The sequence below is a fragment of the Thalassotalea litorea genome (assembly GCF_043642205.1).
Classification (GTDB): Bacteria; Pseudomonadota; Gammaproteobacteria; order Enterobacterales; family Alteromonadaceae; genus Thalassotalea_A; species Thalassotalea_A litorea.
In genome coordinates this window covers 1-115,343 of sequence record NZ_JBHZSG010000006.1, presented here as the reverse complement: position 1 = coordinate 115,343, position 115,343 = coordinate 1, and the positions used below count along the sequence as shown (strand labels likewise).

95 protein-coding genes, 1 rRNA gene and 1 pseudogene (1 of these 97 running past the window's edge) are annotated in these 115,343 nt (G+C 43.6%); 28 read left to right on the top strand and 69 right to left on the bottom strand.

The features are described from left to right. The 13 genes from dnaB to priA form a co-directional block, all read right to left on the bottom strand. A protein-coding gene (gene dnaB, locus ACHUFQ_RS05035; protein WP_394173572.1) for a replicative DNA helicase crosses the window boundary here: on the bottom strand, positions 1 to 60 show its beginning. The gene continues 1,353 nt to the left of window position 1, outside the view; 60 of the gene's 1,413 nt are visible here — the first part of the coding sequence; its start codon is at positions 58 to 60; its stop codon lies beyond the left edge, outside the window. 193 nt (positions 61 to 253) lie between these two features. Continuing rightward, complete coding sequence (locus tag ACHUFQ_RS05030) at positions 254 to 1,798, bottom strand: SpoVR family protein (RefSeq protein WP_394173570.1); 1,545 nt, start codon at positions 1,796 to 1,798, stop codon at positions 254 to 256. After that, positions 1,785 to 3,089 carry a YeaH/YhbH family protein gene (locus tag ACHUFQ_RS05025; RefSeq protein ID WP_394173568.1) on the bottom strand — a complete coding sequence of 435 codons (1,305 nt, stop codon included), beginning with the start codon at positions 3,087 to 3,089 and terminating at the stop codon, positions 1,785 to 1,787. The genes ACHUFQ_RS05030 and ACHUFQ_RS05025 overlap by 14 nt, the downstream gene beginning before the upstream one ends. Before the next feature lie 75 nt (positions 3,090 to 3,164). Then, positions 3,165 to 5,099, bottom strand: coding sequence for a PrkA family serine protein kinase (locus ACHUFQ_RS05020; RefSeq protein ID WP_394173566.1), 1,935 nt, complete (start codon positions 5,097 to 5,099; stop codon positions 3,165 to 3,167). 449 nt (positions 5,100 to 5,548) lie between these two features. Then, on the bottom strand, positions 5,549 to 6,502 hold the full coding sequence (locus tag ACHUFQ_RS05015) for a DUF4097 family beta strand repeat-containing protein (protein ID WP_394173564.1): 954 nt from the start codon (positions 6,500 to 6,502) through the stop codon (positions 5,549 to 5,551). 12 nt (positions 6,503 to 6,514) lie between these two features. Beyond that, positions 6,515 to 7,039, bottom strand: coding sequence for a hypothetical protein (locus ACHUFQ_RS05010; protein WP_394173563.1), 525 nt, complete (start codon positions 7,037 to 7,039; stop codon positions 6,515 to 6,517). Between the two features lie 2 nt (positions 7,040 to 7,041). After that, a complete protein-coding gene (locus ACHUFQ_RS05005; RefSeq protein WP_394173561.1) occupies positions 7,042 to 7,605 on the bottom strand; it encodes an RNA polymerase sigma factor in 564 nt (187 codons plus the stop codon). A 99-nt stretch (positions 7,606 to 7,704) separates the two neighbouring features. Next, a complete protein-coding gene (locus ACHUFQ_RS05000; RefSeq protein WP_394173559.1) occupies positions 7,705 to 8,094 on the bottom strand; it encodes a YbaN family protein in 390 nt (129 codons plus the stop codon). Positions 8,095 to 8,107: 13 nt separating this feature from the next. After that, the gene (locus tag ACHUFQ_RS04995) at positions 8,108 to 8,473 is read right to left on the bottom strand and encodes a gamma-butyrobetaine hydroxylase-like domain-containing protein (protein ID WP_394173557.1); all 366 of its coding nucleotides are present in this window, start codon (positions 8,471 to 8,473) and stop codon (positions 8,108 to 8,110) included. 58 nt (positions 8,474 to 8,531) lie between these two features. Then, positions 8,532 to 9,860 (bottom strand): HslU--HslV peptidase ATPase subunit, encoded by a 1,329-nt coding sequence (gene hslU / locus ACHUFQ_RS04990; RefSeq protein WP_394173555.1) that lies wholly within the window; start codon positions 9,858 to 9,860, stop codon positions 8,532 to 8,534. Positions 9,861 to 9,877: 17 nt separating this feature from the next. Next, positions 9,878 to 10,396: an ATP-dependent protease subunit HslV gene (hslV, locus tag ACHUFQ_RS04985; RefSeq protein WP_143579630.1), complete on the bottom strand. Its 519-nt coding sequence runs from the start codon at positions 10,394 to 10,396 to the stop codon at positions 9,878 to 9,880. Positions 10,397 to 10,572: 176 nt separating this feature from the next. Beyond that, a complete protein-coding gene (locus ACHUFQ_RS04980) occupies positions 10,573 to 11,163 on the bottom strand; it encodes an SPOR domain-containing protein (protein WP_394173553.1) in 591 nt (196 codons plus the stop codon). A gap of 351 nt (positions 11,164 to 11,514) precedes the next feature. Next, on the bottom strand, positions 11,515 to 13,740 hold the full coding sequence (gene priA / locus ACHUFQ_RS04975; protein ID WP_394173551.1) for a primosomal protein N': 2,226 nt from the start codon (positions 13,738 to 13,740) through the stop codon (positions 11,515 to 11,517). 447 nt (positions 13,741 to 14,187) lie between these two features. On the opposite strand from priA, the gene rpmE reads away from it, so the two are divergent. After that, positions 14,188 to 14,400 (top strand): 50S ribosomal protein L31, encoded by a 213-nt coding sequence (rpmE, locus tag ACHUFQ_RS04970; protein WP_138320271.1) that lies wholly within the window; start codon positions 14,188 to 14,190, stop codon positions 14,398 to 14,400. Between the two features lie 150 nt (positions 14,401 to 14,550). Continuing rightward, positions 14,551 to 15,036, top strand: a complete 486-nt coding sequence (gene rraA, locus ACHUFQ_RS04965; RefSeq protein WP_394173549.1) for a ribonuclease E activity regulator RraA — start codon at positions 14,551 to 14,553, stop codon at positions 15,034 to 15,036. Positions 15,037 to 15,151: 115 nt separating this feature from the next. On the opposite strand, the gene ACHUFQ_RS04960 is transcribed toward rraA, so the two are convergent. From ACHUFQ_RS04960 to ACHUFQ_RS04935, 6 genes are all read right to left on the bottom strand, one after another. Continuing rightward, positions 15,152 to 16,018, bottom strand: coding sequence for a TraB/GumN family protein (locus ACHUFQ_RS04960; protein ID WP_394173547.1), 867 nt, complete (start codon positions 16,016 to 16,018; stop codon positions 15,152 to 15,154). A 422-nt stretch (positions 16,019 to 16,440) separates the two neighbouring features. Next, the gene (locus ACHUFQ_RS04955; RefSeq protein WP_394173545.1) at positions 16,441 to 17,841 is read right to left on the bottom strand and encodes a M20/M25/M40 family metallo-hydrolase; all 1,401 of its coding nucleotides are present in this window, start codon (positions 17,839 to 17,841) and stop codon (positions 16,441 to 16,443) included. Between the two features lie 8 nt (positions 17,842 to 17,849). After that, positions 17,850 to 21,008 (bottom strand): efflux RND transporter permease subunit, encoded by a 3,159-nt coding sequence (locus ACHUFQ_RS04950; RefSeq protein WP_394173544.1) that lies wholly within the window; start codon positions 21,006 to 21,008, stop codon positions 17,850 to 17,852. A 4-nt stretch (positions 21,009 to 21,012) separates the two neighbouring features. Then, the gene (locus tag ACHUFQ_RS04945) at positions 21,013 to 22,164 is read right to left on the bottom strand and encodes an efflux RND transporter periplasmic adaptor subunit (RefSeq protein ID WP_394173542.1); all 1,152 of its coding nucleotides are present in this window, start codon (positions 22,162 to 22,164) and stop codon (positions 21,013 to 21,015) included. A gap of 56 nt (positions 22,165 to 22,220) precedes the next feature. Then, positions 22,221 to 22,562, bottom strand: a complete 342-nt coding sequence (gene erpA / locus ACHUFQ_RS04940) for an iron-sulfur cluster insertion protein ErpA (RefSeq protein WP_394173540.1) — start codon at positions 22,560 to 22,562, stop codon at positions 22,221 to 22,223. 152 nt (positions 22,563 to 22,714) lie between these two features. After that, on the bottom strand, positions 22,715 to 23,449 hold the full coding sequence (locus ACHUFQ_RS04935; protein ID WP_394173538.1) for a DUF6776 family protein: 735 nt from the start codon (positions 23,447 to 23,449) through the stop codon (positions 22,715 to 22,717). Positions 23,450 to 23,551: 102 nt separating this feature from the next. On the opposite strand from ACHUFQ_RS04935, the gene ACHUFQ_RS04930 reads away from it, so the two are divergent. From ACHUFQ_RS04930 to hemL, 4 genes are all read left to right on the top strand, one after another. Then, positions 23,552 to 25,246 (top strand): chloride channel protein, encoded by a 1,695-nt coding sequence (locus ACHUFQ_RS04930; RefSeq protein ID WP_394173536.1) that lies wholly within the window; start codon positions 23,552 to 23,554, stop codon positions 25,244 to 25,246. A gap of 1 nt (position 25,247) precedes the next feature. Then, entirely contained in the window at positions 25,248 to 25,685 is a 438-nt protein-coding gene (locus tag ACHUFQ_RS04925) for a CopD family protein (protein ID WP_394173534.1), read from the top strand. A 189-nt stretch (positions 25,686 to 25,874) separates the two neighbouring features. After that, positions 25,875 to 26,894 (top strand): aspartate carbamoyltransferase, encoded by a 1,020-nt coding sequence (locus ACHUFQ_RS04920; RefSeq protein ID WP_394173532.1) that lies wholly within the window; start codon positions 25,875 to 25,877, stop codon positions 26,892 to 26,894. 2 nt (positions 26,895 to 26,896) lie between these two features. Continuing rightward, the gene (gene hemL, locus ACHUFQ_RS04915) at positions 26,897 to 28,177 is read left to right on the top strand and encodes a glutamate-1-semialdehyde 2,1-aminomutase (protein WP_394173530.1); all 1,281 of its coding nucleotides are present in this window, start codon (positions 26,897 to 26,899) and stop codon (positions 28,175 to 28,177) included. A 45-nt stretch (positions 28,178 to 28,222) separates the two neighbouring features. On the opposite strand, the gene ACHUFQ_RS04910 is transcribed toward hemL, so the two are convergent. Beyond that, positions 28,223 to 29,098 (bottom strand): glycosyltransferase family 2 protein, encoded by an 876-nt coding sequence (locus ACHUFQ_RS04910; protein WP_394173528.1) that lies wholly within the window; start codon positions 29,096 to 29,098, stop codon positions 28,223 to 28,225. Between the two features lie 148 nt (positions 29,099 to 29,246). Beyond that, entirely contained in the window at positions 29,247 to 30,284 is a 1,038-nt protein-coding gene (locus tag ACHUFQ_RS04905) for a glycosyltransferase (RefSeq protein ID WP_394173526.1), read from the bottom strand. A 39-nt stretch (positions 30,285 to 30,323) separates the two neighbouring features. Here ACHUFQ_RS04905 and ACHUFQ_RS04900 point away from each other — a divergent pair, with 39 nt between their 5' ends. After that, positions 30,324 to 31,319 (top strand): 2-hydroxyacid dehydrogenase, encoded by a 996-nt coding sequence (locus ACHUFQ_RS04900; RefSeq protein WP_394173524.1) that lies wholly within the window; start codon positions 30,324 to 30,326, stop codon positions 31,317 to 31,319. Here the strand turns inward: ACHUFQ_RS04900 and mrcB are convergent. From mrcB to ACHUFQ_RS04815, 17 genes are all read right to left on the bottom strand, one after another. Next, positions 31,316 to 33,679, bottom strand: coding sequence for a penicillin-binding protein 1B (gene mrcB, locus ACHUFQ_RS04895; RefSeq protein ID WP_394173523.1), 2,364 nt, complete (start codon positions 33,677 to 33,679; stop codon positions 31,316 to 31,318). The genes ACHUFQ_RS04900 and mrcB overlap by 4 nt on opposite strands. Then, complete coding sequence (hrpB, locus tag ACHUFQ_RS04890; RefSeq protein WP_394173522.1) at positions 33,669 to 36,266, bottom strand: ATP-dependent helicase HrpB; 2,598 nt, start codon at positions 36,264 to 36,266, stop codon at positions 33,669 to 33,671. The genes mrcB and hrpB overlap by 11 nt, the downstream gene beginning before the upstream one ends. A gap of 228 nt (positions 36,267 to 36,494) precedes the next feature. Next, a complete protein-coding gene (locus ACHUFQ_RS04885; RefSeq protein ID WP_394173520.1) occupies positions 36,495 to 37,355 on the bottom strand; it encodes an alpha/beta hydrolase in 861 nt (286 codons plus the stop codon). Positions 37,356 to 37,487: 132 nt separating this feature from the next. Beyond that, positions 37,488 to 38,072, bottom strand: a complete 585-nt coding sequence (locus tag ACHUFQ_RS04880) for a M23 family metallopeptidase (protein ID WP_394173519.1) — start codon at positions 38,070 to 38,072, stop codon at positions 37,488 to 37,490. Positions 38,073 to 38,193: 121 nt separating this feature from the next. Continuing rightward, positions 38,194 to 38,610, bottom strand: coding sequence for a helix-turn-helix domain-containing protein (locus ACHUFQ_RS04875; protein WP_394173518.1), 417 nt, complete (start codon positions 38,608 to 38,610; stop codon positions 38,194 to 38,196). Between the two features lie 115 nt (positions 38,611 to 38,725). Then, entirely contained in the window at positions 38,726 to 39,118 is a 393-nt protein-coding gene (locus ACHUFQ_RS04870; RefSeq protein WP_394173516.1) for a hypothetical protein, read from the bottom strand. 116 nt (positions 39,119 to 39,234) lie between these two features. Beyond that, complete coding sequence (cobA, locus tag ACHUFQ_RS04865; protein ID WP_394173514.1) at positions 39,235 to 40,122, bottom strand: uroporphyrinogen-III C-methyltransferase; 888 nt, start codon at positions 40,120 to 40,122, stop codon at positions 39,235 to 39,237. Further along, entirely contained in the window at positions 40,119 to 42,875 is a 2,757-nt protein-coding gene (locus ACHUFQ_RS04860; RefSeq protein WP_394173512.1) for a nitrate reductase, read from the bottom strand. The genes cobA and ACHUFQ_RS04860 overlap by 4 nt, the downstream gene beginning before the upstream one ends. Positions 42,876 to 42,953: 78 nt before the next feature. Then, entirely contained in the window at positions 42,954 to 43,325 is a 372-nt protein-coding gene (nirD, locus tag ACHUFQ_RS04855; protein WP_394173666.1) for a nitrite reductase small subunit NirD, read from the bottom strand. Between the two features lie 62 nt (positions 43,326 to 43,387). Beyond that, the gene (gene nirB / locus ACHUFQ_RS04850) at positions 43,388 to 45,919 is read right to left on the bottom strand and encodes a nitrite reductase large subunit NirB (RefSeq protein WP_394173510.1); all 2,532 of its coding nucleotides are present in this window, start codon (positions 45,917 to 45,919) and stop codon (positions 43,388 to 43,390) included. A gap of 122 nt (positions 45,920 to 46,041) precedes the next feature. Then, the gene (locus ACHUFQ_RS04845; protein ID WP_394173509.1) at positions 46,042 to 47,244 is read right to left on the bottom strand and encodes an alginate export family protein; all 1,203 of its coding nucleotides are present in this window, start codon (positions 47,242 to 47,244) and stop codon (positions 46,042 to 46,044) included. 13 nt (positions 47,245 to 47,257) lie between these two features. Next, positions 47,258 to 48,106 (bottom strand): ABC transporter ATP-binding protein, encoded by an 849-nt coding sequence (locus tag ACHUFQ_RS04840; RefSeq protein WP_394173508.1) that lies wholly within the window; start codon positions 48,104 to 48,106, stop codon positions 47,258 to 47,260. Positions 48,107 to 48,371: 265 nt separating this feature from the next. Next, positions 48,372 to 49,370, bottom strand: a complete 999-nt coding sequence (locus ACHUFQ_RS04835) for an ABC transporter permease (RefSeq protein ID WP_394173506.1) — start codon at positions 49,368 to 49,370, stop codon at positions 48,372 to 48,374. Positions 49,371 to 49,421: 51 nt separating this feature from the next. Further along, entirely contained in the window at positions 49,422 to 50,759 is a 1,338-nt protein-coding gene (locus tag ACHUFQ_RS04830) for a CmpA/NrtA family ABC transporter substrate-binding protein (protein ID WP_394173664.1), read from the bottom strand. A gap of 357 nt (positions 50,760 to 51,116) precedes the next feature. Then, positions 51,117 to 52,205, bottom strand: a complete 1,089-nt coding sequence (locus ACHUFQ_RS04825) for a CmpA/NrtA family ABC transporter substrate-binding protein (protein WP_394173505.1) — start codon at positions 52,203 to 52,205, stop codon at positions 51,117 to 51,119. Then, on the bottom strand, positions 52,198 to 52,815 hold the full coding sequence (locus tag ACHUFQ_RS04820) for an ANTAR domain-containing response regulator (RefSeq protein ID WP_394173504.1): 618 nt from the start codon (positions 52,813 to 52,815) through the stop codon (positions 52,198 to 52,200). The genes ACHUFQ_RS04825 and ACHUFQ_RS04820 overlap by 8 nt, the downstream gene beginning before the upstream one ends. A gap of 208 nt (positions 52,816 to 53,023) precedes the next feature. Further along, positions 53,024 to 54,250: an alginate export family protein gene (locus ACHUFQ_RS04815; RefSeq protein ID WP_394173503.1), complete on the bottom strand. Its 1,227-nt coding sequence runs from the start codon at positions 54,248 to 54,250 to the stop codon at positions 53,024 to 53,026. 277 nt (positions 54,251 to 54,527) lie between these two features. On the opposite strand from ACHUFQ_RS04815, the gene thpR reads away from it, so the two are divergent. Both thpR and ACHUFQ_RS04805 read left to right on the top strand, forming a co-directional pair. Next, the gene (thpR, locus tag ACHUFQ_RS04810) at positions 54,528 to 55,088 is read left to right on the top strand and encodes an RNA 2',3'-cyclic phosphodiesterase (protein WP_394173501.1); all 561 of its coding nucleotides are present in this window, start codon (positions 54,528 to 54,530) and stop codon (positions 55,086 to 55,088) included. Between the two features lie 123 nt (positions 55,089 to 55,211). Beyond that, entirely contained in the window at positions 55,212 to 56,132 is a 921-nt protein-coding gene (locus tag ACHUFQ_RS04805; RefSeq protein WP_394173499.1) for a UbiA prenyltransferase family protein, read from the top strand. 218 nt (positions 56,133 to 56,350) lie between these two features. On the opposite strand, the gene pepB is transcribed toward ACHUFQ_RS04805, so the two are convergent. Further along, the gene (pepB, locus tag ACHUFQ_RS04800) at positions 56,351 to 57,640 is read right to left on the bottom strand and encodes an aminopeptidase PepB (protein WP_394173497.1); all 1,290 of its coding nucleotides are present in this window, start codon (positions 57,638 to 57,640) and stop codon (positions 56,351 to 56,353) included. A 131-nt stretch (positions 57,641 to 57,771) separates the two neighbouring features. Here pepB and ACHUFQ_RS04795 point away from each other — a divergent pair. From ACHUFQ_RS04795 to ACHUFQ_RS04780, 4 genes and pseudogenes are all read left to right on the top strand, one after another. Next, positions 57,772 to 57,888, top strand: a pseudogene (locus ACHUFQ_RS04795) (DNA/RNA nuclease SfsA); the annotation flags it as partial. A 111-nt stretch (positions 57,889 to 57,999) separates the two neighbouring features. Next, positions 58,000 to 58,377 carry a YkvA family protein gene (locus ACHUFQ_RS04790; RefSeq protein WP_394173496.1) on the top strand — a complete coding sequence of 126 codons (378 nt, stop codon included), beginning with the start codon at positions 58,000 to 58,002 and terminating at the stop codon, positions 58,375 to 58,377. Positions 58,378 to 58,568: 191 nt separating this feature from the next. Continuing rightward, positions 58,569 to 59,273, top strand: coding sequence for a DNA/RNA nuclease SfsA (gene sfsA, locus ACHUFQ_RS04785; protein WP_394173494.1), 705 nt, complete (start codon positions 58,569 to 58,571; stop codon positions 59,271 to 59,273). Between the two features lie 14 nt (positions 59,274 to 59,287). Then, the gene (locus tag ACHUFQ_RS04780; protein ID WP_394173493.1) at positions 59,288 to 60,181 is read left to right on the top strand and encodes a CBS domain-containing protein; all 894 of its coding nucleotides are present in this window, start codon (positions 59,288 to 59,290) and stop codon (positions 60,179 to 60,181) included. A 482-nt stretch (positions 60,182 to 60,663) separates the two neighbouring features. Here the strand turns inward: ACHUFQ_RS04780 and ACHUFQ_RS04775 are convergent, their stop codons facing one another. Then, positions 60,664 to 61,365 (bottom strand): hypothetical protein, encoded by a 702-nt coding sequence (locus ACHUFQ_RS04775; RefSeq protein ID WP_394173491.1) that lies wholly within the window; start codon positions 61,363 to 61,365, stop codon positions 60,664 to 60,666. A 75-nt stretch (positions 61,366 to 61,440) separates the two neighbouring features. On the opposite strand from ACHUFQ_RS04775, the gene ACHUFQ_RS04770 reads away from it, so the two are divergent. Further along, positions 61,441 to 62,781 carry a hypothetical protein gene (locus tag ACHUFQ_RS04770; protein ID WP_394173489.1) on the top strand — a complete coding sequence of 447 codons (1,341 nt, stop codon included), beginning with the start codon at positions 61,441 to 61,443 and terminating at the stop codon, positions 62,779 to 62,781. 82 nt (positions 62,782 to 62,863) lie between these two features. Beyond that, positions 62,864 to 63,205 (top strand): hypothetical protein, encoded by a 342-nt coding sequence (locus tag ACHUFQ_RS04765; protein WP_394173487.1) that lies wholly within the window; start codon positions 62,864 to 62,866, stop codon positions 63,203 to 63,205. A gap of 314 nt (positions 63,206 to 63,519) precedes the next feature. Here ACHUFQ_RS04765 and ACHUFQ_RS04760 read toward each other — a convergent pair whose 3' ends face one another. The 12 genes from ACHUFQ_RS04760 to ACHUFQ_RS04705 form a co-directional block, all read right to left on the bottom strand. After that, positions 63,520 to 64,266, bottom strand: coding sequence for a M48 family metallopeptidase (locus ACHUFQ_RS04760; protein ID WP_394173485.1), 747 nt, complete (start codon positions 64,264 to 64,266; stop codon positions 63,520 to 63,522). After that, positions 64,266 to 67,409, bottom strand: a complete 3,144-nt coding sequence (locus ACHUFQ_RS04755) for a type I restriction endonuclease subunit R (protein ID WP_394173483.1) — start codon at positions 67,407 to 67,409, stop codon at positions 64,266 to 64,268. Before ACHUFQ_RS04755 ends, ACHUFQ_RS04760 begins: the two co-directional genes overlap by 1 nt. Then, positions 67,402 to 69,441, bottom strand: coding sequence for a DUF262 domain-containing protein (locus ACHUFQ_RS04750; protein WP_394173481.1), 2,040 nt, complete (start codon positions 69,439 to 69,441; stop codon positions 67,402 to 67,404). The genes ACHUFQ_RS04755 and ACHUFQ_RS04750 overlap by 8 nt, the downstream gene beginning before the upstream one ends. Continuing rightward, positions 69,434 to 70,864, bottom strand: coding sequence for a DUF262 domain-containing protein (locus ACHUFQ_RS04745; protein WP_394173479.1), 1,431 nt, complete (start codon positions 70,862 to 70,864; stop codon positions 69,434 to 69,436). Before ACHUFQ_RS04745 ends, ACHUFQ_RS04750 begins: the two co-directional genes overlap by 8 nt. 12 nt (positions 70,865 to 70,876) lie before the next feature. Then, positions 70,877 to 72,226 carry a restriction endonuclease subunit S gene (locus ACHUFQ_RS04740; RefSeq protein ID WP_394173477.1) on the bottom strand — a complete coding sequence of 450 codons (1,350 nt, stop codon included), beginning with the start codon at positions 72,224 to 72,226 and terminating at the stop codon, positions 70,877 to 70,879. Further along, positions 72,223 to 74,712: a type I restriction-modification system subunit M gene (locus tag ACHUFQ_RS04735; protein WP_394173475.1), complete on the bottom strand. Its 2,490-nt coding sequence runs from the start codon at positions 74,710 to 74,712 to the stop codon at positions 72,223 to 72,225. The genes ACHUFQ_RS04740 and ACHUFQ_RS04735 overlap by 4 nt, the downstream gene beginning before the upstream one ends. Before the next feature lie 20 nt (positions 74,713 to 74,732). After that, positions 74,733 to 74,972 (bottom strand): HTH-like domain-containing protein, encoded by a 240-nt coding sequence (locus tag ACHUFQ_RS04730; RefSeq protein ID WP_394173473.1) that lies wholly within the window; start codon positions 74,970 to 74,972, stop codon positions 74,733 to 74,735. Between the two features lie 89 nt (positions 74,973 to 75,061). Next, positions 75,062 to 75,619 (bottom strand): recombinase family protein, encoded by a 558-nt coding sequence (locus ACHUFQ_RS04725; protein WP_394173471.1) that lies wholly within the window; start codon positions 75,617 to 75,619, stop codon positions 75,062 to 75,064. Positions 75,620 to 75,741: 122 nt separating this feature from the next. Next, positions 75,742 to 77,382 (bottom strand): hypothetical protein, encoded by a 1,641-nt coding sequence (locus ACHUFQ_RS04720; RefSeq protein ID WP_394173470.1) that lies wholly within the window; start codon positions 77,380 to 77,382, stop codon positions 75,742 to 75,744. A 171-nt stretch (positions 77,383 to 77,553) separates the two neighbouring features. Further along, complete coding sequence (locus ACHUFQ_RS04715) at positions 77,554 to 77,928, bottom strand: hypothetical protein (RefSeq protein WP_394173468.1); 375 nt, start codon at positions 77,926 to 77,928, stop codon at positions 77,554 to 77,556. A 169-nt stretch (positions 77,929 to 78,097) separates the two neighbouring features. Then, positions 78,098 to 79,669, bottom strand: a complete 1,572-nt coding sequence (locus ACHUFQ_RS04710) for a metallophosphoesterase (RefSeq protein ID WP_394173466.1) — start codon at positions 79,667 to 79,669, stop codon at positions 78,098 to 78,100. A gap of 68 nt (positions 79,670 to 79,737) precedes the next feature. Continuing rightward, positions 79,738 to 81,435, bottom strand: coding sequence for a recombinase family protein (locus ACHUFQ_RS04705; RefSeq protein ID WP_394173465.1), 1,698 nt, complete (start codon positions 81,433 to 81,435; stop codon positions 79,738 to 79,740). Positions 81,436 to 81,499: 64 nt separating this feature from the next. On the opposite strand from ACHUFQ_RS04705, the gene sfsA (ACHUFQ_RS04700) reads away from it, so the two are divergent. From sfsA (ACHUFQ_RS04700) to panC, 7 genes are all read left to right on the top strand, one after another. After that, entirely contained in the window at positions 81,500 to 82,105 is a 606-nt protein-coding gene (gene sfsA / locus ACHUFQ_RS04700; RefSeq protein WP_394173463.1) for a DNA/RNA nuclease SfsA, read from the top strand. Between the two features lie 161 nt (positions 82,106 to 82,266). Beyond that, positions 82,267 to 82,716, top strand: coding sequence for an RNA polymerase-binding protein DksA (dksA, locus tag ACHUFQ_RS04695; protein ID WP_394173461.1), 450 nt, complete (start codon positions 82,267 to 82,269; stop codon positions 82,714 to 82,716). An 8-nt stretch (positions 82,717 to 82,724) separates the two neighbouring features. Then, positions 82,725 to 83,672 (top strand): tRNA glutamyl-Q(34) synthetase GluQRS, encoded by a 948-nt coding sequence (gene gluQRS, locus ACHUFQ_RS04690; RefSeq protein WP_394173459.1) that lies wholly within the window; start codon positions 82,725 to 82,727, stop codon positions 83,670 to 83,672. 263 nt (positions 83,673 to 83,935) lie between these two features. Then, the gene (pcnB, locus tag ACHUFQ_RS04685) at positions 83,936 to 85,243 is read left to right on the top strand and encodes a polynucleotide adenylyltransferase PcnB (protein ID WP_394173662.1); all 1,308 of its coding nucleotides are present in this window, start codon (positions 83,936 to 83,938) and stop codon (positions 85,241 to 85,243) included. 3 nt (positions 85,244 to 85,246) lie between these two features. Next, entirely contained in the window at positions 85,247 to 85,738 is a 492-nt protein-coding gene (folK, locus tag ACHUFQ_RS04680; protein ID WP_394173457.1) for a 2-amino-4-hydroxy-6-hydroxymethyldihydropteridine diphosphokinase, read from the top strand. Positions 85,739 to 85,787: 49 nt separating this feature from the next. Continuing rightward, positions 85,788 to 86,582 carry a 3-methyl-2-oxobutanoate hydroxymethyltransferase gene (panB, locus tag ACHUFQ_RS04675; protein ID WP_394173455.1) on the top strand — a complete coding sequence of 265 codons (795 nt, stop codon included), beginning with the start codon at positions 85,788 to 85,790 and terminating at the stop codon, positions 86,580 to 86,582. Between the two features lie 2 nt (positions 86,583 to 86,584). Next, positions 86,585 to 87,433: a pantoate--beta-alanine ligase gene (panC, locus tag ACHUFQ_RS04670; protein ID WP_394173453.1), complete on the top strand. Its 849-nt coding sequence runs from the start codon at positions 86,585 to 86,587 to the stop codon at positions 87,431 to 87,433. On the opposite strand, the gene panP is transcribed toward panC, so the two are convergent. The 4 genes from panP to ACHUFQ_RS04650 all read right to left on the bottom strand — a co-directional run bounded on the left by panP (position 87,430) and on the right by ACHUFQ_RS04650 (position 91,538). Next, positions 87,430 to 89,064: a pyridoxal-dependent aspartate 1-decarboxylase PanP gene (gene panP, locus ACHUFQ_RS04665; protein WP_394173452.1), complete on the bottom strand. Its 1,635-nt coding sequence runs from the start codon at positions 89,062 to 89,064 to the stop codon at positions 87,430 to 87,432. The two genes, panC and panP, sit on opposite strands and share 4 nt — an antisense overlap. A gap of 98 nt (positions 89,065 to 89,162) precedes the next feature. Then, positions 89,163 to 89,837 carry a tRNA (guanine(46)-N(7))-methyltransferase TrmB gene (gene trmB, locus ACHUFQ_RS04660; protein WP_394173450.1) on the bottom strand — a complete coding sequence of 225 codons (675 nt, stop codon included), beginning with the start codon at positions 89,835 to 89,837 and terminating at the stop codon, positions 89,163 to 89,165. Further along, entirely contained in the window at positions 89,837 to 90,610 is a 774-nt protein-coding gene (locus tag ACHUFQ_RS04655) for an ABC transporter permease (protein ID WP_394173448.1), read from the bottom strand. The genes trmB and ACHUFQ_RS04655 overlap by 1 nt, the downstream gene beginning before the upstream one ends. Before the next feature lies 1 nt (position 90,611). After that, the gene (locus ACHUFQ_RS04650; protein WP_394173446.1) at positions 90,612 to 91,538 is read right to left on the bottom strand and encodes an ABC transporter ATP-binding protein; all 927 of its coding nucleotides are present in this window, start codon (positions 91,536 to 91,538) and stop codon (positions 90,612 to 90,614) included. 479 nt (positions 91,539 to 92,017) lie between these two features. On the opposite strand from ACHUFQ_RS04650, the gene ACHUFQ_RS04645 reads away from it, so the two are divergent. Next, positions 92,018 to 92,479: a hypothetical protein gene (locus tag ACHUFQ_RS04645; RefSeq protein WP_394173444.1), complete on the top strand. Its 462-nt coding sequence runs from the start codon at positions 92,018 to 92,020 to the stop codon at positions 92,477 to 92,479. Positions 92,480 to 92,499: 20 nt separating this feature from the next. Here the strand turns inward: ACHUFQ_RS04645 and ACHUFQ_RS04640 are convergent, their stop codons facing one another. Together ACHUFQ_RS04640 and ACHUFQ_RS04635 are read right to left on the bottom strand one after the other, a co-directional pair. Next, positions 92,500 to 93,861 carry an MFS transporter gene (locus ACHUFQ_RS04640; RefSeq protein ID WP_394173442.1) on the bottom strand — a complete coding sequence of 454 codons (1,362 nt, stop codon included), beginning with the start codon at positions 93,859 to 93,861 and terminating at the stop codon, positions 92,500 to 92,502. A 133-nt stretch (positions 93,862 to 93,994) separates the two neighbouring features. Further along, on the bottom strand, positions 93,995 to 94,402 hold the full coding sequence (locus ACHUFQ_RS04635) for an acyl-CoA thioesterase (protein WP_394173441.1): 408 nt from the start codon (positions 94,400 to 94,402) through the stop codon (positions 93,995 to 93,997). Between the two features lie 170 nt (positions 94,403 to 94,572). Between ACHUFQ_RS04635 and ACHUFQ_RS04630 the strand changes: the two genes are divergently transcribed. The 3 genes from ACHUFQ_RS04630 (at position 94,573) to ACHUFQ_RS04620 (ending at position 97,773) form a co-directional block, all read left to right on the top strand. After that, positions 94,573 to 95,268, top strand: coding sequence for a 2OG-Fe(II) oxygenase (locus tag ACHUFQ_RS04630; protein WP_394173439.1), 696 nt, complete (start codon positions 94,573 to 94,575; stop codon positions 95,266 to 95,268). Positions 95,269 to 95,279: 11 nt separating this feature from the next. Further along, positions 95,280 to 96,860, top strand: a complete 1,581-nt coding sequence (locus ACHUFQ_RS04625; RefSeq protein WP_394173437.1) for an amidohydrolase family protein — start codon at positions 95,280 to 95,282, stop codon at positions 96,858 to 96,860. A gap of 358 nt (positions 96,861 to 97,218) precedes the next feature. Then, positions 97,219 to 97,773 (top strand): hypothetical protein, encoded by a 555-nt coding sequence (locus tag ACHUFQ_RS04620; RefSeq protein WP_394173435.1) that lies wholly within the window; start codon positions 97,219 to 97,221, stop codon positions 97,771 to 97,773. Here ACHUFQ_RS04620 and ACHUFQ_RS04615 read toward each other — a convergent pair. The 7 genes from ACHUFQ_RS04615 to ACHUFQ_RS04585 form a co-directional block, all read right to left on the bottom strand. Further along, complete coding sequence (locus tag ACHUFQ_RS04615) at positions 97,770 to 97,916, bottom strand: hypothetical protein (RefSeq protein ID WP_394173434.1); 147 nt, start codon at positions 97,914 to 97,916, stop codon at positions 97,770 to 97,772. The genes ACHUFQ_RS04620 and ACHUFQ_RS04615 overlap by 4 nt on opposite strands. 350 nt (positions 97,917 to 98,266) lie before the next feature. After that, positions 98,267 to 99,505: a M20 family metallo-hydrolase gene (locus tag ACHUFQ_RS04610; RefSeq protein WP_394173433.1), complete on the bottom strand. Its 1,239-nt coding sequence runs from the start codon at positions 99,503 to 99,505 to the stop codon at positions 98,267 to 98,269. Between the two features lie 17 nt (positions 99,506 to 99,522). Then, positions 99,523 to 100,434 (bottom strand): dimethylarginine dimethylaminohydrolase family protein, encoded by a 912-nt coding sequence (locus ACHUFQ_RS04605; protein WP_394173431.1) that lies wholly within the window; start codon positions 100,432 to 100,434, stop codon positions 99,523 to 99,525. A gap of 70 nt (positions 100,435 to 100,504) precedes the next feature. Further along, positions 100,505 to 101,902: an NAD(P)/FAD-dependent oxidoreductase gene (locus tag ACHUFQ_RS04600; protein WP_394173430.1), complete on the bottom strand. Its 1,398-nt coding sequence runs from the start codon at positions 101,900 to 101,902 to the stop codon at positions 100,505 to 100,507. A gap of 38 nt (positions 101,903 to 101,940) precedes the next feature. After that, the gene (locus ACHUFQ_RS04595; RefSeq protein ID WP_394173428.1) at positions 101,941 to 103,359 is read right to left on the bottom strand and encodes an APC family permease; all 1,419 of its coding nucleotides are present in this window, start codon (positions 103,357 to 103,359) and stop codon (positions 101,941 to 101,943) included. A 9-nt stretch (positions 103,360 to 103,368) separates the two neighbouring features. Then, positions 103,369 to 104,790, bottom strand: coding sequence for an aldehyde dehydrogenase family protein (locus ACHUFQ_RS04590; RefSeq protein ID WP_394173426.1), 1,422 nt, complete (start codon positions 104,788 to 104,790; stop codon positions 103,369 to 103,371). Between the two features lie 138 nt (positions 104,791 to 104,928). Then, positions 104,929 to 105,762, bottom strand: a complete 834-nt coding sequence (locus ACHUFQ_RS04585; RefSeq protein WP_394173424.1) for a helix-turn-helix transcriptional regulator — start codon at positions 105,760 to 105,762, stop codon at positions 104,929 to 104,931. A gap of 103 nt (positions 105,763 to 105,865) precedes the next feature. Between ACHUFQ_RS04585 and ACHUFQ_RS04580 the strand changes: the two genes are divergently transcribed. After that, on the top strand, positions 105,866 to 108,160 hold the full coding sequence (locus tag ACHUFQ_RS04580) for a TonB-dependent receptor (protein ID WP_394173422.1): 2,295 nt from the start codon (positions 105,866 to 105,868) through the stop codon (positions 108,158 to 108,160). A gap of 124 nt (positions 108,161 to 108,284) precedes the next feature. Here ACHUFQ_RS04580 and pssA read toward each other — a convergent pair whose 3' ends face one another. From pssA to ACHUFQ_RS04565, 3 genes are all read right to left on the bottom strand, one after another. Then, the gene (gene pssA, locus ACHUFQ_RS04575) at positions 108,285 to 109,625 is read right to left on the bottom strand and encodes a CDP-diacylglycerol--serine O-phosphatidyltransferase (protein WP_394173420.1); all 1,341 of its coding nucleotides are present in this window, start codon (positions 109,623 to 109,625) and stop codon (positions 108,285 to 108,287) included. 193 nt (positions 109,626 to 109,818) lie between these two features. Further along, on the bottom strand, positions 109,819 to 111,099 hold the full coding sequence (gabT, locus tag ACHUFQ_RS04570; RefSeq protein WP_394173418.1) for a 4-aminobutyrate--2-oxoglutarate transaminase: 1,281 nt from the start codon (positions 111,097 to 111,099) through the stop codon (positions 109,819 to 109,821). 121 nt (positions 111,100 to 111,220) lie between these two features. Continuing rightward, the gene (locus ACHUFQ_RS04565; protein ID WP_394173416.1) at positions 111,221 to 112,672 is read right to left on the bottom strand and encodes an NAD-dependent succinate-semialdehyde dehydrogenase; all 1,452 of its coding nucleotides are present in this window, start codon (positions 112,670 to 112,672) and stop codon (positions 111,221 to 111,223) included. Between the two features lie 111 nt (positions 112,673 to 112,783). Here ACHUFQ_RS04565 and ACHUFQ_RS04560 point away from each other — a divergent pair, with 111 nt between their 5' ends. Next, positions 112,784 to 113,719, top strand: coding sequence for a LysR family transcriptional regulator (locus ACHUFQ_RS04560; RefSeq protein WP_394173414.1), 936 nt, complete (start codon positions 112,784 to 112,786; stop codon positions 113,717 to 113,719). A gap of 1,311 nt (positions 113,720 to 115,030) precedes the next feature. Here the strand turns inward: ACHUFQ_RS04560 and rrf are convergent. Further along, a 5S ribosomal RNA gene (rrf, locus tag ACHUFQ_RS04555) occupies positions 115,031 to 115,145 on the bottom strand. Positions 115,146 to 115,343 lie beyond the last annotated feature (198 nt).

The window sequence follows — 115,343 nt, the reverse complement described above, 5'->3', positions numbered from 1 at the left end:
AACTTGTTTGTCCCGAACTGCTTTATTGGTTTGCGATTGCGCTGCCTGCTTTTGCGCCATGAATTAACGACCCTGCTCGATTATTACCGGATTTAGCGATTATACCAACCATGCAAGATGCAATCGATGCACATTATAGCGGTCTCGCTAATTTGACTCTCCACGATAAGCTATTGCAGGGCATAAATGAAGAGAAAATTACACCTTAACAACAAAATCTCGAATCCGGGTACTTGCGCAAGCCAGCTTTGCTCTAGCCATTGTCTAACTTAGGGGGACAGGTGCCAATTATCCTGGCATTACCACTCTCTTCACGTTGTACTAATTTAACGTCAAATTTCCATAAATAATACAGGTGTTTGAGCACTTCCTGATGGGACGGGTGCAGCGGCACTTTTTGATGGGGAACATATTCTAGGGTTAAGGTTCTGTCACCATCGATATCGGCATCAACAATTTGAATATTCGGTTCAATTTCACTGAGATTATATTGGTTAGACAACGCTTGGCGGATGCGCTGGTAGCCCGTTTCATTGTGAATCGATTCGACCCGAATATAAGGGCTGGTAGCATCATCTTTGATGTGAAAAAGCTTTAGGTCACGCATCAGTTTCGGCGAAAGATACTGACTAATAAAACTTTCATCCTTAAAATTTTCCATAGCAAAATGCACAGCGTCCAGCCAGTCACTGCCGGCCAAATCAGGAAACCATTCCTTATCTTCAGCGGTTGGCTGCTCACAGATACGACGGATATCGCTGAACATGTGAAAACCCAGAGCGTAAGGGTTGATGCCAGAATACCCCTGATTATTATATCCCGGCTGGGCAATCACATTTGAATGGTGATGAACAAATTCCAGCATAAATTTATCGCTGAGTTTGCCTTCATCATACAGGTGGTTAAGTAACGTATAATGCCAGAAACAGGCCCAACCTTCGTTCATTACCTGGGTCTGCTTTTGCGGATAAAAATATTGTGCCATTTTACGAACAATGCGTACGATCTCCCGCTGCCAGGATTGCAATAAGGGCGAATTTTTTTCGATAAAATACAGCAGATTTTCCTGCGGCTGTTGTGGAAACCGAGGTTTTTGTTGAGTGGCCGACGGGTCCGGCTTCGCGACTTTTTGCCACAAACTATTAACCTGAGATTGCAAATATTCCTGACGTTGTTTCTGGCGTTTGCGTTCTTCTTTAAGAGAGATTTGTTGCGGCCTTTTGTAACGGTCAACGCCATGGGCCATTAACGCATGGCAGGCATCAAGGGTCGTTTCGACTTCATCGACACCATAAAGCTCTTCACAGCGGGCGATATAGTTTCTGGCAAACAGCAGATAGTCAATGATGGAACTGGCGTCAGTCCAGGAACGAAACAGGTAATTGCCTTTAAAAAAAGAATTGTGCCCATAACAGGCGTGAGCCATCACTAATGCCTGCATAGTCAGAGTGTTTTCTTCCATTAAGTAGGCGATGCATGGATTTGAGTTGATAACGATTTCGTATGCCAGTCCCATGTAACCGCGTTTGTAGGTTTGCTGGGTCTGAATAAATTTTTTACCAAATGACCAATGATTATAACCAATCGGCATACCGACACTGGCGTAGGCATCCATCATTTGCTCAGAGGTGATCATTTCAATCTGGTTTGGGTAGGTATCAAGGCGATAATGCTCGGCAACGCGCGCTAATTCCTGCTCATATTGCTGCAAGTCCGCGAAGGTCCAGTCAGCACGATCTGGCAAACTGCCAACATAGGCACCGGATGCTTCGGATACCTTTGGGTTAATCTTTGACATTCGCGACTCCTGCAATCCCTGAACCTTGAGGGGCTTTTTTAAACAAATCCCTAAACACCGGATAGATATCTTCAATTTCACGAATACGTCGCATCGCAAAATGACTTTCCCGATTCGCTAACGCCCGGTAGCGTTGCCATAACGACTTATGTAAATCCTGAGTGATTTCAATGTACGCGTAAAAGCGAACTGCCGGCAGGATATTGTTTTTCAAAAGTTCATAGCATTTTTCCGTATCATCCTGCCAGTTATCACCATCAGAAGCCTGTGCGGCGTAGATGTTCCAATCTCCGGAACTGTAGCGATCGGCAACGATTTCCTGCATCAGTTCCAGCGCACTGGAGACAATGGTGCCACCGGTCTCTCTGGAATAGAAAAAATCCTGTTCATCGACCTCTTTTGCCTGCGTATGATGAATGATATAGACCACATCGATGGTCTGATAAGTTCGGCTTAAAAACAGATACAGGAGAATATAGAAACGTTTGGCAATATCTTTGGTCGCTTGCACCATCGAGCCTGATACATCCATCAAACAAAACATTACCGCCTTCGACGTTGGGACCGCCTGTTTCTCATAGTTTCGATAATGTAAATCAAAACTGTCGATAAACGGCACAGCGCGGATGCGCTCATTGAGCATGTCAATCTGCGCCTGAAGTTGTGCGATTACGTCCGGATCTGGATTATCAGTCGCCATTACCTGCATCAGTTCTTGCTCACACGCTTTCAATTCGCGGCGTTTACTGCTGGTCATGGCAATACGGCGGGCAATTGAGCCCTGTAAGGATTTCACGATATCGATATTAGCTGGAACACCTTCTGCGCAATAGCCGGCGCGGACCGTTTTGTATTCCACCAGTTTATCCAACTGATTTTTCTGCAGATTGGGTAATTCCAGATCATCGAACAATAAATTCAGGTATTCATCGTGAGAGATAGAAAATACAAAGTCATCTTCCCCCTGCCCTCGATCGCTGGCATTACCGGAACCGCTTCCCGGGCCAGCCTGAGCTTTCGGTCGAGGAATTTTATCGCCTTCTGCAAATTGGTCATTACCGGCAAAAACTCGATTTTTGGTACCCCCATCGCCTTGACGAAACACCGGTTCCACCAGATCTTTTCTGGCGATGGAGACATCTTGTCCACTGGTAAGGTCCGTTACCTGACGATTGTTAATACTATCTGCCAAAGATCGCTTTATTTGATTTTTGTGGCGACGAAAAAATCTCTGGCGATTCACCATAGATTTATTTTTACTGTTCAATCGTCGATCAATAAAGTTAGCCATATGTTGTTAACCTTGGTTGCGCCATTCCCTGGCCAAAACGTCGGGTTTTCTGATAAGCGATGAAAACCATGGCGTTTAAGAAGATTTTCTCACTCGCAGATACCACTCACTTAACAGGCGTACCTGCTTACGGGTATAGCCTTTAGTGACCATACGCTCCACAAACTCATCGTGTTTCTTTTGATCATCGGAAGATGTCTTGGTATTAAAAGAGATCACGGGTAGCAAATCTTCGGTATTTGAGAACATTTTCTTCTCGATGACAGTGCGTAATTTCTCGTAGCTGGTCCACATGGGATTATTGCCATTGTTATTGGCTTTAGCCCGTAAAACGAAATTGACAATTTCATTACGAAAATCTTTTGGATTTGAGATGCCCGCCGGTTTTTCGATCTTTTCCAGTTCATTGTTCAATGCACTGCGATCGAGGATTTGACCGGTTTCTGCATCCCGATATTCCTGATCCTGGATCCAAAAATCCGCATAAACGACGTAGCGGTCAAAGATGTTTTGCCCGTACTCAGAATAGGATTCGAGATACGCGGTTTGGATTTCCTTGCCGATAAACTCGATATACTGAGGGACCATGTAACCCTTAATAAACTCCAGATAGCGATCGGCAGTTTCTTTTGGCAACTGCTCACGTTCTATTTGTTGTTCCAGCACGTAAAATAAATGAACCGGATTCGCGGCCACTTCATTGTGATCAAAGTTAAAAACACGGGAAAGAATTTTAAACGCAAACCGCGTGGATAAACCGGTCATGCCCTCATCTACGCCCGCATAATCACGATATTCCTGATAGGATTTGGCTTTCGGATCGGTGTCTTTTAAGGTTTCACCATTGTACACCCGCATTTTTGAATAAATGCTGGAGTTTTCAGGAACAACAAGACGGGATAACACGGTAAACTGGGCAAGAATGTCTAATGTTCCGGGCGCACATTGAGCATCCACCAATTCCGAGTTTTTCAATAATTTCTGATAAATTTTAATCTCTTCTGCCACCCGCATACAGTATGGGACTTTGACGATATATACCCGATCCAGAAACGCTTCGTTGTTTTTGTTGTTCTTGAATGACTGCCATTCAGACTCATTCGAATGCGCAAGGATAATGCCGTCAAAAGGTAATGCCGACAACCCTTCGGTCGAATTGTAGTTTCCTTCCTGCGTTGCGGTGAGAAGCGGGTGTAACACCTTAATCGGTGCTTTAAACATTTCCACAAACTCCATCAGGCCCTGGTTAGCCCGACATAAGGCACCAGAATAGCCATAGGCATCGGGATCATTTTGGGCAAAATGCTCAAGCTGACGGATGTCGACTTTGCCGACTAATGAAGAAATATCCTGATTGTTGTCATCGCCTGGCTCGGTTTTGGCGATTGCGATTTGGTCGAGAATTGATGGGTAGACTTTTACCACTTTAAATTGGGCAATATCGCCTTTGAATTCGTGCAAGCGTTTCGCGGCCCAGGGCGAGATAATGCCATTCAGGTAACGACTCGGGATATTGTATTCTTGTTCAAGGATTTTGCCGTCATTGTCGACATCGAATAACGACAGCGGGTGATCGTTTACCGGGCTACGCTGGCCATTGGCACTGAGCACATAGATGGGTTGTGACTGCATCAGAGTTTTTAGTTTCTCCGCCAGTGACGATTTACCGCCACCAACCGGACCGAGCAAATACAGAACCTGTTTCTTCTCTTCCAGCCCTTGCGAGGCGTGCATCAGGTAGGAAACGATTTGCTCAATGGCGTCTTCCATACCGTAAAATTCAGAAAAGGCCGGATATCTGGCGATTACCCGATTGGAAAAAATTCGGCTTAGCACGGGTTGCCGGGCGGTGTCGATCATCTCCGGTTCACCAATTGCCGCCAACAACCGTTCGGCCGCGTTGGCATAGGCCATTTTATCGTCACGACAAAGCTCAAGAAACTGCGCTAGAGTATACTCCTCTTCCTGGGCCTGATCGTAGCGGCTTTGAAACTGCTGAAAAATACTCATAGTTGCCCCCACAAAATCATTCCACTGTTAGCTCTGGTTCTCTTTCGGGGTTAATTTAGCGGCGAATAGCATTGCGTTTTTTATACCTACATCTCACTACATTATTCTCAGTGAGCTCATACACTCAAGTCTACTCAGATAGTCTCAGATACTTTCCCGCTTCTACTGACAGAACAAGAAAGTTCATTTATATCATCGCGTGTATTTGCTCACAGGCTTTAACTTGAAAGATCAACAGGCCTTGTTTATTAGACCGCAAAAGCGGCCATTAATTTAAATATAAGCGTAAATTTTGTCCTGCGCCTGTCCTTTGCACGATTAATTGCGAATTTGTATTTTTGAAAAAAGATGCTAAATCAGCGGGTTATGAAGTTGACGCACAGCAATAAATAAAGCCCCGTCGGTGCGGGGCGTAGCGGTGTTTTCAGGTATTTATAAGGGTTTTGTGATTAATGGCTTACTCTGACAGTGCCACTGACGGTACTCGCTTTTACAGACGCCGCACCCGAGCCTAGCCGAGTTTCCAAACGACTACTGGGACCATATTTGGCCTTAACCACCTTATCGTCCGATATCTGGTTGATGATTTTACCGCCAGCATTACTGTCGATGCGCACGCTGACATTGGCACCTTCCTGGATGGTGAATTTCAGATTGCCGCTCACTGAGGACATTTTTACAATACCATCATCCATTAACACGACATTGGCATCCACATCGCCACTAACGCTGGATAACGACAGATTAGACAAGCCTCGATAGTTTACATCGAGATCGCCGGAAACCACATTGGCGGCCACATTGCTGGCCTCACCGCTGGCATCAATATCGCCACTTACCGCATTTAACTCAACCGTACCATTAGCGTTTTTATCACGAATGTCTCCGCTAACGGTGGATAAGGAAATTTTGCCGGTTAAATCTGAACTTTCAATATCACCACTCACAGTCTCAAGGCGCACTTTCTGGGCCAGTTTTTTCGCTTTTATGTCACCACTAACGGTTTTTAAGTGAGCGGCCTGCGTCAGGTTTTCGGCGGATACACTGGAAGATACCCCTGAAAATTTCAATTTCGCCGCTACCGGAATGTTTACAAGCAAATCCGTTTCTTGCTGCTTCGTACCCCAAAAACTCTGATTGATCTCGGCTGGCATTTTTACCTTGATATATATCGTGTTGCCTTTTTGCTCAAAGATAAAATCGGTGGCCATTTCATCGATGACGCCCTTAACCGAGACTTCATCGCCATCGTTCCCGAATATATCAACCTTACCTCGCATGTTTTCAATCACCACACTGACCTCGCCATTTACCGATAAACGCTGGTCAATGTTGCGCTCGTCTATGGCAAACGCTGAACTTATCGCGGTGGAGAAAAGCAGGAAAATGTATAGTAAGCGCATTGTTCTAACCTCTTATATGGTTTGCCATTTCGGGCTATATAGTTGTTCCAGCAAGTTTAATTCCTGCTTCTGGGTCCACTTCAACAGATTCAATAAATCCGCATTCTGAGGATCGTCTTGCAACGCCGCTAACAAAGATTCACGAGCAGATTGAATTTCTTCAAATTGCTGGCGAATATCCTGTGGTAATTTGTTCAAATCAGGCTTACCAAAGCTAACCAGCATGTTTTGTTTTTCCTGATGGTATTGCTGTTCAATCATTTCAACGACAGTTAGTTGCGGTATCTGCTCGGCACGGTTTTGATAGTTAAAGGTAACAATGATTGCCAATACGACGGAAGCCGCCCACGCCAGGGGCTGAAAGTTAGCCCGAATAATATTACCTTTACTTTGTTCGGCAACAGGTTCTGAGTGTTGCTGACTTTTGATTTCAATAGCCCGTTCAATACCTTGCCACAAATCGCGTTGCGGCTTGATATCTGCTGACAGGTCATCAATGTGTTGTTGAAGCTGCTGTTCGTTCATTGTTTGTTTCATGATCACAACCACTCCTGTAATAATTTTTTGGCTCTATGGTAATGGGATTTACTGGAGCCTACGGCTATATTTAACATGCTGGCAATTTCTTCATGACGATAACCCTCAACCGCAAACATCACAAAAACTAACCGGGCTTTTTCAGGTAATTTCATAATGGTTTTATCCAAATCTGACAATTCCGGATGTTCATTGATGGTCGGCTCCGTGGTATGGGTTTCTTCAATGCTGAACATGCGTTGCATCCAGTTTTTTTGTTTACGCAGATGGCTCAACACCGTATTGGTTGCGACGGAATGTAACCAGGTGGAAAACTTGCTGTCGCCACGAAAATTCTTTAATTTCAACCAAACCTGCACAAAAACTTCCTGAGCAACGTCTTCTGCTTGATCCCGCTGCGCCAACATTCGCATACACAATGCATACACTCTGCCGATGTGCAGCAGATACAACTGCTGGAATGCCTGTCGGTCTCCGTTTTTGGCGAGCTCAATCCACTCCTGCTCCTGTTTGGAAGCAAACAGTTGCTGAGCATCAATCACGGTTTGTTGTCCTGATAGAGTCACTGAATTTCGCATTTAATTGGTTTGATTAGTAGGATGCAGTATCTGATAAAAAGGTTTAAAGCGAAATAAAAAATATAAGACTTCTTGACTCTGACCCCCTTATTTTGAGGTATTTGAGACAGTGGTTGGGCAGGTTTTGAGGCTGAGTACGACAGTCAGGCCGATGGCCAGAAAAATCCCGACGAAAATTTTTAGCCAAGTGTCCTGCAAAGCAAAAAACAAACTGTAACTACCAAAAACCAGGATCATAATGACCGCGATAATTTTGGTTCTGCGGCTAATACAGCGATGTTGCTGCCAGTTTACGATTAACGGCCCAAATAAGGCATTATTGCGTAACCAGCAATGAAGTTTAGGGGAGGACTTGGCGAAACAGGCGGCGGCCACTAAAACAAATGGTGTGGTTGGCAACCCTGGCAAAATGGCACCTAAGGTTGCGAGGCCAACCATGAACAGCCCCAATAATAGATAGGCATAGCGAGTTAGCATCTATGCCTCTTAGTTACAGTTGTTTAATTTCAATATTGGCTTCACGGGTATAGCCGGTTACCGCAAGAGCATCAATATACTCCTGCCATAAACGATGTTGATTATGGGCATACTCATGCAATAACACCTGTCGGTAAACCGCCTGGTGTTGATCGTCAAATTGAATACGCAAACCGTGCTTGGCAACATTATCTATCGCTGAAATCGCCACCAGTTTTTTATTGCTTACCGGTGGCTTGGGCTTACCTTTTACTGAGGTTTGCTCCAGCGGCGAATAGACCCGCAAAAACTCCGCACTTAGCTCAGCGACGAACGCATCATCAAATGTTAATGTAAGGCTACGTTTCGCCTTATTATAAACAATCTCCGTCACGGCCATGGTCTATCTCCTTTATTGGGGAAAGCCGGTTTGAGCATTAAGGCTCAAACCTTTCGCTTTATAAGATAAAGCGGCTTAGATCTTCATCCTGAACCAAAATTTCTAACTTATTCTGCACATAAGCTTTATCGATAGTCACCAGATTACCACTGTGATCATCGGCATGGAATGATAAATCTTCCATCAGACGTTCCATCACGGTATGCAAACGGCGAGCACCGATATTTTCCGTGGTTTCATTCACTTGCCAGGCCGCCGTTGCCAGCGCCTGAATGCCATCATCCGAAAACTCAATCTGCACACCTTCGGTAGCCATTAACGCGATATATTGCTCCGTTAATGACGCATTGGGTTCGGTTAATATACGCACAAAATCTTCGGTATTCAGGGCTTTTAATTCAACCCGGATCGGTAAGCGCCCCTGCAACTCAGGGATTAAGTCAGAAGGTTTGGCCATCTGAAATGCACCGGATGCAATAAATAAGATATGATCGGTTTTCACCATACCATGTTTGGTCGACACCGTTGAACCTTCCACTAATGGCAATAGGTCACGCTGTACACCTTCGCGGGAAACATCCGGACCAGAGGTATCACCACGCTTACAAATCTTGTCAATCTCATCAAGGAACACAATGCCATGTTGCTCCACGGCTTCCAACGCTTTTTCTTTTAGCTCATCCGGGTTTAGTAGCTTTGCAGCCTCTTCTTCCTGCAAGGCTTTAAAAGCGTCTTTGATTTTCAGCTTACGTTTTTTGCTCTTATCCTGTGACAAGTTCTGAAACATACTCTGCAATTGCGATGTCATGTCTTCCATGCCTGGAGGCGCCATAATTTCCAATCCAACCTGGGGTTGCACCACATCGATTTCAATTTCTTTATCATCGAGTTTGCCTTCACGCAGTTTTTTGCGGAAAACCTGACGGGTCGAGGAATTATCAGTATCTTCCTGTTCACCAAAACTGTTGCGAGGCGCAGGGATCAACACATCGAGGATACGCTCTTCTGCCGCTTCTTCGGCAAGGTGACGAACGCGTTGCATCTCATGCTCTTTGGTCATTTTCATCGCCATATCCGTCAAATCACGAATAATGGTTTCTACTTCTTTGCCGACATACCCGACTTCGGTAAATTTGGTTGCTTCCACTTTAATAAAGGGTGCTTTGGCGAGCTTTGCCAGACGGCGGGCGATTTCAGTTTTACCAACACCGGTTGGACCAATCATCAATATGTTCTTTGGGGTAACTTCGGCGCGCAACTCTTCGTCAAGTTGCATCCGGCGCCAGCGATTTCTTAATGCAATCGCAACCGCCTTTTTGGCATCCATCTGGCCGATAATGTGTTGATCAAGTTCATGGACAATTTCACGGGGAGTCATGTTAGACATTAAAATAATTCCTTAACCTATAATTCATCGATGGTTAAATTCTGATTGGTGAATACACAGATATCACCAGCAATCTTAAGAGATTTCTCAACGATATCGCGTGCCCCAAGTTCGGTATTTTCAAACAGAGCCGTTGCTGCCGCCTGGGCATAGTTACCACCGCTGCCGATAGCAATTAAGTCATTTTCAGGCTGCACCACATCCCCATTACCGGTAATGATTAACGAAGCCGTGTGATCAGCAACCACCAGCATGGCTTCTAAACGACGCAATGCCCGATCACTACGCCAGTCTTTGGCTAGCTCAACGGCGGCTTTGGTTAAATGACCCTGGTGCATTTCCAGTTTATTTTCAAAACGCTCAAACAAGGTAAAAGCATCAGCAGTACCACCGGCAAAGCCAGCTAAAACCTTGTCGTGATATAGACGACGTACTTTGCGAGCATTGCCTTTCATCACGGTGTTGCCCAGAGAAACCTGACCATCACCACCAATACATACTTTGCCATCACGGCGCACTGAAACAATCGTTGTCACTATCGACCCCTTATAAAGATTGACACTTAATGATTGATATTATTGCAGGAGTTCTCGCTGCAAAGCCTATTCTTTAAGTGTGTCATCGCACGAACAGAATGCCAGTTTTGGGTGGCTTCTGTGCGCGAGATTTAATAAATGCTTATTAGGGTATGTGGGAATGGTTAGGCTGGATTTCAAGACCAGGGGTAGATCACGCAACCATTAATTTGGTTGCTGCGCAATTCATGCTTAATTCTTTCTGCGGCACGTTTGTTGTCAAAAGGACCAAGTACCACTTTATACCAAACACCGTTGGAGCCCTCACTGCGACGTACATCGGAAGCCTGGCCGGTGGAGAAAGCGATTTTTGCTTTTAGCTCTTCGGCTTTTTGACGGGAACGCAAAGATGCACACTGCAATTTACGTTTTTTGGGATCGGAAACGTCATAGCCACCGCTGACTTCGACCTTTTTTTCAGGCAAGGTAGTCCAAAACGCTAATTCTTCTTTCGGTTTTTCCGGCAATGGATCTGAATTTTCCTGTGTCTGTTGTTGCACTTCAGCGATCTGTGATTCCAGCGGTTGTCCCTGTTCGGCCATAGGCCCTGGATTTTCATTGATAAAATTCAGGAAATACACCACACCACCGACGATTGCGATTGCAACCGTACTGACAATACGAAGCTTCCAATCGGCCGGCGCTTTTTTCTTAGTGGTGCGCTTTGCCCGATAAGGGCTGTTCTTCTTTTTCGGACGAGTTTTGGAAATATAATCTTTATGAGCCATGTTTTATGTCGATGCCTGAACGAATACCATTACTTACAGGTAGATGTTCAATCCAAAGCCTCCATTCATCTATTGTCAGACGTATACGTGCAAGCACCTTGCCTGATTCTGGCTTATTGAACACCTGTTTATAATACCAATCACATTAAATTCTCACTGCGTGAGTAATAATTTAATGTGATTGTCTAAAGGTTTGGTAACCCTTGATCCTAAGGGCAATTCTATCGAACCTGATCAGAATGTACAGCGTTAATCTTTGCTAATTCAATGCGCTTGTGTTTTGTCATTAAAAGAATGTTTCGGTTACAGCAAATTTGCCCTTAGTTCTGGTGAGCAAAGGTCTGTAAAAAATTACCAACTCATATCCTGTGGATCAATATCTACGTGCCACCGCACTTTATTTTTATCGGCATGTTGTTCAGCGTTGAAGATAAGCATCTGCGTGGTTTTATGAAGACTTTGTCGATCTTTACCTAACACCGTCAGGTGAAAGCGAAACTTACCCGCCTTTTTCTCCATCGGTGCCGCAATGGGACCACAAAGCGCACAATCACCGGCCGCCAAATCACTGCTGATGTCTCGCAAAAATCGTTCGGGTAGATAGGCATGATTGGCTTCTGCCCGGAAAAGCGCCTGAAAGGTAAACGGTGGCATTAATGCCTGACTGCGCTCTACTAAAGCAAAGCGAGCGAAATGTTTATAGCCATTATTGATGAGATCCTGCAACAGCGGATGTTGCGGGTAGTGGGTCTGAATTAACACCTTGCCGGGTTTACTGGCGCGTCCCGCACGACCAGCAACCTGAACCAATAATTGCGCCAGTTTTTCAGGTGCGCGAAAATCATAGCTAAATAGTGCACCGTCAACATCCAGCATGACCACCAAAGTGACATTTGGAAAGTGGTGACCTTTGGCCAGCATTTGCGTGCCAACCAAGATTTGATATTCGTTATTGGCAATGGCTTCCAGATGTTTTTCCAGCTCGCCTTTGCGGCGCGTACTATCCCGGTCAATCCTTACTGAATTAAATTGCGGGAACAATTCTTCCAAACGCTGCTCAAGTTGCTCGGTTCCCTGTCCCAAGGGTGCCAGACGGATACTGCCACAACTTTGACATTGTTTATGTACCCGCTTTTGGCTGCCACAATGGTGACAAACCAGTAATTGTTGATTGTGATGGAATGTATAAGGGCGATTGCAGCGTTGGCATTCACAGACCCAGTGGCACTCTTTGCAGGAAATCGCCGGCGCAAAGCCACGGCGATTCAAAAACAATAATACCTGTTCACCTTTATCCAGAGTAGCCCGCATCGCTTGCTGCACTTGGTGAGATAAACCATGTACCAATGGCTGAGTGGTAATATCCACCAGATGCATGCTGGCTAATTTACTGCTTCCAGGGCGCTGGGTGAGCTGATGGTAGTGATAGCGCTTTTCTCGGGCATTATGCAGTGACTCTAAGGATGGCGTCGCACTGCCAAGCATCACTGGTATTTTTTGTTGGTTGCCTCTAAGAATCGCTAAATCGCGACTGTGATAACGAAACCCTTCCTGTTGCTTTAATGACCCATCATGCTCTTCATCGACAATAATCAAGCCGAGATTGGGCATCGGGGTAAACACCCCAGAGCGGGTAGCGAGCACAATGGCTGCACTTCCTAATCGGGCGGATTGCCAGGTTTGTAATCGCTCACCATCGTTCAGACCGCTGTGATGCAGCATAATAGGGACGTTGAAGCGCTGTTCAAAACGATGCAATGTTTGCGGCGTCAAACCGATTTCCGGGACAATAACCAGAACCTGCTGATGTTGTTGTAACACTTTTTCCATCACCTGCAGGTACACTTCGGTTTTACCGCTACCGGTAATACCGTCAATTAAATGGCAGGAAAACTGATTAAGGTGTTGATTAATTTGACTGACCACCAGTGCCTGTTCGGTGGTTAACTGCAATTTGTTTTCCTCAGACACTACCGAGTCATCAAAGCGAAACACCTTATTAGGCAACCTGGATTCTAGTAATAATCCCTTATTTATTAGTGCGTTTAATTGAGCCTTAGTAAACCCGGAAAATCGTATTTGTGGCCAGGTCATCACCCCTTGCTTTTGCAGTAAGGCAAACAGCGACTTTTGTTTAATCGCCGTCTTGCTGATGGTCGCCAGTTTTTCAGTTAATTGCTGCGCTGGCAGTTGTGGGTCGACCTGCCAGCACAATGGTTGCCTTAAATCGATTTCATTGGCTTGTCTGAGCAATACCGGTAGCGCCTGAGCAAAAACATCGCCGACCGGGTGATGATAATAGCGGGCGCAGGTAAGCAAAAATTTAACCTGTTGTTCATTTAAGTGGCTCTCTGCCGGTAATATTCCTTGTATGTCTTTGATCTTGTCGGCAGCAAGTTGATTGTCGTTTTCCTCACCAAGTACCACACCAATTAATGTTCGATTGCCAAACGGCACCTGAACTCTGGCGCCAATAGAAACCTGCGTCTCAGACAGGCGCTGAGGCAAACCATAGGTGAAGGTCTGACGCATGGGTACGGGAATAGCAATATTGAAAAAGCGCTGGGGTTGACTCAAAAACGTTCCTTAATTGACAACACATGACAAGTTCCATTTTCGTCCGCCAAAACCTAGGTACGACCATCCTGATATCGTACGATATGACCTGATAGAACTGTTGCCTGTAAGCGCCTATTTTGACCTGTCTCAATTTAATTGGCAATCGCTTAAATCCGCAAACCCAAATCGCCGCGATCTTCAGGATGTAGCTTGTTGACCTGCCTCCTGAAAAACAAAGATCATCGTCCATACACAATCCGGCAAAGGACAGAACAGAAGGGAGAATGACGAAAACAGAGAAAATCGTTTTGCTACAGCAATATTGCGCCTAAAAAACGTTCATTTTTTAACATTTTTTGTTGATCCCAGTCCTATGATCCCGTATGATTCGCCACCTTATTGATAACTCGTATGGTATCTGGCATTGGACCAGATGGCGATGCGGCCTTAAAACAGAGGTTTTCCATGAAAGACGGTATTCACCCAAATTACACAGCTATCAAGGCAACTTGTTCTTGTGGCAACGTAATCGAAACACGCTCAACGTTGGGCAAAGATATTTACCTGGACGTATGTTCTGAATGTCACCCATTCTACACTGGTAAGCAAAAAGCTGCTGAAACCGGTGGTCGTGTTGACAAGTTCAACAAACGTTTTGGTGTGTTGGGCAAAAAATAATTGCCAGACAAACAAAACAAAAAAAGCGCCTTTCGGCGCTTTTTTTGTTTCTGCTCAAGATTCTCCTGAACAGCCCCTTGTGCCCTGTCACCACCACGTTATACTGTGGTTAGATAGCAATTAGTGCCCCCGTATAAACTGGAGATTTCCATGGAATACAACACCTCAGAGTTATGTAACCTGTATACAGATATGGTCGATGTACTTGAGCCAATGCTGAGCAATTATGGGGGCCGAAGTTCTTTTGGCGGACAGGTTGTCACCATTAAGTGCTTCGAAACCAACGGCCTTATTACCCAGGTGGTAGAAAATGATGGTACGGGTAAAGTGTTAGTGATTGATGGTGGAGGCTCTTCACGTAAAGCGTTAATTGATGCCTACATCGCCGACGCTGCCGCGAAAAATAACTGGGAAGGTATAATTTGTTACGGCAGTGTTCGTGACGTTGATGCTCTGGAAGAAATCGATATTGGCATTCAGGCAATGATTTCTATTCCTGTCGGTGCGGTGGACAATGACGATGGAGAAATGGACGTACCCGTTAATTTCGCCGGCGTAACCATACTGCCAGAAGATCACATCTATGCCGACAATACCGGTATCGTACTTTCCCCAGATCCTTTAGATATTGAATAAGGCTCTGTGCTCGAATGCGTATTAACTGGCTGCACCAATAAAAAAAGGAAGTTTAACACTTCCTTTTTTTATTGGTGCAGCCAATGTTCAGCGATTGCATCTTATACCAATCACATTACAACTGCTTTACGACATAGCCTTTATCCTGAAGCGCCTTAATCACGCCATCTTCGCCGACCAGATGAAGAGCACCAACCAGAACAAATTCCACTTCTTGGGTTTTGAAATAACCTTCAATGTCATCCATCCAATTATTGTTTCGCTCGACAATCAAAGATTCATAAGACTGGGGAAACTTCGCCACCCAATCGTTCATGGATAATTCAACCAATGCCTGACTATCACCCTGACGCCAGGCATCTTTCATTTGCGCCATCATATCGCCTAAACGCCCCATATCATCGAGCGAGTAATTGATAAATTCATCTTCATACCCTTCACCCATACCGGCAAGAAACTCAATTTGCTCTTCCGGTAATTCAAGATACTGAAATGACTTTTCGTCCTGATTACCCTGCTGAGTATAAAATGCATCAACGCCAGTGCCGAAAATACCTAATCGTTGTAATTCCAGCATTGTCAGGGTAATGGAGAGCATAGAAGGTTTCAGGGTTTTTAAATTTTCCGCCGGTAAACCTCGCTCCTGCATGTAGGCATCTAATCGCTTTACGGTTTCAGGCTTTAACACATCGGCATAGGTGCGACCATCCAGATACATCATTTTTTGCATCATTGCCTGTTGAAACTGTGGCGTTTGAGCGGCACTCATATCCATTTCCAATACCAGCACTTGCGATTGTTTATAGGCTTTATCGAAGGCTTCAGGTAATGGGTAATCGCTTTGCGCTAACACGTGTACGGTACCACCTAAGAACACCGTTTGACCGTCTTTACTTACCTGCCAAACGGATGACTTTGCGTTGGCAAACATGGCCATAAAAGATAGAGAGATTACCACGCTAAACTTCCATATTTTTAACATTTACTTTCCTTAATAGAATGAAGGTTAGGACTAACATACTGTTTTATAATCATATATTGAGTTGAACAGGGGCATTTGTAAAATACTTTTTGCAGCCACCATCATTAGCTTATGACAAAATTACGAACAACATCAATGGGCTTTTGCATTATGCATTCATGACTCTCCATCAATGCAGGGTATCAGCGCCGGCGCTCATCAGGTATCCGGAGTATATACGGGCTCATATCGCCCAAAACTTCATGGCGTTTATGACTATATCAATCACACTAATACCAATCACATTAAGTTTGTGCACAGCTCAGTGTTAGAGCCGCAACTGGGCCTGGGATAAACTACCAAAGGGTGAGCTTTAAAATTAGTTTTTCTGTAGACAACAAAAAGGGAGCAACAAAGCTCCCTTATCATTTTGCAAATAATCGCTATTTCCGAAAATCGATATCAGTCTGGGCCGCGAAGTAAGCAAACATGGTATATACCGCAGTGTTCTGACGTAAATCGTCCGGATTTACCTTATCCAAGGTATCATTCATCGTATGATGCACATCGAAATATTTCGAACCATCCGGCGCAAAACGAGCTGCAGGCACCCCTTCTTTAGTCACCAGGCTCATATCTGACTGGCCCTGGGCATTGTTTACCGGGTTAAATGAAACGCCAAGAGGCGCTAAAACCTGAGCAAACTCGCGCACATCTGCCAAGGCTTCGGCGCCAACTCCGGTTTTAAATTCATAGATACGACCGAGGCCAAAATCCCATTCTGCAGCAATGACATGATTGGGCAGATTGTCTCTATGAACGTCAACATACTCTTTTGCCCCCAATAAACCCACTTCTTCACCAGCAAACAGGATCACACGAATAGTGCGCTTAGGACGTTCCTTTAAACTTGCAATATGCGAGGTCGCGGCCATCATCATCGCCATACCTAAACCGTCATCAACGGCTCCTGTACCAACATCCCAGCTATCTAAATGAGCGCCTAACGCGACAATTTGCTCTGGGAATTCAGAGCCGGTAATTTCACCAATAACATTAGCCCCTTTCACCGTGACTTTTTCATTACGAACGGCAGTAACTTTTAAGAAAAACTCCACCGGTTTGTCACGTTTGAATTGATTCACCAACATATCGGCATCAGGATTTGAAAGGGCAACAGCAGCGATGCGCTTAACACCGTCTTTATAGCGGGTAATACCGGTATGGCCAGCACGATTATCATCGGTACCAACAGAGCGCATAATAAATGCTACAGCGCCTTTTTCGGCAGCAACCTGAGCACCCATGACTCTGGCACCAACCGCTTTACCATACCCTTTTCCGCTTATGTGGCGCTCCATCCGATAGGATACAAAGGCAATTTTTCCGTCAAGGCTGCCCGGCTTAGCCGCTTTTAAAGCATCAAAATCTTCAAAGTGTACCACTTCAGCCTGAATGCCCTGCTCCCCGGTCCCCACACTTTCTCCTAATGCGATTGCCACAACGGGCTGCGGGAAAGGTGCTACCACTTTCGCTTCAACATCACCGCGAATCCATTGATAATGGGTCACGTCTTCGGTCCAAACTTTATCAAAACCCAGATCTTTCATCTTTTCGATTGACCAGGCAATGGCGCGCTTGTCGCCTTCGGTGCCGATCATTCGTGCACCCACTTCCGTGGTAAGTGACTCTAGGATTTCATAGGAAAGTTCCGAATTAATCGAGGTCTCCTGGAGCGTTTGTAATTGTTGTAGTTCTTGCTCATTGAGAAACTCAGCACGAGCAACAAAAGCACTTAACGTAAACATTGCCAATACAGCAATTTTAGGCATGCGGGTCAACATAAGATTCCTTATACTTCTTCGAACGTATTCATCAGCGGCTGCGGTTGCGATTTACGCGGACGAATAACAGGTTTGGATTTTACTTTCCCTGATGTTTTCACATCACGTAAAGCTATTAAACATGGCGTTAAGATTAGCGTTAATAGAGTTGCAAAGGCTAAGCCTCCCGCTACTGCCGTGGCCAGCTGCGACCACCATTGTGTAGATGGTGCACCAAAAGTAATTTCCCGGGTAATAAAGTCGATATTCATCTGCAACACCATGGGCAATAATCCAAGAATGGTGGTGATGGTTGTTAGCATTACCGGGCGCAAGCGTTGAGCGCCGGTGCGAAGTATCGCTTCTTTGGCTTTTAGGCCTTGCTTGCGCAAAACATTATAGGTATCAATCAATACAATATTATTATTCACCACTATCCCGGCCAGGGAAATGACACCCAGACCCGACATAACAATGCCAAACGGTTTGCCTGCTAGATATAGGGCGAAAAATACCCCAACGGTGGAAAACAAAACCGCAGATAAGATCAGGAACGCCTGATAAAAACTATTAAACTGGGTCACCAGAATAATCGCCATAACAAACAGAGCAACGAAAAAGGCGTTAATCAAAAAGCTTTGAGATTCCATTTGATCTTCATTCTGGCCTTTCACTTCCATGCTGACCTGGAACCAGTCAATGTCAGAATTTTGCATTTGCTTTTGCAGTTTCGGTAATTCTTTAACCAACTGCGCACCGGGCTTTAAGTCAGCTTGCACCACCACGACACGTTTAGCGTCTACCCGACGAATGGTATCGACTTTTTGCGCCGCTTTGCGTTCTACGAAATTCGTCACTGGAACCAAACCATCGAACGTCTTTAATCTTAAATCATCAAGTCGGGCAATATTACGTTTTTCAACCGGGAAGCGGACACGGATATCAAGTTCATCGTCGACATCATCTGGGCGATATTCGCCAAGTTTTAAACCATTGGTCACCATTTGTACCGAGGTGCCCACTAGTGTTGCATCGGCACTAAAGGTCGCGGCTAACGCTCTATCGACTTCCAGTTGCCATTCAATTCCTGGTTTTGATGAGGCATCCTCAATATTAGTGAAATTGCCATTAGCCTCTAACAACCGCCGTGCCGTTCGGACACTGTCTTGAAGTAACGTTGGGTTTCGGGAGGCGAATTCGATTTTCAAATCTTTCCCTTGTTGCGGGCCATTTTCATCTTTTCGAACTTCCACTTCGACACCCGCATAATCGGCAAATCGTTGATGTAAGTCGTCTATGACCTCATTGGCAGGTCGTCGAGCTTGCCAGTCCTTGAGATTGATTCGAAAGGTACCAACCAGATCATTACCACCGGTACGGGTGTATAGCGAATCAATATCATCGATATCCAGCGTACGGCGTTCAATTTCGCGCATGATGTCGTCTTTTTCGTGAATCGACAAATCACCAAATGAGCGAACCGTCATATTCATGCCATCAGGTTCTACATCCGGAAAAAACACTGCCCCTAAATTGGAGTTTTGATAATTGACAATCACCGCGACCGCGAATGTTAATGTAAATCCAAGCACCATCAATGGATGCGCAATGGCTTTATCTAACAGTCGCACGTAGGAACCCTGCAGACCCGTTAACGAGTTAATGTCACCAGTTTCGGCCTGCAACATTTGTTGCTTTTGGCTGTCGCTGATCGCGCGACTCTTACCAAACAATGCGCCCATGGTTGGTACAAATACCAGCGCCATAAGTAATGAAGCCGCCAATACCGCAATTAAGGTAATTGGCATATATTTCATAAACTCGCCCATCATTCCGGGCCAGAATAGCAAAGGCGCAAAGGCCGCTAATGTGGTTGCGGTAGAAGCAATAATCGGCCAGGCCATACGCCTTGCTGCCAGAGCATAGGCTTGTTTTTTGGCCATGCCTTCGCTCATTTCCCGATCCGCAAATTCGGTGACAACAATGGCACCATCAACCAACATACCAACGGCCATAATCAGAGCGAATAAGACAACGATATTGACGGTTAAGCCAAATACCGATAACACCATGATACCGGTTAAGAAGGAACCCGGAATGGATAACCCCACCAGTAAAGCCGTTCTGGCACCAAGCGCTGCGATGATGACGATAACCACCAAAAGCACCGCCAAAATAACATTATTTTGCAGGTCGGTGAGCATGTCTTTGACGAACTTAGACTGGTCACCAACGTAATCGACACGAATATGTTGCGGCCATAATTTCCGCTCTTGTGCAATCAGGGCTTTGACTTGTTCAACGGTTTGAATAATGTTCTGGCCCGGACGTTTTTTGACTTCAATTGAAATAGCCCGCTGGCCATTTAATCGGGCAAACGATGTTGGATCTTTGTATGAACGACGTACAGTGGCAACATCTTGAAAACGAATGACCCGATCCCCTTCCACTTTAACCGGAAGTTCATATAAATCTTTTACCGATTCAAATACCGATGGAACTTTAATGGCGAATCGCCCTTTACCGGTATCCATGGTTCCGGCAGGCACAAGGCGGTTATTGCGCGATACTAAATCAAAAATATCGTTTTGATCCAGCCCATAACTTTCCATCAACAGCGGATCGACGATGATCTCCAGCATATCTTCACGGTCGCCACCAATATCCACTTCCAGCACCTGCGGCATCGCGGCGATTTTGTCCTGCATATCACGGGCAATGGTAATCAAACCTCGTTCCGACACCGGGCCCGATAAAAATACGATAACCGCCGGTTGTTGATTAGCCATAGTCACTTCCCGAACTTCTGGCTCTTCGGTTTCATCGGGCAGTTTGGCTTTGGCCAGGGTAACCTTGTCTCGGACATCGGCCAGGGCCTCTTTGGGATCGAGACCGGCAACGAACTCTAAGGTCACGCTGGCGTGACCTTCGCTGGCATTAGAACGCATTTCATCTACGCCCTCAATGGACTTGAGCTCGTTTTCCATGGGCCGTACTAACATACGCTCCGCATCTTCCGGTGAAATGCCATCATGGATCATCGAAACGTAAATTACTGGAATGGTGATATCCGGATTGGATTCTTTAGGAATGGAGTAATACGTGACACCGCCGGCAAGCAGCAGCAAAATAAAGATCATTAATACTGAGCGGGTGCGAAATAATGCGGCATCAATCAATGCAAGCATTGGTTTATGGCTCCACAGGTGCAGACGTTATCGCCTGAACATTATCTCCAGGTCGGACAAACCCCTGTCCCAGAGTAATAATTTGCACGTTATCATCCAGCCCCGCCAGCCAAACCCCATCTTCTTCGCTTTTTACCATTTGAATTGGGGTAAATTTCACCACACCATCGACAACGGTTTTCACGCCAATATTGCCAACTTCATCAAGGGTAAGAATTGCCGGTGACACTTTTATCGCTTGCACTTCCTGTAACGGTAGTTCGACTTCCGAACTGATCCCGGCACGATAGCGATAATTCGGGTTAGCAATAGCGATTTCCGCTTTAAAGGTATTGGTTTGTTCATTGGCCACACTGGCAAGATAACGCAGTGTCCCGGTTAAATCCCGATGCGCTAGTAGGTGAATATTGGCCGATTGACGCTCTTTTACCTGAACAATTTGATTTTCGGTCAAATGCGCCCGAATCACCAAAGGATCTAAATCGGCGATGATGGCAATTTCATCGCCCGGTGTTAAATAATCGCCAACTTCAACCATGCGTTCATTAAGCACGCCAGAAAACGGTGCCACAACCGTGGTGTTATCTATATCCGCTTGGGTCTGCGCCAATAAGGCTTTGGCGTCAGTTACGTCCGATAACTTTTGCGCCAGCGCGGATTCGCCCTGAAAACCACCGCTATACAATTTTTTAGTGCCGTAATAATCAATTCGGCGCTGTTTTAACAGGGTTTGATAATGTTCAAGTTTGGCGGGTAAATCATTAAGGGCAATTTTGGCGATGACATCGCCTTTGTTTACAAAACTGCCTCGTTCGGCAAACACTTCACTGATCGCGCCTTTCACCTGAGCCCGCAGGGTAACGATACGATCCGGTTCAGTACGACCATAAAGTTGGATGGTATTAATAATGGTCTGGCTTTGGAAGGTCTCAACTTTGACCTGAGGTAAGGGTAACTCTTCAATGCCAGTCTCTTCATCACTGGTAGATTTGAAGAAAAAACCGCTTACAAGCCATAAGATCAGCAAGATGCTGATAATAATAGCTATTGTATATGGGCTTTTAGTATCGCCAGATGGAACCGAAGAAGTCACTTGCAGTAAAGACCTTGCAAAAACACGTATCCCCAGTGTAAAAAATTCTGTCTGAATAAGCATCAATTTTTTCTAAATTGATGCAAACCTCATTGAAAAATCAGAGAAATTGGGAAACGTTAGATGGAAAATGAAGAACCACAACCACATGTGGTTTCGGCATTAGGGTTATCCACCAGAAAGCGCGCGCCTTCCAGCCCCTCAATGTAGTCTACGGTTCCACCGACCAAATATTGCAAGCTCATCGGGTCAACCACCATAGTTACGCCCTGCTTTTCAATGGTCATATCGCCTTCGTTAACTTTTTCATCAAAGGTAAAGCCGTACTGGAAACCTGAACAACCACCGCCGGTAACATACACGCGCAGTTTTAACTCAGGATTTTCTTCCTCGCTGATCAATACTTTGACTTTATTGGCAGCAGCATCGCTGAATTGAATTGGCATTTCTGGAGTCGACATAAATCTCACTTGCTTGGTATGTGAAAAAACAGTAATCCGGACGTCACGCCCAGCAGGAGCAGATTATCTTAAACCCGACAAGTTTAATCAAGTATTAGCATGCAAATAGCACAATTTGATAACGATTAATCAACCAACCGTTAAATATCGGGTTAATTTCCTAACGAAGACTCTTCTTCCGGCCAGGGATAGGACTCTTGCAAGCGACGATATTTTTGCTGCCCTTTGGCTGGTAATATGGCGGCCACTTCGATTTTCTCAGGAACGAAGCCTTCCGGCAGATTAAAATCTCCTTCAATCACCTGGAAATAGCGGAAGTTAAATCCGCGCTTTTTACTATCAAGATCCGATACATTGGCCAGTTTAATCGTAGCTGGACGATTGTTTAGGCTACCCACAAATTCAACTTCAATATGACCAGACGCAAAGCGCTTGGATTTTAACTGCTGGACTAACACAACTTTCAAGCGATAATGATTATCACTGGCACTTGGGGTTACCGAGACTTCGTCAATCACAAACCCTTGAGCCTGCTTTTCGGGCGCCATAATTTTTTCATAAAACGCCAGCTGTTTTTTCAATTCATATTGCTGCTTTTCCAGTTCGTCGAGGTTTTCCATCGCATCCTGGTTGGCAAGGCGTTCAATTTCCAGTTCGACATTGAGGATATTAATTTTACTTTGTTGTTCCTCGTTCAAACGATACAAACGATCAAGGCGCTCATTTTGAGTAACGATGATTTTTTCCTGATGGCCCTGATAGAAGTTACCAATACGATAGGCAATCTGGCTGATGATCAGAAGTGTTATCAGGGTGAGGATCCAGAGCTTGAATGCACCAAACCTCTGATGTAGTCCCGCAAATGTTATTTTTTTTAACCAATTCATTATTAACGTATTTCTACTGCACTTATGTTAAACTGCATTGCAATGGTTATACCGATTCAGGTATGAGAACAAACTAGCACAGACTTACACCCTGAGGGAAGAATGGCATTAGCCAATTTAAGAATAAAACTCGCAAAACCAGAGCCTTCCTGGCAACTGTGTCTGTTAGGGGTATTGGGCGCAACCATTGCAGCCATCTTCATTATTCTTTTTCGTCTGGCGTTTGAAAATATACAGGCAATTTATCTACAAAATATTGATGACTTCTCTAGCTTAACAGAATTCCAACGCTTTATAACCCCAGTTATTGCCACTTTAGGGATCTTATCTGTTGCCTGGATAACCGGCTTTCAATATACGCGTAGTGGTATTCCATTTGTCATTCATCGTCTCAAATCTGCCTATGGCGCTATCCCTTTCCTCAATACCATCAATCAGTTTTTCGGCAGTATTTTTGCACTAGCCGGCGGTTTTTCGGTGGGTCGAGAAGGCCCTGCGGTTCACATTGGCGCTGCCTGCAGTACGATTTTGGCAAAACGTTTTTCCTTACCACAAAACTCCATGCGTACCCTGTGTGCCTGTGGCGTTGCGGCGGGCATTGCGGCAAGTTTTAATACACCGTTAGCGGCGGTCATCTTTGTTATGGAGGTTATTTTAAGAGAATACAAACTGCACATGTTCGTGCCAGTCATTCTTGCCTCCATCATCGGCTCTTTGATGACCCATGCGGTGTTTGGCTCTTATCATGAGTATGAGTTTTTCTCGTACTTGGTGATTGATTATTCCCATTATCCCTGGTTGATTTTGTTTGGCATCCTGCTTGGCGTGTTGGCAAAAGTATTTAACGTGGGCATGCTTGCCGTTATTCGGGTAAGTCAAAATCAACATATGACGGTGCGCTTGCTTGTTGCTGCGGTGATTATGGGCTTAATGGGGGTTTGGGTACCGGAAAGTATGGGTTCTGGTTTAAGCGCCATTGACCTTATCCTCGAAGAAGAAATGGTGTTTACCCTGGTCTTTAGCCTACTGTGTGCCAAGATGATTGCCACCATCGTCGTACTCGGGTTAGGTATCCCCGGCGGGATCATCGGACCGACATTAGGAATTGGTGCCATTGCCGGTGCCTTGATGGCCCTGTTTGTCAGTATCTTTTTCGACAATATGATGTTCGCCGGAGATTATGCATTATTGGGTATGGCAGGCATGCTCGCTGCGACCCTCAATGCACCATTGGCTGCGTTATTGACCATCATAGAATTGGCCGATCAGCTGCAGTTGGCGCTGCCTGCCATGGTCGTGATCACATCAGCTTATCTCACCTCAAGTCAATTTTTAAAGAACCGTTCAATCTTCTTGCAGCAACTGGAATTCCAGAATTTAAGTTATCAACCATCTCCTGTTGAAAATATTCTGCAAAAGTATGGAGTGCTGGCCTATCTCGAGGATAAATATCGAGTGGTTAAAGATACCGAAGAAGACAATTTATCGGAGATTATTCGAGCAACCCCTGGCGATGAACAGATCATTGTTCACTACCCTGCCGATGACGAAAACCCACAGCAGTTCAAACTGGTGCAATACGACTTGAATTTACACCCCTTGGAGCACGAAGGTCCGGCCTATCATTTAACAGCGATGCCGGCCGTTGACAGTCAGGCAACGCTGTCAGAAGCCTATTTTGCGCTTGTCGAAAAGCGCCAGGGTGCGGTATATGTTTACCACAAAGACCCGAGTCATATTATCGGTATCGTATCGTTTGATAGAATTCGGGGACTGTTAACCCAAGGAGCGATTTAATATGAGTTGGTATCTGGTGATTAAAGGCCTGCACATCATTTTCATGGTGGCCTGGTTTGCGGGTATTTTTTACCTGCCCCGGATATTTGTCTATCACGCTGAAAGTGATAGCGCTGAAGTACGCGCGCAATTAACTATCATGGCAAAACGGTTGCTGTATTTTATCACCCCATTTGCCCTATTAACCTTAGTCTTCGGGCTTGCATTAATCATGATGCAGGGCATCGAGTGGTTCCGCGTGTCTACCTGGCTGCATATCAAGCTGTTGCTGGTTACGATTCTCTATCTCTATCACGGCTACTGCTTTGTACTGCTGAAAAAATTCCAGAGTGACAGTAATCAACGTACCGGCCGGTTCTATCGTATTTTTAATGAAGTACCGGTACTGTTTTTATTCGCGATAATATTGTTAGCCGTTATTAAACCGTTTTTTGGTTAAGATCCTTGCCAGACAAGCGTATTAAAGACAGATTTGCGATAGCCGTTTCGGTTTTTCGTAGCCAGGGCTTAATGGCGTCAGATAATTACTATATTTTCGCGAAATATGCTAAAGTTGCGCCCAGTTTTGCCCTGCTAGTGAAATCCGAAAATGGGTTAAGGGCGATAGGTTAATTTCAGGTTTTGCTTTATGATGCAATTTCAAGGTAGCCACATTCTTTCTGTGGCCCAGTTTGATCGGGAATCAGTCTCACGCATTCTCGATGTTGCCAAATTAATGATCCCCTATGCGTGCCGGCAAAAACGCTGCCACGCACTCGAAGGTGCGATCCTCAATAATTTATTTTTTGAACCCTCGACCCGAACCCGGGTGTCATTTGGTACTGCGTTTCAGTTACTGGGTGGGTTTGTTCACGAAACTGTCGGTCAGGAAAGCTCCAGTTTATCGAAAGGCGAAAGCCTGTTTGATACTGCCAGAGTCATATCCGGTTATGCGGACGTTATCGCGATGCGCCACCCCGAAATGCATTCGGTCAGTCAATTTGCCGAAGGTTCGACGGTGCCGGTTATCAATGGCGGTGATGGAGCTAACGAACATCCGACCCAGGCATTATTAGATTTATTTACCATTGAGGCGGAAATGGCCCGTTTTGGCAAAGGCATTGACGATCTCAATATTGTTCTGATGGGCGACTTAAAACATGGCCGTACCGTACACTCTTTATCAAAGTTACTAAGCCTGTATAACAACCTGAACGTAACCTTACTTTCTCCAAATGCACTGCAAATGCCAACCTCGGTGATCGACGTGCTGGACAATGCCGGACACAAAATTACCGTCACCGATAATATGGCTGGAAACCTGGAAAGCGATGTGGTTTATCAAACACGAATCCAACAGGAACGCTTTGCCAGTAAGGAAGAAGCCGATCAGTATCGTGGCCACTTTAGCTTAAACAAACGGGTCTATGAGCAGTACTGTAAAGAACACACCGTGATCATGCACCCATTACCGCGAGATTCCCGACCAGAAGCGAATGAATTGGATGTGGACCTGAATGATCACAATAATCTGGCCATTTTCCGTCAGGCTCAAAATGGCGTACTCGTACGCATGGCCCTGTTCGCTCTGACGCTAGGGGTCGATGAAATTCTTCACAAATACGAAAAACCGGTAACCTGGTTTTCCAATAAACAAAAAAGTGAGTAACTATGTCTCATTCTGAACAATTATTTCAACAAGCACAGGATACGATTCCCGGTGGTGTAAATTCCCCCGTACGGGCATTTTCAAGCGTTGGTGGTACACCGTGTTTTATTAAACGCGCTGATGGTCCCTATATTTTCGATGCCGATGACAATAAATACATTGATTATGTTGGCTCTTGGGGACCAATGATTTTAGGTCATAATCACCCGGCAATTCGTGAAGCGGTTATTGATACCGCTCAAAACGGTTTGAGCTTTGGCGCACCAACAGAGCTAGAAATTACCATGGCCGAAAAAGTACGTTCCATTGTACCGTCGATGGAAAAGTTGCGAATGGTAAGCTCAGGTACAGAAGCAACGATGAGTGCGATTCGTTTGGCTCGTGGCTACACGGGACGCGATAAAATCCTCAAATTTGAAGGTTGCTACCACGGTCATGCGGACTCGTTGTTAGTCAAAGCGGGTTCCGGTGCCTTAACCCTGGGCGTGCCAAACTCACCAGGTATCCCAGAAGATTTTGCCAAACACACACTGACTGTCACCTTTAACGATTTGGACTCGGTCAAGCAAATATTTGCTGAATATGGCGATGAAATTGCCTGTATTATCGTCGAGCCGGTTGCCGGTAACATGAACTGTATTCCACCAGTACCAGGGTTTCTTGAAGGTTTACGCGCCATTTGTGATGATTACAAATCAGTGTTGATTTTAGATGAAGTGATGACCGGTTTTCGTGTTGCATTAGGTGGAGCACAAGAGTATTACAACATTAAACCTGACTTAACGACCTTAGGTAAAGTTATCGGTGGTGGTATGCCGGTTGGCGCGTTTGGCGGCAAAGCCGAGATTATGGATTACATTGCACCGGTAGGTCCGGTGTATCAGGCGGGCACCTTATCAGGCAATCCAATTGCCATGGCCGCGGGTTTAACGGCATTAAACTTGTTAAGTGAAACAGATCACCATACCGAGTTAGCTGCTAAAACCAAACGCCTGGCGGAAGGCTTTAAACAAGCAGCCGATGACGCGGGTATTGCAATGACGGTTAACTATGTGGGCGCGATGTTTGGTTTCTTCTTCACCGAACAGGAAACCGTAACCTCATTTAGTCAGGCGACCGCTTGCGATGGTGAACGATTTAATCGATTCTTCCACCTGATGCTCGATGAAGGTGTTTACCTGGCACCCAGTGCATTTGAAGCCGGATTCTTATCCACCGCTCACACGGATGAAGATATCGATGCAACAATCGCTGCGGCGGCGCGTTGTTTAAAAAACCTATAAGGCATGGCGCCACCTCCATCTGGATGGTGGCGTTAAATTGTCCGACTACCTTATTTGTTGATAAAGCGTATCTTCACTCTCTCGATCAATTAACAACGTTAGTTTATTGAGCGCCTTTAACGTTAAGGCTGTGGCGATTAATGCTTTTCCTAATAACCGCTTCTGTCGATAACCAGCGACCTGAATGTAAGTTAATAACTTTTCCTGATACCGATATAAACCAAGGTGATTTCGCATCACGCTTTTATGTTTAAACATAACCTTCAGGTGCCCTTTTAAATACCCTACCCAGCTACCAGACAGATGATCATTTAAATCGCGCCTAATTCCAACCAAAGGAATTGCTATAAAATGCTGGGTACAACCACCGATGGCTAATCGCAATGAAAACTCCCAATCTTCCGTATGTCGAATGCTCGGGTCAAACCCTCCAACTCGACGGAAAGACGACGTTTTCATCATCACCGACTGAAACATAACATGAGCTTTAAAACAAATATCTTTGCAGGTTAAATTTAATGGTTTGTTGTTGTAAACGGTATCTTGTCGAAGCTCACCAAACATCCGACAACCGGTATGAACCAAATCCACATCGGAATTATCTTCAAGATAAGCGTATTGAATTGCGAGTTTCTCGGGCTCCCAGATATCATCACTATCAAGAAATGCCAGATACTTACTTTTGGCCATGTTTGCACCAATATTTCGCGCCTCGGATACACCAACATTTTCGGCTAATTCTATGATAGTCGCGACTTCAGAAAATTGACTTAGAAATTCAGACGAGTTGCCGCCAGAGGCATCATTAACAATGATTATTTCTCTAGGTTTCTCGGTCTGTTTTAGAACAGATTCAATCGTTTGAGAAAATACCGCCTGACGTTGGTAGAACGGAATAATCACGCTAACGTTAATGGCCATTCTGGCCTCCTTTAAATTATTATTAATATCCTTTCATAGTCCCTAAATCACGGACCGAGCTGCGCCAATGAAGAATAAAATTCGTACTTACAATTACCGGTTTCATTGAAACTAAAAATCCCCAACAAAAACGGTCAGAGGGCAACTCCTAATGATGACGCCTTTTATCAATAAGACTATCATTAGTGACGTTGTTTCTTTCAAGGTCAAAGAGTACGGTAGTCCTACTTAATATCTTCATCATATTCGCATATATCATGATTACCCTACCTGTGAGATTGCCGCGAAGTGCTCCCGCAACTAACAAATACCGATACCAAAGAAAATAATATCCATAATTCCCGAGTCGTTTCTGAATAAGCGGCCTATGTTTTTCCAATACCTCGCTGTGTTCGCGCCAAAATAGGTGCGAACATTTATCATGCCCACTTTCATTTTCAGTGGCTAACGGGATGCTGATATGCCGAAAACAGAACTGTTCGTAACCATTTGCTGCCAGTTGTATACATAAATCCCAGGAAGCCAATTTAGGAATAGCTAAATCTACTCCCGCGATATGTCGATATGTTGCTGTTTTTAACATGACACTTGTCAATTGTTTCTTTTCTTTAAACAAAATATCGTTCGCTTGCAAAAGCTCAGGTTTACTTTTATAGAGAAAGTCATCAAGACTGCAACAGCCACCATAAACTGCGTCAGCATAAGAGTGGGATTCCAAAAAGTCATACTGATCTTTTAATTTATCTACCATCCATAATTCGTTTGGCTCAAGAAAAGTAATATACTTACCCGAGGCCAGCTCAGCACCTTTTTGGCGAGCTTCTTCGAGACTCAGTTGGGCGTCAAGGTAGGTTATATTCGTTTGTTTTTTATAGACGTGAATTGATTCAAATTCAGGGTGTTCAAATATACCTTCGAGTAAAACAATTTCCTGCGGTTGAGCCGATTGTGTAAATACTGATTGCAGTACCTTTAGAAACAGCTCACTCCTCGAAAAAAAAGGAATAATGACACTAACATTAATTTCCATTTCCACTTCCTTGTTAAGTAATAATTTTTTGCGTTTGAAGTCCTTTGCGCTATCGTCATGTTTAAGCTCTATAACTAAGCCATGGGCGTAAATTACATATGGGCAATATACAGCAGACTCTGATAACTCAGCTTTAAGGTTAGATTCTATTGTCATAAAATCAAATAGTTAAACAAATAAAGCTAAGAAGGTACCATGTACAAAGTCGCAATTTTCTCCAGCAAAAAATATGACCAACAATTTCTCGATCAATTTAATCAGAACAACGCTCTGTCATTACAGTATTTTGAAAGCAGGCTCACCTACCAAACTGTAGAGCTAGCGCAGGGCTATGACGCGATATGTGTATTTGTGAACGACGTTATTGATCAGCATGTGCTGGAGCAATTAGATAGGTTTGGCGTAAGGGTCATTGCGTTGCGATGTGCCGGGTTTAATAATCTTGATTTAAAAGCCGCGAAATCACTGGGCATCAAAATTTGCCGTGTCCCGGAATATTCGCCAGAAGCGGTTGCCGAACACACAGTAGGTTTATTGCTGACCTTAAGTCGTAAATTTCATAAAGCCTACCTTCGCGTCAGAGAAAACAATTTCGCACTTGATGGCTTGATGGGGTTTAATCTTTATGGCAAAACCGTTGGTGTGATTGGTTGTGGAAAAATCGGTCAGGCGACGATAAAAATTCTTCAAGGATTTGGCTGCAATGTGATTTGCCATGACCCTGCACCGAGTGCGGAAGCAAAAGCCCTGAAAATCGAATTCGTTGATCAAGATGAGGTATTTTCCCGCGCCGATATTATTACTCTGCACTGCCCTCTGACACCAAAAACCCGACATATAATTAATCGGTCTTCGATTGCACAGATGAAGTCTGGCGTGGCTATCATTAATACTTCGCGCGGTGGATTGATTGATAGTGAAGCCATCATTCAAGGCCTGAAAACCCGTCATATCGGTTTTTTAGGTATGGATGTGTACGAACTGGAAAGCGAGTTATTTTTTGAAGATCTTTCCGCCGATATCATCCAGGATGACGTTTTTACCCGTTTATTGACCTTTCCCAACGTATTGATCACCGGCCACCAGGGATTTTTCACCGAAGAAGCACTGATTACAATCGCTCGTACAACTCTGGATAATATTCAGTTGCTCCTCGATGGCAAACCTTGTGATAACGAATTAATGTATTAGTTACCGCCGGCAGACGTATCAGCAGAGTCGCCAAACAAGCGCTCAAACCAGGATTTTTTCTCAGGTTTTGGCTGCAAACATTTCTTACTATGAAATAGTCCATCCCTGACTGCTGGATAGCGCACCATAGCCATGCACTCGCTGGTCACGGCATTGCCTGTGGCAAGCTCAAAGTTGGTCATCTCGACCCCTTCCGGTAGCAGATCAAAGCGACTTTCTCCTCCCTGCGCCTGCATGAATTCACTAAACAGCGTCAAGGCGCCAGAACTTCCGGTAAGTCCGGTAGATTTATTATCATCCCGTCCAACCCAGGTGGTCACTAAAGTACTTTGATCATAACCAACAAACCAGGAGTCTCTAAGATCATTACTGGTACCGGTTTTCCCCGCCAATGCAAGATCCGGAAATTGCCACCCCAGTCGCTTAGCAGTGCCTTCTTTAGCGACGTTTTTTAACGCGTAATCAATTAAATATGCGCCCTGTAAAGACAGACGCTGGTCGGCCACCTGAGGTTGTTGCCAAACCACCTTGCCGCCACTGGTATATATGGCAGTGATGGCACGTGATTTATTGTACATACCGTTATTAGCTATGGTTGAGTACCACTGATTGACTTGTAATGGAGACATACTGATAGAGCCAAGCAAGGTACTTGGATTCATTGGTACCGATTGTTCATAGCCTAAGGCATTCAGGGTTTTTCCAATATTATCTAAACCCAGAGTCATCCCCAGATTTACCGTCGGAATATTCAATGATTGCGAGAGCCCCTGCATTAAGCTGACTTTCTGTCGATATTTGCCATCGTAGTTTTTAGGTTGCCAAACCTGACCCTGATCATTTTGCAAGGTAAGTGGTTCATCGGCCAATGGTGTTGCCAGATTGTATTGTTCAAAGCGTTCCAGTGCAGATACATAGACGGCGGGTTTGATCAGCGACCCAATCGGTCTTGTTGCATCCAGGGCTCGGTTAAAGCCAGAATATTTAACGTTTCGATCGCCGACAATCGCAGCAATCGATGCATCATTGACATTGGTCACTATCATCGACACCTGCAAATCGTCGACACCTTGACGTTGCTCTAATGCGTCCAGTTGATTTAATACAGTGCGCTCTGCATTAAGTTGTTTAACAAAATCAAAGCCTGTGAAAATTCTTAGCCCAGATTGCAGCGCCTGAGTCGCACCAAATTGTTTAAGTTCCCGGCGCACTTGTTGGCTATAAGCGGGAAAGCTCCGTTGGGCAAAACGTCGATTAGGGCGAATATTCAGCGGCGATTCGATACCCTGCTGATAAGTTTCTCTATCGAGCAAGTGATTCTCAAACATGACTCTGAGTACCAGGTCGCGCCTTTCGATGGCACGCGCCGGGTGCTTCCATGGGTCATAGTATGAAGGCCCTTTAACAATGCCCACCAGCAACGCTATTTGTTCTTCACTTAACAGCGACAAGGGTTTGCCAAAATAGAAATTTGCAGCCAACCCCATACCATAAATACCATTTCCATAATGTTGGCCAAGATAAACTTCATTAACATAGGCTTCAAGAATTTGATCTTTGGAGTATCGCCATTCGAGAATAACAGCGATCAGCGCCTCATTGATTTTTCGCCATAACGTCTTTGCCCGATTCAGATACATATTTTTGGCAAGTTGCTGAGTCAAGGTACTTCCACCTTGAACTCTGGCACCTGCCTTCAGGTTTTGCCAAAACGCCCGGGCAATGCCGGTAAAAGAAAGGCCATGGTGGTGATAAAAATCTTTATCTTCAACAAACAGCAAGGTTTCCACCATAGATTGTGGAATTTGCTCAAGGGGCACAAATTCTCTGTCTTCCCCCTGAGAAGATAGGATCCGCTCTAATAAAATCGGCTCTAATTGAATTTTGTAGGTTTCATGATCATTAAAAGACAAGCGATACACTTCACCGCCTTTTTGTTCAATTTCAATCTTAGCGGGCGCTTCTAACCCTAAGCCAAAATCAAATTCGCGACGATAAATTATTAAACGGGGCCCTTTGCGAGTAAATTCGCCGGGCTCATCGACCCGAGATACTCGGGAATAATTGAGCTGCAGCAGCTGTAACTCAAGATTGTCGAAATTGACACTGTGCTCTAATGTCAGGGTTGGTACCGCACCATAGACTTGCGCCGGCACCTGCCAACGCTGCCCTTCAAATTTGTGACGCACTTTGCCATCTAGATAAATGCCATAGAAAACAATGACGATAAGAACAACAAAGGCCAGCTTTAAAGCGGTTATCAGAAGATAACGGCTTAGCGTTTGGCCATGAGTTTTCGACCCAGTCTCAGTTTTGGCGTTTGTATTGCTCTTTTTTTTAGTTTTTGCTTTAGCATTCATCTTGCATTCGTTTCTTGGTTTTATTGGTTGCCCTGGCATTCTGGGGGTCGTCAGGCCAAAAATGTTTTGGATATCGGCCTTTCATTTCTTTTTGCACTTCACGATAACTTCCCTGCCAGAAACCGGCAAGGTCTTGTGTCACCTGAATAGGACGACCTGCCGGAGATAACAGTTCCAGGGTGACAGCGACGCGACCATTGGCGACGGTCGGAGACGCAGTTAGTCCGTAAACTTCCTGCATGGGTAATGACACTTTTGGGGGCTGGTCAATGGTATAGTGTAAACGTCGTCGATTACCCGTAGGACTACTATAATATTCTGGTGCCCATTCCTGCAAGCATGTTTGTTCTTCATAACTTAAGCTGTTATTAAGAATTTCCTTAAAATTAAGTGCTTGCAGTTGTTTTAAACTGACAATATCGTGCAAATATGGACCTAGCCAGTCGGCCAGATGACCGATTAACGCGTGTTCACTCCAATTGGGTAACGCAATACTGTCCAATTGTTCATTAGCCAGCCAGCGAGCCCTTGCAAGCAATTCACTGACCGATTGTGACCAATTTAGCGCTCCCAGGCCTTTCTTAGCGATAAATTCACACCACATACTCACTAACGTCTCGGCGTTAATCAAATCCGGCGCGTTCGAGCGTTCAATCACTAAATTATCGAGACACAATAAACGTTCCGACTGTATTTTTTGCCGCTGCTCATCAAACTTAAGCTGGGTTTTGGTGGTGATAAGTTCATCAAAATAGCGTTCTATATGTTCTCTGGATAACGGTGCCGCGAGTCGAATTTGCAGCGCTTTGCCGTGTAGATTGGCAATCGCCAAATAGGGTTGTTCTCCAAAGCGATCCTGGGCATGCAATTGTGCACCTTTACCGTTAGCGCACAAATATCCTTGTCCTACGTTTCTTCGTCCGGCGATTCGCTCTGGATAAGCCAGGGCAACCAACAGCCCAAGATAATTGAAGGGCAATTGTGCGTCCGATAATGTTAACGCCTTGATACCAAGTTGTCGTGCCAACTGTTTTGCCTGATGCAAAATACGTTGCGTTAACGCACTATTGTGGCGCTTTTCCCCATGCCTGGTGTTCAACAGTTGATGAATACGCAAGCTAATATCACTTTCGTAAGCATCCGGATTGAAATTAACTAGGTCTTTTTCTTCTAGCAAGGCGGCCAGCAAGCAGGCCAAATCTGTCAATTTCCCAATGTCGTCACTATCTTCAATATTGCCTGCGCGAATCAGCATATGAGCAAAGCGAGGATGAGCGGAAAATTGACTCACCGCTTTACCGTGCGTCGTCAATTGCCGTTTGCTATTGACAATACCAAGCTGCAACAAGGTCTGCCAATTACGCGCTTCGGTAACCGAGTCTGGACAATCTAAAAATGGTAGCTGAGAAAATTCACTGGCTCCCCAGGCTGCCACTTCCATGGTTGCGGGTAGTAAATCCAGTTGCAGAATATCCGGAGTTCCCTGTTCAGAACGACGCACAAAATCCTCTTGTCCGTATAGCCGAATCGCTTTTCCCGGGCCAGTTCGGCCTGCTCGACCACTGCGTTGAATGGCGGAGGATTGCGAAACAGGCTGACGCCTTAGTTCATTAGTCAATGTATCCTGATTAAATCTGGCCAGATTTGCCAATCCCGTATCAATCACAATGGTAATGCCATCAATGGTAATTGAGGTTTCCGCGATATTCGTGGCTAGTACAACTTTTCTTTTCCCTGCAGGGGTAGGGCGAATTGCATGCTGTTGCGCCTGCATAGAAAGGTCACCGTACAAGGGCAGTATTTCAACATTGGTTAGTCGTTGATGTGTCACAAAGTCGTCTAAATGGTTTTGTAAAAATCGAATGTCTGCGGCACCCGCCAGAAATACCAGAATCGAACCTTGGGAATCGGCCAGAGAATTTTTGATTACAGCGAGCGTATGTTGGCGCATATCAAATCCGGTTTTTATTGGCCGATATTCAATATCCACCGGAAAACTCCGCCCGGGACTACTCAGGGCAATCGCCTCAGGTAATGCCTGGTATAAATCGTTCACATCCAAGGTTGCAGACATGATCAAAATGGTCAGATCTTCGCGCAGTGCCTGTTGGCTATCGCGCGTTAATGCAAATGCCAAATCGGCATGCAGATTTCGTTCGTGGAATTCATCGAAGATCACCATAGCAACGCCGTCAAGCTCAGGGTCGTGCTGTAACATACGCGCTAGCACCCCCTCGGTTACCACTTGCAATTTGGTATTTCGACTGACTTTTGACTCATTACGAATCCGATAACCGACCGTTTCACCAACCGCCTCTCCCAATTGCTTTGCCAGTCGCATAGCAACCGATTTTGCTGCTAATCTGCGCGGCTGCAGCATAATGATGGTGCCATCTAATTGCGCAAAATCATTGTCATTATTTGTGTTTTGTTGCAGCAGCCACAGGGGTAATTGTGTTGATTTACCGGCACCGGGTGGCGCACTTAACAAAATGGTGTTGTGACTAGACAGGGCCGCAATAAAATCCTGTTTAATCGAATCTATCGGCAATTCGGTTGAATCATTTTGGCGAGGATCAGGGTTCAAAGGTTACTCGAAAATAAAGATGAATAGCGTACTTTAAAGTAGTGAGAGTTATAGCATACTCCGTCAGGTACATGAACAGCGAGAGCTGAAACTCTCGTCGAGAGTTCAATGCGTGAGTGCCGAATTCAGATAAATCGACTTAATGATGGATCTTTTTCTGATACTGGAAGTCTGTTTAGTCAGTTCAGTCATATTCTGGACACAATCAAGGGTTGTTGTAATGCGACATTATTGAATATCCTGATAAACCAACATTAACCCTTTTGTTAAGCCAACAGGGAATGTTGAATAATGGTCTGTACCTTCAATAATTTCTTCTGAAAATATTAACCCCTGATATTGACGTGAGCGAAGACGCTCGGCAAATTTACGATGGCCACCTACCATATCTTGCGACATCCCTTGCTGCAAGGTTTCTAATGCTCCTGTTGCCATATAAACATTGGCCTTTAGTAAATTATTGTTGTCGGCGTAATCTTGCTCCAGATCGAAAATCCAATCTTGCTTGAACCATAATGACGGACTGGTAAGGATATAGTGCGAAAATAACTCCGGCCGAGTCAGCAATACCCAAGCGCCGAACGAGCCGCCCAGAGACTGTCCTGTCAAAATCCGTTGCCGCGGGTTTGCTCGATAATTTTGTTCGATAAACGAGAAAACCTCTTTCTCAATAAACGATAAGTATTGAGGCGCGCCTCCGGTCTGATATTTTTTCCAGCTCATATCAACAACCGGGGTTAAATCTCTGACTCTGCTAAATTGGCCGTTCTCGCCATGGGCAAATGAAATTCCGACCACAATCACCTTATCCATTGGCCGCAGATGAGTAACACCGGCAGCGACTTTAAAGGTGTAAGGCCCGTCATTGAGGTAAAGTACCGGATAGGTTTTGGTTTTGTTTGCTGGCAAGTGATAGTCATAGGGGAGCTTCACATAGATATCGTAAGTTCTGTCTAGTACCTTAGACTGCAGTGTAATAACTGAACTTCGCTGAATTTCGAAGCTAGTACTTTCAGGGGGGTTGGCCTGCGCGTATCCAGAACAGAGCAACAAACATAAAACAACTGACTTAAGAGAACTGAGTTTCATCCTCATTGCTGTAATTACTTCACTGTAAATCATTGGCCTCTTGGTCCTACATAATCCATTGAAAGGTATAGCTAATTAAGAAGCTAAAGATTCTATCTATCGATATTCCAACTGCCCAGAAAAATATCAAAGCTAGTAATTATTACGGCCTTGCAAATCAATCGTTTTTTGATCAAAACGAATCTGCATAGGTGTATCATTTTGCCAGGCCGCAATATGTAAATGCGGGTTGCGGGAGTAACCATTATTACCAATAGTTGCAACACTTTCTCCCGCTTTCACCTTGTCACCTTTGCTGACCTTTATATCAGCGACGTGAGCTATAACGATGTTAGTACCGTCTGGCTTTTCGAAAATGATATGGCTTGCCATGCCGGGAATCATGATACCGGGAAGATTAGTCACTGCATTGGTGAATACTTTTACTACCTCACAATCGCAGGGTGCCAAGACGCTTTTTCCGTATCCATACCAGTCTTTGTTGTTAAACCCCTCGCCTTTGAACGAACGCATGAACATACGGCCATTTTCCTGATGAAATTCCTGGACTACGCAATCGGTGCCTAGTGCATCGCCGAGCGATTTCAACTGGCCATCCCAATGTTCCGTACAATTGAAAGATTCGGTGACTGGCGCATGAATTTTAACGGTATCTTCAGCTAACGCTTCAGTCATCATAAAAGCAAAGGCAAGTATCTGTAATGCAGTGTATTTCACGTAAATTCCTTTTTGTTAATTACACTTTTATGGTTAGGGCAGAATGCAATAATTTCAATAGGTTAGATCAAGGGGTCAGAGTTGTTGAAGGCTTCAATGACTCTGACCCTTTGATATTTAGTTACCAATAACCGCGTTTATCGATGTAAGCGATAAGTTTGGCGTTGATGTAGGCAAACATAAATGCCATAGGTGTGGTTATGTCACGCTCTTCAAAAGTGAACCAGGTAACAAAACCCATTAATATCAGGAAGTATTCCATCATCACTAATTTCTTGCGTGATTTTACTCCCCACAAGAAAAAGCGGATATAAAATGGTTCAGATTTCCAATGTTCTGAGTCTTTATCAATCACAGTAATTTCCTCTGTTAATTTTGAAATATCGGTTTCAAATACAGAGGCAAGAGCCTTCAATGTTTCCAGGCTCGCTTTGTTGCCAGCTTCCACTCGTTGAACAGTTCTCAAGCTAATACCAGCCAGTTGTGCAAGCTGTTCTTGCGACCATGAATTCCTTTCGCGTAATCTTTTAACGATCATAAATACTCCTGCGTTCTGTACCCTCAGAACTGTTATCGACTAGAGTCGCTGTCGGTGACGACAGATAGCCGCCAGTACGCCGCCAGTTTAGAAAAAACCATGTTTCAAACGTTGATTAGATTGACCCTTCGCTATTTTGCTTCTTGCATTGGGAGATTAATTCCTGCACTTCAGGAGTATGATAATTTTCCAGCTTCTCGGTGGCGGTATCCAGCATACTTGCTTTCAAGCCTGTAAAATCAGAATCTTGATTTGCCAACGCTTCAATATCTGTAGAAATTTGTGCGCTTAAATTTTCAGAGAAAAATTTAGCAACACAAAAAATCCCCTCATCCGAATGGCCTTTCGCTTTGAGCAAAGTAATGATCGAATCTAACTCAATGGCTTTGCTAAACACCCGGTTTTCCAGAACCCACTGTTGGTGAAATTTTGAAAAATAGAAAAACGATAAAGAAATGCCAATGAAAATGCCAAACGCGATAATCAATAAAGTGTGCAGAAAACGCATACGGAGTTGCCTGTTAGTTAAATAAAATCAACAAATTAGCAGTCAGATAAAGAGAGTGCAATAATTAGTATCATTGCACTCTCTATGGAATGGATATACCAGAGGGTTGGGGAAACTTAAGCTGACACACTTTGGGAAAACAACAAGGATTCAGCAACTTGATGACGTTTATTCACCACTTCGCCAACAACGATTAACGCTGGCCCTTGAAACTCATGGGCGGAAAACACCTGTGCAGCGGTTGCTAATGTGGCACAAACCACTTTTTGCTCTGCTAGGGTCCCCTGGTCGATAATCGCCATCGGCATATCGGTGCGCATGCCATGGTGCTGCAAACGTTCGGCAATTTGCACAATACGTGACAGCCCCATATAAAACACCAGTGTGTCTTTTTCCAACGCGAGATTTTGCCAATCACAACTTAAGTCATCACTTTTTAGTGATGCGGTAACAAATTTGACACTCTGTGCGCAATCTCTATGGGTCAGAGGAATTCCCGCATAGGCGGCACAGCCAGATGCGGCTGTAATGCCAGGGATCACCGCGACGGGAATGTTGTTCTGATTTAAAATTTCCGTTTCTTCAGCCAGGCGACCGAAAATACTCGGATCACCACCTTTTAAACGGACCACACGACGTCCTGTTCTGGCTTTTGCCAGCAGTAGCTCGCAGATTTCATCTTGCTTCATACTGTGCTTACCGCAACGTTTACCCACAAACAGTACTTCCGCATTTTTCGGAAAGTACTGATAAATGTCTTTTGATACGAGCCAGTCGACAAGAATAATATCGGCACTGGCAATCAGACGATGAGCTTTCAAGGTCAGTAGCTCTGGATCGCCGACGCCTGCGCCAATGATGTAAACACTGTAATTTGAAGGGTCGGTTGCGCTGCGCATCATCACAGAGCCGTCTGCGCTATCACCTTTATTGAATTTAAAACGCTGCCAGGAATCCTGCATCTTACGAAAAAGTGGGTGAATATCAGCGAATGCAGTGATCATGCGACCTCCTTACTGGGAATGATTAGTGCCGGGCCAGGCGTTTTATGGTGTTGTCCGATAAGCGCGGTTAGTTCGGGCTTGCAGGAACCACATTTACCCCCGCAGCCTAAGGTTTCGGTTAATTGTTCAACAGAGGTAGCGCCCTGTTCAATAGCATCGACAATGGTTTTTTCATGCACTTGAAAACAACTGCACACCTGTCTCCCCAGGCTAAATTGGGCCGAAACTCTGGAACTGAATAGAGCGTTTCTGTCATCACTACTCAGTGGTTGCTGACTAAAACAGTGCTGTAACCATTTCCGGTTCAACGCCTGTGGCTGAGCACTAAACTGACCATAAAATTCAAGTTTTTCATCGTTAAATGCCAGTAATGTAGTTTTACTATTATGGTTATCCACCTGAACTAGCCATTGATAATGATCAGGCAATAAGGTCTTACACCAACTAAGCAGTTCCTCGGGCTGGTTTTCCATCGCCAATTGCCATTGTTGCAATTGTTGATTTGGATAATTTAACCAAAAATCGTCACTCGCCAGACGCTTAGGAATGAACTGAGAGAGCAGGTTATCTGTTTCCTGGGGAAATTTCTTCGCCACTAAGGTGACATAACTTTGATACGTTTTGACGGTGATGGCTACCGGTGTTTGCTTAAGTTCCGGTTGCCCGGAAATGGGATCATTGATACTGGAATATAAGGCCGATACACAACCGTGTGAGGCAAACGTGCGACTCCAGTGAATTGGCGCAAAGACTTCGCCTTTACGTACATCACCGGTGATAATGGCCGTCATGATAAGCTTACCGAAGCGCGATCTGGCTTCAACATAATCACCGTCTTTTATCCCCTGCGTTGCCGCATCATCTGGATGGATTTGTAACAAGGGTTGCGGGCTGTGTTCGTTTAACGCATCAGCCCGACTGGTGCGGGTCATCGTGTGCCATTGATCGCGAAGACGTCCCGAATTAAGAATAAACGGATAATCGCTATCGATTCTGGCTTGCGGTAATTGCGGTGTAACAGGCAAAAATCTGGCTTTTCCAGATGGCGTAGAAAAGCGTTTATTCGCAAATACCTGCGCGCAACCTTGCGGGAATTGAGCATTGACAGGCCACTGCAACGGTTTTAGCTGGTCATATTCGCTGTCACTTAACTGGGCAAGTGCGGAAATATCGAGCAAACGTTCGCCATTGTTTTCATAACCCGTCAGTTTAGCGTATTCACGAAAAACATCCGCCACCGACGAATATTCAAAACCAGAAAAACCCATCGCTTTGGCAACGTCAGCAATAATCTGCCAGTCGCCTTTGCTTTCACCTGGCGCCTGACTCACACTACGCTGTCTGGAAATTCGTCGCTCTGAGTTAGTGACCATACCATCTTTTTCCAGCCAGCCTGTGGCAGGAAAAGTAACATGGGCTTTACTGATCGTATCGTTTGTGGCGACACAATCAGAAACAACAACCAGCTCACAGCTGTCTAGTGCCTGCTCTATCACCTGACGGTTAGGCATGCTCACCAATGGATTCGTCGCCATTATCCAGACGGCTTTGATCTTGCCAGCATTGATAGCATCGAACATATCGACCGCTTTTAATCCTTGCTGCTCAACCATGGTTGGACTTTGCCAAAATGTCTGAACACTCTGGCGATGCTTCGGATTTTCAATGTCCATATGTGCCGTTAACTGATTGGCAAGACCACCAACTTCCCGGCCCCCCATGGCATTGGGCTGTCCAGTTATCGAGAACGGTCCACACCCTGTACGGGCGATTTTACCGCTGGCTAAATGACAGTTAATGATGGCATTACATTTATCGACACCGGAACTCGACTGATTAATGCCCATGGAATAAAAACTGATTGCCCGATTACTTTCAATAAACCATTGATAGCACTCAAGCAGTTGCTCAATATCAAGTTCACAAATTTGGCTTACACGCTCAGGTGTATATTGCTTAGCCTCCGTAAGAGCCGCTGCAAAACCTTCAGAGTGATTTTGAATAAAATCGCTGTCACAGGCATTAGCTGCTGCCATAAACGCTAATAGTCCGTTGAAAAACACGGCATCGGTGCCCGGTTTTAACGGTAAATGTAAATCCGCCATGGCGGCCGTTTGAGTGCGGCGCGGGTCAATGCTGACCAACTTCATTTCTGGATTAATTTGTTTGGCGTGCTGCATGCGTTGAAACAATACAGGATGCGTCCAGGCAGCATTCGAACCGACCAATAACATTAAATCGGTTTGCTCCAAATCTTGATAACTGCACGGCACCACATCTTCACCAAAGGCGCGCTTATAGGCGGCAACCGCCGAAGACATGCATAAGCGGGAATTGGTATCGATATTACCACTGCCGATATAGCCTTTCATCAGCTTATTGGCAAGATAGTAATCTTCGGTCAGCAGTTGTCCGGATACATAAAACGCCACGGCGTCCGGGCCATGTTCAGCAATAACATCATTAAATTTGCTCGCTACATGCTCAATCGCTTGCGGCCATTTAGCCCGCTCTCCGTTGATATGTGGATATAACAGTCTGTCATCAAGATTGGTGGTGCCTAACAGATTTTCACCTTTGACACACAAGCGACCAAAATTAGCAGGATGGTCTTTACTACCCTGCAGAGAAACCGCTGCAACCAGTCCGGTGTCAGCGTTTTTGTTTTGGTGGATATCAACCCCACAACCAACACCACAATACGCACAGGTGCTTTGTTTTATGCCGGCAATGTTGCTGCTATTTTTGGTCATAATTGTCACGCTTTCGTCTCTTGCATTCGTCTGTTATTACTACCTAACGTCGGTCAATCTGGTTAGCTATGCTAACTCTCAGACTAAAAGCTGAACCTGACCGTCTTCGATGCGTGTCGGATAAACCTGTACAGACGCATTGTCATCATCAAGACAGCGACCATCGAGTAAGGAAAAATGTTGCTTGTATAATGGTGACGCCACAACAGGTTCACCGGCGACGCTGCCGACAATGCCGCGGTACAGAACATTGGCTTCACCAATGGGATCAAAATTAGATACTGCAAAGACGCTCTGTGCATCCTGGGGCAGGTAAAAAATGGCGACCTGCTGACCATTTTCCAATAACGCAGGTACGCCAGAATCCTCAATTAACTGACTCAACTGGCAGACATTAACCCAGGTTTGTTGCGTGTGAACCGGAGCGCTGGTTTCTGGAGCATCTACCATTTCGGCCGTTTCTGAATAGGCTAAAGTTGTCATCGTGTTATTCCTCTCGTTAATTTGAACCGTTAATCCTGAACAACCACGGCAATGGCTTTTTCTTCTTTACGGGCTGGACGGATTTGACCACGCTCATCCACAAACTGAATGTTGCTATCAGGCTTATCGGAATTGACAAACGGCTTGAAGCGTTCCAGAGCTTTAGGATCTTCCAAGGTGGTTTTCCATTCACACTGATAAGTGCCGACAATACTGTCCATATGCTGCTCAAGTTGCGCAGCTACCCCTAAACTGTCATGGATCACTACGTCTTGCAGATACTCAAGTCCGCCTTCCATATTGTTCATCCAGACAGAGGTACGCTGCAAACGATCGGCAGTTTCGATATAGAACATCAAAACGCGATCGATATATTTGATCAGGGTTTCATCATCGAGATCAGTTGCAAACAAGTCGGCGTGACGAGGTTTCATACCACCGTTACCACAGACATAAAGATTCCAGCCATTTTCGGTAGCAATAACACCGATATCTTTACTCTGAGCTTCAGCACATTCTCGCGTACAACCTGAAACCGCGAACTTGAGTTTATGGGGGGAGCGAATGCCTTTGTATCGGTTTTCAATAAACAACGCCATAGAAACACTGTCTTGTACGCCGTATCGACACCAGGTACTACCGACACAGGATTTGACCGTACGCACCGACTTGCCGTAGGCATGGCCAGTTTCAAAGCCGGCATCAACGAGCTGGCGCCAGATATCAGGCAATTCTTCTTTGCGGGCACCGAACAAGTCAATCCGTTGGCCACCGGTGATCTTGGTGTACAGATTGTACTGTTTGGCAACCTGACCAATAACAATCAGCTTATCCGGGCTAATCTCACCGCCCGGGATCCGCGGAACTACCGAGTAAGTACCATCTTTTTGCATATTGGCCAAAAAGGTGTCATTGGTATCCTGCAAAGGCTGGTGTTTTTTATCGAGTATGTATTCATTCCACACCGAGGCAAAAATTGATGCCGCGGTCGGTTTACAGATATCACATCCCAAACCACTGCCATGTGCGGCCAGCAAATCTTTATAGTTGGTTATTTTTTCAATCTTAATCAAATCAAAAAGTTCACGGCGAGAGTATGGAAAGTGCTCACAAATGTCTTTTTTCACTTCCACGCCACGACTCGCAAGCTCACAGGTCGTAACGTCTTTTACAAGCGCGGCACACCCACCACAACCGGTACCGGCCTTAGTGCACGACTTCACCGCATCAAAGGTCACTGCGCCACCATCGATGGCAGTGATAACATCGCCTTTGGTGACATTGTGGCAGGAACACAAAGTCGCGGTTTCTGGCAGCGCATCGGCGCCAAGCAAGGGTTTGTCGGAATTCGATGGTAAAATAAGGCTTTCTGGCTGCTCTGGTAAATCAATGCCATTTAGCATGTATTGCAGCAAACTGTCGTATTCGCTGGTATCGCCAATTAATACCGAACCAAGCAATTTCTTCTGTTCGCTGTCCACTACCATGGTTTTGTAGACACCATTAACCTGATCTTCATAGCGATACGTTAATGACCCTGGGGTTTTGCCATGGGCATCGCCGATAGAGCCGACATCAACACCCATTAGTTTTAATTTGGTGCTCATATCCGCACCGGTAAACGCCGCATCCTCACCTTGTAAGTGTTGTGCCGCAACTTTCGCCATGGTATTTCCCGGTGCGACCAGGCCAAAGATAAAGTTATTCCACAGGGCGCATTCACCGATAGCATAAATATTTGCATCGCTGGTTTGACATTGATTATTGACGACAATACCACCACGCTCACCTACGTCTAATTCCGATTGGCGCGCCAATTCGTCATAAGGTCGAATGCCGGCAGAGAATAAGATTAAATCGGTTTCCAATTCTTCACCGTCGCTAAAACACAATTTATGGCGGCAGCTTTCACCTCCAACAATTTGGGTTGTCGCGCGATTGGTGTGCACCTGAACACCGAGAGATTCGATTTTTTGTTTTAAAACCTCACCACCGGCTTTATCGATTTGCACCGCCATAAGTTGAGGCGCAAATTCTACAACATGAGTTTGCAGGCCAAGATTATGCAGCGCATTCGCCGCTTCCAGCCCCAATAAACCGCCACCGATAACTACACCGACTTTACTTTTTTCTGCACAGTGAGATATCGCCTGTAAATCTTCAATGGTGCGATAAACTAGACAATCAGGATTATCATTACCTTTAATCGGAGGAACAAATGGGTAAGAACCAGTGGCTAACACCAGCTTGTCGTAGCTAAACACTTCCCCGGTTTGAGTGGTCAGTGTTTTCGCCTGACGATCGATAGTATCGACTTTGGCATTGATACGAAAATCTACCTGCCACTGTTGATACAAATCCATACTGGTCATGGCCAGATCATCGGCACTTTTACCAGCAAAAAACTCCGATAAATGTACACGATCATAGGCAAGACGAGGTTCGGCCGATAACACTGTGATCTCAAATTGCTCGCAATTGGCTGACTGGCTCAATTGTTCAACAAAATGATGGCCTACCATGCCGTTACCTACGACGACGATGTGCTGTTTATTACTCATAATATTCCCCGTTATACTTCCAGGTTTCTGAATCCACTTGTTATCGACTTGTGAACCAAGCAAGACCTTGCCTGTTTATTCACCCATAAATAACAAGTGGTATCCCTTAAATTTCAATTTGATTAAAACTTCGCACCAAGCCAAAACCAGACTTTATCGGTATCAACTTTGCCAGTGGCATTGTCACCTTCCTGATACAATCCGACTTTCACGCCAGCGCTGTAATGCTTGGCAAATGCCACAGTATATTGAGCATCCCATTCACTACCAAAATCATCGATTAGGTCAGTGCCGTCATCGGCAGAAAAATCGTGATATGCGACTAACCAGTTGCCCGATAATACTTTCCCAGATAATGCGATATAGGCATCTTCCAGACCTTGTGCCGGAGTTCCTAAAAATTGGTCAGTCCAACCGTTAAATTTGTGCAGAGTCGCAAGCGGCGTGGAAAAACCATAGGCACCGTTATCGCTACCAAGCACCTCATAGCCAACTTTGGCGGTAATACCTGAGAACACGACACCGCCTTCAATCAGGAAATAATCGGCATCAAAGTCGGCACCATTAATTTCAGTCGACTGGGTGGCATACTCACCGGTATAAAGAAATGACAGTGCTTCACCCGAACTTTTTCCGGCGAAACGAATACCCCAGGTATCATAGGTTTTGGTGATACCTTCATCTTCATCAAGCAAATAACCGTAACCGGTTAATGTACCAATCGACGTTTTGTAGCCAACATTGATTAGATGATCTTTAGAATCCAAATCTCTTTGCTCAGCAAAGATACGGTTACGCTGAGTGATGTAACTGTATTGCATGGTTAAATCATCAATACCGCTATAGGCAAGAGTTGCGGCATCGAATGTTTGTTTATCCTGACGCCAGCCGACGTGGCCAACAAAACGGTGATTATCTAACGTTATGACCTGACGACCGACCTTAGCGTTAAAACCGGCATTGCTATATTGCACAAAACCTTGATCCAGCTCCGTGGTTTCAGGATCTGCGATCACGGAGTAATCGGTATTCATTCCCAGGGTATTGTTGTAATCATCCATACCGAAAACAACACGGGAATCTTCAAACTCAACCACACCGCTAAAATTACCAACCGATGGCGTGGTGTAAGTTAACGTGGTTCTCAGCGTTAATGCATCGGCATCTTTGAGTGCATTGTCCTGAGATACAGACTCATGACGCAGGCGAAAATCGACTTTAGCACTGCCAGCATCTGCGAATGCGCTAGCGGTAACCGGTGCTAATACGCTAACCAGTAGCGCGCTTGATATTGCTTGGGATACGATTTTTTTTGTTGTTAACATAATAAATTCCTTATCAGGCGACCGCGATTTTTGATTCATCGGCTTTGACTTTGGCCGGTTCACTGGTGGCGATCACCTCTATTTTTCGTTGTTTTTCATAAAGGAAGGTCAACACTTCAGACCTTAATTCGTTGTATCTTGGATCACTGGCTAGCGCTAAACGGTCACGCGGACGCGGTAAGTCAACCTCAAGGATTTCGCCAACGGTTGCAGCAGGGCCGTTAGTCATCATGACGATGCGATCGGACAACAAAACCGCCTCATCAACGTCATGGGTGATCATGATCACCGTATTGTTCAGCTCATCCTGAATTTCCATCAGAGAATCCTGCATATGGGCACGGGTCAGCGCGTCTAGTGCACCGAACGGTTCATCCATTAATAGAATTTCCGGTTGCATCGACAATGCGCGGGCAATACCCACACGTTGTTTCATACCGCCCGAGATTTCATCCGGACGTTTATGCATCGCGTGTTCCATATGTACCAAGGCAAGGTTATGTTCTATCCAGTCCTGCATTTCTTTGCCTGACATTGATTTAGAAAAAACCTGTTTAACTGCCAGCTCAACATTCTGATAAGCCGTTAACCATGGTAATAACGAGTGATTCTGAAAGACCACCGCCCGCTCAGGGCCGGGTTCATTTACTTCTTTGTTATTCAGCAGCACCGCACCTTTCGTCGCTTGATATAGTCCGGCAACCACATTTAACACCGTGGACTTACCACAACCGGAATGACCAATTAAGGAAATGAATTCACCTTTTTTGATTTTCAAATCGACATTTTGCAACGCTGTAAAATCACCCTTAGGGGTTGGAAACACCATATCGATTTTGCTGATATCTAAAATCGTAGTCATCGTTATTCTCCAAATTTCTTAATTCTCAAGGGGCTATTTGTCTTCTCGTTTCACATTCACCGTGAATGGTTTTGGTTTGCACCAGGGTTTTTCTTTTCTTCGCGCTTTATGCACGGTAGAGAGAAAAAACCGGTCAGATGCAAAACAAACCTTGTTCAAAAATTCAATTAGCGCCCTTATTATCTTTTCCGCTCGTTATTATTGGCTTATTGGCTTTATTTACTCGCTTGAACAAAAGCTAAGATTGTGGGGTCAACAGACCCTGTTAGCGTTTTGCCGATGCTTTGTCCCAGGACAACCAGCGCTGTAATTGCAACATTGCACGGTCCAGTAAAAAGCCAATTAAACCAATCACAATCACTGCAGTCATAATGCGAGAAAGAGATTGTGAACTACCATTTTGAAATTCATCCCAGACAAACTTGCCAAGCCCAGGGTTTTGCGCCAGCATTTCTGCTGCAATCAACACCATCCAGGCGATACCTAAAGACATCCGCATGCCGGTAAATATTGCTGGAATTGAGGCTGGCAGTACGATTTTGCGAACATGGGTTAATGCCGGAAGACGAAGGACTTGTGAAACATTCACCCAATCTTGATTGATTGAAGCGACACCCACAGAGGTGTTAATCACCATTGGCCACAAACAACATAAGGTGACGGTGATTAAAGAATTCACAAAAGATTTAGCAAATAATGGGTCATCCGATACATACAGAGCACTCACCAACATGGTTACCAATGGCAGCCATGCCAGAGGTGATACCGGTTTGAATACCTGAATGATCGGGTTGATTGCCTGGTTTAACGTCTGGCTTAGGCCAATTGCGATACCGAGCGGTATTGCGATTACGGCAGCAACAATAAAGCCACTCAACACCGTTTTAAGACTCGTCAATATTTGATCTAAAAATGTTTCCTTACCGGTATAGGCACGAATTTTAGGCACATACGTTGGATCTTTTTGCACTCGATCGGCATTACGCTTGTGCTGACGTTCATAAAACGCCTGCTCCTTTTCCCGTTCGCTTACGTGTTCCTGATACAGATTATCAAACTGAGTTGCGACCGCTCCTGGCCCCGGAAATTTCCCCAAGGAAGTGTCAACGTTGTTGGCGGCAATAGACCACAACAACAAAAAGCCTAGTAACCCGAGGATCGGCAATAAAGCTAGCTTTAATTTTTGTCCCGCCAATAACAGACTCTGTTCAGAGAAAGACTGCTCCCGGTCAAGGTTGATCAGATTTCGGATTAAAAGACTCATCTTATACTCCTGGTTAAATTCATGAGTTAGGGTTAATGGCCGCAGGCCAGATTAAATTTTTTCACCGGCTTTCAAGCCAATTTCAAACTTATTGATGTATTCGTTTGGCTTGCTGCCGTCATAAACGATGCCATCAATAAAGTGAGTTTGTGGCGAACGGAATCCGTCTTCTTTGGTAAAATCCGGAAAGACGCTGGCATCCATGATTTTTTCATCAATCAATGATTGAGCCGCTTTTTGATAAATGTCCGGACGATACACTTGTGACGCCACATCCTTGTACCAGCTGTCTGGTTTGTCTTCGCTGATTTGTCCCCAACGACGCATTTGGGTCAGATACCAAATCGCATCCGAGTAATAGGGATAGGTCGCGTTATAACGGAAGAATACGTTGAAATCCGGTACAGAACGCTTGTCGCCTTTCTCGTATTCAAACGTACCCGTCATGCTATTGGCGATAACTTCGTAATCGGCACCAACATATTTAGACTCAGACAAAATTTTCACGGCTTCAGGACGATTGCCGTTGTCGTTTGCATCTAACCATTGGGCTGCACGGATAAGTGCTCGGGTCAGACGGATCGTTGTATTTGGGTATTTATTGGCAAACTCTTCCGAGATACCAAACACCTTCTCCGGGTTGTCTTTCCAGATTTCATAATCGGTTACTACCGGAACACCAATACCTTTAAATACGGCCTGCTGGTTCCATGGTTCGCCAACGCAGTAACCATAGATAGTGCCAGCTTCCAATGTTGCAGGCATTTGCGGCGGAGGTGTTACGGAAAGAAGAGCTTGTGCATCGATTTGACCCGACGTATCGCCTTTGTGCGGCGCATAGAAGCCTGGGTGGATACCGCCAGCGGCAAGCCAATAACGTAATTCATAGTTATGGGTAGATACAGGGAACACCATGCCCATATTAAAAGGCTTACCCTCTTCCCGGAACTTATCAACTACCGGCTTTAACGCGTCGGCTTTGATCGGGTGGACTGGACGACCGTCGGCTTGCTTAGGAATATTGCCTTTCATCTGCTCCCAGATTTCGTTAGAAACGGTAATACCGTTACCATTTAAATCCATGGAAAATGGGGTGATAATCTTGGCTTTGGTACCATAACCTATGGTTGCCGCAATTGGCTGTCCCGCCAACATATGCGCGCCATCCAATCGGCCATCAATAACACCATCAAGCAAAACTTTCCAATTCGCCTGAGCTTCGATGGTGACATAAAGACCTTCATCTTCGAAGAAGCCTTTTTCATAAGCAATGGCAATCGGTGCCATATCGGTAAGTTTTATAAACCCAAAAGTCAGCTCTTCCTTTTCTGGATAACCTAACGTTTGTGCCTGTGTAGAAGTAACAAAACTGAACGCTGCAATAGCCATAGTGAATGCATGGCCTATTCGTTTGATCATTTTGTTTGAACCTGATTTTGAAAGTTGAAACATAATTTTCTCCAAATAAAAAAGCCCGCCGTCACCGATCCCCACGATATGAGATTGGTCACGTCAGGCCTCGATGCCAAACTAATGAAAGACTACGCCGTTGCAGTTCTATTAGTTAAATAATTTTTTGAGCGCCCCGTAGGGCATTTAAAGGTACGCTGTTGCACCTGATAGAGTTAATGCATATTAAATGCCAAGATGAAAAAACCGTATTTTTATTGGCTTTAGTGGCAGATACCAAAAAACCATTAGAGTAAAAGCTCACCAATTTGCATCCATTGGGTGCAAACCACATAACTATCTTGGTGCAAGATCCTGACTAACAGAGAAATACTCGTGAAATAAATCTTGTCGATAAATATGTGGCAATTGTGACATCGCATGGGTTGGATTCGCCAAGTGCCCGGATTTTTGCATCACTTCCAATAGCCAGCTGCCATCTTCAAGACTCGGGCAATTAAAGTTTACCGACTCAGAGTCGGCAAACTGGTTGTAGGTTTTTATCTGTCTTGGTGGCAAGTCCTTATACGTTAAGCAACTACCAAGCAACGATGGGGCAATAATATTTAAATCCATATTTAAATATTGAGAGCCACTTAACAGCTGAGCCGCTTCAAATCGATTCGGGATCGATTCGAGCCAATGACAGGCATCATTCAGGGCATGCACCAGAGCTTTACAGGTCTGTGGATTTTGCATCTGCCAGCTTGCTAAAACCCCTAACACCTTTTCCGGAAAATCGTTCCAAATGTCAGATGAAGTCGCGGCGGTAAACCCTAATTGTGCGCGCACGGCAAAAGCATTCCATGGGCCGCCGACACAAAAACCGTCAATGTCACCGGCTTTCAATGCCGCGATCATGTTACCCGGAGGAATAATAATTAACTCAATTTGATTTAAGTCGATACCGCCGGCACTTAACCAATCCAACAACTGATAATAATGACAACTATACGGAAATACAGTTGCTAGCCTGAGCTTCTCACCTTGTTCAGCTTTCTTGTTTACAATAGGCACAATCGCCTTAGCACTAACCGGCTGTCCATCGTTCAACCGGTGTTCACCCAGATGCGCATACCATTTATGACTCAAGGTAATGGCGTTGCCATTGCGACTTAAAACAAACGGGGTAATCATTGGAATGCGCTGCCCGTCAAGGCCTAAACTGCTGGCAATTGGCATGGGAGCCAGCATCTGCGCGCCATCAAGCAATCCCGTACAAACTTTATCGCGCATGGTTGCCCAGGAGTTTTGTTTTTCCAGCGTGACATCAAGTCCATAGCGTTCAAAAAAGCCATATTCTTTGGCCACTACGAGTGGCGCACTGTCGGTCAAAGGCATAAAGCCAACGTTAAGTGACGGCTTTTCAGATGTAAAATTAACCATGACTACCTCCGAGCATATTAGCCAGAGACAGGATATTCCTGGCCACGTCTTCCATTTTTTGACTATTGTCCATAGCGATTTTACGAATATGATGGTAGGCCTGTTTCTCGGAGCAATGCTTGTTTTCCATCAGCCAGATTTTTGCCTGTTCAATGACTTTTTGACTGGACAGTTTTTGTTTCGTATCTGCCAGTTCCTGCTTTAAGTTTTGGTGTTCTTTAAACCGAGCTAATGCGATATCAATAATTGAGCGAACTCTTTGGGTATCGACACCGCCGGTGATATAGGCACTAACACCCGCCTTGACTAATTCCGTGATTACCTGGCTGTTCTGGTCCTCAGAAAACATTACTACAGGCTTAGGGGCGGTTGCCGACAGCATATTCAGGCTATCGAGCATATCCCGGTCGGGTGACTCAATATCGATAATAATGATATCCGGTTTTGACTCTCGGACACGGTGAAGTAACGGCATTCCAGACGCGGATGCCCATTCAATTTGATAGTGTTCATTGTCAAAAGCCTCAGACAAGATATGTGTCTTGTGACTATTGTAATCCACGAGCAAAAGTTTAAGCGGGGGCTGGGTATCTGATTTCAAAATACTCATCGGCACATTTATTGTTTATTTAACCAAGTCGACGCGCAGAAGACACTGCACAATGCAATTCACTTACAAGTTCTGTGCCAGTTAATCAAATGCGTCTATACCCACGATAACAAGGGAATTTGTGATGAATGAAAAAAAAACTGTCGAGAAATGAATTAACTTAAAGCAAAGATGCGCCAAAATGGCGCATCTTGACGAGGATTAGCGGTTAAAACGTCGCCCCAAGCCAAACCCAGAATTTATCGGTATCGACTTTACCGCTGACAAGGTCGCCACGATCATAATTTGCGTATTTCACGCCTGCAGAAAAATGGTTGCCAAATTCATAGGTGTATTGGGCATTATATTCTTTACCAAAATCATCAACAAGCGGGGCCGATTCATCCGCCTCAAAGTCGTGATAGCCCAGACCCCATTTCCCCGAGAAGAGACTGCCCCCTACACTGGCATACCAGTCATTCAGGCCTTGATCTGGTGTCGTTAAAAACTGGTCGGTAAAACCGTTAAATTTATGTAAGGTCGCTAACGGCGTGGCAAAACCTGCCTGGCCATCATCGCTGCCCAGAGATTCATAGCCAAGCATAAAGGTTAATGCACTGAAATGAATACCGGCTTCGACCAGGTAGTAATCGGGCTTAAAACTGCACAGTTCTGTTTCCAGTGTTTGCTCGGCATATTCCGCATTCAATAACCATTGCTGTCCCAAAGCCTTTAACTGTCCCTGATAGCGAATACCATAAGTGTCATTGTTATTGCGAACGCCCTCATCTTCTTGCAATAAATAGCCATAGCCGATCAAGGTACCCAGACCGGTATCCCAGGACAGATTGACCAGATGATCTTTACTATCCAAGTCCTGTTCATCAGCAAAGATCCGGTTACGCTGATCAATATAGGTATAATTTACGGTAAAACTGTCGAGTAGTGTCCAGGCAAAACTGAAGGCATCAAAAGTTTGCTTATCCTGACGCCAGCCAACACTTCCGACAAAACGTTGGTTATCCAGGTTGACGACCTGACGCCCTAATCGCGTTGTCATATTTTTGGTCTTAAATTGCAAATAGCCTTGATCAAATTCGGTCGTTTTAGGATCGGCAATCACAGAATAGTCGGGATTCATTCCTAAGGTGTCGTTGTAATCGTCAATGCCAAATACTGGTCGAGAATCTTCTCCCTCAATATAAAAAGAGAATCCCAGTATCTTGGGTGTGCGCAAGCCAATCGTGGTTCTTAGCGTCAACGCCTCCGCATCTTTGAGCGCATTATTCTGATCTACCGCTTCATAGCGAAGACGAAAATCCGCCTTAAACAAGTCATTTTCGTCTTCTTCGGCATTTGCTGTAGGTAAGGCAAGCAACGAAGAAAATACGAGTGAGGCCAACACGGATGGACACAAGTTGGCATTGGTTAAGTAACGGGTTTTCACAGGATTCATAACAACAAACTCCCGGTAGATGATTCAGTGAGGTTCAACAATTTACATCAATAAAATGGCATAAAATCCTGCTACAAGTATTATTCAAGAATCCATAAAGACAACTAGAGACCTATTTCGCCAGCATTTTTATCACCAACATAACGGCCACATTCGGAGCATACTACGCTCTACTATAATGAGGTTACATCGATCTTAGGCAGCAAAATCAGAAGCGTATTTTAGACACCCTGGTCCATTTTGGTTTACGTTTACGATGACCAGGCACAGTTGCTAGATGTATATATACAGAGGCTCTCGCTTGAACAACTCGGATCAAAAACGCGTGTTTTTCGCGTTATCTCTGGATGACGATCAGAAACAACAGGTTAATATCTGGTGTCATCGCAACTTGCCTGCGCAGCAACACAACATTGCATTAGAAAATTATCATTTAACCTTACGCTACATCGGTCACTGTACGCCCTTAGAGGTTTGCCAATTAACCACAGCAACCGATGAAATCATCACTCGCCAAATATCCCTGAACCTGAATCAACTCGGACATTTTAAAAAGCCAAAAGTTTTATACCTGGGGCTTTCCCATACACCTGAGGCCTTGCAATCACTGGCCCAGCAAGTCAATGCCTTAGTTGATGACATTCTGCCGCCACAAACGCCAAGCGCTGGCTACACATTTACCCCCCATATAACGATTGCTCGCAAGGTGAAAACCCCAGTTACCGGACAGCAACCGTTTTCGATATCGATGACGGTTAAACGATTCGCCTTATTTGAATCGGTATCGACTCCGACGGGGGTGGTCTACAATGAATTAACGTGCTGGCCGTTGCGCTAATTGATGTGTGCGGCAAGTTTTAAAATGTGAGATGTTGGTGTTAATAAATTTTAAATACCTGATGAGTGGTTCACATAAGTGGTATAAGATCCCTGAGCAAATTTCCATTTTTGAGAATAATTAATGTCCCTGTATGTGCAACTACTGCTTGGCGCTATTCGTCCCCGCAGTTTTTTTCTTCCCTGTAGTGCAATTATTTTAGGTAGTGGCCTCGCGGCTTTTGAAGGCGTCGTTGACGGTCGATTATTCTCCGGTCTCTTATTTATCGCCATGTTAGGTCAGATTGTTACTAACCTCGCCAGCGACTACCAACGGGCATTTATCATTCACGCCAGTAAGCTTCAATCAAGTGCTCAATCTGCGCAACATCAACATGTGCAATCGATCATGCTTAAACTTATTTTAGGATTATTCATCCTTTTTTGTCTGGCGCTTGGCAGCCTGACATTTGCAAGCACAGCAGTAGCTCCTATCAGTATGAGTTTAATGATCATCTGCAGCCTATTATTACTGTCAGTGTTGCGCCATAAAACCCGTCGTGGATTACCCGTCGATAGATTCGGACAAATAATGTCGTTAACAGCCATGGCCTTGCTTTGTGGAATATTGCCGTTTTTTATCAGCCATTACCTGCACACGGCCAGCCTGCAAATCAGCGATGGATGGATTGCCGCCGCCGCGGGAAGCCTGGCGGTTATGACCTGGTTTAGCGAACAGATCATCATTCGCTTTTCCACTCACGAATCGTTACAGGTCGCTAACGACACGGCACCTTTGGTGCAGTCACCGCCAGCAATTAACAATCTTTTAAATGCTCAGACCATTGCTCTGGTTTTTGCCGCTATATGTACCGTGTTATTTATCGTTAGTGAAGAATTACCCTGGCTGTGTTTTTCCTTTGTTTTTGCCCTGCCATCATTGGCAGCGACGATTATCACCACTCGCCACCTGCCAGATATAGAAATCGCACAAAGCCAGATGACGAAAACCGGGATAGCCAGTTTCTCGTTCTGGGTACTCTTCATTATCGGGTTGATGTGGTAACGGGAAATTCTGTCTTTAATTGAAGTTTCCTAAGCTGTTAAAGCTGTCTATGCTGTCAGGATACTATGGCATGCACTAGCGGTCGTAATGGGTAATACCAGGCAGGCTCAACCATATCTAACAACTCGCGTTTTGAAGAATTAAGGGCAATTTTCGTTGCCAACCACGGCAAGCCGCTGAGTAAAACCTGCAGCGGTTTACCGTATTCAGATACTGATTTACAAAATCAGATTGGTAATGGTGGCGATACCGCTTCCGGTTGCGCCCGCCGACCACATGCTATTGCTACGTTCGTGATAACAGGCAGACAAATCGATATGTAACCAACCTTTGCCACCTGGATTTACAAAGCGTGCCAAAAACCCTGCAGCATTACTGGCACCACCTAATCCGCCGCCTTTTTGGGTGGTGGAATTGGCGGTATCGGCAAATGCCGATGGGCATTTACTCAGGTGAAAGCTTTCTAAGGGTAATGGCCAGGCGGGATCGTTAACTTCATTGGCGACAGCAAGCGCATTGGCAACTAATGACGTATCCATAGCAAACAATGCATTGTATTCACCACCAGTAGCTGACATTGCGGCACCGGTCAGGGTGGCGGCATCGATAATCATCTGTGGATTGTCTTCACTGGCAGCGATCAGACCATCAGCAAGGACCAAGCGACCTTCCGCATCAGTATTGGCGATTTCCACGGTTGTACCATTTTTATAAGTGAGAATGTCACCAAGTTTATAAGCATGATCGCTGACCATGTTTTCTGCGCAACACAGAATCAACTTCACCCGCTTATTCAAGCCCCATTGAATGGCCAGCGCCAGTGCCGCTGCCGCCGTTGCTGCGCCACCCATATCGCATTTCATCGAGAACATACCGGCACTCGGCTTTATCGAGTAGCCACCACTATCAAAGGTAATGCCTTTGCCGACTAAGACCGCGTAAACCGGTGTGTGTGCATCCCCCCCGGGATTATAATCAACGGTTAACATCGCAGGCGGATTCACGCTGCCTTTCCCGACATTGTAGATACCGGTCCAGCCCCGTGTTTCCAGATCTTCACCAATGATGGTATCGATATGAATCGCATCCGGTGCCAAAGTTTTTAAATAATCTGCGGCTTGATTGGCCAGAGACACCGGTACTAACTGTGATGGTGTTTGATTGATTAAATCGCGAGACCAGGCATACACGGCCTGCTTTTGATGTAATCGGTTGACCATATCGGCATCACCGCAAAATAGCACGTTCTCCAGTTTTCCCACCTTGGTAAAGCCCTGCGCGAATGCCCATTGGGCGTGTTCACTCCAAAAATCCCCTTGCAGCTGCGCCGTTTCGACTCCCAGAGCTTCGATTTTTCGACCCGCCTTTTGAATGGATCGCAAATCAGGATGATTGATATCCTCGACTCTGACAAAGATAACATCATCTTTGACCACGACTGAGTTACTTTGTTGCCAACCGGAAAATTGATTCGATTGCGATAATTCAATAATCGCTGTTTTACTCATATTTGGTTCCACCATTAAAAAAGATGCCTACATTATAGAGGCAAGGGCTGGTAGACTCGCAAGTATTCAATTTTTCAAGAGTAGGCCGACGTGTTAAATTTGCGTAACACAAGCCGTCGATTACAACATATATGCAGTTCCCTCAGCCCTTAAAATCCGGCAAACTCATCAAGCGCTACAAACGCTTTCTCGCCGACATCGAACTCAATGATGGCAGCGTTATTACCATACACTGCCCCAATACCGGCTGTTATTAGTGACCTTTAAAATAGAAAACTCATTATACATCTATTGCTTGCTTTATTGTTCAAAGAACAGATAAAGTGTCAATTAACATCAATATAAAACAAGGAGTTACGATGTCGAATGAAGCTAAATCACTTGGTGAAGATGAAATTATTCCCTCAAACATTAAGATTGATGACTATTCAGAATCAAGTTTTTGGGAGAAATGTAAAAAGTATTGCAAAAGCATCGGTGAAGAAGGTCTTAGTAAAGTATTTCAGCTTTATTATGCGCTAGACAGCGATAAATGTGGGGCTGCTGATAAAGCAGTTATTTACGGTGCATTGGCGTATCTTATTTCGCCAATAGATGCTATTCCTGACCTCACGCCAATCTTTGGTTATACAGACGATATTGCAATTATTGCTGCAGCCTTAGTTAAGGTTTCCTCATGCATAGACGAAGAAGTAATTAAAAAGGCCAAGCAAAAAGTTAATGATCTTTTAAACTAGGATTCTTGACTATCAAGCCTGATCACCGAGATCAGGCTAACTAAACCGAACATTTTTTATTCTAAACATAGCTTTGTATTTCTTTAAAACTTCACTTACTTTCGCAATCTGCCTCTAAATTAGCAATTCACGATTTATTGATTGTGATACCATTTTAGTGGCTTAATTTCCTGAGAAAATCGATTCTAAAAATGAAGTTCAAACCCACTTTAAATAAAGCTCGATTGATTAAACGCTACAAACGTTTCTTAGCTGATGTAATCCTTGAAGATGGTACAGAAACAACCATACACGTTTCTAATACAGGTGCGATGTCTGGATGCGCAGAACCTGATGATGCTGTTTGGTACAGCACTTCTGATAACCCGAAACGTAAGTACCCTTTTAGCTGGGAGCTCACCGAAACCGTTGAAAATCACCTAATTTGTGTAAACACTATTCGCGCCAATCAACTTGTTGAAGAAGCAATCAATAACAGTGTTGTTGATGAATTAACGGGCTATGCGAATATGCAGCGAGAAGTAAAGTACGGTAGTGAAAACAGTAAAATCGATATCCTATTAACGAATGGTAAAAAGCCAGACGCATACATTGAAGTGAAAAGCGTTACGTTACTGGAAAATAACCAAGGTTACTTTCCCGATACCGTAACAACGCGCGGGCAAAAACACTTACGAGAGTTGATCGATGTTGCTACTTCAGGTAAACGTGCTGTATTATTTTTCGCAGTGCTGCATTCAGGCATACAGTCCGTCAAGCCAGCCTCACACATCGATCCTGCCTATGCCCAACTAATTGAATTAGCAATTCGAGCTGGTGTTGAAATTTTGGCTTATAAAGCAAATTTGCAATCAGCAGAAATCGTAATTAATAATAGGATTAAATTTTGGAATTAAGATAAGGGATTATGATGGGTTACCAGCTATGGGTATCACCAACAACGGGATACAGAAGGAAAGGCACCAGATTCTCATCTTTAAAAAAAATCTTTGTCGATAACGTCACAGTCCACGATGTTTTCGAACCATTATTTTGTTGCCAAATTAGCGATGCTCCTGAACACGTGAAACATGAACTAGAAGTCCGCGAATTCGATCAAGCAGGTGTAGTAAATGAACACAAGCAAATAATAGGTTACATAGAAACAAAAAATCTAAACGGTCATAACATTGAAAATCACCTACAAAAAATTTCAATAGATCAAGTAATTTCAGACTCAACACCACTAGCCGACTTGTTGAATGTATTAAAAACAAAGGAATTGGCGTACGTCAATCATGGCAACCAAGTCGTAGGAATAGTAACCAAAGCTGATATAAACAAACCTCCGGTTCGAGTATATATCTTCGGAATAATTTCATTGTTTGAAATGCACATCAATTTTTGGATTCGAAAGTTTCACGCTCACGACAATTGGACGAAACATCTTAATGAAAAACGGTTAAAAATCGCAAAATCGATTTACGAGATGCGTAAAGGTGAAAATCAGGATTTGATGCTTTTGGATTGCATTCAAATAGCTGATAAGCGAGATATCCTCAGTAGAACCAGTTTATTTTGTGAACAATTCAATTTCTCTAGAAGAAGATTCGATAAGCTATTAAAGATCATAGAAAAAATGCGTAACGAATTGGCCCACAGTCAAAGTTCAGTTATTGCCAATATTTCGTGGAATGACTTTGCAACTACACTTGAATCGGCAGAGGGCTTTCTAATGGAGTCAGACCAAATGATAGAGCAGCTAGCTAAAGATCATGCACACGCATTTGAACAACATGCGGTGTTGAATACCATAGGTACTTAACTAAATAAGCTTATTGGAATGTAAATCATTGATTGTTTGAACGATAAGCAATTAAGCTTCATCAATTCGAAGTGAAAAATATTCGCACGTATGGGTTCTCGCAGGAATTGTTTTGGGAATTCCCGATTCATCTCGGTTTTGTATGTGGGAACACCGGATTCCCCAACGGCTTCCATGATGGCAGTAGTATCGACAATTGACACATATATTGTCTTTGTCGATCACTCGCTGGTTTAATGGTTTATTCTTCATATTTTCTTCGTTCACACTGGATCTCCACCAAGTAAAACCACCAAAAATACACTGCAAAATCACGTGCCATAAATGCACATCAAGAACAATAACAAAAACCAATATAAACCATTAAAAACAGCAAGTTAAGAACAATAACGATATACCTTTTGTAACATTAATGATTATTGATATCTTATACATAGATAATAATATATACATATCTATATTTAATATAATTACATATATAGTTATGTATTTCTATTGGCCTTCACAATCATAGCTACCCTTCGCACTGAATTGGGTGTGAAAGGTTTCCCCATTCTGGTTTCGTAACCAAGCTTATTTAACTCATCAGCAATTGACTCTAACGTGCGCTTAGATTCATTTTTCATTATTTCTTCAATTTTATCGTTAATGTAGAACGCATATGCTTCAGAATTGGCCTTTCTTGCCGCATTAGCAGCACCTGTATTAGATAACTGTCTGTCTTCGTCTGTAAGCTTCCTACGCACCTTTTGTCGCTTCAAATTTGTTCGCAATTTCGATAGTGACCTTTTTAAAGTATCCAATTCATCGTCTACATTTTTATTGCACACGTTTTCTTTTCCTGGGCTATATATCAAAAACTCCAGACTTAAGTCCGGATTTGAGCCTGGATTTGAGTCCTCATTAAATTTCTGTAATTTTTCCAGTAAATAAATCCTGATTATTAACTTTCTACTCGCATTCAAGTAAAAGAACACATGACAATTTTTGCTAGCCGCTCTTTCAATAAACCCACTCAGTTTCTGCCTAAATTCAAACCGATCTTGTTCTACAAGCTCAATCCATTGACCATTCGACAAGAATTTTTTTACTTCACCAGTTTCAATAGAATTAACAAGTAATTCAAAGCCTTCCGAACCATTTAGGCTCTCAAAATCGCCACTGCTTAGCATTACCCCAATCATTTTATCATTTCGCAACAGGATAGAAGGTTTAAACCATATAGATATCTAAAACTAATTACAAATTTCGGGTGCAATATGATGAAAAATCAATTCCCAAAAAGCTTTATCGTTGGTTTCGCTGAATTCCTGAAAAGCGAGGTATATCAATTCAGTCGATTAGCAGCCAAACAACAAACAAACTTTGCGAAAATGATCATTGAATACATCAACAGTAAAAAGCGACGCCATAATTTCGATTCGGATAGTTTTTCAATGTCTTCCCATGAACTTAACCAACTATTTGGTCGCTCAAAATTCAACAAGATAGTTGAGTTAACTATACCAAAATTAGTTGCAAAAACGGTTAATCACAACCATGCGAAAGGCACAACAAGAGCTTACAAAATAACGTCTGAGGCTAAAGGCTTATTCTTGAAATATTGCCAGTCAGATCAATCTGAAAAAGCATCTGGTTCCCAAATAACACGTCACAAGGAAACGCATCAAGCCATTCGTAGTCGGGATAAAAACTTCAATAATGCTAAGTGCAAACTCACACTTAGTAATACAGTGAAAATAAACAAGCAAAACCTCTTGGCGATTTCATCATGGGCTGAACCAGCTACAGATGAATTAGAAGAGCATGAATCCCGATATGCTATTTCCTGTCATTTACTTCTCAAACAATTGGATTCAAATAATCGCCTTCCATCCTACTATCAGGAAGCCAATAGCGGTCGCTTGTACGGCCAAGGCTGCCATTTACAATATCAACCCAAGATGGTTCGAGAAGCCGCTTTAGATGGGTGTTGGGACTACGATATAGCCAATTGTCATTTCACTATAATGAGTCAACTGTGCCGTTCTTACGGTGTCGAGGTCCCGTTCATCGAGCACTACATATCTAATAAAGCAACTGTTCGAAAGCTCATTGCTCAGGAAACAGATCTTGATATAAAAATCGTGAAACAGGCGCTGATATCTCTGCTTTACGGTGCAAAGCTGGTTCCCAGCTTTGAATCTCAATTATTTCGTTTAATTGGTCCCGAAAAGATTCGCTTGTTAATCAACCACCCCGCCGTAAAAAACCTGAATGACGACATCAAAAAAGCGCGAAAAGCCATACTCAAGCATTCGCATACCCACGGAAACAAGGTTATCAATGTGATGAGAAAAGCTATTTCCAAACAGACTACAAATTCAAAAATTTTCTGTCATTTATTGCAAGGTATTGAAGCCAGGATGCTTAATATCGTCGGTAAATTGTACAGCAACGACATCGTGCTGCTAATGCATGATGGTTGGGTTAGCAAAACCAAACTAAATTCACAGCTAATCGAAGAAGCAATTTTTCAGGAAACTGGATTTCACATCATTGTCGAAGAAACGCCCATCAAATTCGATTTGTCAGACTGGGAATATAAAACTGCCGCATGAGTAGGGGATACAATTTTTCTGCGGCAACTCATTTGTAAATTAACTAATTTTTTAAACAATCGACATACCTTTGGAGGTAAACATGTACCAAAACATAGAGCAACAATTTGAAATATTTCTTGGTCAAAAGTTTGACTACATCAACGAGCTCACCGATTTACAGAAAACAAACCTTGCAAGGCTCATACTAGGTTCTACCATTATAATTTATAAGGACATGAACCCTATATCTATGCATCCTGGTTACAGTAAAAGAAGGCTATCGAAACTGTTTGGACCAAACAAATTCGATGAAATAATTTCACGACTTACTCCTGCAATTATTGAGCCTGTCCTTAGTGATAACCCCAGGCTTAAATACCAGATAACAGAAGCAGGGAAAAAGTTAGCTTTCCAATTCTCAGCTGAGAAAATTTTCGATTGATAGTCTTTGGCAAATTCCGATTAAAATATGCCGTCGAAGAAAGCAGATAATTTTGACGTCATCATGACGTTCACTGGAATAGTCGAGTTAGCATGTATGCTAGCTCGCATTCAGCTTTTTGATTATGTCATGCAGGTCAAAGTTGTTTTTTGCTAACTCTGACCTGCATTGTGACAAAATTGTTCTCTGAATATGCAGCAAAAACAGGGATGAATTTTACGCTGCTTTACAGCCACACAATGAAATATGTCAGATCTAGTCGGAACTAATTCACGTTAAAAGAAATAGAAGCCAGTTTTATTTTATCAAAGTCCTTAATAACTCCAATCCTCATAAGCCAGTGGCAGGCTATTGAGTAAGTCTCTGCGTTCTCGCCAATTAGGAAGATGTTTATCCATAAGCGCCCTGAAGCGTTCATTATGATGACGTTCTAGTAGGTGAATTAGTTCGTGCACCAGGATGTATTCCATGCACTCTGGTGGCTTCTTAGCGAGTTCCAGATTGATCCAAATACGTTTTGCTTGGATATTGCAACTTCCCCACTTGGTTTTCATCTTTTTAATGTTCAGTGCATTCGATTCCACACCTAATTTTTTTTGCCACTTCGGTAACAACTTTTCAAGTGAGGTCTGCATCTCTTCCCGATAAAATCGATTGAGAAGCTTCAGTTTATTTTCTGTCGAAGTATCCTCCGATACAGCCAATTCCAAATTGCCACTACCTTTCGCGTATACCGAATACTTGCCTTGCGCTTCTGTTAACTTCAAACGATACTTTTTCCCCCACAGATAATGGCATTCACCATTCACCATTTCGCGTATCGATTGACGTTCCTGGCTAGCAAAATCAGACTGTTGTTTCTTTATCCATGCAAGCTTATTAATAATTGCCAATCTAATCTTTTGTTCACTTGTATCAGTTGGAATAGAAAGGCGAACCCTGCCGTTAGGCGGCAGCACACTGAGGTGAATATTCTTAATATCTCTGCGGTTTAGCTCGACATCAATTTCACCAATCCTAATAACCTCAGCGTCGTTGCCACTCCCCTTAGGATGACGCATTAATGGTATTCCTTTTGTGCTTTAATAAGGTCCATCACTTTGTCTATTTCAAGATCAGCTGCTTGTTCTCGGACTGCATTAGCAATTTCTCGTTCTTTAAACCTGTCACCTAGCCAATCGGCTTTTTTGGTATAAACAACCGCATCATGAATTTTCGCAGTCAACACTTCGTCGTTACCAAAATTGTCATAAATCGCTTGCTTTGCTGGTGTATCAATAGAATCGGGATAACTAGACGATTTATTTTCTGCTGGGTTTTGCACTTTTTTCGCCAGCTTTTTGATCTCCTCTAGATATTCTTGATAACTGATTGCCTGCTCTCGTCGCTGCTTGATAATTTCATCCAGCAATGTAGCCATGCTATCGAAGTATTTGGGGTTGACTGGATTTTCATCAACAATGGTTTTCCTTACATTGTTTTCAATCGTTTCAGCCATTGCTTCTTCATTTTCACGCAGACTTTCAGGTAATGGTTCCAGCCCTTTACCATTGTTATTAACAACCAAATCAATTAAGCCAAAGTCATCAAAATCGATAAGTTTTTCACTGTCATCTGCGCGTATATACATGTCCAGTAATTGACGCATTGCAGGTTCGAAGCGTTTCATTTCGAGCAGATCACCGCTTGCCAGTTTTATCTCATCGCGAACTTTTTCATAGTAAGCGACTGTCTTTCTAATGTTTTCCGCGTCTTTTGATGTGAAACCAGCCTGTTCCATTTCATTGGCAAGGTTCGTATAGGCGCGAATAAGTTTGGCAACGGCTTGGTATAGATTTAACCGCAGTGTTTCTTTTTCTGTGCGTTCATTTTCACCTTCAGGTGCGATACCCGATTCACCACAAAAATAATGAATAAAATCATTCGTATTTCTTGGTGCTTTTACTGGTTCACATAACGCCTTAACCGTTTCAAGTGCAGTTTCTAAATCAGAACGAGCCTCCTGCAGGCGGTCTTTTAAAAGGCCTGCCACATCCTCAGCATCATAACCATCAAAGGCTTCTGCAGTATATTCTTTAATCGCATTATCAAGAGAACGGAATAAGTCTTTATAATCGATGATATAACCATATTCTTTGTCTTCACCATCAAGTCGATTGACCCGACAAATCGCCTGAAATAAGTTGTGATCAGCCATTTTTTTATCGATATATAGATATGTAGCAGAAGGTGCATCAAAGCCAGTTAACAATTTATCAACCACAATCAATAGACGCATTTGCCCAGGTTCTTCAATAAAGCGCTTCTTCACTTCTTTCTCAAACTCTTCTACACGTTTTGCCGCTGCATCTTCGCTTTGTTCAAAGTAATCAGCCAACATTTTTCGGTAGGTATCATATTTGAAAAGTTTTTCCGTTAAGCCTTCACCTGTCTCTTCACCTTTTATGCTACTTGCAGCAGGTTGATAGCTGGTAACTACAGCGCACTTACCAGCAAGGTCAGTTTTGCTGAACATCTCATAAACCATGCAAGCCTGATGGACACTGGCACACACTAACATAGCGTTACCTCTACCAGACATAAGCGCAGGCTTTCTTTTCATATCTAACCAAATGTCCATTACAATGCGCTCTAAACGAGACTTGCTAGAAAGCACCTGTTGCATGGTGCCCCATTTTTGTTTTAACTGCATTTTAGCTAAATTTGATAGGCCTTGAGTATTAGCTTCGAACCAAGTATCAACGCCTTTCTCAGACGTTAAATGCTGATCGATATCCCGTGCTTCATAACGAAGATCAAGTACGACACCATCACTTACGGCTTCATCAAATTTATAAGTGTGAATATAAGGACCGAAAACTTCTAACGACTTCTTCTTATCCTTTTTCATTAATGGCGTACCCGTAAAACCAATGAACGTGGCTTCGGGTAAAATACCTTTCATTGCCTCGTGCAGCTTACCTGACTGAGTTCTGTGGCACTCATCAACGAATACAAATAAGTTACCTTTTGCGGAAAAATCACTTGGTAAGTTTTTAGTTAAGGCTTCAATGTAATCCTGTGTCGCTTCACTATCTTCATCGTCTGTCGTCGGTTCACCATTGCGACCAAATTTGTGAACTAAAGAACAGAATAACCACGGGTTTGTTTCATTTAACGTTGCTACCAGATCATTTCCGCTTTTCGTTCGATATATATCTTCATCAACACCAGAAAACACTTTCTCTATTTGTTCATCCAGTTCGGTTCGATCGGTCACAATCAGCACACGAGAATCGGTAACATTCTCGCGAATCCATTTAGCAAGCCAAACCATCGTAAGACTTTTACCTGAACCCTGTGTGTGCCAAATTATGCCATCAGCAAGGTTTCTAACATGCTGCTGTGCGGCTTGAATGCCGAAGAATTGGTTATGGCGACAAGTTTTCTTAACACCTGCATCAAACACGATAAAGTCGTGAATCAGCTGCAGGAAACGCTTTTTATCGCACAACTGAGCAAGATGTGTATCAAGTTTAAGATCGGTTTTTATATGATCTGCCGGAAGCGGATTTGGGTTTTCTTTGCCATTATATTCTTTCCATTCCAGATAATACTTTTCTGACGTTTCAATCGTACCGTAGCGAATGCCTTGCGTATCGTTACCTGCCATGACAAGTTGCATGGTGGTAAAAAAATTACGGATAAAGTCTTTTTTCTGGTTATCCAGGTTTTGACGAATACCTTCACTCACTGACACAGAAGAGCGCTTAAGTTCAATTACTCCCAACGCAATGCCATTAACGTAAATAACAATATCGGGACGTTTTTTAAGCTCTCCTCTTACCGTTACTTCTTCAGCAATGGCAAAGTGGTTGGCTTCAGGGTTTTTCCAATCAATTAACCAAACGGTTTGGTTTAACTCACCAACACCTTCTTTTTCTTTCACGCCGTAACGAAGCAATCGATAAACATCTTTGTTCGCATCAAATAACTTTCTTCCCTCGCCCAGAGCTGCAGCAGCATCCAGTTTGCGTAAAGTACGAGAAATTAACGCATCAGCAACGCCACGGTTTTGCAACCAGTCTGCAAGCAAATCTTTTTCAATATTGCTGTTCCCTTCGCGGTATTCCCAATCACCTAGGCAGTCGTAATTAAGTTGTTCTTTAAAAAACTTAACAACGCGGTTTTGTGTTTTACGTTCTTTTTGACCTACGTTACTCATCCCTAACCCCCTTTTTCGAATCGTTAACTAATATCATTAACATGTCCTTTTCGTGCGCTGCTATTTGAGGTTCTGTCCACTCGTTTGCAGTATTCATCAACTTAATCATTTTATACAGCTTTAAGGTATCAATGCTTTTATCCGCAATGGCTGCTTTAAAATGATCACGCTTAGCGGTTGGTTGTAAATTACTTAGCTTTGAATTTTTACTGTGACTAATCAAACATAGGTTACCGAAACGGTGCAAATCATCGTCAACAATCTTTCTGTGGCCATCTAGTGGATGCTGTGGATAAAAGTGTTCAACAGAACTTCGGAAGGTAAACTCAAACTGAGTAATTACATCATCCGTTTTGTTTTGTTTGCCTTCACACCACAACAAATAATCGAGATAGTTAAACACCAAATTATTTTCAATCGCGCCATAGCGCAGCCTTGCGGTTATTTGCTGATTACTTGAATCAAAGGCTAAATACCTCTCGTTTTGATAAGTCATTTGGTAGTAATCAGAAGGTGATTCACTTAGAAAACGCCCATATACAAACTGACGAGCTAGGTGCTGAAGGTTATATAAATAAAGGCGAGGAGTAATTTCATCCATAGTGAACAAATGGAATAGCGCACCATTTAACCAATGCTTATAAACCAATGTGGGTGTGGAAACATGTAATGCACTTAACAACATTAAGAGCTGTCGGTTGCAGCCTTCAAAGCCATCTTCACTGTCTAAGTCTTCATTATCACTAAACGTATTGATATAACTTTGGCTATCTTTATTGTAAAAATGCAGCTTCTTCAAGCTCCACTTATCTTTGCCATCACTAAATTCACGTTTAATGATGTACTGGTCAAAAAGGTATTTGCACTTGAGTAATGCGAACACAAAGTCTTTTACCGCATTGATTTTGTTACTGCTGTTGTCCTTTAAATAAGCATCAAACTGTTCTAACAAACGCTTATCGTCTAATGCGATATCTTGCTTGGTATGAATCCGTAAAACATGAAGCAAGAAATTTGAAAAGTTAATCACACTATTAAAGCGCTCTGGTGTCAGCGTAATATCTGTTCCAGAGAATGACTGAGGTGGCTTGGCTAATATTTCATTCAGCGAGAGCGATACACCATTAGCTTGTTCGTTCAGTTTCGTATCTGCTTCTTCAATGGTTGCAATTAACTCCTTGTAATTCTGAGGTATAAATTGTCCCCAATCATCCTTTCCAAAAACGCTGTGACGCTCATCTGGACTAAAACCATACTGAACATAGCGTTCCATATTGGCTGTTGCATTCCACACTTTGCTTAATAAATGTATGTGTTTTTTTCGCTCATTTAGGTCTTCAATGCCGTTTAATACAGACATTAACCTTGCTTTAACCACCTCATGCTTTTCTAGTTGTTCTCCACGGTTGTTCATCACCTCAAAGTAATGATTTAAATCAGTATCTTTGGGAACGGAAACACGCGCAATTTCTACTTTTTCAAAAAGATAGGTACAGAACCCTTCAAGCTTATCGCCTAAAGCTAACAGCCTTTTCTCAAGTAAGGCAAAACCATTAACCACATCAAGGTTATAGTCATCGGTTTTTAAATGTTCTAAAGCAATGCCTTGGGTTAGGCTGGTAAACGTATCAGACGATTTCGGACGGCTTTCATAATTGAGGTTTGGTACGTCGTACCAACTCATATCTACAGTAGTTTTTGTTGCAGAAGATATACGTTTAAGGGCGAGGCTAAGCAAACTGAGAGTGGTGAAACGCTGTTGACCATCGATAACTTCAAAGCTGTCATCTTTACGTTCAAACACTACTAACGTGCCAATATAGTAGGTTTGATTAGGTTTATTTTGCTGATAATCCAATACGTCCTGTATTAGCTGATTAATCTCACCTTCACCCCACGCATAGTTGCGTTGGTACATAGGAACTAAATAACGGCTTGCGTCACAAAGTAATTCTTTAACGCTAAAACTTTTAATTGCTTTACTAGTGATATCATTGCTGCCTTTCGTTTGTGATGCTTGTACATTACTCATAGTACTTCATTTCCTTGAACAGTTTGGTGATTTCACCAAGCTTGGTTCCCTTACAATCAGTATCTTTCAGCGTGGCTAACGGCCAATTTAAAACATCACTCGGCTGCACGGCTTGTTTGATACGTTCAAACATATTCTGAGTCAGTGCATGTTTATCCATGCGCTCAATACCCACCACCTGCATTTTTAATCGACAGCTATATGCCCAAATAAATAGCTTTTCTATCGCTTGTGAAAGCTGGTTTGCGCCAAACTTATCTAAATATAAAATCACCGCGCAATCAAACAAAGTGCGAACATAACCGTCTCCTGTACGGGTGCGAGAACGGTAGGTGTTAAGGGTATGTATGATCTTACAAGCTAAGAGCTCTAAGTCGTGTTCTAAAATGCGTATGGTCTGGCTTGGTTCATTATTTTTGTCACTGTGTTTGCCATTTCGTTCATCACTGACTATCTCAGTGATTTTCTGATGGTAATGGCTGGTCATTTCAAAAAAGCGTCTGCCATTAATAACCATCTGGTCAAGGTGGAAAGGAAAACGCATATGCTGATGGTCAATATGGCGTTGATACTGTCCGTTATAGTCATCAACAAAATGGTGAGCAATGCGGAGCGGCTCTACATATGGATAAAGCCCAACTTGGTCAAGATTCACCCCCTTAAATAAACCCACTTTTGATTTATTAAAATACTGTGCTGATTTACCTTGCGCCCAGTTGCGAATGCGGAACAAATAGTTAGAAAATAATCGTTCTAACTGTTCACTCTCTAAGCTTTCCCAATGTCGTACAGAGTGAGCCTTGAGTTCAGATTCACTTTCCGAAAATTCTCTCAAATGAAACGCTTTTAACAAGTCGTGAGGGTCTAAATCGCGGCCTCTGGCATTTTGGGAATCAAAAAACTGAAACGCTTCTGATACATCTTCAAGTACAAAGGTGACGACTTCACATCGATTCAATAGAAATTCTATATCTGCTTCAGTAAAGTCGGTGCGAGCAACCGCTCGTTTTGCCGCCATAAAATTTTGATGCAAATTTCGATGCGAAATATCACTATTAAAAGTTTGCCGCTGTAAAAATGCATTGATGGGCTCAATAAGTGAGGTAAGAGTTTCATTGACGTCTTGCCGTTTTAAGCCTGGCAGACGTTCTTCCAGCAAAGCTTTTATTAGTAGTACAAGCGTAAGCGTGCGCTGTTGCCCATCTACAATGTCGAGTTTTTCTGTGTGGCTTTCTGAATGACGGTGGAACACCACTGAACCCAAACGGTAAGCCGACTTATCTCGATAAACCTTCAAATCGCTAAGTAAATCAGCCAAATTAGCTTGCGACCATTTATAAGGACGCTGGTACGCAGGAATAGTGAGATTAGGTAGCGACAGAAGTGTCTTTACCTGTATAACTTGTTTATTGATGCTGTCCATAGCCATCACTCCTTAATTCTTGTTTAACGGTAATCGTGTGCGGCCTGTGAGTAGCTCTTGCATCATGCCTTGTTTGATTTGGCGAGTTTTCGCCAAGCGCTGTTCAACGGTTTGGATTTCGTTATCCATATCCGAGAGGATAGTGGCTATAGCGGTTTGTTCTTCTAAATCAGGGTAAGGTATTTTAAGGCTCCTAATAATCGAAAGATTAAGTCCACCGCGACCGCCATCCCCTGTAGATAGGCTTCTTAATTCTTCATATCGGTTATCCAAGTTATAAAATAAATACTCAGTTGAGTGATCTTTACTAGGAAAAATGGCGGCAATTGATTGATTTGTACATAGCTTTATTTTTGATATGGCGACAGTTCCTCTAGTTTTCCCCTGACCTGCAAGCCCCATTAAAATAGAGTCTTTCGGGATGTATTTTGTACTGCTGTTAGTTAACCCCAAATCAGTTATTCTCTCGGCTACATCAAATACTCTTTTTAGATGTAGTTCACCTGAACTCATCCAAGGATTGCTTCCTCCCCAGTACGCAGGCACTTTTGTGCTTGGCGTCCCTCCAGCAGTACAGTCAGTAAAATCACCAATCTTTTTAACACCCCAATCCTCAGGAATTTCGCCTAGTTCGCTGGGTTTTGTGCCTTTTGTCTGGCCTTGCTTTTCGCCTTCAGTGTAAGTGGCGAATTGCGGTAAACGGGTTTTGCCTTTAAGCAGTTGCTGCATGGTGGCGGTTTTAATCGCTTGTTTTTTCGCGATCAGCTTTTCCAGTTCCGTTAATAGCGTATCAACATCGGATAAGGCATTCGCAATTGCGGTTTGTTCACTTATGTCTGGTAGTGGAACTTCAAATTCTAAAATCGTACTAGTTTTTAAGAAGGTCGTGCCAACTTGAGTTGCTCGTGAAGCAATCAAAGATCTCACCCAATTACTTCTCAACATGTAACTCATAAATGTTGGGTTGAAGTCACTTGTAAACCTCATCAACGCCACATTATGATCAAAAATAGTTTCAGACGTCAGTTGATCGACAAGCATAACCTTACCAACCCCATCAAGCTTCACTGAAGCAAGTGCAATAATGAGATCACCAATTTTTACTTTATATGTAGAAATTTCATTTTTAGTAGCGGCAACTTTTTGCACTTTTTCCGGTTTAAAAAAGTCATTCCCAAAAACATCCCCCAGCTTTATTATTGAAGTTCCATTTCCATATAAATTTTTATCTTTATAGAGACCTGACGGAATTCGCTCGTTTTCAAGGCAATTACTTAATGATTTGACACACCAGTCCTCTGGAATTATACCCACTTCAGTTCGTTTATAATCCGCAGGATTAACCTGTTCTAAACCACTCATAGCGACAACCCCAAGCCCATTGCTTTTAAATGGCCTGCGACTTTATCACTTAAGTCATCCACTGATTTAGAAAGGGATGGTAATGGTGTGCTGTAGCGTTCTTCCAATAGCTTCACACGATTTGCCATTTGTTGGGTGACACGTTCAATCTCACTAACGATGTTGGCCTGTAAAGTGGCAAGCCATTTGTCATCGACCGTCAGGGTTTTGATTTCATCAATACTGAGTTTTGGATATTGGTTAAATACGGTTAAGTCCAAGGCTTCTTGGGCTTCTTTTGCCGCTTTTTTCGCAGCCGCTTCAGCATTAAATAGCTTGGTTGCTTGTTTCAGTGCTGCTATTTCTTCGGAGATTCCCGCCTGCGCGGGAATGACGTTTAATTCTTTTATTCTTGCAGCAACGCTGGCTTTGGTGATTTTGTCCTTATCATTTAAGGCTTCGACTAATAGCCCGTCTTCGCTAGCATTTTCTTCGAGATAGCTTTCAAGTATTTGAGTGGTTTCATCTTGTTTGGCTTGCAAGGCGTCCACTTGCGCTTGTTCATCAGCAAAGTAACGGGCAACGATTAAACTTGGTGGAATGATTTCAGCTTTGTACTTTGTCTTGTTGATGATTAGATCTGGTGTTTCTTTTAACTTTTCACCTTTTTTCGCTACTAACTCACGAAGGGTGCTACCTGCTTGCCAATCGTCCTGCGCCAATACATAGACATCGTCTTGCATAGTATCAGCCCAGTAATCCATTAGGATTTGGTATATATCGTATTTGCTTAACAAATCGCTGCTGGCATAGCTGCCAAGGAGGCTTTCTGAGATTTTGAAAATAACGTTTTTTGGATTTTCGCCGACGTTTATGTCATTTAGCCTGGCTCCTGAGATCCACTCTTTAAATGGCAATAGGCTGCGCTTAGCAAAGTCTTTAAATTCTTGATGTGCGAGAATTGTGCTTTTAACCTGGCTTGCTTCAACCAGTGCTTGGCTATAGCCTTCACGTTCAGGATTAAACAAGGTATTACGAATGCTCGGGAATACCTGCCAGTAATGTTCAAGTGCATCAATATCACGATTCGGAATGCCACCTTTTAAGTGTGCACTTAAATCGTGTAAATCTTCTGGCTCAGATGAGTCGATATAACGCGGAATATTTAGGTTGTAATCGTTGGCAGCAATTTCATCGATTGATACTAGTCGGCTGAACCGATGAAGCTCTGTGCCTTTGTTGAAAACGTCAACAATTTTATGAATATCCTGGCTGCGCAGGCGGTTTTTATTACCATCTTTAATGAAGCCTTTGCTAGCATCAATCATAAAAATTGGGCGACCTGAAACGGTTGGTAGTTCTTTCTCTTCTTCACTGAAGCTAGTCACTGCTTTTTGTGCGTGTTCTTTATCGATGACGATAATACAAGCAGGAATACCTGTACCGTAGAACAAGTTGGCAGGTAAACCGATAATGCCTTTGATATAACCTTGTTTGATGAGGTTTTCACGGATCGTGGCTTCGGCATTACCACGAAATAAAACACCATGCGGTAAGATCACCGCACCTTTACCTGTACTTTTTAAGCTTTTGATAATGTGCAGTAGGAAGGTATAGTCACCGTTTTTCTCTGGTGGAATACCCCAGGTAAATCGATTATAAATATCGGCTTCTGGGTTTAAGCCACTGGTCCAGTTTTTATTTGAAAACGGCGGGTTGGCAACTGCAAAATCAAAAGTTTTAAGTTGATCTGAGCCATCTTTCCACTGCGGATCTGACAAGGTGTTACCTTTCCAAATTTTAGCAGTGGTATTGTTATGTAGAATCATATTCATACGGGCAAGTGCGCTAGTCGCGTTATCCATCTCTTGACCGTATAGGGTTAAACCACGATCGGCTTGGTCGCTGGCTTTTAACAGCAAAGAACCTGAGCCACACGTAGGATCATAAGCAGTGGCATATTGAGGTGTGTCTTCTTTAATGCCGACTACTTTGGCTAGGATTTGAGATACTTCCGAAGGTGTATAGAATTGGCCTTTAGATTTACCTGATTCTGTTGCGAAATGGCGCATTAGATATTCGTATGCATCACCCAATAGATCGTCACCACCAGCACGGTTTGCAGATAAGTCTAGCCCCTGGAAGATCCCAACTAGCTTGGTCAGGCGATCGATCATTTCTTTGCCTTTGCCAAGCTTATCTTCATCGTTGAAATCGGCTACATCAATAACGCCTTTGAGATCGTTTTCTTCGGCAAGCGCAGCAATAATTTTATTAATTTTATCGCCAATTTCTTTATCGCCTTTAAGGTCGACCATATCGTCATAGCTTGCGCCACTTGGCACTACGATCATTCCGTATGGGTCACCTTTGTATTTATCACTGACGTACTTCATGAAAAGCATTGTCAGTACGTAGTCTTTATACTGGCTGGCATCCATACCGCCACGCAGTTCGTCACAACTTGCCCATAGTGATGAATAAAGTTCTGATTTTTTAATTGCCATGTGTGTTCCTAGTTAGTCCTTCAGAGCAAGTCGGTTTGTAAACCAGCCGCTTTTAAGCGGTTAGTTAGGTTTCGCATTTTTGAAAATTCGGTGCCAAAGCTGTCTTTTAAGCCAACACCTTGGCAAAATTCTTTGGCGGTAATGCTTTTTAATTGATCAGCATATTTGATCATTTGAAGGTGCATCTCGGCCGTGAATTGGTTACGCGGGGCATCATTCAATGCTTGTTTGATATTGTCGAAGATTGCTTGCTCGTTCATTAGGCGATTCTTCTTATTAAATATTGGATTATCTAATTTATATAAGTTAGATAATTTAGCAAGCGGAAAAGCGGATAGAACAACTTTAGTTAGTGATCTGGAAGTTGATTTAACACTCGGTAAACACTTGTTCGTGAGCATCCAAGTTGTTTGGTGATTTGCGCAACACTTTTTCCGTCATTCTTTAAGGAAATAATGTCTTCATAAGAATACTTAACCGGACGACCTTTATACTTGCCTTCAGCTTTTGCTTTGGCTATACCAGCCGCCTGGCGTTCTTTACGCAAGTTAGTTTCAAACTCAGCGAATACACCAAGCATTTGTAAAAATGCTTTACCAGATGCGTTAGAGGTATCGATCTTTTGATCCAGGATTTCAAGTGAAGCACCTTTTGCTTCCAATCGAGAAACAATAGTTGTCAAGTCATTCAGGTTTCTTGCCAATCGATCAAGCTTCCAGACAACTAATTTGTCACCTGATTCGATTATTTCGATTAACAGGCCAAGCATGTGACGTTCTTTAAGACTGGTACCGCTTTTCTTTTCTTCACGAATTACGGCGTTGGGATAATGACGTTTGATGTCATCAATTTGAATTTGGGTATTTTGATCTAAGGTTGAAACTCGCGCATAAGCATATACCGTCATTGACACCTCTTGTTCCATTTAGGTTATAGACATTAACAAAACAAGTGTACCATAAATGTAAAAACAACCCAAATGGCACATTTTTAAAATGTACCGTTTGGGTATACTTAATTAGTGTATGATTATGAAAGACTAGCAGTTCGTCTCCGTAAATCACAAAATGATGTCCAAATATCAGTTGCGGCTATCCTGGCTTCCTCATTATTTGTTAGATTAACCCACCATTTCTTGTCCGATAACATTTTCGAAATTTCATCAGATAATGATTTTTGAATTGGGTTTGTTTTATATGCTTCTGAACTACCAGAAACGTTTACCATTGCAATATCAATTTCTTCAGCTTCAAATTTACCCGTGAGATGATTGTCTAAAATCCATTTTTCCGCTAAAACGACAATTGGTGCTGGTATAGCCTCTTCAACGTCTATTGTCTCAATAAAGCTTAATTTGTCCTTCTTTAAAGGTGTTTCCGTGTATCTTTCATTATGATTAACCGATATTCCAGGTTTGAATATTTCAGCTTCAATTATATCTGAGTAAAATAACTTCAGATACAAATCGGATTTGTATCCACTGTTTATGTCATAACCTGAAAGACTATTTAATACATATGTAAAATTACGATAATCCTTCTGGCAAAGTGGGCATTGCTGAGGTTTACCATACACAATTTTTTGAAGCGGGATATAAAAGGGATGCATCCAATTGCTACTTAAACCGTGTGTAGCACAAACGATAGAAAATCTAGTAAATACACCTAACGATTCCGAATGCTGTTTGCCCAATCTATATGTTGTTTGGTTTTCAGCTATTTTGCTGGCGATATTAATCTGTTCTTCTAATGGTCTTTTCACGCAGTTTTTACAATATTCACAACCTTTCCCGTCTTGAATATCAGCGATTCTTGGAGTCCAATCATGATCGTGAAGTTTACAATAAGCGTTAACTTTACTGTAATTTAATAATTCATCGTCAAAATTAAGTTTGCTAAATATCCAATTTGCATTTATTTGATTGAGTAAATCAATCCAACCGTCCCCTTTTGCTGAGTTTCCACAACAACTTGGGCACCATTTATGTTTATTACATAGATTGTTATATGAAATCGCCCAACTACCATCTTCACCATGACCACAATTACATCGACAATATGCATAGCAATTACTGTTGCTCAATGGTTTATTCGAATCGATAGTACTTAATCTTAGAAGAACTCCTCTTTCGTTTATTTCCTTTTCAATATTTCGCCTTAAATCTATAGCAGATAAAGAAAGTTGTCCATTACACCCTTTACATACAAAGCCAAATCTTTCTATATCAGCAATAGTTCGAGAATAAGGTATGGACGCTCGATCTGAAAATCCGCAATTATCGCACTCAATAAAACATTTAGAAGACTTCACTACCTTGCCATTGGAATTCAATTCTATGGTAGAGACTCGGAGATGGTATATACCGAATATATCAATCAAATGATTATTGATAAGTCTAATACTATTTGCGATAGAGTCATTATCAATATCACAAGTTGGGTAATTAAAATTAAGAAGCTTTTCGAGTACTAGTTTATTATCAAAGTCAAATGTTGTAATTCTTTGAACCGCCGCAAATGATTTAAACTGTTTTTGAAATGGGGTTTTACTTAGGTTTAAGTCATAGTTATTACTCAATGCTTTATAAAAGCTTGGTACACTGTGTTTTTCACCTAAATATACGATTTCATATTTCTGATGATTGCCATTCTTAGAAGTTAGATTATGCATATTGTTGCTTAAATTGATTCGATGAACATGTGTAAGGGGTAGAATCTAGATATTTCTGATACGACCTTCATGGACATAATTGGATATTGGAAGCAGATAGCTAGTATAATTTGAAGACGGCTGAGTCGATTATTTAAACATGGCAGTTACACAAAATCTGTTACAGGGTCTTTAAAAGTTAAGCGGGTCTTTGTTTTGTAGTTCTATTTCAAAGATATACCACTTCAGAGCTTCTTCAGTGGACGAGAACTCTTTATCCAGAAGTGTTTTTTCTACTCGAATTCGGTACTTGCCTTTAAATGGAATGACAAATACATAACCGTTAACTGGCATTCTCATTGCCCCATTAGGGTTTGATTCCATATGCTTTGAACATGTTGTCCCGACTCTTAAGTCTTCAGGGTAATCCGGATGAGTTACAGTATCAATGATACTAACACCTGGTTTAGAGCACATTTCACATGTTTCATACATATGCTCTTCAGATCTGATAACGAGCCAGCCACCGTGTGGAATACCCTTCTTAGTCCATTTGTATTGCCCCATACTAATTTAGAAACTCCCTGTTAAAACTCCCATCCTTAGCTTGTTGCCCAGCATTAAAGAGCAATGGCCCTTCATGATGCTGAATCACTTGTGTTTGATTTACACTTGATGACGACATTAAATACTCCGTGCTCAAAGGTTAAGACGAATTTTTTACTTAACAATAATCTCATTCTGCTTCTGTTAAACGATGCTCTTCTTCTCGATAATAACTTTCTAACGTTCTGGTGTCATGAAGGGGCGGTACAGGAGTAGGTACTGGATCTGACTGAATGATTTTACTTTTGATATGGCTTGGTGTCTCATTAAGAATCAAATCTCTATCACGTTTATCACTTACTTGAGTTATGATCTCAATTAAATCAGCTTCCAGTTCTTTAACCAATTCCTGCCTTTCATCTAAATTTACATCCGTATTATCTAGTCGATTTAGCTTCCTGACATAATTTTGTATTTTTCCCAAGATTCCTAATCTTTTCGCTTTGTACCTTATATCTGTATCATTGAGACTCTCGGCTTCTATAAGTGAGTCTGAAAGATAGTTTGATACATTTTGAACATCTTTTACGGCTTGATTAATACCACTTCTCAACGAACCATAACCTATTATTAAATTAGTTATAGTAAATCCCCCCCACGCTACATACGTTTTAATTGAACCTTCTTTGACTTCTATATCAATTATTAAACTTTCGTCCAAAATATCGCGAACCAACGAAGGAGACCTATGTTCCAAAAACTTAGTAATTTTATCAGCCGATGATTGGTTAAAAGGTTTTTCAATATGAAGATATAATCCCCCCATATGGACCATTGGCTTTTTTTGCAAACGAAAGAAGGCTCTGTCGTTCAAGTGACTTTCGCCACTCCATCTGTAACAAACCAATTCACCACCTTTGCCTGCACTATAATCTGTACATGCCACATATTCGGATTGCACAGTTGGTTTACCATCCATCCAGTAATGTCCGAAAAAAACTGGTTTCTTGTTGTTATAATTATAAACATTGTCGATTATTATATTCGGTATTGAATTAATGCTTCCCTCAGGTACCGTTAATGCCAAATCCCAATAAGTCGGATTATCCGATCCCCACCATTTAACTCTGATGGCATCTCTCGGATTTCCATCTTTATCGTAAAACAATACTCCTTGGGGTAGCTTCTGTTCTAATGCTTTAACTACGTTCTCGATATATTCGAAATGCTCATGAGCAGGATTTGAAGCGGTATAATACATATGATCTGGTAAGGTTTTATCGTCGTTTAAGATCATATTTAGCTTGTCAATTGTTGGCTGATGCCAGCATGCATGAACAACTCGGATATGTTCTAGATCAAGATAAATAGGTAAGGTTTTGAACCACTCAATGGCTTCTTTGTGCTCTTTGGAATCTAGTGGGAATTCATCTAAGAATGCTTGATGTTGTTTTTGATTTTTGACCGTGTGCGGTCTTAAGTGCTCCCCTGGTTTATCAGGGTGAGGTGTTGCATAGCAAATCGCATTGAATTCATGATTGCCCATGATTGCTAACGCGTTACCTGCTTCAACCATACTCTTCACGATATGAATTGTTTTGGCTTCTTCGCCACCTCTATCGATGTAATCACCGACAAAAATGGCTTTTCTGGTTTGGTGTTTATACGCACCATCAACGATCCTGTAATCCATTTTCAGTAGCAGGTTTTCTAATTTAGTTGCGTGGCCGTGAACGTCACCAATAATGTCGTAGTACTGCACATTCATCCTTAAATGAAATCTAACAATCAATTAGTTAATATATCAACACCACTACACCGTATAAAGGGTTATTCTTCTATCGGCAACATAAATATCGGACGTTTCGAAGGAATTTGTTGCATTAGTTGCTTTAGGTATTTGTCGGTTGTTACGTGCTTAAATGTGTAGTTCCTATTACTGCGTCCCCGATGGTGAACGGCATAGATCACTTCGTTATTCTGTAGTGTTATACGAAAATACATCGCCAACTTTTGTCCTGCGATTTCAATACTCTTCACAAGCTTTTGGATTTTTGGTCTAAGTGATTTTCTTAGGTCTTGATTATCTTCATTAACCGCATCAAGAATTTGTTTATTTACTTGCTTGGTCCTATCAAAAAATTGCTGTGCATTTTCATTAAAAATTGATTGCTGCGCGATAAGCTGACTGCGTTTATTTAAGAGCATCGTTAAATTATCGTTGACTTGATTCAGTTCCAACTCAATCTGTTTAAATTTACCTCTGACAATATCAGGTGTATCCAGGCTATCTTCATCCATAAATACACTAAAGACCCGATCTCTTTGTTGCTGAAGCTTTTGCTGTTGTGCTTTCAGTAATTCAATTTGATTATCGATATCGGATGTATCAATTACGTTGTTAATAAATAAGTCTCTTGCCAGTACATGAAGTAATATTCTTTCCAAACATTTACCCGTGAAAGAGAAGCCTACACAGCCATTTTGCAGGTTCCTTTTTCCCGCACAAAAGAAACGAGTGTTTTTAGTATCAGAGCAACAGCCTGATGCCACTACAGCACCACAAAGCAGGCACTTGGCAATACCTAAACCTGTAATTAATGAATAACGCTTGCGATTACCATTGGCACTGCGCATCTTTTTGATTGCCTGTAATTTGTACCATTCATCTTCTGACATTAATGGTGGATAGTAATTAACCAGGGTATATGATTGGCTTTTAATGTTGGTAGTACGCTGTCCAAATAATGATTTCTGTTTATGAAAATTGGCTATCGTCGAAAACTTCCACTCTGTTCTTCGTTCTGGACGTTTGGCATTAGTGCGTGTTTTTGGTGGTTCATAGTTTTCATTCAAATGTTCAAGTATTTTTAAATTACCCATCCCGCTCAACATAAGCCGATAAACCTCTTGAGCAATTGGCCAGTACGTTTCGTGTGGCACCACTGCTTTATCTTCGCGGTAAGAAATCCACCAAGGAGCATTTCCAAGAGAGATTAAGTATGCGTACCCATCCTGAGTTGTAACACCATTCTGATGATCTTTGATGCGTTTTAAAGCGGTACCTAGTGTTCTTGCTGATTTGGTTTTAGATTCATTGTTTGCGCGTTCAAAAATAATGGTTGCCAGTATTTCATGACTCGCATCATGTGCTTTGTATAAGTAATTATCGAGAATGGAATAAATAGAAATCCCGTTGTTAGTTAGGTCTAAATAAGTTTGCTTGGCAAAACCAATGGATTGTCGTGATAAACGGTCTAAAGAGTACACGCAAAGAATGGAGCCAGCCTTAATATTGTTAACCTTTACCGCTTTTAAAAACGCCGCCAGTTCACCTGTAGATTGTTTTAGGTGCTCACCTTTGTATGCTGACTTACCTTCATCAGTAAATATGCGATCAGATATGGGTAAGTCATGTTCTTTCGAAAGCTTGCTTAAAACTTCCATATCGTGTTGAAGTTCAAGGCTTACACCTTCTGTTTGAGTTAGTGTTGATACGCGGCGGTAACTGTATATTTTTGCTGTCATATTGGACCTCTTGCAGTACATGCTACTGATTACTTTCAAATATTTATAAGGTCACTAATTAAGTTTGGTTAATACCGGCGCGATGACCGGCTGTGCCGAGCCGGGATTTACGGTTTGGTATTCAACCTCAGATAGCAAAACCAGAAAATACCCACAAACCTTTGAAATAGCAGAAAATAATCAGGGTCACTGGATAGGCGTTAACACCGGAATGGCCAACAAGCTCGTGGTAGAAGCCATTGCCAACGGTAACATCGATGAACTAAGCGGATATCAGGGGTGTCAAACAGAGGTAAAGTACGGTGAAGAAGGATCCAGAATCGATGTAATGTTAACCGATCCCGACCGGTCTGATTGTTACGTGGAAATTAAATCCACGACGTTATTGGTCGATGGTAAAGGCTATTTTCCTGATGCGGTCACGACTCGCGGGCAAAAACATATCCGTGAGTTAATGGCGATGAAAAAAAATGGAAACAGAGCCGTTTTGTTCTTTTGTGTGCAACATACCGGTATTGAACTGGTCAGCATCGCAGATTTCGTTGATCCGCAGTATGCGACCCTGATCCATGATGCGGTGTCAGCCGGAGTGGAAATTCTTTGTTACGGTTGTGAAATAGACGAATTAGGCATAGATTTGGTAAAAAAATTAGATTTTGCTTTACCTTAGGCTTGATAAACAAACTTAATGCCCTTATATAGCGAGTCGATATCGTCAACAGTATTGAAATTCAGGCATTGCCAGTGTTTCGACATTCTGTTATAGATACACAATTATTTTATCGCGCTATTTAATTGCTCTACAAATGACGTTGTTTTAGGAGATTCGGCATGCCAACAAATATAATGAATAATCCGACGGGCTTTCTTGCCAAAGCTGGTGTACAGCCGTACAAAGAATCGGCAGGCGAAGAATACATGAACCCTGCTCAGGAAGATCACTTTCGCGTCATCCTTGAAGCCTGGCGCGCGGAGTTACGTCACAACGTTGACGGCACCGTAAACCATATGAAAGATGAAGCGGCGAACTACCCTGATCCGGTTGACCGTGCAGCCCAGGAAGAAGAGTTCAGTCTCGAGCTTCGTACTCGTGACCGTGAACGTAAGCTTATCAAGAAAATTGAGAAAACATTGCAACTGATCGAAGACGGTGAATTCGGCTTCTGTGATTCCTGTGGAATCGAAATCGGTATTAAACGACTCGAAGCACGTCCTACAGCGGACTTATGTATCGAGTGTAAAACCCTTGCCGAGATTAAAGAGCGTCAAATGGCAGGCTAACGTCTGACGTGACGATTGCTAACCCTCTTAACGGCTTTGTAAATAAACGCCCTCAGGATCAATACCGCGGGCGTTTTGCTCCATCCCCCTCCGGACCTTTGCATTTTGGTTCTCTTATTGCTGCACTTGCTAGTTACTGTCAGGCTAAACATGCTAATGGTCAATGGCTGGTGCGTATTGAAGACATCGATCCGCCCCGAGAACAGCCCGGCGCAGACAAATCCATTCTCAACACCTTGGAAACATTTGGTTTGTATTGGGACGAACCTGTACTGTACCAAAGCCAACAGCATCAGCTGTACCTGGACACGCTGGCTTATTTAGAGGATCAGGGATTAAGCTACGGCTGTCATTGTACCCGGGCGAGTATTAAGAAAATCGGCGGTATTTATCAGGGCCACTGTCGGCATTTGCAACTAAAGGGCGATAATCTGGCAACCCGGCTGGTTAATGTACACCCTTTCCCCGAATTTCAGGACAAGGTTCAAGGCTTGGTTTCACAACCTGATGATCTTGCCAAAGAAGACTTTGCCATATTTCGACGAGATGGCCTGTTCGCTTATCAGTTAGCGGTGGTGGTCGATGATATTTACCAAGGGATCACTGAAGTTGTCCGTGGTTGTGATTTATTGCAACCTACTTGCCGACAGATGACGCTGTATGCGACTTTAAATATCTCACCACCTCAATACGCGCATGTCCCTTTGGCGATTACCGAGCAAGGCTACAAACTCAGTAAACAAAATGGCGCACCTGCAATCGATAAACATCGTCCACAGGAGCTGCTTCACCTGGCATTAACATTCTTAGGTCAACGCCCCCCAACCGCGTTACTATCCGCAAGCGTTGACGAGCTTATTCACTATGCCGTGACCCATTGGGATCTCGCCAGCATTCCCAGTGATCAGGAAATCATATATCCAGCTTCCCCCGTGTCAGACAATGACAATACGTAGCCGATTTTGTTGGCTATACTGAACACACCAGCGACCACGACTCAAATTATCAATTAAATCAATGCATCCCTGTGCATAGTCGAATATAAACGGGTATAATGGCCGCCTATTTTTAAGACGACCAATTACAGACTAAGCATAAACGCCTATTGGTAGTTGAGGTGAGCAAGATTAACGTATTGAAAAAGCTGGTAAAAAAAATACTAGGAAAGACGCAGAACATGGACAAAGAACAGGCAATGGGTGAACAATTTCCCCGCGTCCTGTCGCGCGATGAACACAATATTTCCCGCAAAGACATCAGTGATAATGCCCTGAAGGTGCTTTATCGCCTGAATAAAAGTGGTTTTGACGCCTATTTAGTCGGTGGTGGCGTCCGGGACATCCTCTTGGGTGAACATCCAAAAGATTTTGATATTGCCACCAATGCGACGCCGGAACAAATCAAAAAATTATTTCGTAACTGCCGCCTTATCGGTCGACGTTTCCGCCTTGCCCATATCGTTTTTGGCCGTGACATTATTGAAGTCGCCACCTTCCGAGGACATCACGCCAGCCCTGAAAAAAGCGACTCACGCCCCGGCAAGCAGAATCATTCAAAACGCAGTGAAGATGGTATGTTATTGCGCGACAACATTTATGGCAGCATCGAAGAAGATGCTGAGCGTCGTGACTTTACAATTAACGCTCTTTATTACTCCACCAAAGATTTCAAGGTTTATGACTTTGCCAATGGCCTTAAAGACATAGAAGGTCGAAAAATTCGTTTAATTGGCGATCCTGAAACCCGTTACCGTGAAGACCCGGTGCGCATGCTACGTGCCATTCGTTTTGCCACTAAGCTTGATATGGAAATTGCCAAAGACACGGCAGGTCCTATTCGCGAATTGGCGCCGCTTATGGCAAACATTCCCGCCGCGCGAATGTTTGAAGAATATATGAAATTATTCCTGTCTGGCAAAGCCCGGGAAAATTTTGATTTGCTAGCCGATTACCAGTTGCTGGAGTTTTTATTTCCACACATTAGCCAGACCCTGGCTCAGGATGCGGATGACAAAAGCGTTCACTTTGTACGTCAGGTTTTGTTAAACACCGATAACCGAATTAATGACGGCAAGCGCGTAACGCCAGCATTTTTATTAGCTGCGGTGCTTTGGTACGAAATAGAAAAACAAAATCAACAGCTATTAGCAAAATCGGGGATGCCGCCACAAGACGCTTTTTTCGTGGCGATGACTCAGGTATTGCAGGAGCAACAACGCTGTATTGCCATTCCAAAACGTTTTCAATTGCCAATGAAAGACATTTTTGCTTTGCAACATCGTCTGACTCGCCGAGAAGGCAGCCGAGCCTTTAAAACGCTGGAACACCCCAGATTCAGAGCCGGTTATGACTTCCTGTTATATCGAGGCAAGGTCGAAGGTGGTGATGTGGCAGAATTGGCTGAGTGGTGGACATCTTTTCAAGAAGCGTCTCCAGATACCCAGCAGCAAATGATAAAGAGCTTTAAAACCACGCGTAAACGTCGACGTTCACCGAGAAAACGCAGTCAAGCTGCAGGTAAGGAATAAACAGTGAACCGCGTTTATCTGGGCTTGGGCAGTAATCTCGAGCATCCAGACCAACAATTACGTTGGGCTGTGCAGCAATTGGCCATGGTTGCTGAGATCACGATTGTTTCGTTATCCAGTATTTACCAAAGTCGGCCGATGGGACCTCAGGATCAACCGGATTATTTAAACGCGGTCATTGGCCTTGATACCGATATTGCCCCTTTAGCGTTATTAGACCTTACTCAAAAAATTGAGTTAGATGCCGGGCGCGTCAGAAAAGATGAACGTTGGGGTGCAAGAGTGCTTGATATTGATATCTTGCTTTTTGGCCAACAGACAATTACTCTACCGCGCCTTGGAATTCCTCACTATGGGATGAAAGAAAGAGAGTTTGTTCTCTATCCTTTAGCAGAGATAGCCAAAGATTTAATCTTACCCGATGGCCAGAGTCTGGCCGAACTGGTAACATCCGTAGCCCCTAACGGAATAAAAATTCAGGGGAATTTGCGCTAAAATTGTTTCTGTGCAAAGGTACGCGAATCACTTAAATAAGTATGTATTTATGAGTAGAATCACCATCAGTAAATTGCAGGCTATGAAGTCTGCAGGCGAGAAAATTTCTTCAATTACGGCCTATGATGCCAGCTTTGCTCGTTTGTTCGACGAAGCAGGTATGCATGTTATGTTGATTGGCGATTCACTAGGTATGGTCTTGCAGGGGCAGAGCGACACCTTGCCGGTCAGTATCGACGATGTTGCCTATCACACCCAATGTGTGCGTAACGGGGCATCTAAAGCTTTGATCATTGGCGATATGCCCTTTATGAGTTATGCAACCCCTGAACAAGCCTACACTAATGCCGGTAAGTTAATGCAGGCCGGTGCCAACATGGTAAAAGTGGAAGGCGGTGAATGGCTGTTTGACACCATTGCAGGTCTGGTCGAACGTAGTGTGCCGGTATGCGGACACCTGGGTCTGACCCCTCAGGCCGTCAATGTATTTGGCGGATTCAAAGTTCAGGGTCGCGATTCTGAACAGGCTCAACAGATCCTTGAGCAAGCAATTAAACTTGAACAAGCAGGGATCCAGCTGCTGGTGCTGGAATGTATTCCGGCAGCGCTTGGAAAAAAAATCAGTGAAACACTGAGCATTCCAGTGATCGGTATCGGTGCGGGAAAACACACTGACGGTCAGATCCTGGTTATGCATGATGCGCTCGGTATTTCATTTAGCAAAATCCCTAAATTTTCACGCAATTTCTTAGCAGAAACGGGCAATATCAATGACGCAATTGCCTTATATATTGATGAAGTAACACAAGGACGTTTTCCAGGCGAAGAGCACAGCTTTCAGTAGTCATGAAAACCGTAAATTCCATAACAGAGCTACGCTCAGTATTAAAATCCTTTCGTGATAAAGGACTAACCATTGGCTTCGTCCCGACGATGGGTAACCTGCATCAAGGTCACTTATCCCTGATTGACGCGGCAAAACACCATGCCGATGTTATCGTCGCCAGTATTTTCGTCAATCCAATGCAGTTTGGCGTCAATGAAGACATCGATAATTACCCTCGTACACTCGAGCAGGACCAGACTAAACTTATTGCGGCAAATGTCGATGTACTATTTACGCCAACGCCAGAAATTGTCTACCCCAAAGGCCTTGATAAACAAACTTTCGTGGAAGTACCTGGATTATCCGGCAGTTATTGCGGGGAAAGTCGTAAAGGTCATTTTCGCGGTGTAACTACGATCGTTTGTAAGCTCTTCAATTTGGTACAACCGGATATCGCCTGCTTTGGACTCAAAGACTTTCAACAGGTACAAATGATCCAGACTATGGTTGAAGATTTATCCATGCCGATCCAAATCGTACCGGTAGCGACGAAACGAGAAGTTAGTGGCCTGGCGATGAGTTCGAGAAACTCCTATCTGACGGCAACCGAAAAACAACAGGCCACCCATTTGTATCAAACCTTGCAGTGGGTCAAACACCGACTCAGCGAAAGCCAGGATTTTGAGCATATTGAAATGATCGCCCGCTCTAAAATCGATGCCAGTGGCATGCGTACCGACTATATCGATATTTGTAACGCTAAAACTCTGGAACCCGCGACTGTAGAGGATAAAGAACTGGTTGTATTAGCAGCCGCACATTGCGGCAAAGCCAGGCTTATTGACAACATCCAGATAGAACTAAATTAATCTTCGATTAACGATTGCAATTGGGCCAGCAATGTCTGTTGCTCATTTGCGATCTTTTGTTGTTCGGCCAATACCTGCTGCAATATATCTTCGCTTGTCAGCGGGTTTGCCAGTACCACTCGAAACACACTAATCGCCTGACTATCTTGACCCTGTTCTGGGATCCGTGTCCGGGACACGAATGACTTGCCCGCTTCGCGCTGCAGTTTTTGCATCACTATGGTTAATTGATCCAGCACTTCATTAATTTGTAGCGCTTTGCCTAACGAACAGGATTGCAAATATTGCTGAACTTGTGCCGGCACAAATCGGTACGTTAACAGACAAAGTTCAGGCTTGCTGACCAATTGAAAATCCTGATGCTGCTCGATTAAACTGGCGAAATACCGGGCTTTTTCGATACTCTGATTAATCAATAATTCATACCCTGGGCGAGAAATAATATGCAAACTGGCATATAACAACATCGCCATTCCCGGTCGTGAACCCTCCAGCGTATGGCTCCCTAAGTCTTTTGAACCCTTACGCAAAATATATTCTGCATGATGTTCAATAGCGGCAACTGCTTTTGGGTTTCTAAATACCACAAGTCCGGCCCCCATCGGTACATACATTTGTTTATGAGCATCGATGGTCACGGAATCGGCCCGTTCAATGCCTTTGAGTAAAGGCCGGTATGTTTCTGACAACAAGGTTGCACCACCCCAGGCAGCGTCAACATGGAAATGTGCCTGATATTGATGCGCAATCTGAGCCATTTCCGTTAACGGATCCAGGCTTCCCGTTTCTGTGGTACCGGCAATACCGACAATCGCCATTATCTTAATGTTCTGCGCGCTAAGCTCAGCACATTTTTGTCTGAGCAACTGACAATCCATACGGTGCTGAGAATCCGTGGCAATGCCAATAATACTGTCATGGCCAATACCAAGGATATTCGCGGCTTTTTTCAGTGAATAGTGACCACGCTCTGATACCAATATCGCCAGTTCCTCATAGCCATAGGCTTTCATTCCCTTGAGCAAGCCCTCTTCTGAAACGCCTTTAAAGCCAGGCTTTGCCGCCAGCAAATTATTGCGTGCGACCCACAACGCGGTAATATTGGCAACGGTACCACCAGAGCAAAAAGCACCCAAAGAGGAATCTGCATCATGCATCCAGAACTGATAGAAGTTGTCATCTTGACCGTAAACCATGCGGTGCATCATGCCTAATACCTGACGCTCCATCGGCGTAAAAGCTTTTGAGGTTTCAATTTTTACCAGATTTTGGTTAAGCCCGACCATCAGCTTAGATAAAGGTAAAAGAAAATAAGGCAGCGCGGATGTCATGTGACCGATAAAACTTGGTGCTGAGGTATGCACCGACTGGGCTATCAACTTATCTAATAGTTCTCGGGTATGATCGGACACAAATGCGGGACGCTCCGGCAAGGCTGAGCTTAAAAAATCCTGTTCAATTTCCGATAAGGGTTTATCGGTCGCGACAATATGATGGCTTAAAAAGCCATTCAGGTTTTTCGAGATTTGTGTCTCGATTTGGCTCAAGGTCGAATCAGGCGCCTCCGGAATGGTAAAAATTTTCAGAAGGGTATCGTTGTCTGCCTGCGCGTCGCGGTTGTCATTCGCCATAAGTTACGTTCTTGATGAAAATATATCGGTTAATGCCAGTCTGTTAATGACTAATGCCAATCACATTAAGTTTGTGCACAACTGAGAGTTAGCAATAATTAAATGTGATTGGTATAAGGCTCAAATTTAAGTTGCCAGCATGATTGACCACTGGCGCGGTATTTGGCCTCAAACGGGGTTAACGGCTCGACATCGTCAACCTGGCCAATCGTACCGGTTTTTCCGGCAAGTTCGGCTGCTCGTTGAAACTCCTGTAGATACAGCAGCCAATTAGAACGTAAAATCAATGAATTTGAGATTTTCAGAATATACGGGAAAACCGAGCTGCCATGCCAGCGCCTTTGTAGATGTTTTGCTTTCGGCCACGGATTTGGATACAACAAAAAATGTTGTGCAACCTGCCAATGATTATCGACCACCAGTCGATAAAAATCGTTTAGATCCGCACGCACTAATACAAAATTATCCGGCTCATTGGCATCCTGAACGTTGCGCTGAATGCGATGTAAGGATTTGTCGACGCCAATCACCAGGGCATCGGGATAGCGTCGCGCCAAAATTCGTGTGCTTTGCCCCACCCCACAACAGGAATCAAGAATGATATTGCCGGAAAAGTTGATAACTTTTTCGTGAACCTGTGCAAAAGCGTCCATAGTATGGGTTGATATGGGCTTTAAAAACTCATGGGATAAATGCTTTTTAACGACATCATCCAAGTGCTCATTCAGCCCATCCTGATTGGTTACTATGGCTTTTGAATCACCAAAACTCATTAGCTTCTTAAACCTATGCCTCGGGAAATTAAATACATGGCAATCGCGTACAAGGTAACAATAAATACGCCAATGACACTAAACGCCACCGTCAGGCTGACATCACTAATGCCGAGAAACCCGTAACGGAATGCATTGACCATATAGACAATAGGATTAATTTTAGACACTCCCTGCCAGAATTCCGGTAACAGGGAAATTGAATAGAAGACACCACCGAGATATGTTAACGGCGTTAGCACAAAGGTTGGGATAATCGAGATATCGTCGAAACTGCCGGCAAAAACAGCATTAATTAGTCCCCCCAATGCAAACACCGCAGACGTTAACATGACGGTTGCGATGATCACCCAGATATTATGGATTTGAATATCGACAAAAAAGAGAGCCACAACCGTTACGATCAAGCCCACTAAAATACCACGGGCCATACCACCACCGACGTAACCGGCAACGATCACCCAATTAGGGACCGGTGCGACCAGCATTTCTTCGACATTACGTTGCCATTTGGCACTGAAGAAAGAGGACGCTACGTTGGAATATGAGTTGGTGATAACTGACATCATAATCAAACCAGGAACAATAAATGACATGTAGTCAAATCCGCCCATTTCACCAATTCGTTTGCCGATCAATGATCCAAAAATAACGAAATACAGGCTGATGGTAATTGCCGGCGGTACCAGAGTTTGCACCCAGATCCGCATGAACCGATGAACTTCTTTATGAAGAATGCTGCTCAATGCAATGCGAGTCGTAGTCAATGACATATTACTGAGCTCCCTTAGCATTATTGGCGACCAGGGTAACAAATAACTCTTCAAGACGATTGGCTTTGTTACGCATACTTTGCACGTCGATTCCTTGTTCGGTTAACTGGGTGAAAACGGTATTAACGCTCTGTGATTTGGCAATATCCACTTCTATCGTATGGTCATCAATCACCCGGTGGTCAACACCTTGCAACTGTGGCTGAGCCGAGTCCAGCTTTAAGTCCAACACAAAGGTTTCAATATGCAGTTTCGATAATAAGGTTTTCATATCGGTATTTTCAACAATCGTACCCTTATCGATAATGGCAATATTGCGGCACAGCATTTCCGCTTCTTCGAGGTAGTGAGTTGTCAAAATAATGGTAATGCCCTGGCGGTTTAACTCGCGCAGGTAATCCCACATATGACGGCGCAATTCGATGTCGACACCCGCCGTGGGTTCGTCCAAAATCAATACTTTCGGTTCGTGCATTAACGCCCGGGCAATCATCAAACGACGTTTCATTCCACCGGATAGGTTGCGCGATGGTTGATCATGCTTATCCCACAAGTCCAACTGCTTGAGGTATTTTTCGGCTCTTTGCTTGGCCACTTTACGTTCGACGCCATAATAACCCGCCTGATTTACCAAAATCTTCATTGGCGCTTCAAACTGATTAAAATTAAACTCCTGAGGCACCAACCCTAAGTAGCTTTTTGCTTTATCCAGTTGCGAATCGATGTCGTGTCCAAACACCTGTACCTTGCCTGCGGTTTTATTAACCAAAGAGGTGATGACACCAATAGTCGTCGATTTCCCCGCACCATTTGGACCAAGTAAGGCAAAGAAGTCGCCTTGCATAACCTGTAGATCAATACCTTTAAGTGCTTGAAAACCACCTTTGTAGGTCTTCTTTAAGCCTGAAATTTCCAGGGCTGCCTGCATCTGTATTTCCTCATACCCTATCTGGGATGACAGTCGTCGTTGATTGGAGAGTCTAATAAGGATAGTTGAAAGTGCATTTCAAAATCACCCTTAGCTCAAAGGGTTAACATTTTAACAACATCAACCGGTGATTTCCTGTAAAATTTAATCATGCCACCATTGCTAATACCAATCACATTAAGTTTGTGCACAACTCAGAGTTAGGGCAGAGGTTCAGTTACAACATAAATTTTATTGATATAGTCACTCTATATTAATGAAATATAGGGTAGTAAATGGACCTCTGACAAACTCCCTACGGGTGAGTTTTAAAGGCATTTATCCTGCGTTACTGATTTTGACCGATTTTGAGATAATGGAGCGACCATTCTCTGCAATCAAAGCCTTGCCTAAAAGCCTTTAAATTCTCACTGAGTGAGCAATAATTTAATGTGATTGGTATAACGTTTTAAACCGATAACGAATAGAACACTAAACTTGTGAATAAATCAGCACTCGTCAATCAACTTATCGCGATTAAAGAAGCGAAACTGCAGCAAACAAAAGATGCCTTAGCTGCGGCTCATGCTGCGGCAACGGATGAACAAAGCGTTCCGGAAACTCAATATGACACCTTGGGGCTGGAAGCTTCGTATCTGGCGTTAGGGCAATCAAAGAGACTTGCGGAATTAACCGCGAATGTTGTCGGTCTGAAACAATATTCACCGCGAGATTTTTGCAATGACGATGAAATATCCCCGGGCGCTGTAATCACGTTTGAGCAACTCGACATCCAATATTTTCTTTGTCCCTATAGTAGCGGTGAAATGCTTCAGGGCGATAAGGTGGTAGCCATTAGCCCAGACAGCCCTATCGGCACAGAGATTCAGGGGTTAGTGACTGGTGATGAATTGACATTTCCAAATCAGACCATACCCCGGGAAATCATCAGGATCGAATAACCCAGGGTTGATGATCGCGCTTAAGAGAACTGGGCTTTGATTGACGTGAGATCGGCCAGTTTTTCGTCGATTTTCAAATAGGCAACCGATTCCGAATAAACGATCGTCGATTCAATGACGCCAGGCATTGTCATTATCTTTTGTGCCACTTCTTTGGCATGGTCTTCATCAGAAAAATTGAGTTTTAAACTAACACTTTTCGCTTTCGCTGGCATTTTCATGGTGAGCGCCAGCAACAGCCAGACAACTAAAATCAGGGCGGCAAATAGGAAAACCCCGGCCTGGGAGTAATTCATTTGTACAACACCCCCAGCAAGTCCACCAACAAACGCACCGAAAAACTGACTGGTTGAGAAAATTCCCATGGCGCTGCCCTTGTCGCCGGCAGGTGCGATCCGCGACAACGTGGATGGCATGGTAGCTTCCAGATAGTTAAACGCGACAAAAAACAAAACCACAGTAACAACCAGTGCGATAAAACTTTGCTGATAAACCCAAAGCGCCAATGCACATGCAATCAGTAATAAAACGGCAGCACAAAACACCAGTTTTTCTTTATTTTTCTTAATCGCCCAAATCATAAAAGGCACCATCAGGACGAACGCGACCAACAGGGCGGGCAAATACAATTGCCAATGACGGTTAGCGGCAAATCCCAAGTCGACAAGCATGGCTGGTAACGCCACAAACATGGCCGTTAATGCCAGGTGCAAACTAAAGACGCCCACGTTTAAACGCATTAACTGCGGGTTAACCAACATCATTTTCAATTTCGCTGGCACCGCCACACTATCGCCTTTAGGGGCGACATTTATCGCGTCTGGCACGATATATTTAATCACCAGCATGCCACCTAATGCCAGTATTGCGGTTAACCAGAACACACCGGATAAGGCAAAGGCATCGGCAACCACCGGCCCAAGTACCATAGCCAGAGCAAAAGAAACCCCGATAAACATCCCGATTGTGGCCATCACTTTTGGCCGTTGCTCTTCCCGGGATAAATCTGCCGCCAGCGCAAGTACGGCACTGGCAATCGCTCCCATCCCCTGTAACGCCCGACCGATCACTACGCCATAGACAGACTCTGACATGGCAGCAACGATGCTGCCGATGCAAAACATCACCAAGCCCGCATAAATGATCGGTTTACGTCCAAATTTATCCGACAAAATTCCCATAGGAATTTGCAATAACGCCTGGGTAAATCCATAAGCACCGATGGCTAAGCCAAGCCATAGACCGTTGAATCCTTCAAGTTCAGCACCGTAGACGGCAAAGATAGGCAGAATCATAAACAAGCCGATCATCCGCAGGCCAAAAACACCAGCCAAAGATAGAGCGGCTTTTTTCTCAATAGGATTCAGAGCGTCTTGATTCATATGTGTATGGATTTTTAATGATTAATGGATAACTGAGATAAAGCCGTAGCGCTTCATTTCGCAAAAAAGAAGTTAGTTTAACATGTCAGGCTTGTCAGAATCACCTGCTTGTCAGCAGTTTTTTATTTTTGCCTTAAGAGCGTTTTTCTTGTGTCGGGGCATGGCTGAGCAAGATTTGCTTCAGGTTTTCGTCAATCGCCACCGCGCGTTGTTGCTGATAACAAAAATGAACCATGACGGCCGTGCCACTCGCCTTACATTCGTCTTGTTGCCAAACTTCCTGATATACATCAAATGAAGAATTGCCAATGCGCGACACGAAGGTACGCACTTCAATTTTTTCACCATAAAAAATTTGCGCATGAAAGTGCACATCAATTTTGGCAAGGATAAGTGGCCATGTTTTCAGGTCTAAATCTGGTGAGAATACTTTAAAAACGCCTTCTCGTGCGCCTTCAAACCATACCGGGATACAGGTATTGTTAATATGCCCCAAGGCATCAGTATCGCTAAAACGTGGGTAAAATTCATCGCTAAACATAACGTATAACTCAACAGGTTGAACTTGATATCAATGATTATAAACAGATTATCATCTAGCCGATATGTGCAAATATATTTCGTGGCTGGGCTATCATCTATAAGACTTGGTATAACATCAAAATTATTGCATAGTAACGCTACGTTTTTGCAAATAACCTATTTAGTGCCGTGACCGATTTTATCGAAGTATATGACAATGCCTTGTCGACAGAGTTTTGCCAACAATTTATTACCCAATTCGAGCAAAGCCCGCATCAAACGGCGGGGATCACTGGTGGCGGTGTGGATACCAGCAAGAAAGTCAGCTCGGATATTTACCTGAACCAACACCCTGAATTTCAATCGTCGCTGAGCACTATATTGCAAGCAACCACCCAAAATATTCAGGCATATCTGGAAAAGTACTTTTTTGCGTTAATCAGTGGGATTTCTCTTACCGTCAATCATCCATCGACCGGCAAGCCAGTGCAATTAACCGAAGAAAATTTCAATGAAGTGGGCAGACCCAACATCATGAATCTGATCCGATACTTGTTTCAGTTAGCGCCGATTAATGCCCAAAAATACGATAAAGGGATTGGCAATTACGGTTATTGGCATTCAGAGATCTACCCGCAGTTAAATGGTAATATGGCCTTGCATCGCACCTTATTATTTCTGATTTATCTGAACGATGTTGACGAAGGTGGCGAAACGGATTTTTATTATCAGCAACGTAGTATTCGTCCCAAGACGGGAACTATGATCATTGCCCCTTGTGGTTTTACTCACACTCACCGGGGCAACATTCCAATTTCAAACGACAAATATGTGTTAACCTCATGGATGTTATTCAATCCGGCTGAGCGGATCTACACCAAATAAAAGACATCATTATGATCAGAGAATTAAAGTTATTGGTAAGCAAAACCTTATTTCAGGCTTTGTTGTTAAGCACTCTCACGTCAACCGTTTATGCGGCTCCTGGCGATAAAGCGCCGCAGCGAGACCGGGGAGACGGACCATACGAGCGTCTGATTTTGCGTGGCGCTAACGTTGTTACCGGTGAAGGTGCGCCTGCTCAAGGGCCCATGGATATCGTCATTGAAGACGATCGGATTGTTGCCATGGTAAACGTTGGAAACCCCGGTGTGCCGATTAAAGCGAGTCGTCGTCCTGTCGCAAATCCAGGTGACAAAGAATTGGATGTCACAGGCCATTATATTCTCCCGGGTTTTGTTGATATGCACGGGCACATTGGTGGCAGTGCCGATAATATTCCAGCCGAATACGTATTAAAGCTGTGGCTTGCACATGGCATTACCACAGTACGCGAACCGGGCAGTTTTAATGGCGTAGATTGGGTCCTTGATCACGTTGAACGATCCGCTAAAAACACCATAGCTGCACCGCGTATTGTCCCCTATGTAGGTTTCGGCATGGGCATTGATGAGCCAATTACCACCCCGGAGCAGGCGACAAAATGGGTTAAGAAAATTGCTCGGGATGGTGCCAAGGGAATTAAGTTCTTTGGTGCAGAACCGGCAATCATGGAAGCGGCCTTAAGCCAGGCAAAAAAATCAGGCTTGGGTACTATGATGCATCATGCACAACTGGAAGTGGCGCGCATGAATGTCCTAGATTCTGCGCGTATGGGGCTGACGACCATGGAACATTGGTATGGTTTGCCAGAAGCATTATTTGAAAATCAAACCATTCAAAACTATTCGCCAGACTACAACTACAACAATGAAATGGATCGCTTTGGCGAAGCTGGCAAATTATGGGGTCAGGCGGCAAAGCCTGGCAGCGATCACTGGAACGCGGTGCGAGATGAACTCATTGAACTGGATTTCACCATGAATCCGACTATGACCATTTATGAAGCCAGTCGCGATTTAATGCGGGAGATGAATGCCGACTGGCATCAGGAATACACCTTGCCCACGTTATGGGATTTCTTTCAACCCTCTCGCTATGCCCACGGCAGTTACTGGTTTGACTGGACCACGGATAATGAAATCGCCTGGAAGAAAAATTTCCAAACCTGGATGGCGTTTTTAAATGATTATAAAAATCATGGCGGCCGGGTAACCACAGGTTCCGATTCCGGGTATATCTTCAAAATCTATGGTTTTGGTTACATCCGTGAGCTCGAGCTTTTAAGAGAAGCCGGTTTTAACGCATTGGAAGTCATAAAGAGTGCGACATACAACGGTGCAGAGGCACTGGGCATGGAGCAAGATATTGGCTCACTGCGCGTTGGCAAAAAAGCGGATATGGTTATCGTCAAAGAAAACCCGCTGCGCAACTTTAAAGTGTTATATGGTACCGGTCATTTTCGTCTGGACGATAACAATCAGCCGACCCGGGTAGGAGGTGTAGTTTACACCGTCAAAGATGGCATTGTTTATGACGCCAAGCAGTTGCTTGCCGATGTAAGAGAAATCGTCGCAGACGCGAAAGGAACTGAATAAGGCTCTGGATTAACCTATCGCTCATGGTCCGCTGTGAGCGATAAGCGGAAGAAAAGGAACTCCCCCTTTGTATAGTAAAAATGTTCTAAAAATAGCGTTTATAACGTCCAGCCGCCATGTGATTTGGCTTACATCTCTAATTGGAATACCTATAATTTTCTCTCACGACGGGCTAGAAATATTTGGGAAGTCATTTCTCTTCATTGGCATGCTAGCAGTGTTCACAATATTATACTTCCTGCTTTGTTTAATTTTTCACAGACTAAGCATTCGAGACGCTGGCAGTCGTGCGACTTTTTTAGGTATGGCGGAAAGTGACCAAGGTAAAGACATTGGCACATACCTTGAAGGTTTCTAAATGATGAAATGGTATGAACCTTCAGGATATGCCTTGTGGCAGTATAAAAATAAAATAGGGAAACTACCCTTAGGTAAACTCGCTGTTGCTACAGTGGTTTTTATTGGGTGTTTTGCCAGTTATGCTTTGTTGCCGTTAGATTTTCGCCTTGAAAATCAGATTAATCAATTAGAGGTAGTGTTATGGCTAGCGTCGGGAAGTTATTTGGTATTTCACTTTTCTGCTTGGGTCATCGCTAAATATGATTTAGGAAGTACACTGGTCGAGATAACAGAGAATAGCATTTATCGATACAGCGAAAATTCAAATGACAGTATTGAACCAGAAATATATCTAAATGAAATAAAATCTATTGATTTTGAGTTGATTCAACTAAAAGGTTATAAATTTTATAACTGCCACATCAAACTACAAGGTTTGCGTTCAAAAACCAGAGACTATTTTGAGTTTGGTATTCAAAAAGATTATTACGATAAAAACCAAGACAAGTTGCTATCTAAACTCAATAGAAGAATGACGGCTAAAGAATCAATGTCGGCTCCAATCAAAGATTAATCAACTTCCGCTAATGGCACATCAAAGCCGTTTGGATCTAGCCCTAGATGCCGTGTAGTGTCACGGCATGACGCAGGTTTTTTTGTGGCTTTTACCAACGTTTCATAAAATGAAACGTTATCCACCCAATGCGTTTTGCGCATTATCCCTCCATTACGATTTATCGTAATCTCCACCCAAAGAAACGTGTTTCTTTCTCCACCTTGAGGGAATTTCAATTCCCGTTGTTGGCACATCAGAGTCGTTCGGCTCTAGCCCTAGATGCCGTGTAGTATCACGGCATGACGCAGGTTTTTGTGGGTTTTCACTCGAAGCGATGTTTTGTGTCACGGGTATAGAATTTCGGTTCCTGACAAATTCTGTATACCAACGTCCATGTCGGCAACTCGGAGCTGATGACTTCAGCGTACTCGAAGCGATGTTTGTCGTCGCGTTCCCGGAGTATCGCTTGCGAGGCGCACTTTGGGAGTTGCAAGTGCTAACTCCCGCTAAATCATTCCGCCATCCTCAACATAGCACCAAGCAACACATTAGCGCCGGCAGTAATATCATCTTTGTGGGCGTTTTCTGCCTCATTGTGGCTAATACCTCCTTCACAGGGGATAAATATCATTGAAGTCGGCGCCACTTTTGAAACATACACAGAATCATGCCCGGCACCGCTAAACATTAGTTTCGCCGAGTACCCAAAAGCATCGACTGCAGCCGATACCGCGGCCACACAATTGTCATCAAATGTGACCGCTGGCGAATTCCACTCATCACGAATCGATGACGATAATTGATATCGCTCACTTACTTCTGAAACGATTTGTCTAAACGCCAGATCCATTTGTTGCAGGATTTTTTGATCGGGATGACGTAAGTCTACTGCCAGAATTAATTGCTCAGGGACGGTATTACGCGCTCCTGGCAGCGCCTGAATATCTCCAAATGTTACCCGCGACCATGGCGCATAATGCGCTGCTAGTTCATAAAGTTTTTTAGTCATGTCCGCCAGTCCCATGAAAGGATCGCGACGCTGCTCCATCGGCGTCGGCCCAGCATGAACCGGACTTCCTGTTATGGTTAAATCATACCAACGCATCCCTTGTACACCCTGAACAATACCAATCTGTAGCTCTTCCGCCTCAAGAATAGGTCCTTGTTCGATGTGCAGTTCAAATGCCGCTTTGACATCAAACGCCCGACATGTCGCCTCACCGAGCATATTATGGGTAATGAGCTCGTCTTTGATACTTACCCCCTGTTTGTCAGTCCGCGACCAGCCATAATCAATAGCAAATTCACCACACCAGACACCAGAGCCTATCATCGCAGGAGAAAAGCGCGCCCCTTCTTCGTTAGTCCAGACTATTACCTCAATCGGATGTAAGGTCTCAATATTTTGTTCATTGAGCGTGCGAATAACTTCCAGTCCTGCAAGCACCCCATAGACCCCGTCAAACTTTCCGCCGGTCGGTTGGGTATCCAGATGACTGCCGGTAATTACCGGAGGCAACTCATTGTTTTTACCAGGGCGACGGGCAAATAAATTCCCCATTTGGTCATAACGAACTTCACAACCGGCTTGTTCGCACCACTGGATAAACAGATCTCGCCCGGCTTTATCCAGTTGCGTTAGTGCCTGGCGATTACAGCCACCTTTGTCGGTCGCGCCAATTTCAGCCATACTCATCAATGACTGCCAAAGGCGCTCGCCGTTAACCGCAATCGCTTGGACGTTGTTCATATTTGCCATACCATTCATTACCCGTCTTCCCGGTTCAACGGCTGGCACATACAGTGAACACCGCCACCGCCAGAGGTAAACATCGACATATCCGGAGCAAAAACTTCTAAGCCGTGGGCTTTGGATTTTTCAATTAGCTCCGTGCTTTGCGCTGGTATAAGAACTCTGTCGTTGCCAAGAGCAACCACATTAACGCCAAGCTCAAGCACACTGCGATAAGAAATATCGATGATCTCAATACCGCGAGATTTAAACCAATCGAGTAATTCGTCTTCCACCGCCTGGGTGCAAACCGCCGCCAGCTTTTCCGACAGCATGGCAACTTTGACATCAAGATGCAGAAAGTAAGGATCAAACTGGTAGCTCTTAAATTCCCAGCCTTCCGCTTCGACCCAGGCCTGCATCTGCTTTAAACCGGCTTCACTGGTTCTCTCGCCTGTGTAACCACATAAAATCACACCAGGTTCCAACACCATAAAATCACCGCCTTCAAACGTGCCCGCGGTGATAATGTCATAAAGCGGAATATCCATTTTCTGATAAAACTTAACAATTTCAGCCCACTCGCCACGGCGCCATGGGCTGAACATCTGGGTAACAACAGGTCCCCAGGGCGTCATAACCGATGAGTCGCGGGCATATAGCTGATAAGGCAAGTTAGGATCAGGGTTTAATAAATGCGGGGTAACACCGGCACTTCGGTAAGCATCCAGCATTTCGTTGTACTGCTGTCGGGCAATATTTTTATCAAATTGACGACCTAAGCGCATAGACCGTCTGGACATGGCGTTACCCGTCTGCCAGGAATAGTGATCCATTGGCCCAATTAATACGTCTTTTAACACGCCATACTCTGAATTCATTCCCCAGCGGTCAAGGCGACTCGTGCCGCCACCTTCTACTCGTCTCTGGTAACTAAATGATTTCATTTTAATTCTCCGATTTTTAAAGTACGCCGAACCTTACATAAGTTAAGTGTTAATCGACGACAAAAATAAGTTAAGGTTTTAACGGGAAGCCCATCCCTTCAACCATATTCAACCAGGGGATCCGCCAACCCCCCTTCTCATCGCAGGTATCGAGGGCGTACATGGTTATTTTTGCACCTACCCAACGAAATGGCTCAGGCGGTAACCAGCTTGGTAAGGTTTTAGCAAACTCTAGCTGACGCTCAGGAATATCAACGTCATCGACGATAGCCAATGCGACTCTTGCCGCAAATCGACTCGCGGTTACTCCAAAGCCAGAATATCCGCCAGTAAAAACCATTTTTCCACCATGGTAATACTGATAATGAACGGCCATTCGGGTTGTCAGCGCAATTGGGCCGCTCCAAGCATGAGAAATTCTAATCCCCTCCAGCGCAGGCAGAGTCCGGTACAAAGCTTCAACTAGGCGCACATAAGGCTCTGCGGTTTTATCGTAGTCAGGATCAGTATTATTATTGAAAAAATAGCCCAATCTGCCACCGAACAGAACCCGGTTATCTTTGGTTAAGCGCATATAATTTAACTGCGTGCGGGTGTCATAGATACCTTGTCTGTTTTTCCACCCTAAAGCATCTAGTTGGGCTTCTGTAAGCGGTTCGGTCATGACGATTCGATCGCGAATAGCAGCAACTCGGGAAGATATTTTTTTCTTGTGCTTGGTAAACGCATTGGTTGCCAAAATCACCTTTCTAGCGATAACATTACCATTCGGTGTGTAAACGATAACGTTTTCGCCTTTAGATTTGCTTTTCCGCATTGGCGTATTTTCGTAAAACGTAACACCTAATAGTTTTGCCACCCGTTTAAGCCCCCAGGCCAGCTTTGCCGGGTGAACGATACCAGAGCGTTGTTTCGACCACAGACCACCTTCAAACAGAGGTGAATTAATTTCCGACTGCACTTGTTCACGAGATAACAGGTGTGCGTCATGGCCAAATTTAACGTAAAGTTCGTGCTCGGATTCAATATCTTCGATGCCGTGTTTACCTACCGCAACGGTTAGTTCTCCACTCCACTCAACATCACAATCAATCTGATATTTTTCAATGGTTTCGCGGAACTGATCCATGTTTTCTTTACCCAACCGTTCCAATTCATCCATTTCCGATTCGAACAATCGATAAGAGTTTTCCATACCGTGCATCAATGAGGTTGAAAGGATTGCACCTGGTCGACCCGATGCGCCAATAGCCGCACTATGCGCTTCGATTACCACAACATCTCTTTCAGGATTTTGCTCTTTTGCCTGAACCGCAGTCCAAAGACCCGTAAATCCGCTACCCACGATAAGCAAATCGGTTTTGATATCTTCCTTTAACGATGGCTCTTCAGTCGGTCGTTCCGGGTTGTCCAGCCAATAAGGAAAAAAACTTGCCTGTTGTAGCGCTAATTCAGCATTAGTCGGCATATATATACTCCATTTACTTTAAACTTTAACCCAGACATTTATGATTTCGGCACGTTTACCGCGTCCGATGAGTGGCTACTCAATCGTCGGTTGATAATGGCTTCACCAATGAGTATGACAGTTAAAGAACCCCATAAAACTTCCCAGACAACGCCTTCACCTGGCACATAAATAAACAGGAATATCGTTAACGACAAAATGATTGTACAAAGATAAGCACAGGCTTTAACGAAAGCTGGTGTTCCGGGAAACCTGAATGTGCCATCTTCAGCAATAACACCCATGGTACCTATGTGCTGCTCACGGATCTTCACGAATGCCGTGCACATGACGACATATGGAAGGATAAAGATCACGCCGCTGAATGCGAACAACGACCAGAATAAATCTTCATTCGAGCCAGCAAGAAAACCATAGAGAACCAGCAGTGTGGAGGCTGCAAGCCCTAATAGTATCGCCGCGCCCACTGGTGTACCTTGCTTTGATTCAAGAGCAAAAACTTGGGGTAATTCTTTGTCGATTGCTGCCTCTGCTGCTGCACGATTGGCTCCCATCGACCAGGTGGTTCCATTAGAGAAAAACGTATAAAGCGCACCAACACCTAAGATAATAACCAAGGCATTCCCTTCAGGTGTGCCACCAAAGAACTGGTTAAGGGTAACAATTAATCCATCAACAACATCAACATCGCCCGCCGGCAGAGCAATAAGGATGGCGGATGTCGCGAGTATATAAGCACCAACAACCACAGCGATTGAACTAAAGACTGCTTTGGGAAGATCCCGGGTTGGGTTTTTCATCTCGTCGCTACTAGCGCTGGCCAATTCAAAACCCAACATGCCGTAAACAACCGCAGGTAAATACTGAAGGCTTAAACCACCATTTTCCAAACTCGGGATCATCGTTTGCAAAGAAAACTCATTGGCAACACCATGCTCCAGGCCATAAGAAATACCACCATAAATTAAGATCGAGAAAATAATTATCTTAAATGCCGCACCAATATTAGGGATCCATTTACCAATGTTAAGAGCAACTATGTTCACCACAACGGTTAGCCAAATCATCACCAGGCCCATAATAATTTGTGCATTTAAGGAAAGATCAGGAAAAAACAATTGCGAGAAGATCCCGGCGAACAGGATAAATATTGCCGGAACCCATACTGCAACGTTCGCCCAGTAATACCAACTGATACGGGACGCCATTTTCTGGCCATATGCGCGTTTTACCCACGCATAAATTCCGCCTTGTTCAGGATAAGCTGTGCCCAGTTCGGTGCTAATTGCACCAAAAGGGATAAGGAAAATGACGGTAAGAAGGAGCCACCAGAAAATAACCGTAGGCCCCATAACAGCACCGGCGGCAAGCGTGTCCAGAAGTAATACGGCCGATACGCAAAACAAGAAGATATCGCGTTTACCCAGTGTTTTATTATGGTTATGTTGAGTAGTCATACGACGCTCCTAGTCGGTGATTATTGATTGTATCTCGATGAATTCTCGCAACCCTTCTTCACCCCATTCACGGCCATTACCGGATTGCTTAAAACCACCAAACGGTGCGGAGGTATTGAAGTAACTGCCTTGAATATAACATTGTCCGGCTCGGATCTGGCGAGCGATTTTTAACGCTGATTTTGAATCGCCAGCGTATACCGAAGAAGACAGGCCGTAATCGGTATCATTGGCAATAGAAATGGCTTGATCGATATTTTGATAGGCGATAATACAAAGCACCGGCCCAAAGATTTCTTCTCGCGCAATTTTCATGTCGTTGGTAACATCGGCAAAAATGGTAGGCATCACATAAGCACCTTCCGACAATTGCTCTGGAATATAGGTTCCACCGGTTACCAATGTCGCGCCCTCTTCGATACCCGACTTTATATATTGCAACACTCGCTGTTGCTGCAGTTTTGAGCTCAGAGGCCCCATGGTTGAATCTGCATCAAGAGGATCTCCGACAGTGTTTTCTTCAGCAACTTGCTTCGCAAGAGTAACCACTTGCTGATACTTAGATGCTGGTACCAACATACGGGTTAGCGCGCAGCAGGTTTGCCCGGAATTTAACATCACATCTTCAACACCGTAGCGAACCGCAGCCTCAAGATCGGCATCCGGGGTAATGATAAATGGTGATTTACCACCCAGTTCCTGACAAACTCTTTTTACCGTACTTGCCGCAGATTCAGCGACCTTTATGCCAGCTGCTGTAGAGCCGGTAAACGACACCATGTCGACAAACGGGTGTGAACACAACCGTTCACCAATTTGATTGCCATAGCCAGTTATTAGATTAAAAACCCCCGCTGGCAAACCCACTTTTTCAATGATCTCGGCCAGAATGATATCCTGCAAAGGCGTTTGTTCTGCAGGCTTCACCACGACTGTGCTCCCGGTAGCCAATGCCGGCCCCAATTTACCAACTAACTGCGACAACGGATAATTCCAGGGATTAATCAGTACACAAACACCAACCGCAGATTTACACTCCATGACGCCATCTTTCGATGAATATTCATCAACAAATGAAGTCATGTCCGCAAAAGCACGAAATGCATCAATAGAACCTTGTACCTGAATATCTTTTGTCAATTCTCTCGGACAGCCCATGCTATCGGAAATCGCCGCGACTAAATCATCAAAGCGATTTTGCATTTCATCGGCTATCGCCAAAATAAACTGACGTCTTTGTCCAGATTTAGTACCGGACCATGCCGGAAATGCCTGGTAAGCGGCTGCAATAGCTTTGTCCACATCCTCATTGTTGGCGGCTGGAACCCGAGCGCATACTTTATTGTTTGCCGGATTATAAACGTCGATGGTTGCTTGAGAGGCAGGAGTTAGCCATTGACCATTAATGAAAAATTCGGAATAGGATTGCATTAGTTTTCCTGAAAGCTGCCTTTTGTTGTTATTTGGTATAGGAATACACGGCCTATTTAAGGCGCTAATAATTGTGCGATACCACAATATTTCAAAGTTCAGGAGTAAAAAACATCCCCTGAATAGGGGATAAATCGATTAAATATAAACCAGGGGATCTTGCTTAGAGCCTTCAGGGAGTGCCTTTAATGCCGCAATAAACAAATAAAATAATTCAGACTGTGAAGAAACATCCAATTTCAAATAGATATTTTTACGATGATGCTTAATGGTTTCTGCGCTGTTATCCATCTTTTCGGCGATGTATTTATTTGCGTAGCCGCGCAACACATAGTGAAGAATGTCACACTCTTTTGGTGTTAACATCGAAGAGCCAAAAGTTTCCAGAGCATTATCGAGATGATTTTCGAAACTGGTATCGACTTCCTGGATATAATTTGAGACATAGCGATCAAAAACACTTTTTAATAAAGGAAAAATTAAATTAATGGTCTGGATATCTCGAGGATCAAATACTTCACCCTTCTCGTGTTTAACAATGGACAGGCTCAGAAAAAAGTCACTCTGCAATTGGAGAATTAGGCACAGCTCATTCTCAAATCCGCTATTTTTGTAAAACACAGAGTAATATTCCGAATGTTCGAACCCCTCAGGCGCTACGTCTTTTAACGTAAATGCACCTTCTAATTTATCTTCTAACCCTCGTCGGTAGAACGGGTCCAACAAATAGGCGCCATTTTCATAGGTGGTTACATGAAATTCCGGGTCTTCATCCGCGAGTAATCTGTGGTGGGTGGTTTTCGGTCGGTTGGACTTAGAGTACAAGGTAATCATGCCACTTTCGCCTTGTATCAGCGATTCGATACACTTTAATAATTCGCCAATCGAGTCTGAACTGAAATCCTTTGCGATGACTTTAGATAGCGCATCACTCCAGCTTTTTACTTTCCGTAATTCAAGGTTGGTCATCATTTAATATGGCATCCTCCCCCTAACAGGGGATAAACAAAACTTACGCAAGCTGCAATAGTTGTTACTAATAAAAACAATTCAATACACAAAATTTGGAGATAAGATGCACCAGATTGCCTCTACATTTAAAAAATCAATGATTGCGATAGCTATCATTGCTGCTGCGCCAAGCTCTTATGGACAGGAAATTGAAAAGATTTCAGTTACCGCACAAAAACGAACCCAATCTATCACTGAAATAGGTGTCACTACAACCGCATTTTCTGGTGATAGCTTAGAAGAGCTTGGCGTGGAGAGTGCGGTAGATCTAGGCGCTCATACTCCGGGGCTTGTCGCCGTTAACTCAACGTCAGGCGGTACTCCTATTTTTGCGATTCGCGGCATTGGTCTGGACGATTTCAGCCCAAACAATACCAGTGGGGTAGGTGTCTATACTGATGAAGTATTTGCCAGTAGTCCGGTTTATTTGAGTGGACAGCTATTTGATATTGAGCGAGTCGAGGTTTTAAAAGGACCACAGGGTACCTTGTATGGTAAAAACACCACAGGCGGTGCAATCAATTTTATCACCAAAAAACCTAGCGATGATTTTGAAGCTTATGTTGAGGTAGACTATAGCTCGTTTCAAACTCTGGAGATAAGCGGTGCCGTTGGCGGCGCTCTAACAGATTCAGTTAATGGGCGCGTTGCCGCAAATTACGCTAAATCTAAAGAAGGCTGGCAAACAGATGTTGAGACTGGTGAAGAATTTGGACTTATCGATACTTTTGCAGTCAGAGGACAATTGGGTTTTGAATTAGGTTCTTCCGGCAACGCTTTGTTGCGAGTCTACGCAAATCAAGATAAATCTAAGCCGAGCTCACCGAGCAGTGAAGGCATTGAAGACGTATTTGGTGATGATTCTTTCGCACAATTAAATTCGCCCGATCAGGGCAACAAAGTGAAGGTGGGCAATTTGCCAGTAATGCGGGATGAAAGCGGTTCAGGACTTTCGCTTACTATCGATTACAGCTTTAACTTTTTTGATTTAGTATCGATTTCTTCCTGGGATCAGTATGACCGTAACATCGTCGATAACTATGATGGTTCCGCAGTCGCAACCATGGAGCTAATTCAGGATAATCAATTACAGCAATGGGCTCAGGAAGTGCGTTTTATTAGTACCTCTTCCGATGATTTTAGCTGGGTTGCGGGTTTTAACATCTCCAATGAAGAAGTCGATTCAGTTGACATCTTTGATGATTCATTTTTTCTTACCGACTCTGCATTTGATGGGGTACTTTACCCTGAAGACATCAGCGCTATTGGCCTCGATCAGTTTATTGCAGACTATATTCAGATTACCGACTCTTTGGGCGTTTACCTACACACAGAAACTCAGCTGAATGATAGCTGGAAGCTTATTGCTGGCATTCGTTACTCCCATGATGAACGTTCCTTTAATGGCATTGCGACAAACTTAAGCTTTGGCGAAATTTTCCCGGTAACTGAGCTTAACGAAACCAATACGGATGACGCAATTACCGGTAAAGTTGGATTAGACTGGAAAGTAAATTCGGACCTGTTAGTCTTTGGTAACGTTGCTACTAGCTACAAAAGTGGTGTTTATTACGGTGCTGCCATTCTTGATGCCGAAGCATGGAGTTACGTAGAGCCGGAGGATGTGACTTCAGCAGAGATTGGATATAAATGGACGTTACTCGATGGAAGTATGCAATTTAATGGAGCTTTATTTGGCATGCAATACGAAAATCGCCAGTCTTTGGTTACTTTTGTTTCCGGAGAATTCAGCGATTTTAGCGGATTTGCGGTTGCTGATACCACTTTGGTAAATATTCCAAAGTCGGAAACTAAAGGGTTTGAGATGGACGTACAGTGGTTGCCTATCGATGATCTTACTGTTCATGCCGGAGTCGCTTATTTAGATTCTAAAGTAACACAAGCTCCTGACACTAAGAATCTCAGAGGGATTAACGCTGATCCTGGAGTCAATGACATGGCAAACGAACAAGGTTTTGGTTTTGTTGATGCGCTAGCAGCACCATTAGAAAACGGCGCCGTGTTATCACAAGCACCAGAATGGAGCTATAACGCTATGGTTGCTTATGACATGCCTCTTGATAACGAGCTTTATTTGAAATTTCAAACCAGCTACAGCTGGGCTGATAGTCAATTTGCTCAGTTAGCAGACGATAATGCGAAATATGGTCCTGTGAGTTCTTTAGACGGCTTAGTTTCGTTATCCTCAGATGCTGATAACTGGACGTTATCTCTGTGGGCACGAAACCTTCTCGATAAAGATGCTGAAACCTATTCTTTCACTGGTTTTGCCGGAAGAACCGTCTACCATCAAAAACCAACAACTGTTGGTATCACGTTTAAATACGAGTACTTTTAATTCCGTATAACGAAAAGCGCGGCTATCAATTTAATTGATAGCCGCGCTTCTATTGTGGCTGTTTAAATTGTTAGAGATCTACTCATGATATTTTCCAACCACGAATAACAAGCGGATCATTAAATTAAAGGAAGCGCTTTAACAGTCTATCAAAGCTGGTCAATTGTATGCGGCGCAATAACTCCCTAACTTTTTCCGGATAATCTTTAATAGTCTCAATTTCATTAAAATTGCTAACACGTGTTGTATGTTGCAAAATAACCGCCAGTTCCTGTTGCCACTTTTCTAGCATCTGCTGACTTTCATCGACGATAAATAAACCGTTTTCAATATCAAGACTCCAGGCTCTCGGATTCATGTTGCTACCGGTAAGTAAGTGATATTTATCATCGGCAACTATCCCTTTAAGGTGATAACTATTATCTCCATGATACCAAAGTCGAAGGTTTAGCTGACCTTTATCAATATACTGCTGATGACGTTTAACAAAGCGACTTAGCAAAACTTCGTAAAGATAAGGTACGATACCAATTGTTGAGAACTTATCCTCATCGGCAATATAAAAATCATTCGCTTTTTTATCACCGACAACGATGGTAACTTCCACGCCACGTTTTAACGCCCTACGAAGATCCGAAGCGAGCGGTTTGGGGAAATTGAAATAAGGCGTGAAAATAACCAGGTTTTCCGTAGCGCTGTTTACCACTTTTCGAGCAGTCTGGTTTAAACCATTACCTCGTTTGCCAAAGCCGACAATTGGTTGAATTTGCATAGGTGCAGATTCAGTATTTGGACTTTCCACCTGATAGCGTGCACGTTTTAGCACACTTTTTAACTGTTTTATCAGAAACTTTTGCTGCTTTTTATCCGGGGTACCCGGCACACTGATGCGCGGTGCCAATCCAGATTTGACAAAATTTTCCTGCAAATAGTCGACCAAGCTGTTAGCAAGGCCCGGCTGAGTAATTTGGTGGTATCGGTCGCAGCGATATTTATCTCCAACACCCAAATAAACATTATTCAGGCTGGCGCCACTATATAGAACGGTATCGTCTATGACGAAACCTTTCAGGTGCAAAACGCCAAGGAATTCTCTTTGCTTAACCGGCACACCATAAATCTCAATTGCATCCGGATATTTGTCATTCAGGTCCAAATACAACTGACGATTACCAAGCGATTTTTTTTCACCAATCAAACCACGTTGAGCGCGGTGAAAATCAACAAAGATGCGGATCACTAAGTCAGGGTTTTTCTGCTTAGCAGCCACCAGAGCGTCAAGAATCTCTCGTCCGGCTTCATCGTCTTGAAGATAAAGTGCCGTTAGACAAATACGATGCTTAGCTTTGTTGATCAGTTCAAGTAGGCGCAGGCGAAAATCCTGTGCGCTCAACAAAACATCGATTTCATTCGAATGCAATGGTAGGGAATTACTTAACGGTATTTGCCTATAGCGGGCTAACATTTATGGTCTGGATATACTTAAAAATTATGCTTTGATTATAAACGTAATCTTCTTGTAAACGGAAATAAATTCTGTGCATACACACCGTAAACGGCAAGTCTTAGGAGATGTTGATAAGTGAAGGACAATTTTGCAGCTAATTGTTTGCGATTTGAGCCATTTACAAAGGCAGGCTCAAACCGCACATCCACAATTAACTCGACAATTGCGAAAATAACCGTTCAAATTTATCTAAGCCTTCATTGGCGATTGCATCAGTCATAGTCAATGCCGGCAAGAATCGGATCACATTGCCATAAAAGCCACAGGCCAATAGAATCAATCCATGTTCCGCCGCCTTGGCTATCAAGGATTGGGTCAATTCCGGGTTAGGGATAAATTGAGTTGCAGATTTACCAAGTTCAAGTGCAATCATTGCACCTTGATTACGAACGTCGTGGATAACCTCAGGAAATTGATTTTGTAGCAAGGTTAAACGCTCATTAAACAATTGTCCTAACTGATTAGCACGGGCTATCAAATTTTCTTGGTCAATAATTTCCAGAACCGATAGCGCCGCGGTACATGCTACCGGAGATCCTCCATAGGTTCCGCCAAGGCCACCGGGAAGCGGCGCATCCATTATTTGGCTTTTTCCAACAACAGCAGCAATTGGGAATCCTCCGGCAATACCTTTTGCCATGGTGATTAAATCCGGTTCGACATCCGCATGTTCAAAGCTAAACATTTTACCGGTTCTACCAAACCCTGTCTGAATCTCATCGGCAATCAACACAATACCATGTTCATCGCATCTTTCTCGAAGCGCTCTTAAAAATTCTGCGGGTGCTGGATAAAAACCCCCTTCCCCTTGCACCGGCTCAACGATAATTGCTGCCACATCTGTGCTGGCAATATCCACTTTAAATAAAGTATCAAGCGCCCTTAATGACTCTTCTATACTAATTCCATGACTTTCTATCGGGAAAGGTGCGTGGAATATATCTCCCGGAAATGGGCCAAACAAATTTTTATATGGCGTGATTTTTCCGGTTAGCGCCATCGCTAAATTGGTACGGCCATGAAATCCACCATTAAACGCGATAACACCGCGGCGCCCCGTATGAGCGCGAGCTATTTTCACACAGTTCTCAACCGCTTCAGCACCTGTCGTTACGAAAATTGCCTTTTTCTCAGAATTACCAGGGGCTGCCTGTGTCAGCTTTTCCGCTAATTCAATCGCGCTTTCATATGGGTTAACCATAACGCAGGTATGTGAAAACTTATCTAGTTGTTGCTTTACGGCAGCCACGACTTTGGGATGTGAATGACCGGTATTGCACACCGCGATACCGGTTGCGAAATCGATATAACGATTCCCGTCAACATCCCATAACTCAGCGTTTTCGCCGCGTTCAATATACACAGGATAAAGGTTGCCCTGACCTCTGGCTATCACCTGAGTTTTGCGTGCTTGTAATTCCTGATTTGTCATAATTTGTCCTCTTAATCCCCGTACGCACTCATTCAAAAATCAGGGCAATACGGGTAATTCATCTCTTTAATACTTAATGTGCCATTTGTAGAAAATGATTATCGCCATATGAGAATTATGCTTAAATGCCACCCATACAAAGATATTTAATTTCCAGATAATCATCGAGTCCGTAATGTGAGCCTTCTCGGCCATTTCCTGATTGTTTAACCCCACCAAACGGTGCTGCAGCATTTGATACAATCCCTTCATTGATCCCGATCATGCCGTATTCCAGGGCTTCAGCAACACGCCATACTCGTCCTATATCACGAGCATAAAAATAGGCTGCTAATCCATATTCGGTGTCATTGGCCATAGCAATGGCATCGGCTTCTTGATCGAATACGATAATCGGCGAAACCGGACCAAATATTTCATTTTTGGCGATGGCCATATCATTTGACACATTAGTCAGCACCATAGGAGCTAAAAATTGATCAGGCATATCAATTGGTTCGTGGCCGGTTAACAACGTCGCGCCTTGCTCTAACGACTTAACGACCAACGCTTTTACATCAGATGCGGCCTGGCTGGAAATCAAAGGACCAATATCCGTGCCCGTATCCAGACCATTGCCGACTTTCAAATCAGCAACGGCTTTGGCAAATTTTTCAGTAAATTCTTTAGCCACACCTTGTTGTACAAAAATTCGGTTAGTACACACACAAGTCTGTCCGGCATTGCGGTACTTAGAAACTAACGCTCCTTGAATCGCCGCGTCTACGTCAGCATCATCAAAGACGATAAATGGTGCATTACCACCCAGTTCCATCGAAACTTTTTTAACTGTGGTTGCGCATTGCGCGATCAGTTTCTTGCCAATGCCCGTAGAACCCGTAAAGGTGAATTTAGCAATATCGGGATGTTGCGTTAATACTTCACCAATCCCTTGCGCATCAGAACCAACCACAACATTAAATACCCCGGCAGGAACACCGGCTCGTTCCGCAAGCTCGGCCATCGCTAGCGCCGACAAAGGCGTTTGTGAAGCAGGACGCACCACGAAAGTACAACCCGCTGCCAACGCTGCTGCCGCTTTACGAGCGATCATGGCATTGGGAAAATTCCACGGTGTAATCGCACTGACGACACCAACAGGCTGCTTAATTACCAGGATTTTTTTATCCCGACTTGGCGCTGGAATGGTATCACCATAGATACGTTTACCTTCCTCAGCGAACCACTCGATAAAAGCAGCGCCATAAGCGATTTCACCTTTAGCCTCGGCAAGAGGTTTACCTTGTTCCATGGTTAGAATTTGGCCGAGGTCGTTCTGATTAGCCATCATCAATTCAAACCACTTACGTAAGATCCCAGCTCTTTCGTTTGCGGATTTAGCCGACCAGGCTGGTAATGCCGCCTTTGCTGCATTCACCGCCAGTATGGTTTCTTCTGCGGTAATATCGCTAACTCTGGCAATTTCTTCACCAGTAGCCGGATTGGTGACGGCGATGTCTTTCTCACTGCTATGCCAGCTTCCGTTAATGTAAGAAAACACTCTGAGTAATTCATTATCTGCCAACGTGATCATATTTAGGTCCATGTATTTTTAGATAACACTATTAAAATTCAATTTTTAAAACTTATAAATACAAACTTATCAATGTATAGTTTGATATATACCAAACTTATAAATTGAAACATGATGCAATTACCTTTGAATAACCCAAGACATCTCAGCGACTACGACCTGCGACTATTGAAAGTATTTCAGGCGGTTGTAGAGCACGGTGGGTTTTCGGCTGCCGAGCCACATTTAGGGATCACCAAAAGCACCATCAGCATCCACATTAGTAATCTCGAACAGCGTATGGGCTTTAAACTTTGCCAACGAGGACGAAGCGGTTTCACCCTCACCCATGAAGGGCAAAGTGTTTATCATGCCGCGTTAGGGCTATTTGAGTCGGTGCAAGACTTTTCTATGCTGGTAAATAGTCTGGGTTCAGAGTTGAGCGGTGAACTGGTCATCTGGTGTTCAGAGCAATTAGATCAGGAAAAGCAATTGAAGTTTGTTGAAGTGATAAAGCAAATCCATCGCAAACACCCTGCTTTGCATATTGAATTGGACACCATGTCCATTGATCAAATTGAAAAAGGACTATTACAGGGTAAAGTTCATGTGGGGATTTTTCCTGCCTATCATAAAATCGATGGATTAGATTATTTACCGATACATAGAGAACAGGTTTTTCTTTGTTGTGATAAAAAGCATCCATTTTTTAATCAAACAGACAATCAAATAAGTGATGAAGATTTTGCTAATGCCGAAACCATTCATCCTGGCATTGATATAACGGGAGAAGGTAAAGCGCAGTTAGAACGGTTCAATCTGAAAGCCAAATCCTATCAGTTCTTTATGCGCAAAATCCTGATTAAATCTGGTGAGTATTTAGGCTTTATGCCCCAGGGCCACATCCAAAAAGAACTCAATGATGGCAGTATGCGCTTAATCAAACCCAACTCCATCAATTATAATTTCACTTTATCTCTGGTGGTCAATAAAAGCCCGAGAGAAAGCAAAAAACAAGCCATTGCGATGGCGACGATACTGGCATCATTTAAAGATGACGACCAATAAGAATATGTAAAGCTTGGGTATGAGGGTGGAATTGAATCACAAAGCGATTCGAAGGCGGAGGCTTCGCGGGTGGAAAAAACCTTAGTTCCGGCAGGTTTTTAGGTGACGACTGCGTAGGTGGATAAAACCTTAATTCGGCAGGTTTTTAGGTGACAACTGCGTGGGTGGATAAAACCTTAATTCGACGGGTTTTTAGGTGACAACTTCGTCATGCTCACGAAAGTGGGAATCTGCTTTTGCGTTAGATTCCCAGTAGTGTCTGGGAATGACGGAAAGGGTAGTCACTCGAGGAGAACTTCAGTGCGATTTGTCACCAGACGAAGTGCTGTTTGCTATGGCTGTCACCCTAACACAGCCATTTAAGCTGTGTTTGTCACCTTTAGAGCTTTAGCTTGCACTTTGTACCGTCATCCTCACCCCTTCCGTCATCCTCACGAAAGTGGGGATCTGCTTTTGCGTTAGATTCCCAGTAGTGTCTGGGAATGACGGCAAGGGTAATCACCCTAGGAGAGCTTTAGTTCGATTTGTCACCAGACGCAGTGTTGTTTGCTGCGGCTGTCACCCTAACACAGCCATTTAAGCTGTGTTTGTCACCTTTAGAGCTTTAGCTTGCACTTTGTTCCGTCATCCTCCCCCCTTCCGTCATCCACACGAAAGGGGGGATCTTCTTTTTTACTTTAGATTCCCAGTAGTGTCTGGGAATGACGGTTTGGGTCAATGATTTGCTGCGCGGAGGGAGTAAAACGCGTTGTTAACTGCGTTTTAGGGTGGAGTCAAAATAAAAGACATTTTGAAGGTGGAGTCGAATCAAAAACGATTCGAAGGCGGAGGCTTCGCGGGTGCATAAAACCTTAGTTCCGACAGGTTTTTAGGTGACAACTGCGTCATCCTCACGAAAGTGGGTATCCGCTTTTGCTTTAGATTCCCAGTAGTGTCTGGGAATGACGGTGTTGGTTAATTGTTTGCTGCGCGGAGGGAGTAAAACGCGTTGTTAACTGCGTTTTAGGGTGGAGTCAAAATAAAAGACATTTTGAAGGTGGAGTCGAATCAAAAACGATTCGAAGGCGGAGGCTTCGCGGGTGCATAAAACCTTAGTTCCGACAGGTTTTTAGGTGACCACTTCATAGCGATTCTGTACAAGGACGTACTAATGCCGACAGGTTCATGGATGAACGTTGTATGTCGGCGACCTCGATTCGGGCATCCTGCTTCATTCTACCTCCTATATCCATATAGTCGTACGGTAGGTCGAGCTAGGCTGAAATGTAAAAAAGCCCTTAGCGTTAACTAAGGGCTTTCTTGGAATTGGAAGCCTAGCGATGACCTACTCTCACATGGGAACCCCCACACTACCATCGGCGCAATTGCGTTTCACTTCTGAGTTCGGCATGGGATCAGGTGGTTCCACAACGCTATGGTCGCTAGACAAAATTTTATACATGGATGTATTTATGTCGCAATGCCAGGGATGGCAAGGAGCGACCGTACATTCGCATGCAACAATCTGGAATGCTGTATTAATTTAATTCTTACTTAATCTATTAACTTGCGTGTCAGACAACACAATTCTCTTTGGTGTTGTATGGTTAAGCCTCACGGGCAATTAGTATCAGTTAGCTCAATG

Excerpts from the sequence above, each read along its gene's own strand:
- ACHUFQ_RS04790 (WP_394173496.1), top strand. The coding sequence starts at position 58,000 with ATGTCGAATGAAGCTAAATCACTTGGTGAAGATGAAATTATTCCCTCA.
- ACHUFQ_RS05020 (WP_394173566.1), bottom strand. The coding sequence starts at position 5,099 with ATGAGTATTTTTCAGCAGTTTCAAAGCCGCTACGATCAGGCCCAGGAA.
- ACHUFQ_RS04825 (WP_394173505.1), bottom strand. The coding sequence starts at position 52,205 with ATGGTTAATTTTACATCTGAAAAGCCGTCACTTAACGTTGGCTTTATG.
- ACHUFQ_RS04600 (WP_394173430.1), bottom strand. The coding sequence starts at position 101,902 with ATGCCGACTAATGCTGAATTAGCGCTACAACAGGCAAGTTTTTTTCCT.
- ACHUFQ_RS04925 (WP_394173534.1), top strand. The coding sequence starts at position 25,248 with ATGAGTTGGTATCTGGTGATTAAAGGCCTGCACATCATTTTCATGGTG.
- ACHUFQ_RS04760 (WP_394173485.1), bottom strand. The coding sequence starts at position 64,266 with ATGCGTCATCCTAAGGGGAGTGGCAACGACGCTGAGGTTATTAGGATT.
- ACHUFQ_RS04905 (WP_394173526.1), bottom strand. The coding sequence starts at position 30,284 with ATGACAATAGAATCTAACCTTAAAGCTGAGTTATCAGAGTCTGCTGTA.
- ACHUFQ_RS04745 (WP_394173479.1), bottom strand. The coding sequence starts at position 70,864 with ATGGACAGCATCAATAAACAAGTTATACAGGTAAAGACACTTCTGTCG.
- ACHUFQ_RS04730 (WP_394173473.1), bottom strand. The coding sequence starts at position 74,972 with ATGAACGAGCAAGCAATCTTCGACAATATCAAACAAGCATTGAATGAT.
- ACHUFQ_RS04565 (WP_394173416.1), bottom strand. The coding sequence starts at position 112,672 with ATGATCACGTTGGCAGATAATGAATTACTCAGAGTGTTTTCTTACATT.
- ACHUFQ_RS04835 (WP_394173506.1), bottom strand. The coding sequence starts at position 49,370 with ATGAGTCTTTTAATCCGAAATCTGATCAACCTTGACCGGGAGCAGTCT.
- ACHUFQ_RS05030 (WP_394173570.1), bottom strand. The coding sequence starts at position 1,798 with ATGTCAAAGATTAACCCAAAGGTATCCGAAGCATCCGGTGCCTATGTT.
- ACHUFQ_RS04775 (WP_394173491.1), bottom strand. The coding sequence starts at position 61,365 with ATGATTGGGGTAATGCTAAGCAGTGGCGATTTTGAGAGCCTAAATGGT.
- ACHUFQ_RS04740 (WP_394173477.1), bottom strand. The coding sequence starts at position 72,226 with ATGAGTGGTTTAGAACAGGTTAATCCTGCGGATTATAAACGAACTGAA.
- thpR (WP_394173501.1), top strand. The coding sequence starts at position 54,528 with ATGTATATATACAGAGGCTCTCGCTTGAACAACTCGGATCAAAAACGC.
- ACHUFQ_RS04770 (WP_394173489.1), top strand. The coding sequence starts at position 61,441 with ATGATGAAAAATCAATTCCCAAAAAGCTTTATCGTTGGTTTCGCTGAA.
- ACHUFQ_RS04930 (WP_394173536.1), top strand. The coding sequence starts at position 23,552 with ATGGCATTAGCCAATTTAAGAATAAAACTCGCAAAACCAGAGCCTTCC.
- mrcB (WP_394173523.1), bottom strand. The coding sequence starts at position 33,679 with ATGAATGCTAAAGCAAAAACTAAAAAAAAGAGCAATACAAACGCCAAA.
- cobA (WP_394173514.1), bottom strand. The coding sequence starts at position 40,122 with ATGATCACTGCATTCGCTGATATTCACCCACTTTTTCGTAAGATGCAG.
- ACHUFQ_RS05025 (WP_394173568.1), bottom strand. The coding sequence starts at position 3,089 with ATGGCTAACTTTATTGATCGACGATTGAACAGTAAAAATAAATCTATG.
- ACHUFQ_RS04625 (WP_394173437.1), top strand. The coding sequence starts at position 95,280 with ATGATCAGAGAATTAAAGTTATTGGTAAGCAAAACCTTATTTCAGGCT.
- ACHUFQ_RS04725 (WP_394173471.1), bottom strand. The coding sequence starts at position 75,619 with ATGACGGTATATGCTTATGCGCGAGTTTCAACCTTAGATCAAAATACC.
- panP (WP_394173452.1), bottom strand. The coding sequence starts at position 89,064 with ATGGCGAATGACAACCGCGACGCGCAGGCAGACAACGATACCCTTCTG.
- ACHUFQ_RS05010 (WP_394173563.1), bottom strand. The coding sequence starts at position 7,039 with ATGAAACAAACAATGAACGAACAGCAGCTTCAACAACACATTGATGAC.
- ACHUFQ_RS04995 (WP_394173557.1), bottom strand. The coding sequence starts at position 8,473 with ATGGCCGTGACGGAGATTGTTTATAATAAGGCGAAACGTAGCCTTACA.
- ACHUFQ_RS04655 (WP_394173448.1), bottom strand. The coding sequence starts at position 90,610 with ATGTCATTGACTACGACTCGCATTGCATTGAGCAGCATTCTTCATAAA.
- rraA (WP_394173549.1), top strand. The coding sequence starts at position 14,551 with ATGGAATACAACACCTCAGAGTTATGTAACCTGTATACAGATATGGTC.
- ACHUFQ_RS04590 (WP_394173426.1), bottom strand. The coding sequence starts at position 104,790 with ATGCAATCCTATTCCGAATTTTTCATTAATGGTCAATGGCTAACTCCT.
- ACHUFQ_RS04735 (WP_394173475.1), bottom strand. The coding sequence starts at position 74,712 with ATGGCAATTAAAAAATCAGAACTTTATTCATCACTATGGGCAAGTTGT.
- nirD (WP_394173666.1), bottom strand. The coding sequence starts at position 43,325 with ATGGTAGATGCTCCAGAAACCAGCGCTCCGGTTCACACGCAACAAACC.
- pssA (WP_394173420.1), bottom strand. The coding sequence starts at position 109,625 with ATGTTAGCCCGCTATAGGCAAATACCGTTAAGTAATTCCCTACCATTG.
- ACHUFQ_RS05015 (WP_394173564.1), bottom strand. The coding sequence starts at position 6,502 with ATGCGCTTACTATACATTTTCCTGCTTTTCTCCACCGCGATAAGTTCA.
- erpA (WP_394173540.1), bottom strand. The coding sequence starts at position 22,562 with ATGTCGACTCCAGAAATGCCAATTCAATTCAGCGATGCTGCTGCCAAT.
- ACHUFQ_RS04860 (WP_394173512.1), bottom strand. The coding sequence starts at position 42,875 with ATGACCAAAAATAGCAGCAACATTGCCGGCATAAAACAAAGCACCTGT.
- ACHUFQ_RS04870 (WP_394173516.1), bottom strand. The coding sequence starts at position 39,118 with ATGCGTTTTCTGCACACTTTATTGATTATCGCGTTTGGCATTTTCATT.
- ACHUFQ_RS04755 (WP_394173483.1), bottom strand. The coding sequence starts at position 67,409 with ATGAGTAACGTAGGTCAAAAAGAACGTAAAACACAAAACCGCGTTGTT.
- ACHUFQ_RS04945 (WP_394173542.1), bottom strand. The coding sequence starts at position 22,164 with ATGCTTATTCAGACAGAATTTTTTACACTGGGGATACGTGTTTTTGCA.
- ACHUFQ_RS04560 (WP_394173414.1), top strand. The coding sequence starts at position 112,784 with ATGATGCAATTACCTTTGAATAACCCAAGACATCTCAGCGACTACGAC.
- ACHUFQ_RS04955 (WP_394173545.1), bottom strand. The coding sequence starts at position 17,841 with ATGTTGACCCGCATGCCTAAAATTGCTGTATTGGCAATGTTTACGTTA.
- ACHUFQ_RS04845 (WP_394173509.1), bottom strand. The coding sequence starts at position 47,244 with ATGTTAACAACAAAAAAAATCGTATCCCAAGCAATATCAAGCGCGCTA.
- sfsA (WP_394173494.1), top strand. The coding sequence starts at position 58,569 with ATGAAGTTCAAACCCACTTTAAATAAAGCTCGATTGATTAAACGCTAC.
- ACHUFQ_RS04610 (WP_394173433.1), bottom strand. The coding sequence starts at position 99,505 with ATGAACAACGTCCAAGCGATTGCGGTTAACGGCGAGCGCCTTTGGCAG.
- ACHUFQ_RS04875 (WP_394173518.1), bottom strand. The coding sequence starts at position 38,610 with ATGATCGTTAAAAGATTACGCGAAAGGAATTCATGGTCGCAAGAACAG.
- ACHUFQ_RS04935 (WP_394173538.1), bottom strand. The coding sequence starts at position 23,449 with ATGAATTGGTTAAAAAAAATAACATTTGCGGGACTACATCAGAGGTTT.
- ACHUFQ_RS04950 (WP_394173544.1), bottom strand. The coding sequence starts at position 21,008 with ATGCTTGCATTGATTGATGCCGCATTATTTCGCACCCGCTCAGTATTA.
- ACHUFQ_RS04765 (WP_394173487.1), top strand. The coding sequence starts at position 62,864 with ATGTACCAAAACATAGAGCAACAATTTGAAATATTTCTTGGTCAAAAG.
- ACHUFQ_RS04900 (WP_394173524.1), top strand. The coding sequence starts at position 30,324 with ATGTACAAAGTCGCAATTTTCTCCAGCAAAAAATATGACCAACAATTT.
- ACHUFQ_RS04960 (WP_394173547.1), bottom strand. The coding sequence starts at position 16,018 with ATGTTAAAAATATGGAAGTTTAGCGTGGTAATCTCTCTATCTTTTATG.
- ACHUFQ_RS04980 (WP_394173553.1), bottom strand. The coding sequence starts at position 11,163 with ATGGCTCATAAAGATTATATTTCCAAAACTCGTCCGAAAAAGAAGAAC.
- ACHUFQ_RS04615 (WP_394173434.1), bottom strand. The coding sequence starts at position 97,916 with ATGCGCAAAACGCATTGGGTGGATAACGTTTCATTTTATGAAACGTTG.
- ACHUFQ_RS04720 (WP_394173470.1), bottom strand. The coding sequence starts at position 77,382 with ATGCATAATCTAACTTCTAAGAATGGCAATCATCAGAAATATGAAATC.
- ACHUFQ_RS04780 (WP_394173493.1), top strand. The coding sequence starts at position 59,288 with ATGGGTTACCAGCTATGGGTATCACCAACAACGGGATACAGAAGGAAA.
- pepB (WP_394173497.1), bottom strand. The coding sequence starts at position 57,640 with ATGAGTAAAACAGCGATTATTGAATTATCGCAATCGAATCAATTTTCC.
- ACHUFQ_RS04605 (WP_394173431.1), bottom strand. The coding sequence starts at position 100,434 with ATGAAATCATTTAGTTACCAGAGACGAGTAGAAGGTGGCGGCACGAGT.
- hslU (WP_394173555.1), bottom strand. The coding sequence starts at position 9,860 with ATGTCTAACATGACTCCCCGTGAAATTGTCCATGAACTTGATCAACAC.
- trmB (WP_394173450.1), bottom strand. The coding sequence starts at position 89,837 with ATGAGTTTTGGTGATTCAAAAGCCATAGTAACCAATCAGGATGGGCTG.
- ACHUFQ_RS04650 (WP_394173446.1), bottom strand. The coding sequence starts at position 91,538 with ATGCAGGCAGCCCTGGAAATTTCAGGCTTAAAGAAGACCTACAAAGGT.
- ACHUFQ_RS04820 (WP_394173504.1), bottom strand. The coding sequence starts at position 52,815 with ATGAGTATTTTGAAATCAGATACCCAGCCCCCGCTTAAACTTTTGCTC.
- ACHUFQ_RS04705 (WP_394173465.1), bottom strand. The coding sequence starts at position 81,435 with ATGACAGCAAAAATATACAGTTACCGCCGCGTATCAACACTAACTCAA.
- panC (WP_394173453.1), top strand. The coding sequence starts at position 86,585 with ATGAAAACCGTAAATTCCATAACAGAGCTACGCTCAGTATTAAAATCC.
- ACHUFQ_RS04585 (WP_394173424.1), bottom strand. The coding sequence starts at position 105,762 with ATGATGACCAACCTTGAATTACGGAAAGTAAAAAGCTGGAGTGATGCG.
- ACHUFQ_RS04910 (WP_394173528.1), bottom strand. The coding sequence starts at position 29,098 with ATGGCCATTAACGTTAGCGTGATTATTCCGTTCTACCAACGTCAGGCG.
- ACHUFQ_RS04580 (WP_394173422.1), top strand. The coding sequence starts at position 105,866 with ATGCACCAGATTGCCTCTACATTTAAAAAATCAATGATTGCGATAGCT.
- gabT (WP_394173418.1), bottom strand. The coding sequence starts at position 111,099 with ATGACAAATCAGGAATTACAAGCACGCAAAACTCAGGTGATAGCCAGA.
- ACHUFQ_RS04885 (WP_394173520.1), bottom strand. The coding sequence starts at position 37,355 with ATGAAACTCAGTTCTCTTAAGTCAGTTGTTTTATGTTTGTTGCTCTGT.
- ACHUFQ_RS04635 (WP_394173441.1), bottom strand. The coding sequence starts at position 94,402 with ATGTTTAGCGATGAATTTTACCCACGTTTTAGCGATACTGATGCCTTG.
- ACHUFQ_RS04815 (WP_394173503.1), bottom strand. The coding sequence starts at position 54,250 with ATGAATCCTGTGAAAACCCGTTACTTAACCAATGCCAACTTGTGTCCA.
- ACHUFQ_RS04920 (WP_394173532.1), top strand. The coding sequence starts at position 25,875 with ATGATGCAATTTCAAGGTAGCCACATTCTTTCTGTGGCCCAGTTTGAT.
- nirB (WP_394173510.1), bottom strand. The coding sequence starts at position 45,919 with ATGAGTAATAAACAGCACATCGTCGTCGTAGGTAACGGCATGGTAGGC.
- ACHUFQ_RS05000 (WP_394173559.1), bottom strand. The coding sequence starts at position 8,094 with ATGCTAACTCGCTATGCCTATCTATTATTGGGGCTGTTCATGGTTGGC.
- ACHUFQ_RS04840 (WP_394173508.1), bottom strand. The coding sequence starts at position 48,106 with ATGACTACGATTTTAGATATCAGCAAAATCGATATGGTGTTTCCAACC.
- ACHUFQ_RS04640 (WP_394173442.1), bottom strand. The coding sequence starts at position 93,861 with ATGAATCAAGACGCTCTGAATCCTATTGAGAAAAAAGCCGCTCTATCT.
- ACHUFQ_RS04620 (WP_394173435.1), top strand. The coding sequence starts at position 97,219 with ATGATGAAATGGTATGAACCTTCAGGATATGCCTTGTGGCAGTATAAA.
- panB (WP_394173455.1), top strand. The coding sequence starts at position 85,788 with ATGAGTAGAATCACCATCAGTAAATTGCAGGCTATGAAGTCTGCAGGC.
- ACHUFQ_RS04595 (WP_394173428.1), bottom strand. The coding sequence starts at position 103,359 with ATGACTACTCAACATAACCATAATAAAACACTGGGTAAACGCGATATC.
- ACHUFQ_RS04715 (WP_394173468.1), bottom strand. The coding sequence starts at position 77,928 with ATGGGGCAATACAAATGGACTAAGAAGGGTATTCCACACGGTGGCTGG.
- dksA (WP_394173461.1), top strand. The coding sequence starts at position 82,267 with ATGCCAACAAATATAATGAATAATCCGACGGGCTTTCTTGCCAAAGCT.
- ACHUFQ_RS04805 (WP_394173499.1), top strand. The coding sequence starts at position 55,212 with ATGTCCCTGTATGTGCAACTACTGCTTGGCGCTATTCGTCCCCGCAGT.
- ACHUFQ_RS04750 (WP_394173481.1), bottom strand. The coding sequence starts at position 69,441 with ATGAGTAATGTACAAGCATCACAAACGAAAGGCAGCAATGATATCACT.
- rpmE (WP_138320271.1), top strand. The coding sequence starts at position 14,188 with ATGAAAGACGGTATTCACCCAAATTACACAGCTATCAAGGCAACTTGT.
- hemL (WP_394173530.1), top strand. The coding sequence starts at position 26,897 with ATGTCTCATTCTGAACAATTATTTCAACAAGCACAGGATACGATTCCC.
- ACHUFQ_RS04830 (WP_394173664.1), bottom strand. The coding sequence starts at position 50,759 with ATGGCTATTGCAGCGTTCAGTTTTGTTACTTCTACACAGGCACAAACG.